This window comes from Alkalihalobacillus deserti (assembly GCF_020734105.1).
GTDB lineage: Bacteria > Bacillota > Bacilli > Bacillales > Bacillaceae_D > Halalkalibacter > Halalkalibacter deserti.
This window is the reverse complement of record NZ_JAJAFR010000006.1, coordinates 230687-346029: the sequence shown is the minus strand read 5'-3', so window position 1 is coordinate 346029 and position 115343 is coordinate 230687. Positions and strand designations below refer to the sequence as shown.

At 37.6% G+C, this 115343-nt stretch carries 108 protein-coding genes, 1 tRNA gene and 2 pseudogenes (1 of these 111 cut by a window edge); 31 read left to right on the top strand and 80 right to left on the bottom strand.

All coding sequences use genetic code 11. The annotated features are described in order from the left end of the window. Window positions 1–531: 531 nt before the first annotated feature. Together LDX58_RS14270 and LDX58_RS14265 are read right to left on the bottom strand one after the other, a co-directional pair. Window positions 532–604 (bottom strand) — tRNA-Ala (locus LDX58_RS14270). 64 nt (window positions 605–668) lie between these two features. Next, window positions 669–824 carry a hypothetical protein gene (locus tag LDX58_RS14265; RefSeq protein ID WP_227937502.1) on the bottom strand — a complete coding sequence of 52 codons (156 nt, stop codon included), beginning with the start codon at window positions 822–824 and terminating at the stop codon, window positions 669–671. Window positions 825–940: 116 nt separating this feature from the next. Here LDX58_RS14265 and LDX58_RS14260 point away from each other — a divergent pair, with 116 nt between their 5' ends. After that, entirely contained in the window at window positions 941–1948 is a 1008-nt protein-coding gene (locus LDX58_RS14260) for a potassium channel family protein (RefSeq protein ID WP_227937501.1), read from the top strand. On the opposite strand, the gene LDX58_RS14255 is transcribed toward LDX58_RS14260, so the two are convergent. From LDX58_RS14255 to LDX58_RS14245, 3 genes are all read right to left on the bottom strand, one after another. Next, entirely contained in the window at window positions 1932–2354 is a 423-nt protein-coding gene (locus LDX58_RS14255; RefSeq protein ID WP_227937500.1) for a YugN-like family protein, read from the bottom strand. The genes LDX58_RS14260 and LDX58_RS14255 overlap by 17 nt on opposite strands. 137 nt (window positions 2355–2491) lie before the next feature. Continuing rightward, a complete protein-coding gene (locus tag LDX58_RS14250; RefSeq protein WP_265416685.1) occupies window positions 2492–3841 on the bottom strand; it encodes a glucose-6-phosphate isomerase in 1350 nt (449 codons plus the stop codon). A 162-nt stretch (window positions 3842–4003) separates the two neighbouring features. Then, window positions 4004–5167, bottom strand: a complete 1164-nt coding sequence (locus tag LDX58_RS14245) for an iron-containing alcohol dehydrogenase (protein ID WP_227937499.1) — start codon at window positions 5165–5167, stop codon at window positions 4004–4006. 228 nt (window positions 5168–5395) lie between these two features. Between LDX58_RS14245 and LDX58_RS14240 the strand changes: the two genes are divergently transcribed. Then, window positions 5396–5623 (top strand): DUF378 domain-containing protein, encoded by a 228-nt coding sequence (locus tag LDX58_RS14240; protein WP_034626543.1) that lies wholly within the window; start codon window positions 5396–5398, stop codon window positions 5621–5623. A 352-nt stretch (window positions 5624–5975) separates the two neighbouring features. Here LDX58_RS14240 and yugI read toward each other — a convergent pair whose 3' ends face one another. From yugI to LDX58_RS14215, 5 genes are all read right to left on the bottom strand, one after another. Next, complete coding sequence (gene yugI / locus LDX58_RS14235; RefSeq protein ID WP_227937498.1) at window positions 5976–6407, bottom strand: S1 domain-containing post-transcriptional regulator GSP13; 432 nt, start codon at window positions 6405–6407, stop codon at window positions 5976–5978. A gap of 261 nt (window positions 6408–6668) precedes the next feature. After that, a complete protein-coding gene (locus tag LDX58_RS14230; protein WP_227937497.1) occupies window positions 6669–7808 on the bottom strand; it encodes a DEAD/DEAH box helicase in 1140 nt (379 codons plus the stop codon). Between the two features lie 21 nt (window positions 7809–7829). Beyond that, window positions 7830–8612, bottom strand: a complete 783-nt coding sequence (gene thiM, locus LDX58_RS14225) for a hydroxyethylthiazole kinase (RefSeq protein ID WP_227937539.1) — start codon at window positions 8610–8612, stop codon at window positions 7830–7832. A 419-nt stretch (window positions 8613–9031) separates the two neighbouring features. After that, complete coding sequence (locus LDX58_RS14220) at window positions 9032–10207, bottom strand: aminotransferase (protein WP_227937496.1); 1176 nt, start codon at window positions 10205–10207, stop codon at window positions 9032–9034. Next, complete coding sequence (locus LDX58_RS14215; protein WP_227937495.1) at window positions 10207–10701, bottom strand: Lrp/AsnC family transcriptional regulator; 495 nt, start codon at window positions 10699–10701, stop codon at window positions 10207–10209. Before LDX58_RS14215 ends, LDX58_RS14220 begins: the two co-directional genes overlap by 1 nt. A gap of 1059 nt (window positions 10702–11760) precedes the next feature. Here LDX58_RS14215 and LDX58_RS14210 point away from each other — a divergent pair. Next, window positions 11761–12312: a cysteine hydrolase family protein gene (locus LDX58_RS14210; RefSeq protein WP_227937494.1), complete on the top strand. Its 552-nt coding sequence runs from the start codon at window positions 11761–11763 to the stop codon at window positions 12310–12312. Between the two features lie 45 nt (window positions 12313–12357). Here LDX58_RS14210 and LDX58_RS14205 read toward each other — a convergent pair whose 3' ends face one another. Beyond that, window positions 12358–12762, bottom strand: a complete 405-nt coding sequence (locus LDX58_RS14205; protein WP_227937493.1) for a hypothetical protein — start codon at window positions 12760–12762, stop codon at window positions 12358–12360. Window positions 12763–12890: 128 nt separating this feature from the next. On the opposite strand from LDX58_RS14205, the gene LDX58_RS14200 reads away from it, so the two are divergent. Together LDX58_RS14200 and hbs are read left to right on the top strand one after the other, a co-directional pair. Then, window positions 12891–13733 carry a YihY/virulence factor BrkB family protein gene (locus LDX58_RS14200; RefSeq protein WP_227937492.1) on the top strand — a complete coding sequence of 281 codons (843 nt, stop codon included), beginning with the start codon at window positions 12891–12893 and terminating at the stop codon, window positions 13731–13733. Between the two features lie 99 nt (window positions 13734–13832). Next, the gene (hbs, locus tag LDX58_RS14195) at window positions 13833–14105 is read left to right on the top strand and encodes a non-specific DNA-binding protein Hbs (RefSeq protein ID WP_227937491.1); all 273 of its coding nucleotides are present in this window, start codon (window positions 13833–13835) and stop codon (window positions 14103–14105) included. Between the two features lie 171 nt (window positions 14106–14276). Here the strand turns inward: hbs and LDX58_RS14190 are convergent, their stop codons facing one another. After that, entirely contained in the window at window positions 14277–14714 is a 438-nt protein-coding gene (locus tag LDX58_RS14190) for an RDD family protein (RefSeq protein ID WP_227937538.1), read from the bottom strand. A gap of 159 nt (window positions 14715–14873) precedes the next feature. On the opposite strand from LDX58_RS14190, the gene LDX58_RS14185 reads away from it, so the two are divergent. Next, window positions 14874–15470: a biotin transporter BioY gene (locus LDX58_RS14185; protein ID WP_308017516.1), complete on the top strand. Its 597-nt coding sequence runs from the start codon at window positions 14874–14876 to the stop codon at window positions 15468–15470. Window positions 15471–15561: 91 nt separating this feature from the next. Here LDX58_RS14185 and LDX58_RS14180 read toward each other — a convergent pair whose 3' ends face one another. The 6 genes from LDX58_RS14180 to LDX58_RS14155 all read right to left on the bottom strand — a co-directional run bounded on the left by LDX58_RS14180 (window position 15562) and on the right by LDX58_RS14155 (window position 23070). Beyond that, complete coding sequence (locus tag LDX58_RS14180; RefSeq protein ID WP_227937490.1) at window positions 15562–16155, bottom strand: hypothetical protein; 594 nt, start codon at window positions 16153–16155, stop codon at window positions 15562–15564. A 507-nt stretch (window positions 16156–16662) separates the two neighbouring features. Beyond that, window positions 16663–17982, bottom strand: a complete 1320-nt coding sequence (locus tag LDX58_RS14175) for a Na+/H+ antiporter family protein (RefSeq protein WP_227937489.1) — start codon at window positions 17980–17982, stop codon at window positions 16663–16665. Between the two features lie 243 nt (window positions 17983–18225). Continuing rightward, window positions 18226–19305: a DctP family TRAP transporter solute-binding subunit gene (locus LDX58_RS14170; protein WP_227937488.1), complete on the bottom strand. Its 1080-nt coding sequence runs from the start codon at window positions 19303–19305 to the stop codon at window positions 18226–18228. Between the two features lie 38 nt (window positions 19306–19343). Next, a complete protein-coding gene (locus LDX58_RS14165; protein WP_227937487.1) occupies window positions 19344–20612 on the bottom strand; it encodes a TRAP transporter large permease in 1269 nt (422 codons plus the stop codon). Between the two features lie 43 nt (window positions 20613–20655). Beyond that, on the bottom strand, window positions 20656–21171 hold the full coding sequence (locus LDX58_RS14160; RefSeq protein WP_227937486.1) for a TRAP transporter small permease: 516 nt from the start codon (window positions 21169–21171) through the stop codon (window positions 20656–20658). A gap of 408 nt (window positions 21172–21579) precedes the next feature. After that, entirely contained in the window at window positions 21580–23070 is a 1491-nt protein-coding gene (locus tag LDX58_RS14155) for a leucyl aminopeptidase (RefSeq protein ID WP_227937485.1), read from the bottom strand. A 281-nt stretch (window positions 23071–23351) separates the two neighbouring features. Here LDX58_RS14155 and LDX58_RS14150 point away from each other — a divergent pair, with 281 nt between their 5' ends. Together LDX58_RS14150 and LDX58_RS14145 are read left to right on the top strand one after the other, a co-directional pair. Beyond that, window positions 23352–23828 carry a divergent PAP2 family protein gene (locus tag LDX58_RS14150; protein ID WP_227937484.1) on the top strand — a complete coding sequence of 159 codons (477 nt, stop codon included), beginning with the start codon at window positions 23352–23354 and terminating at the stop codon, window positions 23826–23828. Window positions 23829–23870: 42 nt separating this feature from the next. Further along, a complete protein-coding gene (locus tag LDX58_RS14145; protein ID WP_227937483.1) occupies window positions 23871–24689 on the top strand; it encodes a cobalamin-binding protein in 819 nt (272 codons plus the stop codon). An 82-nt stretch (window positions 24690–24771) separates the two neighbouring features. Here LDX58_RS14145 and spsC read toward each other — a convergent pair whose 3' ends face one another. The 6 genes from spsC to LDX58_RS14115 all read right to left on the bottom strand — a co-directional run bounded on the left by spsC (window position 24772) and on the right by LDX58_RS14115 (window position 29540). Further along, window positions 24772–25440 carry a stationary phase survival protein SpsC gene (gene spsC / locus LDX58_RS14140; RefSeq protein WP_227937536.1) on the bottom strand — a complete coding sequence of 223 codons (669 nt, stop codon included), beginning with the start codon at window positions 25438–25440 and terminating at the stop codon, window positions 24772–24774. A 298-nt stretch (window positions 25441–25738) separates the two neighbouring features. Next, window positions 25739–26056, bottom strand: a complete 318-nt coding sequence (locus tag LDX58_RS14135; RefSeq protein WP_227937482.1) for a YuiB family protein — start codon at window positions 26054–26056, stop codon at window positions 25739–25741. Window positions 26057–26262: 206 nt separating this feature from the next. Next, the gene (locus LDX58_RS14130) at window positions 26263–26400 is read right to left on the bottom strand and encodes a YuiA family protein (RefSeq protein ID WP_227937481.1); all 138 of its coding nucleotides are present in this window, start codon (window positions 26398–26400) and stop codon (window positions 26263–26265) included. Window positions 26401–26623: 223 nt separating this feature from the next. Continuing rightward, the gene (locus LDX58_RS14125; RefSeq protein ID WP_227937480.1) at window positions 26624–27823 is read right to left on the bottom strand and encodes an NAD(P)/FAD-dependent oxidoreductase; all 1200 of its coding nucleotides are present in this window, start codon (window positions 27821–27823) and stop codon (window positions 26624–26626) included. A 1078-nt stretch (window positions 27824–28901) separates the two neighbouring features. After that, window positions 28902–29255 (bottom strand): HesB/IscA family protein, encoded by a 354-nt coding sequence (locus tag LDX58_RS14120; RefSeq protein WP_227937479.1) that lies wholly within the window; start codon window positions 29253–29255, stop codon window positions 28902–28904. Window positions 29256–29336: 81 nt separating this feature from the next. Further along, entirely contained in the window at window positions 29337–29540 is a 204-nt protein-coding gene (locus LDX58_RS14115) for an aspartyl-phosphate phosphatase Spo0E family protein (RefSeq protein ID WP_227937478.1), read from the bottom strand. 348 nt (window positions 29541–29888) lie between these two features. Between LDX58_RS14115 and mqnE (LDX58_RS14110) the strand changes: the two genes are divergently transcribed. Continuing rightward, entirely contained in the window at window positions 29889–30983 is a 1095-nt protein-coding gene (mqnE, locus tag LDX58_RS14110) for an aminofutalosine synthase MqnE (RefSeq protein WP_227937477.1), read from the top strand. Window positions 30984–31236: 253 nt separating this feature from the next. On the opposite strand, the gene dapF is transcribed toward mqnE (LDX58_RS14110), so the two are convergent. From dapF to LDX58_RS14095, 3 genes are all read right to left on the bottom strand, one after another. Continuing rightward, window positions 31237–32094, bottom strand: a complete 858-nt coding sequence (gene dapF / locus LDX58_RS14105; RefSeq protein WP_372459190.1) for a diaminopimelate epimerase — start codon at window positions 32092–32094, stop codon at window positions 31237–31239. Then, the gene (locus LDX58_RS14100) at window positions 32091–32333 is read right to left on the bottom strand and encodes a hypothetical protein (protein WP_227937476.1); all 243 of its coding nucleotides are present in this window, start codon (window positions 32331–32333) and stop codon (window positions 32091–32093) included. The genes dapF and LDX58_RS14100 overlap by 4 nt, the downstream gene beginning before the upstream one ends. Window positions 32334–32654: 321 nt before the next feature. Next, window positions 32655–32888 (bottom strand): YuzB family protein, encoded by a 234-nt coding sequence (locus tag LDX58_RS14095; RefSeq protein ID WP_227937475.1) that lies wholly within the window; start codon window positions 32886–32888, stop codon window positions 32655–32657. A gap of 184 nt (window positions 32889–33072) precedes the next feature. On the opposite strand from LDX58_RS14095, the pseudogene LDX58_RS14090 reads away from it, so the two are divergent. Then, window positions 33073–33234, top strand: a pseudogene (locus tag LDX58_RS14090) (TetR/AcrR family transcriptional regulator); the annotation flags it as partial. Between the two features lie 411 nt (window positions 33235–33645). Next, complete coding sequence (locus LDX58_RS14085; RefSeq protein WP_227937534.1) at window positions 33646–34716, top strand: NAD(P)/FAD-dependent oxidoreductase; 1071 nt, start codon at window positions 33646–33648, stop codon at window positions 34714–34716. A 126-nt stretch (window positions 34717–34842) separates the two neighbouring features. Here the strand turns inward: LDX58_RS14085 and LDX58_RS14080 are convergent, their stop codons facing one another. Next, on the bottom strand, window positions 34843–35154 hold the full coding sequence (locus LDX58_RS14080; RefSeq protein ID WP_227937474.1) for a YuzD family protein: 312 nt from the start codon (window positions 35152–35154) through the stop codon (window positions 34843–34845). A gap of 215 nt (window positions 35155–35369) precedes the next feature. Between LDX58_RS14080 and LDX58_RS14075 the strand changes: the two genes are divergently transcribed. Then, window positions 35370–35606 (top strand): NifU family protein, encoded by a 237-nt coding sequence (locus LDX58_RS14075; RefSeq protein ID WP_227937473.1) that lies wholly within the window; start codon window positions 35370–35372, stop codon window positions 35604–35606. 57 nt (window positions 35607–35663) lie between these two features. Continuing rightward, the gene (locus LDX58_RS14070; protein ID WP_227937472.1) at window positions 35664–35831 is read left to right on the top strand and encodes a hypothetical protein; all 168 of its coding nucleotides are present in this window, start codon (window positions 35664–35666) and stop codon (window positions 35829–35831) included. Here LDX58_RS14070 and LDX58_RS14065 read toward each other — a convergent pair. From LDX58_RS14065 to yutH, 5 genes are all read right to left on the bottom strand, one after another. Next, entirely contained in the window at window positions 35822–36052 is a 231-nt protein-coding gene (locus LDX58_RS14065; RefSeq protein ID WP_227937471.1) for a transcriptional regulator SplA domain-containing protein, read from the bottom strand. The genes LDX58_RS14070 and LDX58_RS14065 overlap by 10 nt on opposite strands. Window positions 36053–36100: 48 nt before the next feature. Further along, window positions 36101–37036 (bottom strand): homoserine kinase, encoded by a 936-nt coding sequence (gene thrB / locus LDX58_RS14060; protein ID WP_227937470.1) that lies wholly within the window; start codon window positions 37034–37036, stop codon window positions 36101–36103. Next, window positions 37033–38097 carry a threonine synthase gene (gene thrC / locus LDX58_RS14055; RefSeq protein ID WP_227937469.1) on the bottom strand — a complete coding sequence of 355 codons (1065 nt, stop codon included), beginning with the start codon at window positions 38095–38097 and terminating at the stop codon, window positions 37033–37035. The genes thrB and thrC overlap by 4 nt, the downstream gene beginning before the upstream one ends. A 2-nt stretch (window positions 38098–38099) precedes the next feature. Further along, window positions 38100–39398: a homoserine dehydrogenase gene (locus LDX58_RS14050; protein WP_227937468.1), complete on the bottom strand. Its 1299-nt coding sequence runs from the start codon at window positions 39396–39398 to the stop codon at window positions 38100–38102. Window positions 39399–39688: 290 nt separating this feature from the next. Next, the gene (yutH, locus tag LDX58_RS14045; protein WP_227937467.1) at window positions 39689–40732 is read right to left on the bottom strand and encodes a spore coat putative kinase YutH; all 1044 of its coding nucleotides are present in this window, start codon (window positions 40730–40732) and stop codon (window positions 39689–39691) included. Between the two features lie 272 nt (window positions 40733–41004). Here yutH and LDX58_RS14040 point away from each other — a divergent pair, with 272 nt between their 5' ends. Then, the gene (locus LDX58_RS14040; RefSeq protein ID WP_227937466.1) at window positions 41005–41502 is read left to right on the top strand and encodes a phosphatidylglycerophosphatase A family protein; all 498 of its coding nucleotides are present in this window, start codon (window positions 41005–41007) and stop codon (window positions 41500–41502) included. A 579-nt stretch (window positions 41503–42081) separates the two neighbouring features. Next, window positions 42082–43722: a PAS domain-containing sensor histidine kinase gene (locus LDX58_RS14035; protein ID WP_227937465.1), complete on the top strand. Its 1641-nt coding sequence runs from the start codon at window positions 42082–42084 to the stop codon at window positions 43720–43722. A 291-nt stretch (window positions 43723–44013) separates the two neighbouring features. Here the strand turns inward: LDX58_RS14035 and LDX58_RS14030 are convergent, their stop codons facing one another. From LDX58_RS14030 to LDX58_RS14020, 3 genes are all read right to left on the bottom strand, one after another. Continuing rightward, entirely contained in the window at window positions 44014–44781 is a 768-nt protein-coding gene (locus LDX58_RS14030) for a TIGR01457 family HAD-type hydrolase (RefSeq protein ID WP_227937464.1), read from the bottom strand. 53 nt (window positions 44782–44834) lie between these two features. Further along, the gene (locus LDX58_RS14025; protein ID WP_227937463.1) at window positions 44835–45464 is read right to left on the bottom strand and encodes a helix-turn-helix transcriptional regulator; all 630 of its coding nucleotides are present in this window, start codon (window positions 45462–45464) and stop codon (window positions 44835–44837) included. Window positions 45465–45560: 96 nt separating this feature from the next. Further along, entirely contained in the window at window positions 45561–46010 is a 450-nt protein-coding gene (locus LDX58_RS14020) for a DUF86 domain-containing protein (protein ID WP_227937462.1), read from the bottom strand. Window positions 46011–46140: 130 nt separating this feature from the next. On the opposite strand from LDX58_RS14020, the gene LDX58_RS14015 reads away from it, so the two are divergent. Both LDX58_RS14015 and LDX58_RS14010 read left to right on the top strand, forming a co-directional pair. Continuing rightward, a complete protein-coding gene (locus tag LDX58_RS14015; RefSeq protein WP_227937461.1) occupies window positions 46141–46407 on the top strand; it encodes a DUF3055 domain-containing protein in 267 nt (88 codons plus the stop codon). A 105-nt stretch (window positions 46408–46512) separates the two neighbouring features. Next, window positions 46513–46827 (top strand): cytosolic protein, encoded by a 315-nt coding sequence (locus tag LDX58_RS14010; protein WP_227937460.1) that lies wholly within the window; start codon window positions 46513–46515, stop codon window positions 46825–46827. A 77-nt stretch (window positions 46828–46904) separates the two neighbouring features. On the opposite strand, the gene LDX58_RS14005 is transcribed toward LDX58_RS14010, so the two are convergent. Then, entirely contained in the window at window positions 46905–47204 is a 300-nt protein-coding gene (locus LDX58_RS14005) for a YutD family protein (protein ID WP_227937459.1), read from the bottom strand. Window positions 47205–47342: 138 nt separating this feature from the next. Here LDX58_RS14005 and LDX58_RS14000 point away from each other — a divergent pair, with 138 nt between their 5' ends. Further along, window positions 47343–47975 (top strand): YhcN/YlaJ family sporulation lipoprotein, encoded by a 633-nt coding sequence (locus LDX58_RS14000; protein WP_227937458.1) that lies wholly within the window; start codon window positions 47343–47345, stop codon window positions 47973–47975. A 384-nt stretch (window positions 47976–48359) separates the two neighbouring features. Here the strand turns inward: LDX58_RS14000 and lipA are convergent, their stop codons facing one another. Next, entirely contained in the window at window positions 48360–49268 is a 909-nt protein-coding gene (gene lipA / locus LDX58_RS13995; RefSeq protein ID WP_227937457.1) for a lipoyl synthase, read from the bottom strand. Between the two features lie 292 nt (window positions 49269–49560). Here lipA and LDX58_RS13990 point away from each other — a divergent pair, with 292 nt between their 5' ends. Beyond that, a complete protein-coding gene (locus tag LDX58_RS13990; protein ID WP_227937456.1) occupies window positions 49561–50574 on the top strand; it encodes a M23 family metallopeptidase in 1014 nt (337 codons plus the stop codon). A gap of 231 nt (window positions 50575–50805) precedes the next feature. After that, window positions 50806–51393: a CBO0543 family protein gene (locus LDX58_RS13985; protein ID WP_227937455.1), complete on the top strand. Its 588-nt coding sequence runs from the start codon at window positions 50806–50808 to the stop codon at window positions 51391–51393. 33 nt (window positions 51394–51426) lie between these two features. Here the strand turns inward: LDX58_RS13985 and LDX58_RS13980 are convergent, their stop codons facing one another. The 6 genes from LDX58_RS13980 to LDX58_RS13955 all read right to left on the bottom strand — a co-directional run bounded on the left by LDX58_RS13980 (window position 51427) and on the right by LDX58_RS13955 (window position 58296). Continuing rightward, complete coding sequence (locus LDX58_RS13980; RefSeq protein ID WP_227937454.1) at window positions 51427–51534, bottom strand: methionine/alanine import family NSS transporter small subunit; 108 nt, start codon at window positions 51532–51534, stop codon at window positions 51427–51429. A 2-nt stretch (window positions 51535–51536) separates the two neighbouring features. Then, window positions 51537–53072 (bottom strand): sodium-dependent transporter, encoded by a 1536-nt coding sequence (locus LDX58_RS13975; protein WP_227937453.1) that lies wholly within the window; start codon window positions 53070–53072, stop codon window positions 51537–51539. Window positions 53073–53479: 407 nt separating this feature from the next. Beyond that, window positions 53480–53590 (bottom strand): MetS family NSS transporter small subunit, encoded by a 111-nt coding sequence (locus LDX58_RS13970; protein WP_227937452.1) that lies wholly within the window; start codon window positions 53588–53590, stop codon window positions 53480–53482. Window positions 53591–53603: 13 nt separating this feature from the next. Next, window positions 53604–55115: a sodium-dependent transporter gene (locus tag LDX58_RS13965; protein ID WP_227937451.1), complete on the bottom strand. Its 1512-nt coding sequence runs from the start codon at window positions 55113–55115 to the stop codon at window positions 53604–53606. A gap of 693 nt (window positions 55116–55808) precedes the next feature. After that, window positions 55809–57224, bottom strand: coding sequence for an aspartate ammonia-lyase (aspA, locus tag LDX58_RS13960; RefSeq protein WP_227937450.1), 1416 nt, complete (start codon window positions 57222–57224; stop codon window positions 55809–55811). A gap of 67 nt (window positions 57225–57291) precedes the next feature. Continuing rightward, entirely contained in the window at window positions 57292–58296 is a 1005-nt protein-coding gene (locus LDX58_RS13955; protein WP_227937449.1) for an asparaginase, read from the bottom strand. A 183-nt stretch (window positions 58297–58479) separates the two neighbouring features. Here LDX58_RS13955 and LDX58_RS13950 point away from each other — a divergent pair, with 183 nt between their 5' ends. Beyond that, on the top strand, window positions 58480–58821 hold the full coding sequence (locus LDX58_RS13950; protein ID WP_227937448.1) for a helix-turn-helix domain-containing protein: 342 nt from the start codon (window positions 58480–58482) through the stop codon (window positions 58819–58821). A 459-nt stretch (window positions 58822–59280) separates the two neighbouring features. Here LDX58_RS13950 and LDX58_RS13945 read toward each other — a convergent pair whose 3' ends face one another. Together LDX58_RS13945 and LDX58_RS13940 are read right to left on the bottom strand one after the other, a co-directional pair. Beyond that, complete coding sequence (locus LDX58_RS13945) at window positions 59281–60213, bottom strand: response regulator (protein WP_227937447.1); 933 nt, start codon at window positions 60211–60213, stop codon at window positions 59281–59283. Beyond that, window positions 60213–61472, bottom strand: coding sequence for a sensor histidine kinase (locus LDX58_RS13940; protein WP_227937533.1), 1260 nt, complete (start codon window positions 61470–61472; stop codon window positions 60213–60215). The genes LDX58_RS13945 and LDX58_RS13940 overlap by 1 nt, the downstream gene beginning before the upstream one ends. A gap of 432 nt (window positions 61473–61904) precedes the next feature. Between LDX58_RS13940 and LDX58_RS13935 the strand changes: the two genes are divergently transcribed. From LDX58_RS13935 to LDX58_RS13920, 4 genes are all read left to right on the top strand, one after another. Beyond that, on the top strand, window positions 61905–63326 hold the full coding sequence (locus tag LDX58_RS13935) for an alanine/glycine:cation symporter family protein (protein ID WP_227937532.1): 1422 nt from the start codon (window positions 61905–61907) through the stop codon (window positions 63324–63326). 334 nt (window positions 63327–63660) lie between these two features. Continuing rightward, the gene (locus LDX58_RS13930) at window positions 63661–64629 is read left to right on the top strand and encodes a glutaminase (protein ID WP_227937446.1); all 969 of its coding nucleotides are present in this window, start codon (window positions 63661–63663) and stop codon (window positions 64627–64629) included. An 82-nt stretch (window positions 64630–64711) separates the two neighbouring features. Further along, a complete protein-coding gene (locus tag LDX58_RS13925) occupies window positions 64712–66004 on the top strand; it encodes a Glu/Leu/Phe/Val family dehydrogenase (protein WP_227937445.1) in 1293 nt (430 codons plus the stop codon). 141 nt (window positions 66005–66145) lie between these two features. After that, the gene (locus LDX58_RS13920) at window positions 66146–66400 is read left to right on the top strand and encodes a biotin/lipoyl attachment domain-containing protein (protein WP_227937444.1); all 255 of its coding nucleotides are present in this window, start codon (window positions 66146–66148) and stop codon (window positions 66398–66400) included. Window positions 66401–66465: 65 nt separating this feature from the next. Here LDX58_RS13920 and LDX58_RS13915 read toward each other — a convergent pair whose 3' ends face one another. The 7 genes from LDX58_RS13915 to LDX58_RS13885 all read right to left on the bottom strand — a co-directional run bounded on the left by LDX58_RS13915 (window position 66466) and on the right by LDX58_RS13885 (window position 73519). Next, the gene (locus LDX58_RS13915; RefSeq protein ID WP_227937443.1) at window positions 66466–67674 is read right to left on the bottom strand and encodes an FAD-dependent monooxygenase; all 1209 of its coding nucleotides are present in this window, start codon (window positions 67672–67674) and stop codon (window positions 66466–66468) included. Between the two features lie 43 nt (window positions 67675–67717). Continuing rightward, window positions 67718–68830, bottom strand: coding sequence for a cupin domain-containing protein (locus tag LDX58_RS13910; protein WP_227937442.1), 1113 nt, complete (start codon window positions 68828–68830; stop codon window positions 67718–67720). A gap of 20 nt (window positions 68831–68850) precedes the next feature. Then, window positions 68851–69342 carry a DinB family protein gene (locus tag LDX58_RS13905; protein ID WP_227937441.1) on the bottom strand — a complete coding sequence of 164 codons (492 nt, stop codon included), beginning with the start codon at window positions 69340–69342 and terminating at the stop codon, window positions 68851–68853. A gap of 5 nt (window positions 69343–69347) precedes the next feature. After that, entirely contained in the window at window positions 69348–70289 is a 942-nt protein-coding gene (locus LDX58_RS13900) for a fumarylacetoacetate hydrolase family protein (RefSeq protein ID WP_227937440.1), read from the bottom strand. Window positions 70290–70538: 249 nt separating this feature from the next. Then, entirely contained in the window at window positions 70539–71813 is a 1275-nt protein-coding gene (locus tag LDX58_RS13895; protein ID WP_227937439.1) for a TRAP transporter large permease, read from the bottom strand. Between the two features lie 187 nt (window positions 71814–72000). Beyond that, on the bottom strand, window positions 72001–72492 hold the full coding sequence (locus LDX58_RS13890; protein ID WP_227937438.1) for a TRAP transporter small permease: 492 nt from the start codon (window positions 72490–72492) through the stop codon (window positions 72001–72003). Window positions 72493–72514: 22 nt separating this feature from the next. Beyond that, complete coding sequence (locus tag LDX58_RS13885) at window positions 72515–73519, bottom strand: TRAP transporter substrate-binding protein (RefSeq protein WP_227937437.1); 1005 nt, start codon at window positions 73517–73519, stop codon at window positions 72515–72517. Window positions 73520–73749: 230 nt separating this feature from the next. Here LDX58_RS13885 and LDX58_RS13880 point away from each other — a divergent pair, with 230 nt between their 5' ends. From LDX58_RS13880 to LDX58_RS13870, 3 genes are all read left to right on the top strand, one after another. Next, window positions 73750–74439 (top strand): response regulator, encoded by a 690-nt coding sequence (locus tag LDX58_RS13880; RefSeq protein WP_227937436.1) that lies wholly within the window; start codon window positions 73750–73752, stop codon window positions 74437–74439. Continuing rightward, a complete protein-coding gene (locus tag LDX58_RS26455; RefSeq protein WP_227937435.1) occupies window positions 74436–75791 on the top strand; it encodes a sensor histidine kinase in 1356 nt (451 codons plus the stop codon). Before LDX58_RS13880 ends, LDX58_RS26455 begins: the two co-directional genes overlap by 4 nt. Before the next feature lie 126 nt (window positions 75792–75917). Then, the gene (locus LDX58_RS13870) at window positions 75918–76883 is read left to right on the top strand and encodes a Gmad2 immunoglobulin-like domain-containing protein (protein ID WP_227937434.1); all 966 of its coding nucleotides are present in this window, start codon (window positions 75918–75920) and stop codon (window positions 76881–76883) included. A gap of 653 nt (window positions 76884–77536) precedes the next feature. On the opposite strand, the gene LDX58_RS13865 is transcribed toward LDX58_RS13870, so the two are convergent. From LDX58_RS13865 to LDX58_RS13850, 4 genes are all read right to left on the bottom strand, one after another. After that, on the bottom strand, window positions 77537–79441 hold the full coding sequence (locus LDX58_RS13865; protein WP_227937433.1) for a TRAP transporter permease: 1905 nt from the start codon (window positions 79439–79441) through the stop codon (window positions 77537–77539). 174 nt (window positions 79442–79615) lie between these two features. Continuing rightward, window positions 79616–80632, bottom strand: a complete 1017-nt coding sequence (locus tag LDX58_RS13860; RefSeq protein ID WP_227937432.1) for a TAXI family TRAP transporter solute-binding subunit — start codon at window positions 80630–80632, stop codon at window positions 79616–79618. Window positions 80633–80655: 23 nt separating this feature from the next. Further along, window positions 80656–81501: an MBL fold metallo-hydrolase gene (locus LDX58_RS13855; protein WP_227937431.1), complete on the bottom strand. Its 846-nt coding sequence runs from the start codon at window positions 81499–81501 to the stop codon at window positions 80656–80658. Between the two features lie 130 nt (window positions 81502–81631). Further along, window positions 81632–82861 (bottom strand): ROK family protein, encoded by a 1230-nt coding sequence (locus LDX58_RS13850; RefSeq protein ID WP_227937430.1) that lies wholly within the window; start codon window positions 82859–82861, stop codon window positions 81632–81634. 567 nt (window positions 82862–83428) lie between these two features. On the opposite strand from LDX58_RS13850, the gene mqnE (LDX58_RS13845) reads away from it, so the two are divergent. Next, on the top strand, window positions 83429–84520 hold the full coding sequence (gene mqnE, locus LDX58_RS13845) for an aminofutalosine synthase MqnE (RefSeq protein WP_227937531.1): 1092 nt from the start codon (window positions 83429–83431) through the stop codon (window positions 84518–84520). Between the two features lie 458 nt (window positions 84521–84978). On the opposite strand, the gene LDX58_RS13840 is transcribed toward mqnE (LDX58_RS13845), so the two are convergent. From LDX58_RS13840 to LDX58_RS13805, 8 genes are all read right to left on the bottom strand, one after another. After that, window positions 84979–86700, bottom strand: coding sequence for a SulP family inorganic anion transporter (locus LDX58_RS13840; protein WP_227937429.1), 1722 nt, complete (start codon window positions 86698–86700; stop codon window positions 84979–84981). 256 nt (window positions 86701–86956) lie between these two features. Beyond that, on the bottom strand, window positions 86957–88138 hold the full coding sequence (locus tag LDX58_RS13835; protein WP_227937428.1) for an ROK family protein: 1182 nt from the start codon (window positions 88136–88138) through the stop codon (window positions 86957–86959). Between the two features lie 588 nt (window positions 88139–88726). Beyond that, window positions 88727–89152: a MarR family winged helix-turn-helix transcriptional regulator gene (locus LDX58_RS13830; protein ID WP_227937427.1), complete on the bottom strand. Its 426-nt coding sequence runs from the start codon at window positions 89150–89152 to the stop codon at window positions 88727–88729. 178 nt (window positions 89153–89330) lie between these two features. After that, window positions 89331–90533: an FAD-dependent monooxygenase gene (locus LDX58_RS13825; protein ID WP_227937426.1), complete on the bottom strand. Its 1203-nt coding sequence runs from the start codon at window positions 90531–90533 to the stop codon at window positions 89331–89333. Window positions 90534–90573: 40 nt separating this feature from the next. Beyond that, complete coding sequence (locus LDX58_RS13820; protein WP_227937425.1) at window positions 90574–91686, bottom strand: cupin domain-containing protein; 1113 nt, start codon at window positions 91684–91686, stop codon at window positions 90574–90576. A gap of 26 nt (window positions 91687–91712) precedes the next feature. Further along, the gene (locus LDX58_RS13815) at window positions 91713–92198 is read right to left on the bottom strand and encodes a DinB family protein (protein WP_227937424.1); all 486 of its coding nucleotides are present in this window, start codon (window positions 92196–92198) and stop codon (window positions 91713–91715) included. Between the two features lie 5 nt (window positions 92199–92203). Further along, window positions 92204–93145, bottom strand: coding sequence for a fumarylacetoacetate hydrolase family protein (locus LDX58_RS13810; protein WP_227937423.1), 942 nt, complete (start codon window positions 93143–93145; stop codon window positions 92204–92206). A 43-nt stretch (window positions 93146–93188) separates the two neighbouring features. Continuing rightward, window positions 93189–93440, bottom strand: coding sequence for a YciI family protein (locus LDX58_RS13805; RefSeq protein WP_227937422.1), 252 nt, complete (start codon window positions 93438–93440; stop codon window positions 93189–93191). Window positions 93441–93877: 437 nt separating this feature from the next. Between LDX58_RS13805 and LDX58_RS13800 the strand changes: the two genes are divergently transcribed. After that, entirely contained in the window at window positions 93878–94645 is a 768-nt protein-coding gene (locus LDX58_RS13800; RefSeq protein ID WP_227937421.1) for an IclR family transcriptional regulator, read from the top strand. A gap of 423 nt (window positions 94646–95068) precedes the next feature. Then, entirely contained in the window at window positions 95069–96430 is a 1362-nt protein-coding gene (locus tag LDX58_RS13795; RefSeq protein ID WP_227937420.1) for an MFS transporter, read from the top strand. Between the two features lie 123 nt (window positions 96431–96553). Here the strand turns inward: LDX58_RS13795 and LDX58_RS13790 are convergent, their stop codons facing one another. The 15 genes and pseudogenes from LDX58_RS13790 to LDX58_RS13725 form a co-directional block, all read right to left on the bottom strand. Beyond that, window positions 96554–98659 carry a (Fe-S)-binding protein gene (locus LDX58_RS13790; protein ID WP_227937419.1) on the bottom strand — a complete coding sequence of 702 codons (2106 nt, stop codon included), beginning with the start codon at window positions 98657–98659 and terminating at the stop codon, window positions 96554–96556. A 508-nt stretch (window positions 98660–99167) separates the two neighbouring features. Then, window positions 99168–100145, bottom strand: a complete 978-nt coding sequence (locus LDX58_RS13785; protein WP_227937418.1) for an electron transfer flavoprotein subunit alpha/FixB family protein — start codon at window positions 100143–100145, stop codon at window positions 99168–99170. Between the two features lie 15 nt (window positions 100146–100160). Continuing rightward, entirely contained in the window at window positions 100161–100931 is a 771-nt protein-coding gene (locus LDX58_RS13780) for an electron transfer flavoprotein subunit beta/FixA family protein (RefSeq protein WP_227937417.1), read from the bottom strand. A gap of 13 nt (window positions 100932–100944) precedes the next feature. Beyond that, window positions 100945–102084, bottom strand: a complete 1140-nt coding sequence (locus tag LDX58_RS13775) for an acyl-CoA dehydrogenase family protein (protein WP_227937416.1) — start codon at window positions 102082–102084, stop codon at window positions 100945–100947. Between the two features lie 233 nt (window positions 102085–102317). Then, window positions 102318–103742 carry a sigma-54 interaction domain-containing protein gene (locus LDX58_RS13770; protein ID WP_227937415.1) on the bottom strand — a complete coding sequence of 475 codons (1425 nt, stop codon included), beginning with the start codon at window positions 103740–103742 and terminating at the stop codon, window positions 102318–102320. A 324-nt stretch (window positions 103743–104066) separates the two neighbouring features. Then, window positions 104067–105587 (bottom strand): tripartite tricarboxylate transporter permease, encoded by a 1521-nt coding sequence (locus tag LDX58_RS13765; RefSeq protein ID WP_227937414.1) that lies wholly within the window; start codon window positions 105585–105587, stop codon window positions 104067–104069. A 14-nt stretch (window positions 105588–105601) separates the two neighbouring features. Beyond that, complete coding sequence (locus LDX58_RS13760) at window positions 105602–106102, bottom strand: tripartite tricarboxylate transporter TctB family protein (RefSeq protein WP_227937413.1); 501 nt, start codon at window positions 106100–106102, stop codon at window positions 105602–105604. A gap of 215 nt (window positions 106103–106317) precedes the next feature. Beyond that, window positions 106318–106484: pseudogene (locus tag LDX58_RS26980) on the bottom strand (formylglycine-generating enzyme family protein); the annotation flags it as partial. A 50-nt stretch (window positions 106485–106534) separates the two neighbouring features. After that, window positions 106535–108808 (bottom strand): arylsulfatase, encoded by a 2274-nt coding sequence (locus tag LDX58_RS13755; protein WP_227937412.1) that lies wholly within the window; start codon window positions 108806–108808, stop codon window positions 106535–106537. Between the two features lie 345 nt (window positions 108809–109153). Next, window positions 109154–110140: a tripartite tricarboxylate transporter substrate binding protein gene (locus tag LDX58_RS13750; RefSeq protein ID WP_227937411.1), complete on the bottom strand. Its 987-nt coding sequence runs from the start codon at window positions 110138–110140 to the stop codon at window positions 109154–109156. A gap of 759 nt (window positions 110141–110899) precedes the next feature. Beyond that, a complete protein-coding gene (locus LDX58_RS13745) occupies window positions 110900–112174 on the bottom strand; it encodes a TRAP transporter large permease (protein ID WP_227937410.1) in 1275 nt (424 codons plus the stop codon). Window positions 112175–112189: 15 nt separating this feature from the next. Further along, on the bottom strand, window positions 112190–112690 hold the full coding sequence (locus LDX58_RS13740; RefSeq protein WP_227937409.1) for a TRAP transporter small permease: 501 nt from the start codon (window positions 112688–112690) through the stop codon (window positions 112190–112192). A gap of 162 nt (window positions 112691–112852) precedes the next feature. Next, a complete protein-coding gene (locus tag LDX58_RS13735) occupies window positions 112853–113869 on the bottom strand; it encodes a TRAP transporter substrate-binding protein (RefSeq protein ID WP_227937408.1) in 1017 nt (338 codons plus the stop codon). 283 nt (window positions 113870–114152) lie between these two features. Next, window positions 114153–114557, bottom strand: coding sequence for an acyl-CoA thioesterase (locus LDX58_RS13730; RefSeq protein ID WP_227937530.1), 405 nt, complete (start codon window positions 114555–114557; stop codon window positions 114153–114155). A gap of 135 nt (window positions 114558–114692) precedes the next feature. Then, window positions 114693–115343, bottom strand: the 3' portion of a protein-coding gene (locus tag LDX58_RS13725) for an enoyl-CoA hydratase/isomerase family protein (RefSeq protein ID WP_227937529.1). 129 nt of this gene lie beyond the right edge of the window; 651 of the gene's 780 nt are visible here — the last part of the coding sequence; the start codon falls outside the window, past its right edge — the gene reads right to left on this strand; the stop codon is at window positions 114693–114695.

Below are 115343 nucleotides of genomic sequence, written 5' to 3'. Positions count from 1 at the left end.
CTATCCTCTACATAATTGTATAAAAAAGGAATTCCTTCAAATTCATAAAGCTCGTTTCTATTTTATCCATAAGCTTTTCGGTAACGGTTCGTTATAAAGGTCATCAGATATATACTGATAAATTGCTTCTAAATCATCTCTAGCAGCAGCTGTAATTTTTAATGAATAGTTATTTCCTTCCATATTTCTTATTTAATCCTTTAAACACTTCATCTGCATCTAATAAATCTTCACCATTTTCCAATTGTTTTCTGCCTTAACAAGCTTTTCATACATATCTAATTTGGCGAATTTTTTTTCATAAGCCTCCATACTCATTACGACTAAATCGCCAAACCATTTTTCGTTATATAAATCGGCTCTCCACTTTTATGACAGAGCTCGGAAATCTCAGTAGTATTCCTTAAGTCCTTCATTGGTCGAATTTCAGGCACTGAAACCAACTCCTATAATTATGTCACAAAACACAGAATTGCTATTCTGAAGGCAAAAAAAAAACGCAACCACTTATGGCTACGTTTTTTACATGAATGGAGCATAGCGGGATCGAACCGCTGACCTCTTGGCTGCCAGCCAAGCGCTCTCCCAGCTGAGCTAATGCCCCGTAAATTAATCTATATCTATTATATGTCTTTCGAGCTGTCGTGACAAGACTATTATTCATCAATTCAAAAAATCCATTCTAATAACCACCAAAACGCGCCAGCAATAACAGCTACGACGGCCGAGCTTAAAACGATCTCCAACGTAATTTTCTTTTGTTTTACTACATCAAATACAATCCATCCACAAAAAATAGCAAAGGCAAAAATAATTGTAGACATACACCATTCCCCTAAAACTTCCATTTAATCATCTACATCATATCAAAGAAACGATTGTTGGAGCAAGAATTTGGCTATACTGTTTGTATTCACTTGCACAAAATTGAGGTGTTATGATGTCTCAGTGGATACTGATACGAACGTTTTTAGCTCATATTCCACTTGTCGTTAAACTAGCTTTTGCTGTTGTTGGGTCTGGGGTTAGTGTTGGAGCACTCGTTCATATTCTTGAACCGAATAAATTCCCGACATGGTTTGATGGAATTTGGTGGGCTTTTATCACTGTATCGACCGTTGGTTACGGTGATTTTGTACCAGAGTCAACTATTACAAGAGTACTTGCCATCCTCCTTATTTTTGTTGGGGTTGGGTTTATGACTTTACTTGTGACTTCGTTCGCTGGTGCGGCTGTTCAGATAAATCAATCTACAAAAGAAGGCGGGATTTCTTTCGTGGGAGAAGGTCATGTTATTATCATTGGTTGGAATGAGCGAAGTCGTCATACGATTACAACGATCCAAAGCGAAAACCCTCATCTTAAAATTGTTTTAATTGATGATACATTAGCTGAACTTCCTAATGATTATAGGAAAATCCATTTTGTGAAGGGAAACAGTAGTGAAGATGCCGTCTTAAAGCAAGCAAATATTGGTCTCGCTTCAGTCGTTCTGATTACAGCTAATAATCAGGCAAACGAATTTTCTGCAGATGCTCGCTCGGTCCTAACCACTCTTGCGATAAAAGGACAAAATCCTTCAGTCTATACGATTGTTGAACTGTTGACAAGAAATCAAGTTGAAAACGCTAAACGAGCAGGAGCTGACACATGTATTATTTCTACCTTGCTAACTGGAGATCTTTTGACTTCTACCCTCCTTCATCCTAAAACAAGTGGAGTTATCAGAGAATTGTTTGAATTTGAGAGGATGAGCTTAATTTCCATCAAACCTTTAGACTCTTCTTTGCTAGGAGAATCATTCGTTCATGTTTGGCCCAACGCTTACAAAAATGGTGATTTGCCTTTAGGTATAAAAAGGGGCGAGCAAATTTTCATTCATCCACCCGCTTCCCTTAAACTAGAAGTTGATGATCAATTAATTGTCATTGTTAGTCAAGCAAAGTAAGCTCAAGTTCTTGGATCAGGCTTTGCGCTGTTGGCATGTATTTAGGGTCAATTTCACCGTCTTTGTCAACAGGTTCTTGGAACTGATTAAATGAGCTATTTAAATTCATCCCCACTAGTCCGTTAAAAACATCAGGATTACCATCTAATCCCTCTTGATATTTATGATTAATAATAAAAGGAGTGCCAATTTGAACGGTAACTCCTCTTTGGTCTAGCTCCCCATCCACTGCTCGGAAAGGAAGACGTAGGAATGTATATCCGTTTTCCTCATCAATTTTATAATCAAAGCAACCATGATCGTACTCCCAGCCTCCCCCGATCGAATATCCAAGAGGCTTAAGTTTATCTTCTAATTCCTTTAATTTAAATGGTTTACCTTCAACTGCTGATTGAAGAATAATCATCGCCCTCATCCTTTCACTGTCTTCTCATCATTATTGCTACTAGTTTGTCTCCCTTGTATTTTTTTATGTATAGGTAAAGGCTTTGTATATCAAAGAAAAAAGACTGTTGAAAACTTTTTCAACAGTCTTTAACGTGATTATTTTAAGCGAGCTTCTAACTCTGCTTTTTCTTTTTCAAAACCTGGCTTACCAAGTAGAGCGAACATATTCTTTTTATATGCTTCTACTCCTTCTTGGTCAAATGGATTGACGCCAAGTAGGTATCCGCTAATCCCAACGGCTTTTTCAAAGAAGTAGACTAAATAACCAAAATAATATTCATTTATTTCAGGTACATTCACAATTAAGTTTGGTACGCCACCATCGGTATGAGCAAGCATCGTTCCTTGGAATGCTTTCTTGTTAACGAAATCCATTGTTTCACCCGCAAGGTAGTTCAGACCATCCAAGTCACTTGCTGCTTCTTCAATCGTTACGTGTTCACGGACCTTTTCTACATGGATAATCGTCTCCAGTAAATTACGACGACCATCTTGTACGTATTGTCCCATTGAGTGAAGATCTGTTGAGAAATCAACAGATGCCGGGAAAATCCCCTTGCCATCTTTTCCTTCACTTTCGCCAAATAATTGTTTCCACCACTCAGATACGAAATGAAGCGATGGTTCGTAATTCACCATTAGCTCAATTGTTTTGCCTTTATTGTAAAGGGCATTACGAACAACAGCATATTGGTAAGATTCGTTCTCTGCAAGATTAGGATTAGCAAAATCTTCACTAGCTGCTTCTGCCCCTTTCATCATTTCTTCAATATCAAGACCACTCACGGCAATTGGCAGTAGACCAACCGCTGTTAAAACTGAGAACCGTCCACCCACATCATCTGGAACTACAAAGGTCTCGTACCCTTCTTCCGTTGCTAATGTTTTCAACGCTCCTTTTGCGCGATCCGTTGTTGCGTAGATACGTTTTCTTGCTTCTTCTTGTCCGTATTTTTTCTCTAAATAATCACGGAAAACACGGAATGCAATCGCTGGTTCTGTTGTCGTTCCTGATTTAGAAATCACATTAACAGACACATCTTTTCCCTCGATTAAACTTAATAGATCTTTTAAATAAGTTGAGCTAATGTTTTGACCTACAAAGAACACTTGAGGCGTTTTACGTGCCTCTTTAGAAAGATTATTGTAAAACGTGTGATTTAAGGCTTCAATGGCTGCACGCGCCCCTAAGTAAGATCCTCCAATCCCGATGACGAGCAACACATCTGAATCACTTTGAATTTTTTTAGCCGCCGCTTGAATTCTTGCAAATTCTTCGCGGTCATAGTTTTTCGGAAGATCGATCCACCCTAAGAAATCGCTTCCTGCCCCGGTTCCATTATGTAATGCTTCATGTGCAGCAGTAACTGCTCCTTGCATATAATCTATTTCATGTTGATTGAAAAATGTTAAGGCTTTTGTGTAGTCAAAGCGAATTTTTTCCATGATTTCATCCTCCATACTAAATTATGATTTTTCTTCTTCACTTTATCGAATGAAAGAGAAAGAATCAAGCTTGCATCTAATTTATAAGTGAAGTTTAGTGGTGTACCCCTTCACATTTTAAAAACATAATGAATAACCAACTGTTTGGTCCTCTCTCCAACTTTAAAGAGCAGCAGTTAATATTTCTATTACATCTTCTTTCGATAACGCTTTAAAGTTGCCAAACTCACCTCGATTAGAAGCAAGTCCAGCCATTCGTTTCAATTGGCTGCTATCAATATCATAATCAGCTAAACGATTAGGTGCACCAAGTGAAGTCCAAAATGCAGAAAGCTTTTTAATTCCTTCACGAGCAACCTCTTCCTCTGATTTACCAAAAGGATCTATTCCAAGAACTCTTGTTGCTAGTTGCATATGACGGCTCATGCGCTCATGTATAGTATGACGAAGCCAGTGAGGGAATAAAATAGCTAACCCACCTGCATGGGGAATGTCGTACAAAGCTGAAACCGCATGTTCAATATTGTGCGTAGCCCAATCACCGCGTAAGCCCATTTGTGTGATACCGTTTAGTGCCATCGTTCCACAGTAAAGAATCGTCTCCCGTAGCTCTTCATTTTCTAAGTCTTCAAGCAGCTTCGGAGCCGTTTCGATAACCGTTAGTAAGATTGATTCCATTATACGATCTTGCAACGGTGTATGATCAGCTTTATGGAAGTAAGCTTCAATGACGTGACTCATCATATCGACCATGCCATATACTGTTTGATCTTTTGGAACGGATAGCGTATTTTTCGGATCAAGAATCGAGAATTTAGGGAAAGCCAATGGATGGCTCCATCCTAACTTTTCATTCATTTCCCAATTAGTGATGACAGAGCCAGAATTCATTTCAGAACCGGTTGCTGCTAACGTTAAAATCGTTCCCAACGGAAGAGCTTCAGTGGGTTCAACTTTTTTCGTAATAACATCCCAAATATCCCCATCATATTTTGCTCCGATGACAATCGCTTTTGAAGCATCAATTACACTTCCTCCCCCAACAGCTAAAACAAGATCTATATTATGTTGATGACAAAGGGCAATTCCTTTATGTACAGTTGTTAAACGTGGATTCGGTTCGACTCCAGATAGTTCTGTCACGTTAACACTGGCCTTAGATAATTGATTTACAACGAAATCATATAGGCCATTTTTCTTAATACTACCACCACCATAAACAAGAAGGACGTTGCTGCCGTAATTTCTTACCTCATTTACAAGTGCCTCATTTTGTCCTTTACCAAAGACTAATTTAGTTGGATTTTGAAAAGCAAATGGTTCCATCGCAATTCCTCCTTATTTCTTCCTCTTTATTATTACCATTCCACCTGCAATTGTAAACGATTTCCACTTGAGTCTTATGTATACTTTAAACATTTAAACCCATGATAAAGAGTGAGACGCAACAAAAAAAGTTGTGTATTGACAGAAGCACGAATTTCTTAAGAGGGTTTTTCGTGAAATGTCTCTGTCATTTTTAAAATGACTAAACCTAAACTGGAGGTGAATAATGTGAGCGGTATTCAACGTACAGCATTAGTTCTAGCGATTATTGGTGCAATTAACTGGGGACTTATCGGCTTCTTCCGTTTTGACCTTGTTGCAGCCATTTTCGGTGGTCAAGCAGCAGCTTTCTCACGTGTTATCTATGCCCTAGTTGGTTTAGCAGGTCTATATTGTATTTCCATCCTATTTAAGCCCGATGAAGAGCTTGAACGTGTTCCTGAAACACAACGTTAACATGATGGCTGATGGTCTAACTCCAGAGTGAGTTAGACCATCCTTTCGTTTCTAGCTGACCTTAATACCTGTAATAAAAGGGAATGTGGTCTGCGATCGGCTTCTTTAACACCTCATGACCTCTAAGAGAAACCCGGTCTTTATTCAGTTTCTTTACAGTATCTCAAGGCTTTTTATTGCTAATGGCCATGCTACTCTCACAAATATGGTGTAATGAACTTTATTCCACATAAACGAAGCTACTTACAATTCTAGGCTTTGGCTTTCAACCTTCATTGGAACCTCTGTATTCACTTGAATTCCCAACTTATTTTTCGACAAAAAGAGCACCCAGTTACGGGTGCTTTTTTCATTACTTCTTAGCGCGTTTGTTTAGGTCTGCTTGGATTTCGTTAGATTGCTTTAACCATTCTTTAAGCTTATCCTCTAACGTGTTGAATCCTTGTTGTTGTTGTTGCTTTTGTGGTTGTGGCTTACGTCCGCCACCACCGCCGCCGCCAACAGGACGTGGCTTGCTAGCCGGACGTGCTGGGCGCTCCGGAGCTTCTTGTGTTGCACGGATAGAAAGTGAGATTTTACCTGACTCCTCTTCTACATTCATAATTTTCACTTTCACTTCGTCTCCAACTTTAAGAACATCATTGATATCCTTAACGAACCCGTGTGCTACTTCTGAAATATGAACTAATCCTTGTTTTTTTTCGTCAAGTGCTACAAATGCACCAAAAGGCTTGATACCAGTAACTTTTCCTTCTACGATACTGCCTACTTCATAATTTGACATATACATACATCTCCTAAATAATTTTTAACCTTTTAATTTTACCACATTTATTTGATTTACGCAAAAGGGTCTATCACCTTTCTTGTATTTATACCTCAATTCCTGCATTATAAAACCAATAAAATCTAAACTCATAAATTAAATGAGCATTCAATTTCTCTTTGATATGACTTGAAACTAGGCTAGTATCAATTAAGAAAGCGCGCTTTAAGTCTTAAAAAAACCGCTAAGAATCAGTTGAGATCCTAGCGGCTTTTAACATTATTTACTATTTAACTTTCCACGAGCTAAAAACCGTTCTTCTAACTCAATTTTCAGATCTCTACGGTATTTATCAAGCTTGTATTCACTATTTCGATCAATAAGGGTAATGACTGAACCACTTTTGCCCATTCTTCCTGTGCGACCAGCTCGATGTAAATAGCTATCTGGACTGGCTGGTGGGTCTAATTGGATAATATGTGTCACATCATCTACATCAAGACCACGTGCCGCCACATCAGTTGCAACCAGAACGTGGGTCTCACCTTTATGAAACGATTTTAATGCATGTTCACGCTCATGCTTTGATTGTTCAGATGATAATGCTAATGTTTTAATCCCTTTATAAGAAAATTTTTCTGCTGTTTCACTGACTTTGTCTAACTGGTTAACAAAGACGATTCCTTTTTCAATGTTTTCAGCGTGGATTAAGCGCCTTGCCACATCGATTTTGTCTCTTTCATCAACCCGAATATAAAGATGGTCGACTTTTTCAGTGTTCACTAAGCCACCCTTAGCTTCTAGTTCAACGACAAATGGAGCTGCATCCGCCACCTTTTTAGCAAAATCCTTTGGAATGGTAGCAGATACAAATAAAAATTGAGTATCACGGCCTGCGCGTTTGGCAATTTGCATCGTTGCTTCCCAAGAAGAATGCTCAGCCATCATACGATCAGCTTCATCGACTGTTACAATTTTGACTTCGTGAAGTTTAAGTTTTTTCAACTCAATCAATTCCAGGAGTCTTCCAGGTGTTCCAATCGCAAGCTGTGGCTTTTGCTTTTTTAATTTTTCAAGTTGACGTTTAATATTGGCGCCACCAATATAAGAGCCAATTTCAACGGGATCATGTTTCGTTAAGCTTTTTGCCACTTCTACGACTTGCATTGCCAGTTCTTGAGTTGGAGCCAAAACAACGACTTGTAGCCCTTTTTTATCTTTTTCGATTTTAGCTAAAGCTGGTAATAAGAAAGCAAGGGTTTTTCCTGTTCCTGTTTGTGATCTCGCAATTAAACTTTGACCTTCTAAAGCCTCTGGAATCATTTTTGCTTGGATATCCGTTGGTTCACTAATTCCTTGCTCTGTTAATGCTTCTTTTAAAAAATTAGGTAAAACGTCAAACGAAAATGTCTCGCTCATGATATTCCCTCTTTCTGTTCCTTACGCCTGAGTCTGGCGTAGCTGTTCAACTTGTTGATCAGTTAATGTGTATAGTTGATTTAAAAATGCTTGCTGGAAGGATCCGATTCCTTCCTCATTTGTTTGTTGAAACGCCTGCTCACCTGCAATCCCAAAGTAAGCGACGGCCTCTGCTGAAGCTCCGATAATATCATGGCGGTCAATAGCCACAAAAGCACCAATCACAGCTCCCAATAAGCAACCAGTACCGACCACTTTCGTTAACCATGGATGACCGTTATGAAGGCTGTGTACCACGGTCCCATCCGTGATAATGTCTACCTCACCTGTTACTACACATACGCATTTAAACTGTCTCGCTGCCTGTTTAGCAACATCCGTATTATCGCCTTCTATTGATCCGTCAACGCCTTTGACAGAAGCCTGAACACCGATTAATGAAGCAATCTCACCTGCATTGCCTCGCAGCACACTAATCTCTACTTGTTCCAATAACCGCTTACTCATATCCGTTCGAAACTGAGTGGCGCCAGCGCCAACAGGATCTAATACAACAGGAACACCAGCTTTATTAGCAGCTAGTCCAGCTATAATCATATTGTCTATTTGTTCTGAAGAAAGCGTTCCGATATTAAGAAGCAGTGCACCGGCTATACTTGCTAAATCTGCTACTTCCTCTTTTGCATAAGCCATGACAGGAGAAGCCCCTAAGGCAAGCAAGCCATTTGCAGTAAAATTGGTGACAACGACATTGGTCATGCAATGAACCAACGGATTTTCTTGACGAATTCGATCTAAACTGATTGCGCTCACACCTTTCAACATATAAAATAATCTGTGAAAATCTTACCTTTTTTCTCTTTTAAAAACAAATTTAGCTATTTTCTGATGATTATGTATATATATTAAATTTTTGACCATAATGGTTATTACAATCGTATTCCCCCTACGAATAAAGGCAAGAGCAAAAGCTCTTGCCAATTTTTTTTGAAAGCTAGGCCTTCACCGGAGCCTCAGTTAGGCTTAAGAGAATTCAAGAACCAGCTAACCCCAATCAGCAAGGTTTTGAATTCCGGCGGAGGCTTACGTCTTTTCAAGCTTAACTTCCCGAACACTTACCATAAAAAGCCATTAAACGATAAAATTCGTTTTTCGCTGAGAGAGTACGAATCTTGCAAATATAATGAAAAATGGCGCAACAGGGATAAATACCGATATTTCATTTATCTTATCTTCTTTAAAAATCGTCCAATTCGCTCGACCGATTGTTCTAAATTTTCCATTGAAGTCGCGTAAGAACAGCGTATATGTCCTTCTCCACCTTCTCCAAACACATGACCGGGAACAACGGCTACCCGCTCTTCGAGTAAAAGTTTTTCGGCAAACTCCTCTGATGAAAGTCCTGTTTCTTCGATCGATGGAAACGCATAAAACGCTCCACCAGGTGTATGACATGGTAACCCAATTTCTCCAAATGATTTAACCATATAGTTTCTTCGTTGTTTATAGGATTGCTTCATACGTTCAATGTCGTCCATTCCACTCCTTAAAGCTTCAAGCGCTCCGTATTGGGCCATTGAAGGTGCACACATTAAACTATATTGATGAAGTTTTAACATGGCAGCTAGTAAGTCTGGTGAAGCTAAAACAAAGCCTAAACGCCAGCCCGTCATCGCAAATGATTTTGAGAATCCAGAGATTAAAATCGTTCTTTCTTTCATATTAGGAAGCGAAGCAAAACTGACATGGTCCTCATCATAGCTTAGTTCCGCATAAATCTCATCAGAGAAAACGAGCAAATCATAGCGTTCAGCCAAATCAGCAATTTGTTGCATTTCTTCTCCAGTCATCGTTGCTCCGGTTGGATTGTTGGGAAAGCAAAGCATGATGGCTTTTGTTCTCGAAGTAATAGCGGCTTCGATTTGTTTCGCTGATACTTTAAATTGATCTTCCTTATTCGTCCCAATCGAAACAGCAACACCACCCGCCATTTGAACAAGTGGGACATACGATACAAAGCTCGGTTCCACAATAATGACTTCATCGCCTTCATTTAGAATAGCTCTCATACCAATATCGATCGCTTCACTTGCCCCAACTGTAACAAGCACTTCTGTTTCCGGATCATAGTGAACTGAAAATCTTTTGCTCATATAACTTGTAATTTCTTTCCTTAACTCTAATAAACCTGCGTTTGCCGTATAAGCGGTAAATCCTCTCTCTAACGAGGATATACTTGCTTCTCTAACATTCCAAGGTGTGACAAAATCAGGTTCTCCCACACCTAAAGAGATGATATTTTCCATTTTAGATGCCAAATCAAAGAACCGTCTGATGCCAGATGGTTTGATGGTTTGTACACGCTTAGATAGACGTGGATTCAATTTCACTTCAGCCATTATGGAGTCACCACAATTCGATGATCTTCTTCTCCTTGATCAAACACGACACCATCATGCTTATATTTTTTTAATTGAAAGTGTGTGGTCGTTGAAATGACCGTATCGATGGTTGAGAGCTTTTCAGAAACAAAACGCGCAATTTCCGACATTGTCTTTCCTTCAATAACAACTTGCAGGTCATAAGCTCCAGACATTAAGTAAAGAGCTTTCACTTCAGGAAAGCGGTGAATGCGCTCAGCTACCTCGTCAAACCCTACTCCTCTTTGCGGAGTGACTTTCACGTCGATCATCGCTGTCACGCCTTCTTGTTCATTCATCTTACTCCAGTCAATAACAGCCGAATAACTTAGAATAACTTTATTGTCCTCAAGCTGCTTTACTATCTGTTTGACCTCTTCCTCCGTTGCATCAACCATTTTAGCGAGTGTCGGTACGGTTACTCGGCCGTTACTCTCAATAATTTGCAACACTTCAATTGCTATTTGTTTCATCACTAATCTCCTTCCACCTAAAAAAGCGTATGTTATCTAATCTTTTTGTCTATCATAACATACCGAACAAATGATACGAATCTCCTTTCTTCTTATTATTCCAACATTTTTTTGATTCATGTCATTAAGGAATAGTCAAATCGTTCATTCGTTTAAGTATTTTTTAAAATAACCGTGTACCTAGCCATTAACACGAGCTTTTCTCAAGACCACTCTGCTTAACTTATAATGCTAACCGGGTTAACTGAAGGCTATTAAAACCACATTTATTAGTTATTCTACTTTCGCACATAGAAAAACTCAATGAATCTATAACAAGGTAGAGTCTTTCTTCGATGAGCTAATTAACGTAAAATCAACGGGTACAAGGAATATCCATCCGACCAATAAGGGTTAAAAGCGAAAACCCTTTTACAAATTTATGAGTTACATGATCATGAACACGCGAAAAAAGCTCTACACCACATTTACTCCGATTACGTAAATAAACAGAGTCATCAATAAAAAAATAAAGATACCCTTTTGGTTGTAGTTAAAGGTTTATAACGCTGGATTACCTCAAAAGAAAGGGATGATAAGAACTTACGCCAATTAATGTTGGTACTTAAAAAGCGTTAAATCGCATCTTTACCCGGAAGATCGGCTGCCTGTTTACTTAAGCCAGCTTGATATCAATGGGGTGTTCAAATACAAGAAACAGGAGTTAAAAAACAGAAAAGCTAGAAAACCGAAGTTTCTTGGTAACACCAGCATTGCGTCAGTGATTTCCAATTTTCAAGTCAGAAAAACGTCTCTTCATATGCTTTAGATAGATGGACAAAAGAATCATTTTTAGATAACATAATGGGTGACACCTTTCTCTCGTGTAATTGGTTTCGTCGCCATTATTATACCAAAGAGAGGTGTCTTTTTTTATACAAAACACGAGACTAACAGAAAAGCAAACTCATATTAAATTTGCTTTAAACAAAGCCATCACAAGTATAGAGGCCTAAATTTAACTGCGAAAGTTGAGTTAGTTATTCTAAGCTCTCGTTTTATGAAAGGCAGTTGAAAACCATGACTACGACACCACGTTATGCTTTACTTATTATTGATATGATTAATGATTTAGAATTTTCAAACGGAATTGATTTATTGCCCCATGCTCTTGAAGCGGCCACTCATATTGCTCATTTAAAACTATATGTAAAAAAACATGGATTCCCCGTTATTTATGTAAATGATAACTATGGCAGGTGGCAGTCTGATTTCAGACACCTCGTATCTCATTGTTTACAAGAAGATGTGAAAGGAAAACCACTTGCTCAAATGATGAAACCAGATGAAGATGATTACTTTATTTTAAAGCCCAAATACTCGGGTTTTTTTGCAACACCACTCGATCTTCTATTAGCTCATTTACAAGTAGATACCCTGATTCTTGCAGGAGTAACAGGAGATATGTGTGTGCAATTTACCGCTAATGATGCGTACATGAGAGGTTATAAGCTAATTATCCCTTCCGATTGTGTAGCCTCTCACACAAATGAAATCAATCAAAGAGCTCTTCATTGCATGAAAGACGTTGTAAAAGCAGATATATCTCCATCTTCTGTTATGATGGAATAAAAAAAGTCCAACCATTAAAAGAGGTTAGACTTCATTTTTATTATCCTAACTATTGCCTTTTTCAATGATGGTAATGTTGTTTTCCTTTGAGAAAGTAGATAGTTCTTCTGGTAAGCCTTCAGGTGAAAAACGATGTAGTTTTATTCTCATTTTCTTTTTTAAGAAAAGAAGCACAATTTTTCGTACTCCTACTTCAATGATCTCCAACTTTGCAATCTCATCTGCTCGGATGATTTGTTTTTTTAAGACAAAGCCAAACACTCTAACGGTACGAATTAATTCACGATCTCTTACTTCTAATTGATAGCTAAGGGTCACTGCAGAAAAAAAGAGAAAAGAAAGCCCATAAGCTGTATAAGTTAATAAAGGATCTTCAAAAGCATAAGCATATGTAATCGTTAGAATAAATAAAAGAATCCACAGAAATTTTGGTTCATTAGCGCGGTACATCACTGACATCTCCTTATGTTTTCTTTTCATGATAAAAGGTTATAAATAAAGACACCCTTGCATTTTATTATACACGAGTTTCATTAAGTAAAAAATGAAGGTGATTTAAACAGAAAGGAGAGTAGACCATGCAAAAAACATCATTTTTTAAAATATTTATGACAAAGTTAAAAACAGACCCCATTCCAGATTGGTCTGCTACACTCGCTTATTATTTCATGCTTTCCATTTTCCCGTTATTAATTTTTATCTTAGCGCTAATTCCATACTTCCAATTTGATCTTGATACGGTTTACTCCTTTATTAACGACTATATCCCTGAAGGGCTTGCGGATACTTTATCAACAACCATTCTTCAAGTGATTTCTGAACCTCAAGGTGGCTTAGTTTCATTTGGTGTTCTTGCTACAATTTGGTCTGCTTCAAATGGGGTAAATGCTTTGATTAGAGCCGTAAATCGGTCTTACAACACAGAGGAGACGCGTAATTTTATAAAATTAAGATTGCTTTCCATCTTATTGACAATCGCCATGATTATTGTCATTGTTGTTACCTTACTGTTACCTGTTTTTGGTCATGTCATTATCGAAACACTAGAAACCTATTTTTCCCTTCCACACGAAACCGCAAATGTGTTAAATAGGTTGCGCTGGATCATTGGAATTGGTCTTATGACTTTCGTTTTAATGATCCTTTATCGGGTTGCTCCTAATATCCCTTTAACATTTAAACAAGTCATTGTGGGTGCCGTAACAGCCACTGTTGGCTGGCAAATTATATCCCTTTTATTCTCTAGCTACGTAAGCAATTTCGGGAATTATACGGCTACATACGGCAGTCTCGGTGGGGTTATAATTTTGATGTTGTGGTTTTTCCTAACTGGATTAATCCTTGTGATAGGCGGGGAAATCAATGCAACTTTATTCCAACAAAAACATCAATCGACGAACAATCAGATGAAGCCAAAATAATTTCGTAGAATACACGTATATAAAAGTATATTTTGGAGATGATGGTAGCAGAAAGCATGGTTAACTTGGTTAGCTAATATAAATGAGGAGATGACAGGGATGAACAAAACGGAACTTATACAAGCAGTAGCTGAAAGTACGCAACTAACGAAAAAAGATGCCGGGAACGCTGTCAATGCAGTATTTGAATTAATCGCAGAATCATTGTCCAAAGGGGAAACTGTTCAATTAATAGGATTTGGTAATTTTGAAGTCCGTGAACGTGCCGCTAGAAAAGGACGTAATCCACAAACTGGTGCAGAGATTGATATAGCAGCAACTAAAACTCCTGCCTTCAAAGCAGGTAAACAACTAAAAGAATCTGTAAAATAATGAAAGTAAAGCTGGAGACCAATCGAAGTCTTACGATTATTCACTTCACCCAGCCAAGCTATTCCTCCTTTGATAGTTTGTTTTCGTTGTCAAAGGTGAAGTACCCATTAAAAACGACTGATCCCTACTGCCTTAACTTTTTCAAGTTCGGCAAGGGGATCAGTCGTTTTTTTAAGCTTCTTGGTAAGGATTATTAGCTTCCGGTTTCTCATACGTTACATACGTTTTAGCAAGTAAGTCGTGAATACTGCGCTTATCTTTTCTAAAAACGATCATGAAAGCACTGACAATCACGCCAATTCCTAACGTTATTACATAAACAAATCCCGCTATAACAACACGTAATAACATCGTGCCAATTCCTACATTTGTTCCATCCAGCTTGATAATTCTTATTCCACATAACCTCTTTCCAACCGTATAGCCATACCAAAATACAGGTAGTAACAAGCCATAAAGTAAATTTAAAATGGCGTCCCATCCATCTCTTGCCATTTCATCAAATCCTAAGAGTGCAGCTAAAATATAAAGAGTTCCAGTTATAAGTAAACCATCAAGGATATTTGCTGCAAGTCGTATCCAAAATCCCGCAGGACGTTCAACCATGATTATTCCTCCTTTTTACTACGCCTTACAAGTATATTTCATTATAGACCCGATATGAAACGAATGTACACTGTCGGACCTCGTTGTAAACTCAATTTTAAAAAAATGTTGACATTAAATTGTATTCTGATTACTCTATTGTTAACTACAAAATTGATAGGGGTGAACAATTTGAAATCAAAATTACGAACAGTCGACCTTGTACTCGTTGCCATGTTTGCGGCTTTAATGGCTATCGGTGCCAACCTTACATCTTTTCTCGTAATCGGATCCGTCCCTGTTACGATGCAAACGCTATTTTCTATTCTTGCTGGTGCATTATTAGGACGTCGCTTTGGCTCTTTAGCGATGATAGTCTATTTATTAGTTGGACTCGTTGGTTTCCCTGTTTTTGCACAGTTTTCAGGTGGTCTTAGAACGTTAGTCAGTCCCACCTTTGGCTTTCTTCTTTCCTTTATCATAGTTGCCTTTGTAACTGGACTTATCATTGAAAAAAGAAAAGAAAAGAACTTAGTTACCTTTTTACTGGCTTGTTTTGCTGGTCTTATTATTAATTATGTTGTTGGTACTCATTATATGTATTTCGCTTTCCAATTACTCGCTAATCTTGAAGCTGTTAGCTATCAAATGGTTTGGTCATGGATGGCAGCACCAGCCGTTAAAGACATCATCTTAACTATTTTTGCTGCCATTCTTTCAACGAGAATTTATGGTACGGTTAACAGAGGTCGAAGTCGCCAACCAGAAAAAGTAGCCTAACGAGTAAGAACCGCTTAAAATAAATTTAAGCGGTTCTCACATTTATCTCTCGGTTTAAACTTGCCTAAGGTTAGATTAAACAAACATTTGATTAAGATTGCACTTCCACATGCTGAATGCGATATTCATCATTATCTTTTACCATTGTTATCTTTAAACTAAGACGATCCACTGCTGGATATCCAAGCTGCCCAAATTGACTAATCCCATAATTACTTTCTTCTGAATAGAATTGAACAGGGACCTCAACCGCTGTAAGTTCAATCTCCCCCTTTACTTCTTCTATGTTTAACTCATCCCTTACCATCCGTAATCCTGGATTAAAAACTGTTTGGCGTGTGATGTCATAATAAGATGATTCTCTTGTATGACTATCCCCTAAGTATATTTGAAAATCATCCCGATAAACTAAACGCTCATTCTCTTTCATATATAGATCGTCAACAATTTGATCTATCCCTTCATCTGTCATAAATCGATTAAGTAACGTATGAATTGATTCTATTGTATGATATTTTTCGTTATAAAAAACTTCATCTTCAAACGTATGGTAAGCGAATAACTCCGTCACATGATAAAAAAAATTATCGTAAACAGATAAAACTTCCGCTTCATTCACTCCATTATCATTGCAACAAATAAGTACAAGTAAGATAAATCCAAAACCTATTATCCATTTTTTCATTTGAAACTTCACCTCATTTTATCTCTAGCTATTAGACGAGTTATCAACTTAAGAAGTTTCAATTTTCCAATAAAATAAAAAACAGAAAGACAGAGGCCGCTGAAAAAGGTACGGTTTTCGGTTTTCACCTTTTTTCAGTGGTCTTTAAGCAATGAGCGGAACCGTTGCTTTGTCTTAAGCCAGCTATGAGTGGGCTTCTCATAGCTGGCGCGCAACGTGTGGAGCCATTGCTGCTTCCTCGAATCTGCTAAAAGGGACTTTTTCAGTGGCCTCGAAAGACATCCTCTTTTTTATTTTATTACTACCCTGATGATTAAAAATGAAACACAAAGGTAAGTACTTAAAAGATTCGCTTGAGAGAACAATCGGTTAACATTGTTCTTTAGAAGAAGAATCGTTTTATTTTAACAGCAAAAAGCGCATTGGAACCAATGCGCTTCTAATTTAATTATTAGCGTTATACACAATACTCGACCACATTTGCATGAATCTTAAATTTTCTGCTGATTATAAAAACAAAGCAGCTAAGTAACCAAAAATAAACAGAGGAATATTGAAATGCACGAACGTCGGTACACATGTATCCCAAATGTGATTATGCTGACCATCTGCATTCAAACCAGCCGTTGGACCTAGTGTACTATCTGATGCAGGAGCGCCTGCATCTCCCAAAGCTCCCGCTGTACCAATTAAGGCAATAATCGCCACTGGTGAAAATCCAGCCGCCATTCCAAGCGGAACAAACAACGTTGCAATAATCGGGATTGTTGCAAACGAAGAACCAATACCCATTGTGATAAACAAACCAATTACCAACATTAATAAAGCAGCGGCTGCTTGGCTTTCTCCAACAATATTTGAAGTTTGTGTTACAAGTAAGTCGACATGACCTGTCTCACGAATAACGGCTGCAAATCCCGATGCCGCTAACATCACAAAAGAAATAAAGGCCATCATCTTCATTCCTTCTGTCACGACATCATCCGCATCTTTCCATTTCAATGACCCACTTATAAGAAGAACAACAAGACCAGCCAAAGCCGCAATGATCATAGAATCTGAACTCATCTGAACAACGAGTGTCACAAGAATGGAAAGGAAAGCTGAAATAATCGACCATTTCGTATACAATTGCTTTTTCTCAGGAGCACCGACTATGTTCCGATCGTCATAATAACGAGTTTTCCGGAACGTGACAAGCACGGCAATCAATAAGCCAACTACAAGTCCTATCGTTGGTAATGCCATTGCCCGTGGAATCATAGAAAGTTCCACTACAAGGCCATTTTGCTGCATATTGTCAGCAATAATCCCGTGGAATATCGCTCCAAAACCAAAAGGTAAGAAAATATATGGTGCAGTTAAACCGAATGTTAAAATCGTTGCAATTGCCCGGCGATCAACCCCCAACTCGTTTAATATTTTAAGAATGGGTGGGATTAATATTGGGATAAAAGCGATATGAATCGGAACTACATTTTGCGAGAAGCATGAAACGATTGCTAGTAAGAAGAAAATAAGTGCTTTTGATAAAGCTTTTTTCCTTGAATCCTCGTTCCGACCGACTAGTTTAACAACCCAGTTAACCATAACCTCTGGTAATCCTGTACGAGCAATGGCAACAGCAAATGCTCCAAGAAGAGCGTAACTGAGCGCAACAGTCGCACTTCCCCCTAATCCATCACTAAATACAGCAATCGTTTGCTCGAATCCTAAACCTCCAAAAAGGCCTCCAACTAGGGCACCGATTGCTAATGCTAACACAACATGAACTCGAACTAAACTGAGAACCAACATAACAACAACAGCAACTAATACTGCATTCATCTAAATCATCTCCAAATCCTTTAACCTAGTAAATCACTAATATGATAAAGTACTCAACTAAACTATCATTATATTAGGATAGTTGTCAATGGGAATCATTATTCTAGTCAAAAGAATAAGCAGAGATTATGCATAACCTAACTACACTTAAGGTCTATTAGGTTTTCATACTTGAACTTGCTAGTTACTAATAAAAAAAGCGCTAGAACTTTTTCAGCTCTAACGCTCGTAACACTTTACCCTTTATTCATGTGCTGCAATTTCTTCCTCTAATAATTCTAGCATTTCGCGACCTTCGTCACCGACTACTTCGTCACGGAAGTAATCACGAACTGGTATAGCTAGAGCACGGAATTCTTCACGCTCAGCTTCTGTTAATTCAATAACCTCTGTTGGGTTTTCGGTGTCATTAATAATTTCATTAAGTAGAGACTCGTTCATTTTTGCTTGCATATCAAACACAACAGGTCGCATTTCCTCAATCGTTTCGTCAATCATTGCACGAATGTCCTCTGGTAACTCATTGTAAAATGTTGGGTTTACTGTTGCCATCGCAACATAGTTATTATGATTAGAGATCGTCATATGATCTTGAACTTCGTGGAAAGAAGCATCTTGAATGAAGAAAATTGGATTTTCTTGTCCATCTACTACTCCACGATCAAGAGAAGTATATAATTCAGACCAGCTTAACGGAGACGGATCTGCACCATATGCCTTATAAGATTCCATAATTAAAGGCGACTCTTGCGTACGCATTTTGAAGCCTTCAAAATCTGCAGGTGTTCTGAGCTCCCTGCTTCCTGTCCACTGCATGGCACCTTCAGTAAAGAATGCTAATGGCTTAATGTTATGCGCTTCATACATACCAGCAAGCTGTGTATTAATAGCTTCACTTGTATTTAAAATATCTTGAGTCTTTTCTTGATCATCTGGGAAAAGGAATTGAAGGGCAAATACTTGACCTTCTTTTACCATCCCTCCAGTAAATCCAGGAGAAATAATCGCAAATTGCACGATTCCATTTTGAAGTTGTTCCACTTGGTCTACTTCACTACCTAGTTGACCAAATTCAAATACATCAATATTGATTTGACCATCTGATTTTTCATTTAATCTTGCAGCAAATTCCTCTGCATATTCATATTGAACCTGACCGTCTACTTCTTCCGTAACAAATTGCCAGTTGTAAGTTTCTTCTGTCCCTTCTCCACCTGCAGCACCTTCGTCAGTTCCACCTTTTTCACCGCCACAAGCAGTTAGCGCCATCGTTAATGCTCCAGCTAAAGCAAAAGTTTTAAAATTTCTTTTTTTAAAAAACATCAAATACCCCCTGTATTTTTTTCTATTTTCAACGAAATCTACAATAAAAAGAGAGAGATTTCCTCAAATAGTATAATAAGCACCGATGCGAATAGTAACATCACAATATACGGTGGTGTTCCCCTGATAACATCCAAATAGGATTTGTTAAAAACAGCACTGGCGGTAAATATATCAACCCCAAATGGTGGAGTTGCTGAACCTAAAGCCGCTTGGAACACAATCACAATCCCTAAATGAATCGGATCGACACCCGCTTGCATCGCAGCAGGATAGAAGATCGGCGTTAAAATCAAAATAACAACAATTGGATCAACAAACATGCAGCCGATGAAGAAGAAAATCGATACAATAATTAATACTTGTAGGGCAGTTGGATCAGAACCTAGTACAGTTGATGTTAACATTTGTGGAACTCTTGCATAGGAAATCAACCACGAAAACGCTTGACCAGCTGCCACAAGCACAAATACCGCTGATGTCACTAGACCCGTAGAAAGAGCGATCTTTGGTACATCGGGTAGTTTAATCGTTCGAAAGATAAGTAATTCAAGGATTAACGCATAAAGCACTGAAATCCCTGCCGCTTCAGTTGGACTAAAAATTCCAAAGTATATACCACCGACAATAATGGCCGGAAAGCCGAGTGGAAAAAGGGCTCTTATCGTTGTCTGATAACGCTCTTTCCAACTGTGTTTTTTAGCCAATGGAATCTTATATATTTTTGCATGTACATAACTATAGATTGCAAACATGGTAAAAATCAGTATTCCAGGACCAATACCAGCAATAAATAAATCGCCTACCGACACTCTTGGTGCCGCAAGTGCGTAAATAATCATTCCAATACTAGGAGGAATTAATAAGGCAATATCACTTGCATTTATAATAAGAGCAATGGCGCTTGAATCTTTATACCCTACGGATAGAAGTTTTTGCCGCATAGGCTTTCCGATTGCCACAACCGTTGCTTGTGTCGATCCGGAAATGGAACCAAATAATGTACAAGCAGCTGCAGTTGTAATCGCATAACCTCCGCGAACATGACCAATGAACGATCCAACAAAATCTAATAGCCGTTGCGATGTTTTTCCTGTAGACATAATGTCTGCTGCAAAGATAAACAGCGGAACCGCTAGTAGAACATAGGATGATATTCCTTCCATCATCTGCTGAACTAGAAACATAGGATCAACGTTTGGCATAAAGAAGATCACGACAACCATTGAGGCCCCTATCATGGGAATCATCATTGGGAAGCCCATTATAAGCAACACAATCATAATCGTTAACATAGTTGCTACCATTCTTTGTTCCTCGCAGTCTATTTTAGTTTCTTAGATCTATTAACTAAGAATAATCTTTTTTATCCTGAGCCAAATAAACTTCCTTCTCTCTAATATTCACCCACATATTACGCAGAAATTGAATACCACCGAGAACAAAACCTATCGGGACAAACATCGCAAATAAGTAAACAGGTACTTGCATCGCAGTTGTTACTCGTCCTGAGTCGACAAGTGACATAAAGTAATCATATGCAAATACTGACATTACAAAGAGGACAAAAGCTGTGATCGCCGGAATGATGATGGCAAGTGCTTTTCGAACGGGAAATGGAGCTAAGTCATAAAAAGCGGACATGCTAATATGCCTTCCCTTTCTAGCCGCGTAGCTAATTCCCATAAAGGTTGCTACCGTCACAGAAAATCTACTGACTTCTTGCGAAAATGCCCAACTTGAACCAGTTATAGCTCGACTTAATACATTCCCTACAACCATTATTGCTATTAAAATGATCGAATAACTTAGAATTTGCTCTTCTATCTTCACAAGCCAACGGTCGATTGCTCGCAATACATTCAATGAACGCTCTCCCCCTCCCTAAGTTTTTAGTAATCTTTTACAAAACTACATACTCTCTATCATACTGGAAGAACTTTCCCACCTCAAATGTGATATACGAGCTTAATATAGTCAGAAAACTTATAATCTTGACTGAGGTCAACTAACATTTCAAATTTAGCTTTATCCTGCTTACAACGCTCAGATAATCACAAATGCTCTTTTCGCCGACAAAAATAGACTTAATCCGCAGTAGATCAAGTCTATGAGCTTATTTAAAGGAGAAGATCACCCTCTTGGTAATTTTTTATAATATCGGTGGGCAATGGCTTCTCTCACTTCGCGCCTAACAGAGAAAACCACTCGAATAGGCTTAAAATCTTTGAAGCGGCTCCGCTCATTGCTTCGAGCTTGTACCAAAAGGGAAGATCACTCTTTTGGTACAAGCTCTTTATTAATCGCCAATTGTGCTAATGTTCTCGCCATCACTCCGGTTCCGCCAAGTGGGCCTAAGTTAGATGCTTTGGATTGCCATGCTGTCCCGGCGATATCTAAATGTACCCACGGAGTTTTTTCTGCAAATTCACCGATAAAAAGTCCTGCGGTTATACTTCCAGCTAATCGACCAGGAGCATTGTTTAAATCAGCCACATCACTCGTACGAAGCATTTGCTTATATGGGGCGAAGTTTGGTAAAGACCAGATCCATTCGCCTGTCTCAACAGATGCTTCTAGTATATCTCCCAATAAATCTTCATTATTCGTAACGGCTCCGGTTGTGCAGTTTCCAAGAGCGATTAGAACAGCTCCTGTTAATGTAGCGACATCGACTAACGAAGTGGATCCTAACTGTTTGGCATACGTCACTCCATCCGCTAAGATCAACCGTCCTTCTGCATCTGTATTACGAACTTCAATTGTTTTCCCACTTAGAGAGCGAATCACGTCACCTGGCTTAAGTGCAGAACCGTTCAACAAATTTTCTGAGGAAGGAATGACTGCTAACACATTCACCTTAGGCTTCAGTTGCCCAATAATGTCCATTGCTCCTAAAACTGCTGCAGCCCCTCCCATATCCATCTTCATCTCATGCATATTTTCCCTTGGCTTAATTGAAATGCCTCCTGAATCAAAGGTAAGTCCTTTTCCGACAAAACCAATGAGCTCGTCCGCTTGTTTGTTACCGCTGTATTTTAAAACAATCATTTTTGGTGGCTGGTCGCTTCCCGCCGCAACGGCTAGCAATGCTCCCATTCCGAGCTTTTCCATTTCTTCTTTTTCAAGAATCTCATATTCGAAGCCATGCTCTTTCGCTAATTCTACCGCTTCTTCAGCTAAATCAGCAGGTGTTAGTAAATTACCTGGCGTGTTTACAAGCTTTCTAGCCCGGTTCGTTCCCATCCCATATGTATAGCCAACGTTAACCGCTTCTTCAAACGTTTCATTGTTTTCTCCGTATAATGTCACATTCTCAACACTAACATCAACTTCATTCGTTTTCTCTTTATAATCCTCGACCTCATACATACCTAGCGCAAGACCTTCACCGATTAAGACAGCTACATCTGATGCTTCTATACTTTCCCTTACGACAAAGCTTTCTACTAGAACACCAAGATTTATCACTTTATCTATTCTTGCTTGTTTAGCAACAAGTGCCATTTTTTCACGCAATGTCTCGGTCGAGAATTCAGTTTTCTCTCCAAGCCCAACAACAAACACCATTTCTGAATTAAGTTGACCAATGGTATAAACCTTTTCCACATCTTTTAGTTTTGTTTTTTTAAGCTTCGTTAACTGTCCTTTTAGTAAATCGTTAATCTTATCAACCTCTGGATGGAAAGTTCCATTGCTAAAAACTCCGACAACAACAGCATCATGTTTGTTGTTGGAATCAAATGTTGAGGAAATTGTAAACATTTCATTCACTCCTTTTAAATATACTTCTATCTTTTATTATAGCCTCATATGTATTTCAACGATCGAAATTATTTTTACAATCCATAAAATGCAATTGCTTAACGAACACTAAAAATATCCTTCCTTTTTATGTTATAATGAATCACAATCTTATGGGTCATTTATGATAAAAAAGGTTGTTCAAAAAGGTTGCTTTAAACCTGTTTTGAATACTTCCTTAAAAGGTATAAAGGTCTAAAAAGGAGTTATCTTACTTGTTAGAAAGGACGTTATAACCAACAATGGAATTATTTGAAAATTTCCCTTTATGGGCAGCGCTATTTGCGATTGGTTTTGCTCAATTTGTCAAAGTTCCACTCGCCTTTATTGCAACAAGAAAAGTAGAATGGGCTTTACTTACAAGTACAGGAGGTATGCCAAGTTCACACTCAGCTGCTGTTACTGCTTTATCTACAGCCATTGCACTTGAATTTGGACTTGATTCTTCATTTTTTGCTATCTCTGCAGTCTTCGGAATCATTGTCATGTTTGACGCAACCGGGGTCAGACGCCATGCCGGTTATCATGCAACTGTTATAAACCAACTTGTAGGTGATTTTAATAAGCTAGTCGACGAAGTAAAGTCTTGGCCTAAAAAAGAAGGCGTGGAAAAACGAAAAGAGTTGAAAGAGCTATTAGGTCACCAACCTATTGAAGTCTTTTTTGGTGCTGTGCTCGGTATCTTCTTAACATTAATTCTTCACGCTGTTATTCATTAACATTTATAAAAAAATATAATCTCCAAGAGAGGAGAATCGGCTATGAGGATCATTTCCATTTGTCCAAGTAACACAGAACTTATTGCTTATTTAGGGTTAACATCTCATTTAATTGGGGTTGATGATTTTTCTGATTGGCCCAAATCGATTGCAGGCTTACCACGACTTGGTCCAGACCTATCTATTCGAATGGATGAATTAGAATCATTAAACCCAGATCTTGTCCTTGCCTCTCTTAGTGTTCCTGGGATGGAACGGAATGTAGGCGAACTAAAAAGAAGAGGGATTCCTCATGTCGTGTATAACCCTAACTCCTTAAAAGAGATTAAGGAAAATCTTATTGACCTTGGCGAGCGTACAAACAAAGTAACAGAAGCAAACATCATCATAGAGAAATACGACAACTTCCTACAGCTGTATCAAGAAAAATCGCGCCATATAAAACCTGTTAACCTCTACTGGGAATGGTGGCCCAAACCCGTTTTTACACCTGGTAAGAAAAATTGGTTAACGGAAATTAGCCAATTAGCAGGTGGCCGGAATGTTTATGATCATGTAGATCTTGCAAGTGTTCAAACCAATTGGGAAGATGTTTATCAGCAAAAACCAGATCACATATGCCTTGCTTGGGTTGGCATTCGCACCGAAAAAATCAAACCAGAATTACTTTGGAAACGTCCAAATTGGTCTGACTTACAGGCACTCCAAGACAATCATGTACACACTTTAGAGGAAGATTTATATTGCCGCCCCTCACCGCGATTACTACTGGGTTTAAAAAAACTAGCAGCACTCCTACATCCCGGTGTCATGCCTGATAACGACGGACTTGATCCACTCTTACCAAATCGTTTATCTTAAATACAGAAAATGAAAGATTAACTTAAAGTGACGTGCAATCTGTAATAACCTTTTTTACAGATTGCACGTCACTTCCTTCTATCTATTGATTGTTTATTTGATTTCTAAACACTTGAACCGCATCGTCTTCATTTAAATTCTTTAATACTTCCTCAGTCAAAGTTCCGTCTCCTTTTTTTACGAGATAAACCTCCACTTCTTGTTTACCCCATTCATTATAGACTTCGCTGATCGTATCATAATATAAATCAATTCTATGTCCTTTTATAGCAGAACCGGTATCCGCCACAACCCCATAACCATAACCAGGAATAAACAACACAGTGCCAATTGGATAGACACTAGGATCCGCTGCAATGGTGGAGTATAAATCACGTTTAACTTTAACACCAGAGAAGGTTATCCCATAACCGGGGTGATTTGGATTTTTCCCCGTTGATTCATATCCTGCTGTATAACCAGTAGCAACTACAGTTTGCGAAGGGTACTGAGACCAATCAATGGCTTCCTCTAAAGCAACTGGTTCTGATTCAACAATATCTTGAGACATCGACTGTTCTTCTGTCCTTACCATAGGTAGGGATCTAAATCGTAAAGATGTTCCCTTATACGCACTATCACGAGCCGTATTGAACAGCTCTTCTGATCTGGTTTCAATACTTTCAATCATCCATTTTTGAAGTTCAGCAGCACTTACTCCTGAGAAAGTATGGAACGTTGTCAACAACGCAATCATAAATAAGCCGCTCATAAAAACTCTACGACTAAATTTTTTCAAGATTACCAAAAAATTTCACTCCTCTCATGAAAACAGCATTTCCAGTGAGATGTGAAAATATACTAACAAATTGGTGGAAAATTTAAACAATGAGAAAATAATAAGAAAAAAGCTCGCGACAAAGAGAACTTTCTTATTTCTATAATTCCATTCCAAATCTTTCCATGCATTTCATCACATTAATTTCTTAACACTTTCAAAACATCTCTAGCACAAATTTTTTCGATTGTGCCCAATATATAAAAAAAGCCTTCCTACTGGAAGACCTTTCTTAAAACATTTGATACCCTCTGACACGTAACATCTTTATGACAACCCCTGCGATAATAGCTCCAACAAATCCACACGTTAAAACTAAAATATCTACTACTTGAAGCGCCATTAGTTCAGCCCCAAGTAAAGAAAACGTTGTAGCTGGTGCAGTGAAATAATCAAAAAATCCAACGTTATCAACGATTAATATAACAATAATCGGATAGGCAATGGCCATTATCCAAGTTGAACGCAGTACCATATTCAATAAAAAACCAATACCAAAAAATAAAATTAAGAATAGAACCATCGAAATAACTAATTGTGGTAAATTCACGTCTTGCACCCCCGTATTCCATTATAAGTTTACTTAACACGGGACTTTTAAGTCAACTGTATATCATGAATTCTTTGTGGCAATTTCCCTTTTGAAGAGGCAAACCTTTTTTCTTTAGATAAATCCTCCCTATTTTTGCCAGTAAAGTTGCTTATTCACCATATATAAAGCTAGATCATATCGATCTAGCTTAACTTTTCATTCTCTTACTTCGATTGAGGTTCTTGACCATTCCCTTTACATTGACCGCATGTTTCACTTCCTCCAAGTAAAAGTTGGAAGTAGCCTGTACCTTTACAATATGGACAATGTTCCGATGGGTTATGTGTATATAAATGACTCATTTATAACACTCCTTGTTCTAATTTAAAGTGATAAAGAAATATTATCAGAAATATTAAAAAAATAAAAGTTCGTCAAATTATCTCACTAATCCATGTAAGCGATAACAAGTAATGTTCTCTTTACATTTTATCTATCTTCTCACTTCTTTATGTATACTAAAAAAGCGAATGCATACATGCAATCGCTTTTTTGATAAGGAGAGTAATTCACTCTGCTTTCCTATTACATTGGATTTTTCCCTCTTTTTAGAACGAGTCCTGGTCCACCTAATAAGAACAGGTAACGGTTATCAATCATTTTCTTCATAAAGTTAGCAGATGAACCGAATACCTTCCTTGTTCCTACTACACCGATAGCCTCTTTCCCACCAAGTGAAGCAACTGTTCCTTTAATGTCAGGCTTAAACGTCTTTAACGAGTCACCTTTCATTAGGGCTTTAATGTTGTTTGCACAAACTTCAGCCATTTGCATTGCAATTTGTGCAGTTGGAGGATATGGACGATTGATTTCTTCATTAATAAGAAGAGCACAGTCACCAATAATGAAAATATCTTCGTGTCCAGGAGCACGTAAGTCTGGATCCACTTTAATACGTCCACGCATTGCGTCAAAACCAGATTTTTCAATGATCGCACTACCACGAACACCAGTAGCCCATACAATTGTTTCGGCTTTAATTTCGTCACCACTTGCAAGAGTAACGCCTGTTTCTGTTACTTCTTTAATTGGGCAGTTAATTTTAAATTCAACTCCACGGCTTTCTAAAAGATTCATGGCATATTCAACTAACTCTGGATCAAACCCAGGTAAAGCTGTTGGAGCTGCCTCAATTACGTACATTTTTACTTTTTCACGCGGTACATCATAGTGTGCACATAATTCAGGCAATCGCTCAGAAAACTCACCAATAAACTCAATACCTGTAAAACCAGCACCCGCAACGATAAATGTTAATAGCTCATCCTGCGGTTCAGGTGTATTATTGTATTTTGCAAACATATATTCAATATGTTCTTTAACTTCACGTGCTCCGTTTACTGTCCACTTACTAAAAGCATGTTCGTGAACACCAGGTACGCCAAATGTTTCAGCTTCAGAACCTAGTCCAACTACAAGGTAATCAAACTCAAGTTCTCCATTTTCAAGAACAACTTTCTTTTCTTCACGTTTGATTTCAACAACATTGTCTTTGATAAACTTAATTTTATTCAGATCCAAAACGCTATTGATCGGCATACGAGTACGATCTGGAGATAGAGTTCCAGCTGCTGGTTCGTGTAACCAAGTTGTTTGATAGTGGTACTCATGCTTATTGACTAACGTAATGTTTGCTTCATTGTGTCCAAGTTGTTTAGCTAAGCGTGACGCTGTGATCATTCCTGCATAACCCGCACCAAGAATAACGATATTCGGTTTCTTCAATCCAATCACTTCCATATTCTTTTTATTTTTATTTTTTTTTTAACTCTCCCGAAAACATTGTGATTAATTTCACGAACTTAGTTATAATAAAAGATAAGTAAGAATGATAATTTCGTTAACTATTCACAAATACAAATTTAATAATATGGCTTTTTGACTTTTTTTTCAACATCTTTTCTTATTTAATTCAGCTTTTTTAAAAAAAATTCTACATTTACTTACTCTTAATGTAAACGAAAACATTAAAATTATGCGCAACAACTGTATTCCTTTCTTTTTTAGTGGTTGTTGACACAGTCATCGTGAACTTTTGATTTGTCTCCTCGTTGGGCCTTATATATATGGGGTTTGACAAGTAAGCGCAATTCGAAATATCGCCAACATAAAAGTGGGAAAACAAACCTAAAAAGGTATTTACACAAAGGAGATAATGTCCGAACGTCTCCTAGAAAATTGTAACTAAAAATCGCAACAGGCATCGACGAAGCACCCACTTCCGTTAACAATGCAAAATTCTTATAGTATAACAAAATATTATTAATATTAGAATTTATCACAATTAGAACAGGTGAATTTTGTCCAATATGTAGTTTGAAGCTCTCTACACACAATACAATAGGGGAGTTTGGGCTTAATTCTTTGCTTTAACTCCCATAATCTTAAAATAAGACAAGTTTGGGCTTTAATTGCTATTCTCACCTTATTTTGATCTTACAAGTTCAGAGGTCGACGGTCATTAGTTAAAGCGGCTAACATAAGAAGGGTAAATTAGTTTATATGTCCATATAAAGTTCTCTTACTTCTTAAACCACATACGTTTACAAATACATATTCTTCACGCCACTAACAGTAATAAAGTACCGTGACCGATAGGCATTCTGTGTAAGAACGTTAAATCTTTTAACAGTGTTTATTAAAAAATTACTATCAAGAAGATCTACAGTTAAAACAGGAACTAACCAGAAAAATCTCCTGATCATTCTAATTCAAATAAAAGCACGTCTAGTAGCGATTTAAGTACACAAAAAAAGACCTTTCTAACGATCAAACTCGTAAAAAAGGCCTTAATATATTCAAATTAGCACTCTTCTGGCGTTCCTGCATTCGTGGCTGTTTTAAACGATGTACCACATCCACACGACGCAATAGCATTTGGATTATCGATTGTAAATCCACCGCCCATCATGTTTTGCTTGTAATCTACAACAAGCCCTTTAATGATTGGTTCACTTTCTTTATCAACTAATACAGAAAGACCATTTATATCTAAAAGTGTATCTTCATCATGTTTTTCTGAATCAAAACCCATTCCATATGAAAGTCCACTACAGCCGCCACCCTTAACACCAATACGAAGCATTAAGTTCGTTTCACCTTCAGCTTCCATCATATCTTTAATTTGGCTTACCGCTGCATCTGATAATGTAATCATGAGATCCCTCCTAATCGCTATTACAATTAGTATACCCTTTCAGGTCTTGAACCTCAAGCGATCTACTCACGGAATTTCATCTCAGTAAGAAAACGAACGTTGCCAATTAGTTTTGGTCTTTTTTACTTCTAATAAAATCATTTTATTATGTGCATCATCTAATTCTTGACTATAACGAAGTACGATAGGATGACTCATTCCGTATTGTTCTGCGGCACTAGTCATTTTATTACGTAATTCTTCTATTTTTTCCATACACGCTTTTTGTTTCAATACTTTATTCATCTCCATCACCCTCTCCAAAGAAAGATTTTCTCTTTCTACAGCTTCATTATAGTATTAAAGTAATAGTACCAAACAAAAGTAAATAAATACAATATGATAACTACTAAATAAAAGGATTTTTTTTATTGAAAATTACGATTTAATGAAATTTTTAATTACCTTTGTTTTCCCATTAAAATGCTATTTCTTTCTTTAATCTTATTCTGATAGTATAATAATAGGCAAACACAAAAGAATATAAACCTTTTTTATTAAGTTCTATAAAAAGAAGCAAAATCCTTCTTACTTATAGTCAAACTTCCAATAGAATACGATACGGTTTATTATATCGAAATGGAGGACAAGTGGATGGGAATTATATTAACTGATACAAAACTGCAAGACATTGCAGAAAAAGTAAACCACGGCGAACGTCTTACAATAGAGGATGGATTATATTTGTTCGATAGTCCAGATTTACTTGGGATTGCGCAGTTAGCGAACCAAGTCAATTATAAAAAAAACAAAGATCATGTTTATTTTATCGAAAATCTATACATCAATCCAACAAACGTCTGTGAAGCCAATTGTGGCTTTTGTGGTTTTAAACGTAAGCCTGGTGAAGAAGGCGCCTATACAATGGATAGTGACGCATTGCTTGAGTATGTGGAGAAAAGATGGAATGACAACATCCGTGAATTCCATATCGTAGGCGGACATAACAACGAGATTCCTTTTGACTACTACTTAGATACAATTCGCACATTAAAAAAACATTACCCTCAAGTAACAGTAAAAGCATATACAGGGGCTGAAATTGAATTCTTTTCTCGTATTTCAAGTTTATCTATGAAAGAAGTGCTCGAAGAATTAATTAAAGCTGGTTTGGATACTCTTCCTGGTGGAGGAGCTGAAATCTTAACCGAGCGTTATCGTTTAAAAATGAGCCCTGATAAAGCTTCAACCGATCAATGGTTAGAAGCTCATGAGATTGCACACAACCTAGGTTTAAAAACACATGCAACGATGCTTTACGGTTCAATTGAGACAAAAGAAGAGCGCCTTATTCATATGGATCGCCTTCGCCAACTTCAAGATCACACGAATGGTTTCATGGTATTTATCCCACTTGCAATGCAACCAAAAAGTATCAACGCTGGTATTAAGCGCCGTACAACGGCTTATGACGATATGCGCACATTAGCGATTAGTCGTTTAATGCTAGATAACTTTGATCACATCAAAGCATACTGGATTAACATTGGCGTTCAACTAACACAAATGGCGTTAACATTTGGTTCAAGTGATATTCACGGTACACTGATCGAAGAGCGCATTTCACATGCGGTTGGGGCTTTAACATCTTCAGGGATTACCCGCGACGAGCTTGTTTACCTGATTAAGAGTGCAGGAAAAACTCCAGTTGAACGGGATACGTTTTATAATGTGATTAAGACCTATTAACAAAAAACGCTAAGGAACACACCAACTACGTGCCCCTTAGCTTTTTTTGTTTAATTAAACATTTAATTAATTTTTCTTTGTGTTAGAAATGGACTATTCATGCACGAAACAACACGCTAGTAAGTTTGTTTGATTAGCTATAACTGATTATAAGAGAACTTTTTTTCTTAAGTGAGTTCAGTCAGGGATAAACACCTAGTAAGAAGGCAAAAAAAACAGTTTGACATAAAATTGTCTTCCTGGTTTAAGATTCTTATTTCCTTTCAAAAACACCTTCACATATTACCTCGGCAGCACCCTTCATGAGTACATTCCCGTCTTCTTGCCAAGTGATTGCTAAATCTCCTCCGAGAAGATGAACAATGATTTCCTCTCCTTTTTGGCAGTAACCATTAAGAACTGCTGCAACGACCGCAGCACAAGCGCCTGTCCCACAAGCTTGCGTGATGCCAGATCCTCTTTCCCATACTCGAAAGTGGAGCTCAGTCCCTGAAACCACTTCTACAAATTCAACATTAACCCACTCAGGGAAACGACCATCTTTTTCCATTTTAGGTCCGATTGTTTCAACTGCGGCTCGATCAATATCTTTCACAAACATTACAGCATGCGGATTTCCCATTGAGACGGCTGTGATTTCTAACATTTGACCGTCCAATTCAAAGGGTTCTCCAATTACTTGTTCTTGCTCCTCGCCTAACATCGGTATAGAATGTCTCAAAAGGATCGGATTTCCCATATCAACACTCACGGTCTGAACTCTTCCTTCTTCTACATGAACGGTAGCCTCAACTAAGCCACCCAACGTCTCTATTTTAAATGTTTTACTTTTGACATACCCATTTTCATAAGAAAATTTAGCGACGCAACGTAGTCCATTGCCACAATTTCTCGCTTCAGAGCCGTCATTATTAAAGACTCGCATCTTTACTGAAGCGACATCCGATGGACAGATAAGGATCATTCCATCTGAGCCAATTCCTTTATTTTTATCAGCGACTTCAATCGCCAATGGTGCAAGTTTTTCTTGATCAAGCGTTTGTTTAAACAAATCGACGTAAATATAGCTATTTCCTAATCCATGCATTTTTGTGAATTGCAATTGATTCAATCCTTTCTTAACTTCTTATCTGTCCAAAAATAATCTTCATCTGCTTCAAGAATGGTAAGTCTCCCATTACAGCATGGTAAAATTAAATTCGTTTTAATATTTTCTCGTGCCCTATTAAAGTCTGATTTTTTCATATTGGTTAACACATTCTCTTCACCACATAAAGGACATGTTTGTAAATATATATCATTAAACAGGCGCTCATATGGCCAGGTATTTACAAATGGGATTACATCCACCTGTTTACACTTCCTTCCCCGTTTATCTCTATTAGTTTGAGTTTTTTCAAAGAGGTGAAATGGGTACCTTTTTGAGCTCTTAAAAAGCATGTTAACTATAATCTAAGCAGTGGTTCCGCTCATTGCTTAGATTGAAGAGAAAAAGGTAAAATTCGACCTTTTTCCCTTCTTATAGACGCGTTTATCTTATAATTGCAATGGCTCCACTCACTGCGCGCCTGTCCGAGAAAATCGCTCGAACAGGCTTAAAACCCTGCAGTGGTTCCGTTCATTGCTTAGATTGAAGGGAAAAAGGTGAAGTTCGACCTTTTCCCCTTCCATCTACATCGGGTTTTCTTCTAGGAAGGTATATATATTTTCAACGAGTTCCTCGTTTGTTTCACCGGATACATATTCTCCATTTACAAGAGCAAACGGTTCAACTGCGCAGTTTCCGCAATTACTTAGACATCCGTACTCGATAATATCTAGATTAGGATCTTTCTCTAATTCTTCCATTGCTTTTTGTGTTCCACTAGCTAAGTTACTTAAGCAAAATTCAATAATTGGACGCATATTCTCACCTCTTTAATCTACTTCTTAATGCTACTCTCGTGTGGGAAAGAAGTCAATTCTGGTATTTCTTTTATTCCTCTTTAATAAAGTTTTTTAAAACAATTCACAAATTTGTTGTTTTTTTAGGATTTCCTCGATATAATCAGAACTGACCGGGGTCACTTTTCATTGAGGAGATAACGTTATGAATGAACGAGCAAAAAAAGTAAAGACAAAAGAACGGATCGAACAAGCAGCATTAGCTCTTTTTCGAGAGAAAGGCTATTCACGAACAACCGTTCAAGAAATTACAAAAGCTGCTAAAGTTGCTAAAGGCACATTCTTTAATTATTTTCCTACTAAAGATTCAATCATGCAATCGCTTGCCAAAGAACGTCTTCAAGCGGTTATGCCATACGTTCAACAATCACGCTTTATAAATAGACCTTTATCGATTCGATTACGGACTTATTTACAATTTATTTTAAATGATTATGACATTTACCCATCTCTAACCATTGAAATATGGAATCATGTACTCAAAGAGCAAACAATACTCTTTGCTCATTGGCATGAACTTTTACAAGATGCTCAAACTAAAGGGGAAGTGAACCCGGCAGCCTCGGTCTTCACATGGACTCATATTATTCATAGTTTGATCTCGCACGGCATTCAAACCTTTGCAACTGAACCGACAAAAGTACGTTTGCTCGAAAGCGTTATGACTTTGGTCGATACCAGTCTTGAAGCACTTATCGAAAAAAGGGGATATCCACTTATGAAAAAACTAGTTATTTTAGGCGGCGGTTATGGCGGTATGCGTGTTCTTCAACGATTTTTACCTGAAGGCTTACCTGAAAATGTTGAAATTACACTAATTGACAGACTACCCTATCACTGTTTGAAAACAGAATATTATGCTTTGGCAGCAGGAACAGTAGCAGATCATCATCTACGGGTTAGCTTTCCTGAAGATGCAAGACTAGCGATCAAATACGGGACGATCACAAATATCGACTTACAAGATAAGACCGTTGAGCTAGCTGGTGATGAATTTGTACCGTATGATAAATTAATTATCGGTCTCGGCTGTGAGGACAAATATCATAATGTGCCCGGTGCATCTGAATTTACACATAGTATCCAAACGATGGATAAAACAAGAAAAACATACGAAACACTTAATAATATTCGGCCTAATGGTATTGTTTCAATTGTCGGAGCTGGATTAAGCGGAGTCGAACTTGCAAGTGAACTTAGAGAAAGTCGTCCGGATATATCAATTAAGCTTTTTGATCGTGGCGAAATTATCTTGTCTATGTTCCCACGCAAACTCAGCACTTATGTACAAAATTGGTTTATTGATCACGGTGTTGATGTTTATAACAAATCAAACATTACAAAAGTCGAAGATGGCATTCTTTATAATCACGATGAAGCTATTGAATGCGATGCGATTATTTGGACAGCTGGTGTACAGCCTGTTGAAGTCGTTCGTAATCTTCAAGCAGAAAAAGATTCCCAAGGCAGAGTCGTATTAACACCTCAGCACTTCCTTCCAAATAACGAAGATGTTTTTATTGTTGGTGACTGTGCAAGTCTACCACATGCTCCGAGCGCGCAATTAGCTGAGGGGCAAGCTGAACAAATTGTAATGATCTTGAAAAAACAGTGGGCTGGTGAAGCATTGCCGGAAGAACTACCACGTATCAAGTTAAAAGGTGTACTTGGTTCCCTAGGGAAAAAACACGGGTTTGGCTTAATGGGTGACCGTACTTTGCTCGGTCGTGTCCCACGTGTTTTAAAAAGTGGAGTGCTCTGGATGTATAAGTATCATTCCGGCTCGTAAATAATGAAAGACCAAATCAGCTTAGTGATTTGGTCTTTTTTGCTATCTAACAGTATTAGGAAGTTCGGATCAGAAACCAACTTCCCCCAATTATAAACGAACAATTACGCCATCGATTACACTGAATCAGCTAAGTTGTTCAATTTTCTCGAAAATACTTTTTAAATTTGGATTTCCTTCTGCAACAACCTCGTCTTCTAACACAACTAGTGGATAAAAGTACTCATCATCTTTGATAGCATCGGAAAACTTAATATGTGTTTCATCAATACCTGGATGCTCAATATCGATGTATGTAAACTCAAACGAAGTCTCGGGAAATTTGCGAGTAATCGCTGCCTCTAACCATTCCATCGTTTCCTTTGCACTTGGTAAATGAATGCAACTAGCACATTTTACTTCTGCCCCATATACCGTCACTTTTATTGTTTCCGCCAACTCTTCACACCCTTTTTATTGCCTTATTTATGCACCATTATAATATACATGAGCAATATTGGATAGCAAACGACTATTGCTGCTTTCAATTGCTATCAGGAGTGTCACGCACGTCTTTCCAAATTTTCACTTAATAATGAGCGGAAAATCAAGCAGAAACATGGATTTTTTTTTGAAACACCATTATAATAGGTAGTAGAAAGGAGTTGTTTGAAATGGCAACAGCTGAAATGGTTGATCAAGTTAGTGAAGTATTAGATAAGCTTCGTCCTTTCTTGCTACGTGATGGCGGGGATGTTGAACTCGTTGATGTAGAAGATGGAGTTGTAAAAGTACGTCTTCTAGGCGCTTGCGGATCATGCCCAAGTTCTACGATTACGTTAAAAGCAGGTATTGAACGCGCGCTTCTTGAAGAAGTTCCAGGCGTAAAGGAAATTGAGCAAGTCTTTTAATAGGAAAACGCCCGACATTAGTCGGGCGTTTCTTTTTTTGAATAAGAAAGTATTAAAGTGACGACAGGATGGGATGACAACTACTCGAAAGAAGAGCAATCGATCCAAACGCTTTTTAGTCGAACGCAAGAAAAAACCAATAGTCGTTCAACTAAAAAGAAGGCAACGGTTCCTCTCATTGTAGCTAAGAAAAAACCGCTCTGGTTCATTCTTTTTCACATATAAAATTGCTCAAACATTGACTCTGCTTCTTCATATGAATTAAAGAGAGCATCATCTTCTTCAATCGAATGGTAAAAGTCAAATAACAGCAAAGACAATTGTCCAGGATTCATGGGATCTCGCGCGATCGTTGCTTCTTGTATAGTTGAAACGGTTTGGGTATGTGGGTTTCGATAAATGATATACACTTGTTGTCCTTCTTCTAATTGCTGAATATCAATCATGACGGACCTCCCTTTTTTAGTGGTTTGCCCGCCATGATTAGAAACTATTCAATTTATTTGAGCAGACGTTTCTTTATGTGAAACACCTTTTTTTACTTGAATGCCTTCTTTTGCTGGTCGTAATACAGCCACTTCAAACGCAGGGAAATGACGTTGAAGTTTTTCTTGTATTTCTTCCCCACGCTTAGCGGGAGCTAAACATAACATCGTTGGTCCAGCTCCGCTTAAAGCAGCCCCATAAGCCGATGTTTCTTCTTGTACGACACGAATGACTTCTTCAAGATGAGGAACGAGTTCACGGCGATACGGATGATGAAATAAATCCTCATTCATCATTTTCCCCGCAGCTTTCCAATCTCCCTGAAGCAAAGCAGCCACTAAAACATTTGCGACACTACTTGCTCTTACCGCTTGACGATAGTCAAGCTCTGATGGCAAAACCCCACGTGCCTTCTTTGTTTTTAATTCTTCAGAAGGAACGAGTAAAACAAGATCGACTTCGGGTATTCCACCGTATAATACATTTGTAGAAGTTTCCGTATGCGTCCCAATAACAAGGCCTCCGTAGATAGAAGCTGCTACATTATCTGGATGACCCTCCCATAAACTTGCAAAGCGAACTTTCTCCTCAACAGAAAGTGGTTCTCCAACTAATTGATTAGCGAGTTCTATCCCTGCAACTATCGCGGCAGCACTACTACCGAGACCACGTGCGAGCGGGATATCACTAATCATCTCCACATGACACGGTGGAAGATCTTGACCAAGTTCTTTCGCGACATGCGCCGCTACTTGATAAATTAAGTTATCTTCTCCTGTTTCAATCCCTTGTAAATCAACTGAGGAAGATGCAAACAGCCATTGATCAGACTGTTGCACTTCAAGAGTTAAAAAGCGATTAACCGCAAGACCAACTGAATCAAAGCCAGGCCCTAGGTTGGCAGAGCTGCCAGGAACCGTAATGGAGAATGGTTCTAGGCTCATGAAGTGACACCGCCTTTAAGATGAGCAAGAAATGCTTCTTTATCGTTTGGTAAAACAGTCGGTTTCACTAATACTGTATCGATGGCTGTGTTCGGGTCCTTTAAGCCATTTCCTGTTAATACACAAACGACTGTAGATCCTTTTTTGATCTCACCAGATGCAATTTGTTTTTTCAGTCCCGCAAGAGAAGCACATGATGCCGGTTCAGCAAAAACGCCCTCACGACTTGCGAGCAATTGATACGCTTCTAGAATTTCTTCATCTGTTACGAAGTCAATCGAACCATTGGATTCTTCCTTCGCTACAACGGCTTTATCCCAACTAGCTGGGTTTCCAATACGGATCGCTGTTGCAATCGTTTCTGGCTCTTCAATCACTTCACCACGAACGATCGCAGCTGCGCCTTCCGCTTCGAATCCGCGCATTTCTGGAAGACCTGTACCTTTTTTCTCATGGTACTCTTTGAAACCTTTCCAGTAAGCTGTAATATTCCCGGCGTTCCCCACTGGAATTGCTAAAACATCAGGTGCTTTACCTAAAGCATCGACAACTTCAAAAGCTGCTGTTTTTTGACCTTCAATCCGGTATGGATTCACTGAATTCACAAGGGTAATCGGTTCTGTTTGACTGATTTCACGAACGATATCAAGCGCGTTATCGAAGTTCCCTTTGATTTCTAGAACTTCAGCACCGTACATAACCGCCTGTGCAAGCTTTCCTAGCGCAATCTTACCTTCAGGGATAACAACGACACATCTTAGTCCAGCACGCGCTCCATAAGCTGCAGCGGCCGCAGAGGTGTTTCCTGTCGAGGCACAGATAATCGCTTTGCTTCCTTCTTCTTTTGCCTTGGCAACAGCCATAACCATTCCACGATCTTTGAACGATCCAGTTGGATTTAAGCCTTCGTACTTAACAAAGATGTTAACGCCCCACTCTTTTGAGATATGCTCTAGCTCAATAAGTGGTGTATTACCTTCATGTAATGTAAGCAAAGGTGTTTCCTCTGTTACTGGTAAAAATTCTTTATATTCTTGGATTAACCCTTTCCAACGACTCATTTCTAGCGTCCCCCTTCGACACGATAACAGCTTTCGATCGATTCAATGACCTCAAGCTCCGATAATTTTTTATATAGATTTTGATAGTTTTCTTTGTTTGTGTGATGAGTAATCACAATAACTTCAGCTACTTCATTCCCTTCAATTGGCAACTGCAGCAACTTTTCAAAGCTCACTTCATACTCTGCAAATAAACTTGTAACAGCTTGGAATGTACCTGCCTTATCAACGACTCGCAAACGCAAGAAATACTTTGAGTCAATTTCATTTGGTTGTTTCAGCACTTTTTCATTAAGTGGTTCTTGTACCGATCTACCACAAACCCCTAAACGCATATTCTTCATCACTGTTACTAAATCAGATACAACAGCAGTAGCCGTTGGCAATGAACCCGCACCTGGACCATAGAACATTGTTTCCCCAACTGCTTCTCCGTAAACATAAACAGCATTATACTCGTTATGCACAGACGATAATGGGTGTGCCTTTGGCAGTAATGTTGGCTCAACGCTGATTTCAACACGTCCTTCATCTCGTTTGGCAAGACCAATTAATTTCATTGTATACCCTAATTGATCACAATAATCCAAATCTGCTTTTGTCACTGAAGAAATTCCTTTTACTGTCACATCATCTAAGCTAACATTCATCGAAAACCCAAGTGTCGATAAGATCGCCATTTTACGAGCTGCATCTAAACCTTCTACGTCCGCTGTTGGGTCACTTTCGGCAAAACCTAACTCTTGTGCTTGCTTTAATACATCTTCGTAAGAGCTACCGTTTTGCGTCATTTTTGTTAATATATAATTCGTTGTTCCATTTACAATTCCCATCATTTTTGTAATACGGTCTGCTGATAAACCATCACTTAAACTTCTTAAGATTGGAATGCCTCCAGCAACACTTGCTTCATAATACAGATCACAACCGTGTTCTGAAGCTACTTGTTGAAGCTCAGCACCATATAAAGCCATTAAATCTTTATTGGCTGTTACGACATGCTTGCCGTTACGTAGAGCCGTTAGGAGGTGCTCTTTCGTTGACTCTACTCCACCCATTACTTCAATTATAACATCTATATTTTGGTCAAACAGAATTTCTTCTATTTGGTCCGTCACAACGGAATCGTCAAGCTCTACCGCTCTCTTTTTTTCTATATCACGCACAAGTACTTTCTTAACAGTTACAGGACAGCCAACCTGATGACGTAATTCCTTTTGATGCCGGCTAATAATGGAAATGACACCCGTTCCTACTGTACCTAGGCCAAGTAATCCGATCCGAACTTCCGCTGCTGACATGCTCTCCACTCCTTCTCTATCTTCTTTCATGTATGTCTAAAAAACACAACTGTTTATCTATAAAGGACATTATAGACCTCTTTCTCTTGAAGTACAATAGACAATTCATAAAAATTCAGAAAAAATAAACAGAGAGTGAACTGGCAAACGTTTTTGTGTTTTAAAACATGGGATTGAAACAAAAATAGACCTGGATCCATTCCCGTTAGGACTAGAATAGATCCAGGTTTTGTGTGAACTTTGTTGTTAAAACTTTTACGTTTAGCTTAGCATTAGCCAACAGCTAAAAATTATAACCAATCAATCGGAGGTACTTGATTCGTACCAATTCCTCTCGACATAAGTACATGTTCAACAAATTCTTTTAGAAACCGTTCATTTTTATGTTCATTTTCTAGTATTTGAAAAAACTGTTGACCACGCTCGATTTTCTCATCTGTTATTTGACTCAGGTAATAGTCTTCAACCGCTTCAAAATAATGAAGAGGAAAGAGCAGTCTGGCATAAAGTAACTTCCATGAATAGCTGGTTAATGTTTTATACTGCTCATAGCCACGAATAAATGAATCAATTTTTCTCCATGAGAAATTGGTTTCCGTCCAATGTTGATCGCGAATCCATTCAGCCAAGTCACGACATGGATGGTCATATACAAATTCAGTAGGTCTTTTTATAATATCACCCTCCTCTGTTAAAACAATCCATGTGCGGTCAGTGAAGCGATGGTGGCAAATAGTGGGCTTTTCCTGTTCCATGCTTCGATCATCAATCGTTGCATCAACCACATATTGTATCGCGTTTTCAGTTAATCCCATAAAGTAAGGGTAAGAGAATAAAAAGGCTTCGTCCACATAGGAATGTGGTCCTTCATATAAAATTTGTTGGTACCATCCTTCTAATTGTTCAAGCCGAGTCTCCCATAAGTTCGGCCATTGCCCAAAAAAATCATATCCTTTCTTATGATAAGATAACTGCTTTCCATAATAATGAACCGTTGCTAGATGAGCGCCTTTTTCGTCCTCGCTCTGAAAGCGAAATACCGCTTTCCTATCCGTCTGCTCCTGACTTGGCAACTGACAAACGTACACTTCCTGACCATCAATTAATCCCGACTTTCTTTTATGAAGGGTCGTAACCGGTTCTAGAATTGATGTATCCCCTATTTGCCTCATGTAATTTGAATAGGCTAGCATCTCTTCTTCCTGTAGCAAACATTCTTCCTTCGGCAATAAAATATACGAGTTCCCTCCAGCTTCGAATCCTTCATACTCACCGATCGAAAAGCGTGATTCACAGTATATTCCATAGATGTCGTAGAGATTACGTTCAAACATCAACTTCCCTCCTCAAACTTACACTCCTTTTCCTAGTCTATGACCCAAATGAATAAAATGTGTTTACGCATAGTAGACTAGTAGTAGCAATTAATAAGATTTCAAATAAAAAAAGGGTCTTTTCCTTGAATTTACAGTTGTTCTTCTTTAATTATGTTAAATTTAAAAAGAAGAAAAAATCTGTTCCATTCAATCAGGAGTCTTTACTATTTGAACATCTTAGCTTTTCTGTCTTATAGTAGATATAGAACTAGTCGTCGGAGGTGCTACGTATGACAAAAAGAAATATGGATGAAGTTGAAACGAAAGCAAGAGAATGGCTAGTCGAACGTGGAGTGACATTAGATGATATTGCTGAGCTTGTTTATTTTTTGCAAGTGAAATATCACCCAGACCTTCAACTAGAAGTGTGCAAAGAAAATGTAGATAAAGTTCTTCGCAAAAGAGAAGTTCAAAACGCAGTTATAACAGGCATTCAATTAGATGTCCTGGCGGAGAAGAAACTTCTTGATGAACCATTACAGAATATTATTGATCGCGACGAAAGTTTATATGGAGTCGATGAGATCATCGCCTTATCCATTGTAAACGTATACGGCTCGATTGGCTTTACGAATTACGGGTATATCGATAAGCAAAAACCCGGAATTCTAGAAAGGCTTAACGACAAATCCACTGGTGAATGCCATACATTCCTTGATGATATTGTTGGTGCTATTGCAGCAGCTGCTTCAAGTCGATTGGCACATAGCGCTGCGAATACTGAATAAAAAACGAGATTCACCCAAAAAAATGAAGAGGCTACTGAAAAAGATGGGTTTTTATCTTTTTCAGTAGCCTCTAAGCAATGAGCGTAGCCGTTGCATTATTTTGCAAGCCTGCTATGAGTGGGGTTCTCATAGCAGGCGCGCAACGTGCGGAGCCATTGCTACTTAATAGACTGAAAAAGATGGGTTTTTATCTTTTTCAGCAGCCTCTAACTATGGTCTTTTTTACTTTGTGCTCTCTTTAACATTTCCAGTATCCTTTTTTATTTTTTTATAAAGTATCTAACTACACCTGCTTTTCAATAGTTTTTTGATTATCTATGCTATTTCCTTTTAAAAATACTCCTATCCTTGCTCTCACTTAAGCGTTTTTAAAGTCTAAGAACCTTCTTTACATGACATGTTATTCCATTGATCTTCTTTCCCTCCTTTTACAAGTCATCCCACTGAGCAATCCCTTTTATTTACATCTATGTTTTTTAATTTACAGATCCCCTTAAAAACAGGGGTAAATTTTTCTAACACCATAACGCTCTTTTTGATGATATGATAAAATGTAAGATTGTATACTGGGGGAATAGCATGAATAAAAAAGTTAAAATACTTATCTATATTCTTCTGGCCGCGATATGGATTATCGGAACAGATTTTATAATTGCTCAGTTAAATTTAGACCTGCAAGTCTATACAACCATTCAAAATATAAAGGCGTTGTTCTTTATTCTATTGACAAGCTTTTTTATATACTACTCCTTCATTAAACAAGAAGAAAGTAAGGCCGTGACAGCTGAAAAGGAAAAATTAGAAGCATTAATCAACTCTATGGTTGATTTCGTTAATTTTAAAGATGGTGAAGGAAGATGGACACAAGCAAATGATTTCGCTTTGAAATTATTTCAAATTGACCATGTAGATTATAAAGGAAAAAAAGATTCTGAACTTGGTGCATACAGTACTTTTTACAAAGAGGCACTTGAGTATTGTGAAGTCTCGGATGAAGAAGCATGGAAAATCGGTAAGATATCTAGATGGACTGAAAAAATTCCGATACCAGATGGAAGCACAAAAACCTTTGATACGTTAAAAATTCCGCATTTTTATGAAGATGGAACTCGAAAAGAACTAGTCGTTGTCGGTCGTGACATTACAGAACAAGTAATAGCTGAGGAACAGTTGGAACAAAAAAAACAAAAGTATAAATCCTTAATTCAATACAACCCTGAACTCGTTTATATATTAAACGCTAAAGGGGAAGTCCTTGAATTAAATCCTAAATTTGAAGTATTGACTGGGTACGACCCAAACGACTTCATAGGTAAATCCATTGTTTCGATCATCTCCGAAAAAGATAAAAAGGAAGTAAAGAACGCTTACCTTGAAATTCTTCATAAAAGACGATCGATTAAAAATAAAGAAATTGAGATCATTCGAAAAGATGGAGATAAACGGATTTTAAGATGTACAGCTGTCCCAACTGTAATCGAAAATAAAGTAGTAGGTGCCATCGGCTACGCTCATGATATTACCAAAGAAACAGAAACAGAAGAACGTTTACGTAAAACAGAAAAACTCTCTGTAGTTGGAGAACTCGCTGCAAGTGTAGCTCACGAGATTCGTAATCCACTCACATCTATTAAAGGGTTTATTCAATTTATGCAGTCAAACGACGATAAAAATGGTTCCTATTATAAAATTATGCTTGATGAGTTAGAACGCATTAATCAAATTTCAAGTGAATTATTAGCTTTAGGTAAACCGAGAGAGATTCAGTTTGAGAGTTGTGATATTAATGAAATTTTCACTAGCGTCATGTGGTTACTCGAGTCACAAGCTAACTTGTATAGCGTTGAAATTGACTACATCAGCGACAAGAACTTGCCTTTGATTGATTGTGAGCCTAATCAATTAAAACAACTGTTTATAAATATCATTAAGAATTCAATCGAGGCTAATTCGAAGAAAATAACAGTTCAAATTGGAACAAATGAGGCGAATCAATTGCAAATCACAATTCAAGATGATGGAACTGGGATCGATAATGAAAGAATTGAACGGTTAGGTGAGCCTTTCTATTCATCTAAAGAAAAAGGAACAGGATTGGGCCTTACGGTCAGCTATAAAATTATTCAATCACACCGCGGACACATCCAATTTAACAGTGATTTGAACAATGGAACGAGGGTAACCATTCTTCTTCCAATTAAAAGTGCTAGGATTGATTAATTATCATCCTAGCACTTTTTTTCATTGAACCTAAAGTTCTCACTACAGCAAACAAGTTTTTAGCTAATCTTGTACCTCTGTTTCATCAAGAAAAACAGCGGAGCCGCAGTCAGGACTTTAAGACTTTAATGCTTTTATCTAAAGGCGAAATGCGTGGAGACATTACCCTTCCCTTAGTAATCCATCAAAAGATTCCTCTTCGAACAATCTTTCATACTGTTTGAATTTCACTTCATTTATCTTTTAAAAAAACGTCAGGATTATTTAAGACCCTAACGTTCGCTTACCTTTTTATTCAAATGTCCACTCTGCTAATGAATCAATCGCATGAGTCGGCTTTTGCTCATATGACATTATATGCTCTTTGGTCGACACTCCTGTGTATACCATCAACGTATCCATCCCCGCACGGATGCCGGCAAGAATATCTGTGTGATAGTTATCACCAATCATAATCGTCTCTTCTTTTGTGAGTCCAATTACTTCCAATGCTTGTTCAACTATAATCGATTCAGGCTTTCCAATGAACTTTGGCGTGACACCAGTTGAAACGGATATTACGGAAACAAGCGATCCTGCACCAGGTAATAGACCGCGCTCTGTTGGCAACGCTACATCTCCATTTGTCGCAATAAAAGTCGCACCTGCTCTCACATTTAAAGCGGCTTTTGCAAGCTTCTCATAAGTGATCCCTCGATCTAAACCAATGACAACAAAATCGGCTTCTTCATCGACAATCTCATGTCCTTCTTCTTCCAAGGCAAATTTCAATCCTGCTTCCCCGATCATACAAACACGAGCATTTTTCTTTAATTCTGAAAGATAAGTAGCTGTAGCCATACTTGTCGTAAATACATGCTCAGTGGTAGCTGGAACGTCCATCTCTCTTAAGTGCCTCGCAACATCCTCTGGTCTCTTTGTCGAATTGTTTGTGACAAAAAGATAAGGTAACTGCCTTCTTTCGAGTTCCTTAACAAACGTTACTGCCTCATCAATTTTTTCACTGCCACGGTAGACCGTTCCATCTAAATCAATTAAAAAACCTTTGTACGCTTTCATGCTTTCCCTCTTCCTCATAAAATTCATGTACGTGCACACTGATTTGTGTACCTTTAACGTTCTTTTACTTTATAAACACAACAAGATGTATTTTCTTTTGCAATACATGATTTCCGTTCGACATGGTCGGTATTTAGCAACCTTTTAAACAATTGCTGTTCACATGAACAGGCAATCGGATACTCCCTAGCTACTTGGGCAATAGGACAATTATATTCAATAAACTCAAAAGAGCCGTCATCTACTTGCTTATATTCAACCATATAGCCACCTTCACCTTGAATGCGAGCTAATGCTTCAATTCGTTCTTGGAACGATCCTGTTACCTCTGCTTGGTATTTTTGAAAAAGACGTTCTTTTCGTTGCTCAAACAATTGATCGACGATTTCAGTGCCACTTAGGTTCACTAGATCTTTAAGTATTCCTAATGATAGGTCATTATAATTACGAGGAAACGATTCACTCCCTTTTTCAGTTAAATAAAACCTGTGAATCGGTCTCCCCATAGCTTGTCGTTCAAGCCTCGACGTTATCAATTCGTCTTTTTCCAATTCCCGTAAGTGTCTTCGAATTGCCATTTCTGTTACATCAAGTTCCGTTGCTAAAGCCGAAACGGTGAGCTCTTTATTACGTTTTAACAGTGTTAGAATAACTTGACGTGTAGAGGTCGTCTCTTTTTTCACAACGATCACCATCCTTACCTTTATTGTATGCGATGATCGTTAAATTGCAAAATAATCTAACTTATAAGGATGTTAGCATATTTTTCCAAACTAAAATTATTTGGTTTCTTCCGGTAAAAAAGCACTTACTGGTCCTAGTTCTTCCACTAAATATCGTCTGACTTCCAAAGGAAACTTTATTAATGCCTGATTATGTTCAAAGAAAAGATCAAGCAGCTGTTGGTGATTGACTTCAGCATAATTTTGTACCAATTGCTTTCTTAATCCAATTAAAGCCTTTAATGCTAGTGCATCTTCTTTGATTACCACTTTTTCGTCCTCTAAAATATCAATAATGTCTTCATATCCACCTGGATCGCGCATAATAAATCCATCTATCATGCTGTTTCCAACATCAATAATCGACTCAATAAGTACATAAGCTATTCGCTCAAGCGCAAGCTTTTGAGTTAGATCACGCATGTCCTTTAACCTGCTAATATGTCCCTCTAAATTCTCCATATAAACAAGCGTTTGTTCAATTTTTTCTCGGTCTACAAAATACATGAATAACTCCTCCACTTAATTCATCTGGTTTATAATAGTATACATCATTCACCGTCTCTAAGTCGTACGTTTCTTCACAGCTCTGCACATGGTATGATAACGATATATATAAAAGAAAGGAGTCCATAACATGTCCGAACGTTTTTACTTATATGATGAAATAGAAGAAACAAGAACACGCTTTGTCAGTTTCATGGGAGAGCACCAACGCTTTGACCTAGCGGTGGTTACGTCGTCGAGATACTACGGAAAACAACTAGTTCTTGACATACAATCAAGCCGTTTTGCCATTGTAGGACCAGATGATTTAGAAGAACCTGGTTACCTAGAACACGCGTACAACCTAACAGTTGAAGAAGCAGAAGAACTACGCTCATTCTTGCATGAAATTATTTAAATACTCACTTAATTGCAATTGATTGAAAAGAATTAAAGGAAGGACTTTCTCAATAGTAAATTACACCTCTCACGGACATAATATTTCGTAAGGAGGTGTTTTTTTATGGCAAGGCATTCTGGTTCACCTGATAAGGAAGGTCAAGTATACACCGATTTTTCCAATGTAGAAACTCAGCGAAATTTTCTCGTTGCCGAAGACTTACCTGATGGCCCTTATGGCTCACCATTCAATAAAGATAAGCCCGTTGAAAATAAGAGCACTCCTTGGTTAGAAGGCCAACGTTACTATAGTAATTTCAACTATGAGTTTAAATCCTTGCACCAAAATTTACCCAGACAATTCCCAGGTGCTCATCCCACTCATGATGATCCCAACAAGAATGAAGAGCCCCCATATACGACAAACGATTTAACGTAAAAGAGGAGACGGAAAAGGTTACTTTTTACCTTTTTCCGTCTCCCCGAAGCAAGACAGTCAAAGAAAACAGCCTAAGTTTATGAACTTGGCTGTTTTTCTTTTTCCTCTTTCATGCGCTTAATAACAAAATAGGCACACCCAAAATTACAAAATTCATATAAGTAATCGGGCAATGTACTTATTTTTGTATCATGAGTTGACTTTTTATGACGGTCATCAAAGAAGCCTCTCAGCCTAAGTTGATTATAGCCCCAATCCCCGACAATATAATCGTATTTATTTAAAACATCAGAGTACCGGGCTTTAAAAGCCTCTTCATCCCAACCATCTTTTACATCTTCTACCACTTCATAGTGCATCCCTTGAATGCGAACCATCTGGCTCACCTCTCCATTTTAGCTTACCTTATTATACCACATCTCACTTTAGACAACAGCTTTTCCTCTTAAGACACCATCATTTACTAGCATTAAAACAACGTCATTATGGTCATTCTTAAGAAGAGGAGGTTTGATATGTTAAAAAAATCATTACTTATCAGTGGTCTTGCCAGCATGATGCTTGTTACAGGCTGTCAAATGCCGGAGCAAGGACAGTCACTGCAACGAACATCCAATTACGATAGTCATCAACCCAACGGTGGACATTACCCGATTAACCAAGTAAACCAAACTCAAAGTTACACACACTACGGATATCAAAGATACGACAGAGATCACGTTAATAACAATGGTCATCAAGATGTTATTCCTGCTGTCGACCGCAGTTTATTAGCTGATTCTGTCACACGTTTAGTATTAACCAACGATGTAGTCAATGAAGCGGGTACTCTTGTGACTGATAAATACGTTCTTGTTACGTATGATACACAAGCCGATAATCGCGAATACGTCGCAGATCAAGTAAAACGAAGTGCTTTATCGATCGTTCCTCGTTACTATGAAGTTTATATATCAGATGAACCAAATCACTTTGATGAGATTGAACGTTTCCAACACATGACTTCAGGTGCAACTGGTATGGAAGGAACACTTGATCAAACGATCAAGGAGATGACACAATCATCTCCCCAAGGGCAATATAACGAAGAAACAGACGACAATTTAAAAATTATGCAACAAAAACAAAGACGACTAATCGATAAGTAACCAAGTTTCTTTAACAGGATTAGTTTAAGACCAAATCGCAGAATGATTTGGTCTCTTTTATGGGATTGGACTCTCGTTTCGTTATTTTGACTAAAGGTCATTTAGACATCTAACAGACACAGGTTCAGCAATTGAGTAAAAAGGTTCTTTCTAGACTTCACGCATTATAAGTTCCGTTATTCTCTTAACTACCAGGCAATTGCCCATAATCCAGAAGCAAGGAAAAACACTCGGATCTACTATGATTCGAGTGTTTTAATCTGCTTTTGAACGTTTCCTTCTCACCACTCGTTATAACAACCAATAACGAAAAGACCACTCGTTATAACAACCAATAACGAAAAGACCACTCGTTATAACAACCAATAACGAGAAGACCACTCGTTATTGGTTTGTTACTTTCTTTGCTTCGGCGCGTACTTGGGCTTCGTTTACTTGCTCGTCCGCGTGGTAAGAAGAGCGCACGAGTGGACCTGCTTCACAGTGGTTAAAGCCTTTGCTTAATGCGATCTCTTTTAATTCGGCAAATTCATCAGGGTGATAATATCTTTGTACTTTTAGGTGCTTTTTCGTTGGTTGTAAGTATTGACCAATCGTCATAATATCTACATTTGCTGCTCGTAGATCATCCATTGTTTCAATAATTTCTTCTTTCGTTTCACCAAGACCAATCATCAAGCTTGACTTCGTCGGGATGTCTGGGTGCAATTCTTTCGCACGACTTAAAAACTCAAGCGTACGCTCATAGGTAGCACGCGCACGAACCTTTGGCGATAAACGACGAACCGTTTCAATGTTGTGATTCATTATGTTTGGCCGAGCGTCCATTAGTGTTTTTAAATTATCCAAGCTACCAAGCATATCAGAAGGCAAAACTTCAATTGTACAGAATGGATTACGACGTCTGACAGCACGAACCGTTTCTGCATAAACAGCTGATCCACCATCTTTAAGATCATCTCTTGCCACAGCTGTAATAACGACATGCTTGAGCCCCATCATTTCAACAGATTCTGCTACACGCTCTGGTTCTTGCAAATCCAGTTCATTAGGTAACCCAGTTTTCACTGCACAAAAACGACAGGCACGCGTACAAATGTCTCCAAGAATCATAAAGGTTGCCGTTTTACGAACAGCCCAACATTCATGAATATTTGGACAACGAGCTTCTTCACATACAGTGTGAAGATTCTTCTCTCTCATCATCTTTTTTAACCCAGTGTAAGACTCATTCGTGTTTAATTTTATCTTAAGCCACTCGGGCTTACGTAAATGTTCTGCTTTCTTTGACATTCAGTTACACCATCCAATCTTCAATTTGTCAAATCAATCGTTCTGTCTCTCACAACGGCTCTTAGAAAATTGCTCAGAGCATGCGTAAATTATGTAGAGACTTCCCACAATCTCTTGAACAAATTTTCTTTATACTACTTTATCATGATTTCCGATAAATAACCAAGTGAGCGCTCAAAATTTCCAATGATTCACACCAATTTTTTCAGCCTTTTAACCCATACTATATAAAGAGAAAAAGCACGGATTCAAAATCAGTTGTTCAATTTAAAAGGAAGAAAGGAGCCTAACCATGCGATTTAAAAAAACCATCGTATTAGCACTTATAGTCGTGTTTGTTTCTCTTCCCTTCGTAACTTATGCGGCCGATCAGAAGGCAGATCTTACTTCTGAACAAATATACGAGAAACGAATGGATTTATATAAAAAAGTGGAAACTCTTACTGGTGTGACCTGGGAATACTTGGCAGCTGTTGATACGTATGAACGTGGTCTTAGACGAGCCTTAAATAATCGACCAAAAGAAGAAGGGTTCATTTCAATTTATTTTAATGAGGATGAATGGGCTGGTGAATTTAACCCTGACAAAGCAGATACGAATCCTCTATCTATCCAGATGTTTGGAGGAGTCGGGCTTGATGGGGATGGGGATGGAGTAGCTGATCGATTCAATGATGAAGATGTTCTATATACCCTTGCTCACCAAATTGAACAGTATGGTTTGAACGAAGAAGATTTTAGAATCGCTTTATGGGAAAAATATAAACGTGATCAATCGGTTCGAATTATACATGGGCACGCTCTTGTTTACGAAAAGTTTGGCCAATTGAACTTAAATGACCACGCATTCCCTATGCCACTAAATTATAATTATAGCTATAACAATACATGGGGTGACCGTCGCGGATGGGGAGGTCGACGCATTCACGAAGGCACTGATATTTTTGCAGGCTATAACGTCCCCATTCGAGCGACAGCGTATGGTCGTGTAGAAATTAAAGGTTGGAATAAATACGGTGGTTGGCGAATTGGTATACGTGATTTAGATAATATCTATCACTATTACGCACACCTAAGCGGCTTTGAAAAAGGAATTGAAGAAGGGAGCATTGTCGCTCCAGGTGATGTAATCGGCTATTGTGGAAGTTCTGGATACGGAAAGCCAGGAACTCAAGGGAAATTTCCACCGCATCTCCACTACGGAATGTACCGAGATAATGGTCGGATAGAATGGTCATTTGATCCTTATCCATCGCTAAAACAATGGGAACGTAAAGCATATCAGGATAGAAAGAAGAAAAAATAAGAAAGGAGCGGAATCACTGCATTCTTTTAAGCCAAACGACAAATGGGTTCTTGTATGCACAGCAAGCCTCTTGAGCCATTACTACCTTCGAGTTGACTTACATGCTTCTTGAAACCCATCCTGTATTACAAGAAACGCTGGGATAATCTTATTCTAGCGTTTCTTATTCCTTGAATATGTTCATCACTTAGAAGGATACTAAGAAAAATAAATATGTTTGGGGGAATATAAGTGGGTGAAGAACAGTTAAAAGTATTTAGTAAATTAAATAAATTGCAAGAAGGATTATTTAAAGAATTTATTGATTATTGGGTTCAATACTCTTCTCCAGCAACTTGGCAATTTTGGTTCAACTTTTTCATGCTAGTGATCCCACTCATTGTTCTTTTCTTTAAAATCGACAGAAGAAAAGCTCTACTTTTAGGTTTTTACGGATTCAATATCCACGTCTGGTTCACCTATCTGGATAGCCTCTTTGTGAGAATTGGTTTTATAAGTTACCCTTATCATACGATCCCTATACTTACAGCTAACATAGGTTTAGATGCTTCACTTATACCTGTTCTTTTTATCTTTCTTTATCAGTGGGTACTTAATAAAAAGAAAAACTACTATCTATATGCAATCGGACTAAGTGTGTTACTTGCATTTGTTTTCAAGCCCTATTTAGTTGTTTTTAACTTATTTCAATTGCATAAAGGCACAAATTATTTCCATTTATTTTTGGTTTATGTCGTCGTGCTAGTAATATCCAAGTTAATCACCAATTTATTTGTGTATCTTGAAAAGAACGGAAAGAAAAAAAGGCGCGGTATGTGATTGATTACCAGGCCTTCTTCGCTTTAGTTTATATTACTTTTTTGCTTTTGATACTTTCACAGCATTGGCAATACTAAGTCCCATACCGCCCCAAATAACGATCATTCCGATTATCATCATGACAACTGCACTCGTACTCATTATTACTCAACTCCTGTTTGATTATCTTTTGTAGAAGGCTCTTCAAAACCATTCTTTTGCCACTTTAAAGCTGCAAAAATGAATCCAACGATGATCGCCAAAACGGCTACAGCCCATCCAGAGTAAATAAGAAAAGAAGTTGGATAACCTTCATAGTTCTTTGTTACGTTTTCAATTGTATTTTGAATAAACATATAGCCAAGAACTAGTGGAGTGATAATTCTTAAGCATACCTTCCACCAAGTACCTGTGCGGAAATCTGAAACTCCATTTGCATGGTCTTGTAATTCAGGTAATTTTTTAACGAACCATGAAACAGCAATAACAGAAACAAGACCAGCAAGAGCAACACCGAATTGATTAATAAAGTAATCAGCTGCGTCTAAGAAGAATAATCCACCTTGTGTAGCAAATAGGATCGAAATTAAAGCAGAAAGCCCACCACCGATCGCGACTGCTTTAAAACGAGACACTCTAAACTTATCTTGTAAACCAGAAACAAAAGTTTCTACAATGGATATTAAAGATGAAAGTCCTGCGAGTACTAATGAGCCGAAGAATAAGACCCCAAATAACCCATTCATCCCAGGGAACGTGTTAATAATCTCAGGGAATACGACAAAAGCTAAACCGATCCCTGCACTAGCTACCTCACTAACTTCAACCCCAGATGCATTGGCCATAAATCCAATCGCTGCAAACACACCAATACCAGCTAACAACTCAAAACTTGAATTACTAAACCCAGTAATAAACGCATTGTTGTTAATGTCTGATTTTTTCGGCAAATAGCTAGAGTACGTAATCATGATAGCAAACGCAATGGACAAACTAAAAAAGATCTGACCATATGCAGCTACCCAAACACCCGGTGTCATGATTTCGGACCAATTAGGTTTAAAGAAAGCATCTAAACCAATCATCGCTCCTTCAAGTGTCACTGCTCGTACAACAATGATTAAAAACATGACAACTAACAAAGGAATAAAAATGCGATTTGCAACTTCAATTCCACGCTTTACTCCTTTAAATAATACGCCAAGAGTCACAATCCATACTAAAATAAGTGGAATAAAGACTCCGGGTACAAGCGACCCGATATCTCCAGGAGCTCCTCCAGACACAATGTCAACACGCTTTAAATAATCACCCATTAAAAAGCCGCCCGTGTCCTCTCCCCAACGTTGATTGACCGCAAAATACGTATAGGCCATTGCCCAAGCGATAATAACTGCATAATAAGAGGAAATAACAAATGATATCGCCACTTGCCACCAGCCAATCCACTCCGTTTTCTTGTTTAAGCGTGCATACGATAATGGAGCAGAGCCACGATACTTATGACCAAGCGTAAATTCCATGATCAAAAGTGGGATACCAGCTGTTAAAAGGGCAAATAAATACGGTAAGAAAAAAGCACCTCCTCCATTTTCATACGCTACATACGGAAAACGCCAGATATTTCCTAGTCCAACTGCAGAACCAATCGCAGCTAAAATAAATCCTGCGCGCGTTCCCCACTGTTCTCTTTCTTTCATTGTTTATGTCCCCTCTCCTATTTAGTAATTTAAACAATGTCTGAATTATTAAAAAATAATAACCGAAATGATTGCATAACATTTTCTTTATAGGAAAAATTTTTGCGTAAAATAGTAGTTAATCATTTTAAAATGTTCTGACTATTAATTATTGTATTATAGTGAATTTAGTCGAATATTGTCAACTGATAAATTTGATTTCAAGTTAAAGAATGATAGTAGCTGTTATTTACGAGCAAAGTTATTTATTTGACTAAAACCTTATTTGATCGTGTTTAAACTTCTTTATTATAAAGTTAGTATAGCCACTTTTACTATATTTTACTATTAATTTCAAATACCCTCTTTCTGAAAAAATAAACAAGAAAAATGCTCGGATTAACATCCGAGCATTTCTAATATATTAATTATCCCTTTTTGACTTTCGTTGCCTTAACAGCATTCGCTATACTCAGTCCCATCCCTCCCCATATAACAAGCATCCCGATAAGCATCATTGTTACCGCTCCACCACTCATAAGATCACTCCTTTTATTTTCTCGATATATCTAAATCTCCCTTTTTCCATTTAAACTTGGCAAAAATAAATCCAACAATTATTGCGCCTATTGCCACTAGCCAACCTGATCCAAACAAGAATGCATTGGAATACCCTTCGTAATTATTCGTTAGATTTTCAATCGTATTTTGGACAAACATAAAACCAAGAACAACAGGTGTCACAATGCTTAGGCAAATTCTCCACCAAGGTCCTAAGCGGAAATCAGATACACCGTCTGCATGTGTTTGTAACACAGGTAATTTTTTTGTAAACCATGATACTGTGATAACAGATACAAGTCCAGCAAGAGCAACACCGAACGTATTAATAAAGTAATCAGCCGCATCTAAGAAGAACAACCCACCTTGCGTAGCAAACAGGATAGAGATGAGAGCAGACAGGCCTCCTCCAATCGTAACAGCCTTTCTACGTGAGAATCTAAATTTATCTTGGACACCTGAAACAAACGTTTCAACAATGGAGATAAGAGATGACAAACCTGCAAGCACGAGAGATCCAAAGAACAGCACCCCGAACAATCCATTCATTCCTGGAAACGTATTAATGATTTCCGGGAAGACGACAAAGGCAAGACCGATTCCAGCACTGGCTACTTCCTCTACCGCTACTCCTGATGCATTAGCCATAAAGCCTAAAGCAGCAAAGACCCCAATACCTGCTAATAACTCAAAACTAGAATTACTAAAACCAGTTATAAACGCATTATTTGTTATATCAGATTTTTTCGATAGATAGCTCGAATAGGTAATCATAATCGCAAAGGCAATCGATAAACTAAAGAAGATTTGTCCATATGCGGCCACCCATACTCCCGGTGTCATGATTTCACTCCAATTCGGCTTAAAGAAAGCATCTAAACCAATCATCGCTCCCTCAAGTGTAATGGCACGGATCACAATTAATAAAAACATCGCCACTAGGAGCGGAATGAAAATGCGATTTGCCACCTCAATTCCTCTTTTAATCCCTTTAAATAACACACCAAGAGTAATGATCCAAACTAAGACCAAAGGAATAAATACGCCTGGTACAAGCGCTCCAATATCACCAGGTGCTCCTCCCGAAACGATATCCACTCGCTTAAGGTAATCACCCATGAGGAAACCACCTGTGTCCTCCCCCCATCTTTGATTAACCGCAAAATACGTATACGACATCGCCCAAGCGATAATGACCGCATAATAGGTCGCAATGACAAATGAAATCGCTACTTGCCACCAACCGATCCATTCTGTCTTTTTACTCATTCTTGCATAGGCTAATGGCGCCGACCCACGATATTTGTGCCCAATCGTAAACTCCATAATAAGAAGAGGGATACCAGCTGTAATAAGAGCAAATAAGTACGGTAAAAAGAAAGCACCCCCTCCGTTTTCATACGCAACATACGGAAATCGCCAAATGTTACCCAGACCTACAGCAGATCCTACTGCCGCCAAAATAAAGCCAGCACGAGTTCCCCATTGTTCTCTTCCGTTCATGTTAGTCACCTCACTGTTAGCTTATTTTTAAACCCTTACATTATTTATCTATTCTGAAAATTCAATGTTTAGTCTACCTATTTTATTTTTTTATCATTATTTTTATTTTCCTTTCATACAGTTATCCTTTGGTGTAGCAAAGTGCCTCTTACGCTTAAAGCTATACTCGTATATAAAAATGTTCATTCCAGTCTTTCGGTTTATAAAATTCTATATTTAACATTCAATTCAAATTCAACCAAAAAGACTGTCCCAAAAGGTTTTTAATGAAAACCTTTTGGGACAGCCTATTACAAGTAAATTCTGGTTTATTTGGAGATTGGACCCTTAAAAAGTCTAATAAAGGACATATTTCCAAATCATTACCACCTAAAAGCAAAACATTCTTTATTCAACAAGAAAATGACGTATGCCAATTCATACGTCATTAAAGTCAAACGGAATCCTTTATTGTTAAATCCAGGCATCTTTTGTTGCTAATATAGGTATTATTTTCACTCTAAAATGACGGTCAAATGGTCTGTTAAATAAATTCAATTTTTCTCCCTCTCAACCGAACGCTTACTTTTAAACAATCTTTTTAATTTTGATTAGTTACTTTTTTTAGATCCTTGACCGTATTTCACTAAAAAGAAATTCACCTTAAACGATACATCATTAGAACCCATGTAAAGTTGAGTCATTTTGTTTATGTTACCCCTGTATAAACCTTGTACCTGCTATTCCAGGTTTCGTCATTTCTTTTGGATCAAGAATTTCGTTAAGTTCTTCTTCAGATAAAATTCCACGTTCAAGGCAGATTTCTCTTACCGGACGGTCTGATTGAATGGCTTCTTTTGCAATCATTGATGCTACCTCATACCCAACATGAGGATTGATAGCAGTAACAATTCCAACACTTTTTTCAACTAATTCACGACAACGGTCAATATTAGCAGTTACCCCAACAACAGCGTAATCTCTAAAGACACGCATTCCATTTTGTAAAATCGAGAATGATTGCAATAAATTAAAAACTAAAACAGGTTCCATCACATTTAATTCAAGTTGCCCTGCTTCAGACGCTAAACTTATCGTATGATCATTACCGATCACCTGAAATGAAATTTGATTCATAACTTCACACATGACCGGATTCACTTTTCCTGGCATGATTGATGATCCTGGTTGGCGAGAAGGCAGATTGATTTCATTCATTCCTGTCCGCGGTCCCGAACTCATCAACCTTAAATCGTTTGCAATTTTTGAGAGGTTTATCGCTGTTATTTTTAAAGCGCTTGATACCTCTGTATACGCATCTGTATTCTGAGTTGCATCGACCAAATCTTCAGCGGTTTTTAATGGATAACCCGTAATATCAGCCAAATAACTAGCAACCTTATCAATATATTCAGGCTTTGCATTTAATCCTGTTCCTATAGCTGTTGCTCCCATGTTTATATCATACAAATGATCTACTGAGCGTTTTATCCTACCAAGATCACGTTTCAGAACACGATGATAAGATCCGAACTCTTGCCCAAGACGAATAGGTACTGCATCCTGAAGATGAGTTCTCCCCATCTTTAACACGTCATCAAACTCTTGTTCTTTTTCCTTCATTACATCGACAAGTTGTTCTAATTCTTTTGTTAAACCATCTGCTAATCGAAGTGCAGAAATATGAATAGCTGTAGGAAAGGCATCATTTGTCGATTGGGCCATGTTAACATGAGTATTAGGACTCACTCGCATATACTCGCCCTTTTTGCCACCAAGCAACTCGATCGCACGGTTTGCAATGACTTCATTTGCATTCATATTAAAGGAGGTCCCTGCTCCCCCCTGAATCGCATCAACAATAAAGTGCTGGTTTAATTTTCCGGAAATGACTTCTTCGGCCGCTTCAATAATAGCATCAGCAATATTAACTTGAAGAACACCAACATCCCTATTTGCCATTGCCGTAGCTTTTTTTACATAACCAAATGCCCGAATTAGTTCGGGATGAGGAGGGTATCCAGTAATGGGGAAGTTCTCCCTTGCACGCATCGTTTGAATCCCGTAGTAGGCTTCCTCTGGGACTTGCTTTTCTCCAATTAAATCTCGTTCTGTCCTATATTCTAACACCCTCACAACTCCCATATTGAAATCTATTAAATCTATTCCCTTTTTCCCCATATGTCATTTCCTTCTTTCAATCTTCAGTTTCCCAAGTTGTCGATAGATCCCAAGCTAGTGATGTTTCTATTATTTGTTTTACTTCTTTTACATTTGTCGTTTTGCCAAGTGCCCACATAAGCTTTGCCACAATTGCTTCTGTGTTCATATCTCCTGATAAAATCACATCATATTGTGCAACTTTTCTGCCTACCTCGTAAAGATATAAATCCCCTCCTTCTTCTAAACATTGAGTAGATATTAGGACTACTACTCCTTCATCTATTAACTCTTTTATTTTAGGTAATAGGTTCCTTTCTTCAAATGGAACCCCACCATTGCCATAACTTTCGATAATAACCCCTTTGTACAATTTCTTTAAAAAGTCAAAAATTTCTGGTTTTGTCCCTGGGTGCAGCTTCACTACAAATACGTCAGAACATAGACTTGTGTCTAAAATGAGATCCTGTTCTATAGTCTCCGGCTTCCAGTAGTAGTTGACGTTATTTTCTTTAATAGTGGCGATATATGGTAAATTAATACTTTCAAAAGCATCATAACTTTTCGTCCTCATTTTAACTGCTCTTGTTCCCATAATTACGCGCCCATCAAATACGACAAAGACCCCACCTATGTCTTCACACGCAAAAAGGAGTGAATCCGAGAGGTTCTTTACTGCATCTGTTTTTTTGAAGCTGATCGGTACTTGAGAGCCTGTAACTACGACCGGCTTTTGCAAACCTTGTAGCATATAGGACAATGCTGCAGATGTAAAACCTAATGTATCTGTTCCGTGAGTGATCACAAACCCATCATACTGTTCATAATTTCGAGCAATAGCTTTTGCAATTTGAGCCCAATGTTCTGGCTGCATATTTGTACTATCTCTGTTCATTAATATTTGATATGTTACATCAACAGATAAAGATGTGTCTTGAAAATAGTGTAGTAGTTCCTTAGCTGATAAACCGGGAACAAGTCCCTCGTCCCCCTCAATCGAGGCAATCGTTCCACCTGTTGCAAGTAACAATAGTTTCTTCATGGCTGTCTCCTTTAAATTTCCAGTATAAGTATTTAGTTCGCGGAACGCGAACATTAAGCTTATTATAATCTTAAAAAATAAAAATAATCAATATTTTGTTTTCGTTTCGCGAACACTTTTCTTGAAATGCTTTTTTCTCATGCTATAATCTATAAATAAGAAAATACGGGAGTAGGGGTACAATTGCTGAAACGATTATCAGATCTTAGAAAAAACAGAAATTGGTCTATGCAGGAAACTGCTGACCGCCTCAAAATTGCGAAAAGTACCTATGCTGGTTACGAATCTGGGTACAGAATGCCCTCTATACAAGCGTTAGTGGAAATCGCTGATTTGTATGAAACAACGGTAGATTATATTTTGAATCGAGAAGAAGAAAAGATTCCGAAGCTTGAACTTACTGAACTATTAGTATTAGAAGAAAGAGTACTCTTACTTGATCATTCACCATTATGCGTTGAAGAGTTAATTGATTTTATCGCCTTTACTAGGATAAAGAGAGATCTAAAAAAATCCCTTGATTAAGCAATTCGTCTTTGTTAAAAATTCTCGTTATATCTTCCAAATTAAAGGGCTCGATTCTTACAATCGGGTTCTTTTATCTTCAACTATTAACGATTTACCCTTTTACCTTTTTTAGCAATTCGTATAAGATAATAGAGTATTATCCAAGGTAAAATAAATTGGGTACCCATTGAATATTTAAATCGTTTCGAAAATTCCACTAAACCTCATGAGATGAATGTTTATATAACTCTAATCCAAGTAAAATTAATAAACCTAAAGTCAAAGACAGAGTAAATATGATAAAGTACTTCATTGTTCTCCCCAAGTTAGCGACACTAACATCTAAATACATAAATTTGGTAATAAATTGGTAATTAAACTTTTATGCTAGTTTACTTCAACAAAGAAAGCCATACCTCCTTCTTGAAGTATGGCACTCGTTCGTTTTGTATAACAGATAGCTGTTTTTATCTGATTTTATCCGTCTAACATCATTCGTTTTGCTTCAAAATATAAAGCCTGAATAAACTTTTTCATATTAATTCGTGTTGAAGTGAATGATGGTTTTGATTCGTTCTTTAACTCGGTCATCTTTTTGCGAACGATAGTAAAATCAAAAAAATAGGGAGCATACTTTTCAAATTTCGCATTTGAAAAGTCCGTAAGTCCCAAAGAGGCTAAGTGTTTTAATGACTGATAAATCGTTCTACGAACACGTTGTTTAGATGCTTTTTCCTCCCTTCTTAAGTCCGCTTCGTCTGCTGAAGCTCCAAGCTTTTTATTTGCCAAATACTCATAAATGTCATTCAGAGAAGGGAATCCGTGATCAAACGTATACTTCTTCTCATAATTAAGCAAAAAAACCAATATCTCTATTAAATCTTTGCTCCCGTTTTCACCCGAAATGCCTAATTCTGACAAAAGGAACTCCCCATAGTTTTTGATATTATATTCCTTAAAAGATGACTTCTTTTGACTCAATCCAGTATCCATTTGAAGTACAGTGTTTAATGACTTTTGAATGTCGTTTATCGACTTTTCTAAGCGTGTATGTTCCATCACTTTTCGAATAACAGCTAATACTTCGATTTTATTAATTGGCTTTATAATATAGTGCTCTATTCCAAGTAAATACGCTTCACTAATGAGCTCTTTTGATTCTATTTGAGAAATCATAATGACTTTGCCCTTAAAAGTGGGTTTGATCGATCGAATCGTTTCAAGACCATCACGATTAGGCATTAATAAATCTATCAATAAAATATCGACCTTTTTCAAATTTAATGTTTCTCCCTCTACTAATGCTCCATCATCGGATTCACCAACAACTTCCCCTAGATCTTCATCCTCGATAAATTGAGCCAGCATGGAACGAATCGTTTCATCATCATCTGTTATATAAAAATTCATTATGACTCCTCCTTTTCAATTAAATTCTCAACTGGTAAGCAAATTGTAAATACTGTCCCTTTTTCTCTTGTGTCACTTTGGAAGGAGGCGTTTCCATCAAGCTTTGTGACCATGTCTTCTACAAAGGTTAACCCAATACCTGTAGAGGGATTACCCATACCGTCATATTTAGAAGTGAAGCCAGGTTTGAATATTAATTCCCTATACTTTTCTGAGATACCAGGTCCGTCATCTTCAACCCGAAATTCAACTGAATTCGGCTGGAAACTAACCTCTATTTTGATCGTACCCTTTTCTTGAATGGCTTCTACAGCGTTTGCGACTAAATTATTGACAATCGATAGAATGGTATATATATGGTAATGGAGATGAGCCCCTTTAATGATATAGCTAAAGTGAATATCTTTTTCTAATAAACTAGCATATTTTTCATTGGCTCGAACAATTATTTTAATTAATTCGGTAATATTGACGTAATCTGTAAAGCTTTCATTTGAAATAAGTTTTGATAATCCGGCAAAAATTCTTTGACTATCTTTTTTAATGTCATGTACTTCACCAGCGATTTCAAGTAATTGTTGACGGGTTTTTTTTATGAGTCTGTCGTCTATAGGATGATGTTGATTTAATCCTCTATATAGTTCGTAAGCTTTTCTAGTAATCGTTTCTGAATTTTGAAGTGTTTTTTTCAAATGAATCGTTTCCTCATATAAATTAGAAACGTGTAATAACATATGTTCATTTCTCTTTCGAACTTCTATTTCTCGGGATTGTGCTTCATATAGTTTCATCATACTAAAAACACCTAATACCATAAAACTATGAAAAAGAGCAATAAGAACTATGTCGGACAATAAGCCTGAAGGAATCGGAACTCCAAATACAATATATTGCATGAATAACTCTGCAAAGTCGGATAATATTTCAATGATTATACCAAATAAACCAATGATCCAAGGTCGATGATGAAAACGATTAACTTTTGCCAAATAAAAAAGGCACGTATAAGTGAAGTAAAAGAAAAAAGTCGGATAATGAGTTTCAAACGAAATTAACCAGTTAAAGTTTTCTTGCACCATGAAATCTAGTAGCATACGAAAAAACACGACAAGTACAGCTGTTAAAAAACCTGGGACAATGGTAGACTTTCTCAAAAATAGAAGGAATAAGAAAAGAATTGGTGGCCCTAAGCTAATTCGAAACGTTTCATTAACCGGATAAAAGTTAATTTCGCCTGCTAATGGAACAAAAAATACCATGAATAGAATAATAGTCCGCTCTTTCCTTAGTAAAGGATTCAGATTCAAAATGTGTCACTTCCCATGTGAAAATTCCAACTAATTAAAGTTAGTTTATATAAAAGGTTCATTTTTATTCAATTACTATAGCACATCTACAAATATTGAATAAAATTCTCGGAATTCTTTTGATTTATTTGTAGTATTCTGTTCCTTTTTGTAGCCTAGGTTCTAAACTAAAGTATATTTGTTAGGTCCTCTTATGGGAACGCTTACACAAAGGATATCTTCAATTTAAAAAGGAAGGGATTGAGCAATTGATTAAAGGGAAATATCTGAATTCGTACAGCACTAAATAGGAGATAACCGACAATAAATCTGTTTTTGAGAAGTTCAATAACGGTATAAACGATAGAAAGATGCTGCTTTGGCTTATAAAAAAACAAAGAGGTGATCCTTGTGGTAGAAAGTTTGATTAATTGGGGTAATACGATTCTGTGGTCCTATGTTTTAATTGCTTTACTCGTTGGTTTAGGTATTTATTTTACTTTTCGAACAAAATTTGTTCAGGTTACAAATCTAAGAGAAATGTTTCGTTTGATGAAGGATAGTCCTACTACTAGTAATGGAAAGAATCAAGTTTCATCATTTGGAGCCTTCTGTATTAGTGCAGCTTCAAGAATTGGTACAGGTAATCTAGCTGGGGTAGCCATTGCTATTACATTAGGTGGCCCAGGTGCTGTATTCTGGATGTGGATTGTCGCAATCTTCGGTGCAGCATTAAGCTTTATTGAAAGTACTTTAGCTCAAGTCTATAAAGTAAAAGATTCAAGTGGATTCAAAGGTGGTCCAGCCTACTATATGGAAAAAGCAATGGGTGCAAGGTGGATGGGCGTTTTATTTGCCCTTTTAATCACCTTCTGTTTTGGACTAGCGTTCAATTCCGTTCAAGCAAATACCATTACAATTGCATTTGAGGAAGCATTTGGTACGAATCGCCTTATAATCGGTATAGGTTTAACAGTACTTACCGGATTTGTTATCTTCGGAGGTGTTAAACGTATTGTTAAAGTGTCTCAGGTGATCGTACCTGTCATGGCTATATGTTATTTAATATTGGTTGCATATATAGTGATTTTAAACATTGGTGAAATTCCAAGAGTCATGGGTCTTATCATATCGAGCGCATTTGGCTTAAACGAAGCGGTTGCTGGTGGAATTGGCGCAGCAATAATGAATGGTGTAAAACGCGGATTATTCTCTAACGAAGCTGGTATGGGTAGTGCACCTGTTGCAGCAGCAACAGCGGATGTAAGTCACCCAGCTAAACAGGGGTTTGTTCAAACGCTAGGTGTTTTTGTTGATACCTTATTAATTTGTAGTGCAACAGCGTTTATTATTTTATTATCTGGAATTCCTGGAGAAGGAATGGGTGGCATTCAGCTTACTCAGAGTGCATTAGCCAGCCATGTCGGACCGTGGGCAAGTATTTTCGTCGCTATTGCGATCCTATTATTTTGCTTTAGTTCAATTATTGGAAATTATTACTATGGCGAATCTAACATTGGATATATTAAGGAAAATAAAGCAGCCATTTTTGTTTTCCGTCTAGCTGTGTTAGGGATGATTCTTTTGGGTTCAGTTTCAAGTTTAAGCATGGTTTGGAATTTAGCCGACCTATTTATGGCACTTATGGCAATCACGAACTTAATCGCCCTGGCTATAATTGGAAAAGTTGCAATAGTCGTATTAAAAGATTACTTAAAACAGAAAAAAGAGGGAAAAGAGCCTGTATTTTATGCTAGTAATATTAAAGGACTTGAAAATGTAGAGTACTGGAAAGAGGAAGATGTCGAGAAACGGAAAGAAGCATAAAAGACAAGAAAGCTCTTTATCTACAGGAAACGAATTTTATAAATGTTCATTTTGGAATAATCCAGTCTTACTTTTGATTAAGACTGGATTATTTTATTTATCATTAATCCAATTATAATAAGACACTTTTTTAGCTTAGTTAAAAGCAGTTAATATCTATCGATGTATTCCCCTATCTATTCAGCCTAATGTTAGCACAAAACAGGAGTAAATAATAATTCAGAAAATAATTTTTTGATTAATTTGTAGTGTTTTGATTCTTTTCGTAGCTTAAATTCTATACTGAATTATATCTATTAAACAAAATAACGAAAACGCTTACAAGGAGGGAAATATGAATCTAAAAATGAATTGTAAGGAGGAAACATACCTTGACGAATGGGTCATGAACTATCGTTCGTTAGGCATTAATGGCCAATGTGCTGACTATATTCCTGCTTTAATGGAGTCAAATCTATCGGATTTAGGAGTTTACATGATTAATCCAGATGGAGTGGAAATCAAGTCCGGAGATTGGGAGACCCCTTTTACTCTGCAAAGCATCTCAAAAGTCATTAGTTTTATTGCTGCATGTTTAGACCGTGGAATTTCTTATGTATTAGAACGTGTTGATGTAGAACCTACAGGGGATGCATTTAACTCTATCGTTCGATTAGAAATGCATAAACCAGGTAAACCGTTTAATCCAATGATTAACGCGGGAGCGATTACAGTAGCGTCTCTTCTTTATGGGGAATCACCAGAGCAAAAGTTAGAATCCATATATGCTTTAATAGAAAAAATGGTTGGGAAACGACCAATCATGAATGATAAAGTATTTCAGTCTGAGTGGAAAACAGCAAATCGAAATAGAGCTTTAGCTTATTATTTGAAAGAAAGTGGATTTTTAGAATCAGAAGTAGATGTGGCGTTAGAAGTTTACTTAAAACAATGTTCAATTGAAGTAAATACTAAGGATATTGCGCTAATTGGTTTAATTCTATCCCAAAATGGATACGACCCCATTCATAAGAGACAAGTCTTTCCGAAACAAATAGCCAAACTGATCAAAGGTTTAATGCTAACTTGCGGGATGTATAATGCTTCAGGGAAATTTGCAGCATTTGTTGGAATACCAGCAAAAAGTGGAGTGTCGGGTGGAATTATGGCGTCAGTTCCATCTAGAAATCGTCAAGAATTACCTTTTCAACTAGGCTGTGGGATTGGTATTTATGGACCTGCTATAGATGATTATGGTAATAGCCTTGCAGGTGTTGACCTTTTAAAACATCTTGCTGAGGTGTGGGACCTTAGTATTTTTTAATGAATACTATCGCATTCATTCATTTATAATCATTAAACATTTATGTACGTATTAATAAAATTAAATAAGGGTGGAATAACCTATGAGTACAACAAAGGAATTAAATCGTCTTCAATCCCAAAGTAATGAAGATGGAAAAGCGTTAAGTCTGTTTAAATCTACACAAAGTGTGGTTCGTGAAGCTTTAATTAAATTAGGCTATTCAGATGATATGTTTGAGCTTCTTAAAGAACCATTAAGAATGCTTACGGTACGTATACCAGTTCGTATGGATAATGGGAATGTGAAAATATTTACGGGTTATCGTGCACAACACAATGATGCAATAGGTCCAACAAAAGGCGGAGTACGGTTCCACCCAGATGTAAACGAGGAAGAAGTGAAAGCGTTATCGATTTGGATGAGTTTAAAGTGTGGTATTGCCGATCTCCCATATGGAGGTGGAAAAGGCGGTATTATTTGTGAACCTCAAAACATGTCTTTTCGTGAACTAGAGAGGTTAAGTCGAGGTTATGTTCGTGCGATCAGTCAAGTTGTTGGTCCAACAAAAGATATTCCAGCACCAGATGTATTTACAAATTCACAAATCATGGCTTGGATGATGGACGAATATAGCCGTATTCGAGAATTTGATTCGCCAGGTTTTATTACTGGAAAACCACTTGCCCTTGGTGGTTCACAAGGGAGAGAAAGTGCTACAGCAAGAGGGGTAACCATTTGTATTGAAGAAGCCGCAAAGAAAAAAGGCCTCAAATTAAAAGGGGCACGAGTGATTATACAAGGCTTTGGGAACGCTGGAAGCTTCCTAGCTAAATTCATGAATGATGCCGGAGCAAAGATTGTTGGAATATCCGATGCATATGGTGCTCTATATGATAAAGAAGGACTTGATATCAATCACTTGTTAAGTAAGCGTGATAGTTATGGAACTGTGACCAAGCTTTATAAAAATACAATAACCAATAAAGCACTTCTCAAATCTGATTGTGATATCCTTGTACCTGCTGCTATCTCAAACCAAATCACATTGGAAAATGCTCATGAAATTAAAGCAAAGATTGTCGTTGAGGCTGCCAATGGACCGACAACATTAGACGCAACGAAAATTTTAACCGAACGTGAAGTATTTTTAGTACCAGATGTTTTAGCCAGTTCTGGCGGAGTCACTGTTTCCTATTTTGAATGGGTACAAAACAATCAAGGGTATTATTGGACGGAAGAAGATATCGATCAAAAATTACGCACAATCATGGTAAATTCATTTGAAAATATATGTAGTGTGTCACAACTCTATCAAGTTGACATGCGTCTAGCAGCTTATATGGTCGGTGTACGGAGAATGGCAGAAGCCTCTCGCTTTAGAGGGTGGATTTAATAACATAGAACGAACTGTTTTTCATTTATAAAAAATCGTGTTAAGTGACATACATGATGACTATAAAATGATAACGTCAACGAATGCACTTCATTTTTCAGGTGTGAAAGGTAAGTTAATGAAATAAGGCAGGTATAAAAAATGACTCATATAAATCATATAATAGTAAGTCCCTATACGGGAACCATTGAAAAAATTTTCATAAAAAAAGATTCATATCTCTATGAGTGGGAAACATTATTTTTAATAGAAACTTTGGAAGGTAGTTTAAAAGAAATATCTATTGGTGCTAGTGGCACTATTACGTCTCTTAATGTAAATGAAAAGGATAAAGTTACTATAAATAAAGAATTAGCTTGTTTAGAAGATGATTTATTAATAACAGGCAGTGATTAATAGTTTGAGACAAAAAAACTGTCACCAAAGGTCCATTTTGGAATCTTTAACGACAGCTTAGTAATTCACTTAGTTATTTTTTTAGATCCTTGACCGTATTTCTGTCCGTAGATCCAGTCCACCTGACTAAAGTCTTTTGCATCACGTTGTTTAAAAATCGTGTCACGCAACAGGATAGAAGTTGGGTCTTCTGCATGGATAATTTCTCCCCAAACACGAGCATTTCTTTGTACTCTTGCCGTACGTGGAATACGTTCTTCTTGGAACGCTTTGAATGCCGCTTCATAGTTTTTACCATGTTTCTTAAGCACGTCCGCTAAATAAGAAGCATCTTCCAATGCCTGACCGCCACCTTGTGCCAAGTATTGAAGCATAGGGTGAGCGGCATCACCGAGAAGGCAAATATTTCCCTTTGTCCAGTTGTCGATTGGCTCTCTATCATACATCGGCCAGCGTATTTGTCGTTCAATAAAAGATAGAGCCTTCTCAACAAGAGGGTGAGCTCCTTCAAACACTTGATCCATTTCTTCTGGAGTTCCCCAGTCATCAGAATCTTCTTTATAATTTAAGCTCTTAAAAACAACAACTTGGTTGTAAAGCTCACCACGACGGACAGGATATTGGACAACATGATGATTTGGGCCAATCCACATAATCACGTCATCCATATCCATATTGGCATCATCACTAATTTCAGAGATTGGAATCGTACCGCGATAAGCGACATATTCCGCACAAATTGCCTTATCATCGGAGAAATAAGCGCGCGTCTTCGACCAAAGTCCATCTGCTCCAATTAGCGCTTTGCCAACCACTTTTTCTCCGCTAGCCTTTATCGCAACAACACCGTCAGTCGTTTCTTCTATTTTTTCAATATGTTGGTCAGTAATTAGATTAACTAAAGGACTTTTTTCACATGCATCTAAAAGCGCAAAGTGTAAATCTGAACGGTGTAAAACGATGTATGGGAAACCATATTTTTCTTTAAACTCTTCCCCTAAATCGAGGGCAGATAACTCTTCACCTGTAAACGTATCCTTTAGAACAAGTCGTTTTGGAAAAACAGCAATTTTTTCGATTTCCTTACCTACTCCAAAACGGTCTAAAACGGCCATCGCATTTGGCCCCATTTGAATACCCGCACCAATTTCCCCGAATTCAGGCGCTTGTTCAAGTACGGTAGTTTTTTGGCCAGCTTCAGCAGCTGCTAGAGCAGCAGCCAAACCGCCAATGCCGCCACCGACAATGATCATTTTATCCTCTGTTTTTGTCATTTTAAGTACCTCCACATTTAGAAATATTAGATCTCCATTTCATTTACCCAAGCACAGGTTTAAATTCGCTCGTTACTTCTTGATAGCCATTTCCTTGCTCATATGCTTCTTCTCTCTCGACATCAAAGTGTTCCATAATTGGTAAGTCACTGACAGAAAAGAAGAACGTATCTTCATTAGCCACATGCTCATGCCACGCCCAGTTTGGAACAACAAAGTAATCACCTTGAGACCAATCAAAACGCTGACCATTAATCACACTGTAACCAGACCCTTTATACACTTGGTAAATAGTCGAATGTGTATGACGATGTGCTTTAGAATGGTATCCTTTTGGAAGCTTCTGCATCCAAGCCGCAATCGTCGGGTTTGCGGTTTTACCAGTTGAAGGATTGATAAACTCAACCGCGTATCCATCATAGGCATCTGGTTCAAAACGACTTAACCCATCTATCGCCGCTAACGTTTGATTCCATTTATAGGAACCAAGCGGTGCTTTTTTCGGATGACGGTCAGAAATCGGACGCATCATCCCGCCCATATAACGCTGCGCTGAATAATTATCTGGTACACTCGGCTGTTCAATTTTTTCTGGATAAGATTCAAAGAAGGTTGCCCCCAACATGTAGACCGTTGGAATATCCAAAACATCCATCCAAATCATTGGCTCTTTCCCTACGTGACCGTGACCATGCCAAAGATCTTTTGGTGTAATCAGGAAATCTCCTTCTTCCATAAAGAGGCGTTCACCTTGAACAATTGAATAGGCACCCTCGCCATGGGTGACAAACCGAAGCGCATTCTGAGTATGACGATGAGATGGAGCCTCTTCACCTGGTTGTAGCAACTGAACAGCAGCATAGAGCGTTTGACTTGTTGAAGCCCATCCCCATGGTTGACGATAGTCCAGTCCTGGATTTTGAAGATAAATCGCTCTTCTTTCGCCACCACGTTCTGGAGTGAAAATTTGTGCTGCTTCACCTAGCTTCTTTTTAAGAAGATCCCATTTCCAAAGATAGGCCTCTGCATGCGGTTCTGGCTGCTTATGCATCAGTGCTGGAATCGCTTCCCAGAGTGGTCCAAGATTATACTGCCTAATATCTTGCGTAAAATCTTGAACCATTTTACTTTTGAAAAAGTCATTTTTCTCTGCCATGCTCTCCTCCACCCTTCGTTTTATTGTTCGTTGTTTAATTTCGATAGGTTGCGCTCGATTTGACCTTCATGCTTGTTAACATGTTGATCGATTAAATGATCAATAATAAAAGAAAGTGGTTTCGTTCCAAAGTTAGGATTAACACTTGTTGCTTCTGTCGCAAGTTGTTCAGGCGTCAAGTTTTCAATTCCGGCTTGGACCGTTTGTTCCACTTCTTCAAGTTTTTGTATCATTTCATCTACACTAATCGCGTTTACTGTTTCAGGTTTAACGGCTTCTAGACGTGGCTCGTGTAAATGATTTCTTCCCCACTCTTTCCCAGGAGTCTCAACAAGCTGTTCAATTTCACCTACCCAATATGGCAATGCTTCGACAATATGTGCCATAATTTGCATGATCGACCATTCATCTTCTGTTGGATTCCAGCGAATCGTTTCTTCTGGCAACCCTTTCACTGTTTCAATAATGCGATCAATCGATTCATTAACGGAAGTAATATTGCTTTGTGTCATGCTTTTTACTCTCCTTTTACCGTACGTACTGTGTTTTCTAACACGCCTACTTGATCGATTTCCACGCGTACTACGTCTCCATCTTTCAACCAAACTTGAGGTTCCATTGCTTGAATGACGCCACCTGGAGTTCCAGTAATCACGATATCACCAGGCTCTAATGTGGCAAGATTCGATAAGAAGGAGACTAAGTGTTTGACTGAGAATACTTGGTTCGCTGTATTTGTACGTTGACGTTCATCTCCGTTGACGGTTAACACCATTTCCAACGTTTGTGGATCTTTTATTTCATCTGCAGTAACCATCCATGGCCCCATTGGTAAACTGCCATCTACTGTTTTACCTTGTAACCATTGAAGCGTACGTCGTTGAATGTCGCGATACGTAACGTCATTCGCTACTGCATAACCTGCAACATAATCTAGTGCCTCTTCTTCTGACACGTTTTTCGCGCGTTTGCCGATGACAAAGGCGAATTCAGCTTCATAATCTAGTTGTTCTGAAACAGGGTGGAATGGAATATCATCTTGTGGCCCAATGACGGTGTTGCCAAATTTTGCAAACAGAACTGGATTCGTAGGAAGTTCACGCCCCATCTCTAAAATATGTTCACGATAGTTATGTCCTACTGCAAAGATCTTTCCTGGTTTTGGAACAGGCGCTTCTACTTTTACTTCATTGTACGGATAAACCAGTTTATAGCCGTTATCGTCTTGATTCGTTAGCGCATAATCAACTGCTTTCTTAGCTAGTTCCATGCTTTCTTTTCCACCTTGAAGGAATCCTGTCATATCAGCAGGAACAAACGCTTCAGCAATTTGACTAGCGCGTAGTTTTCCTTCCGATTTTAGTAACGCCTTATAAGATGCATGTAAATCGATTACCTCTTCATTGACAATTGCTCCAACACGGGAGATTCCTGTGTGCTTAAATGTAATTAGTTTCATTAGTTAGCTTAGCTCCTTTTATTCCTCTTTATTTATTATAAAGTGTAGATTCGGATTCAATTTATATCTTTTGTCAGATTTAAACGTTTTACTCGCGCTTTATTTAACACGACAGCTACTACCTTTTTAGCTTCTAAAATTATTCATCACTTATGACAAATGAGTATCAAATACTTCAATCTACTATCTTAAATAGACCGTTTGGGTTTAAGAAATACCTTTATCCATCCACTCTTAATAATTCAATGATTACCTTGCCATATTCGGAATCCATAATACGATACCTGGCCAAACCGTAACGATAAGTAACACAACAATTGAAACGATCAAAAAAGGAAAAATTGATTTTGTTAACTCTTCTATTTTTACTTGTCCGATCGAAGAGGCTATAAATAGACCCGCTCCAACCGGTGGAGTTAACAGTCCGAGCGTTAAATTGATACATATAATAATCCCAAAGTGAACCGGATCAATGTCATATGTAGCGATCATAGGCAGATAGATCGGAACTAAAATAATTAAAGCTGCAATTCCATCGATCACCATTCCTACTAAAAGGAGTAAAAGATTAGTTAGCAAAAGGAATAATAAAGGACTTTCTGTTAACCCTAACATTCCTTTTGCTATCATTTGCGGGATGCCTTCAAACGTCAATACCCACCCAAATATATTCGCCATCGCTATAAGCAACGTAACAGTAGCTGTTGTCATAGCTGTATTTACTAATATATCAGGGATGTCTTTGATTTTAAGATCCCTATATAAGAAAAATCCGATAATTATCGCGATCAAACAAGCGATAGCTGCTGATTCAGTCGGAGTAAACACCCCACTTATAATCCCTACGATAATGATTCCAGGAACTAGTAATGCTGGGATAATTTTAAGACTAGCCTCTAGTACAATTTTCAATGGCTCTTTCTCTGAACGGGGTAATTGATAACGATACCCTAAATACATAATAAGAAAGATAAAGGAGAGACCTAATAAAATACCAGGCATAATTCCAGCTAAAAACATCGTACCTATCGACGTTCCGGATTGAACACCATAAATAATAAATAACATACTTGGAGGAATAATCGGACCGAGTAATGCAGCTGCGGCTGTAGTTGCTGCACCAAAAGATCTCTTATATCCTTCCTCTTCCATGGCAGGAACCATGACTTTGCTCATCATCGCAATTTGGGCTGTTGCTGAACCGATGATAGACGCTAAAAACATATTGGCGACAACATTTACGTAAGCTAAACCTGCTCTATAATGTCCAAATACCACTTTAGCAAAACGAACAAGGCGTTTTGTAATCCCTCCTGCATTCATTAATTCTCCAGCGAGCATGAATAACGGAATGGCTAACAACCCATAACTTGCTAAGCCGGAATATAATCGTTGTGGAACCGTATTTAAAAGTCCTAAACTACCACTAATGAGGATATAGGAAACACTCGTTATTCCTAAAACAATCGCTATTGGTATTCGTATTAATAGTAGAACGATAAACACAAGTAATACTAGTAACATAATATCCTCTCCCTTTTTAGAGGTCATTGAAAAAGGTATTATTTTCACCTTTTTCAGTGGCCTTTAAGCAATGAGCGGAACCGTTGCTTTGTCTTAAGCCTGCAATTAGTGGGGTTCTCAATCCGCAGGCGCGCAACGTGTCGAGCCATTGCTGCTTCCTTGAATCTGCTAAAAGGTCTTTTTTTAGTTATGAAGTCTCCTTTAAGCTTAATAAAAATAAATGAATTGAATGTATACTCATAAAGAAAAAGCCTAAAGGAACGCTTAAATAAGGGTAAATCATTGGAATTTGCATAGAAGTCGATATCTGTAACAAGATATTTGGTGAACTAAGCCATATACCCGAATAATAAACGATAAATAAACCAAAAAGGAACACAATGACAAAGCCAATACTAGCGACTATTTTTCTAAGCTTGTCATTTAATTTATCTACTAAAATCGTAACGGCAGCTGTTTGCTGCCGTTTCACACTCATACTTCCTCCTAAAAAGGTCAACCAAACTAAAGTAAAAATTGCAAACTCGTCACTCCAAAATAAGGGGCTATTCAAGTAATAACGGAAAAATACACCAGCTGTAAGTGCTACAAACATAGCAATAATTAAGATCATGACTATCGCTTTTTCTAATTTGAAAACGTAATCACTTATTTTCCCGAATATATTTGCTAAAGTCACTTCTTTGCCCCCTCTATACGTTTTATTGATTGTTTTCAATAAATGATTGAATTAGCTCATTCTTGCTGTACTTTGAATAAATTTGGTCTTGAATTGGTTTGAAAGATGCCGTATCAAAGTCTTCAACGATATTTAACCCTTCCTGTTTCACAAACTCTAGATTACCTTTTTCTCGTTGAATCGCATCTTCAACTCCCCATTCTACCGCAGCCTCCATCGCTTCTTTCACAATTTCTTGGTCCTCGGGAGACAGTGATTCAAATACTTTTTGGCTCATGACAGCAACTGCAGGGAATTGCATATGTTTCGTTAATGTTAAATCGTTGGCAATTTCTTGTAAGTTAAGGGACACAAGAGCATCTAAATCAATATCAATCCCATCAATAACCCCTGTTTGTAAGGACGAATACACTTCCCCGAGTGGCATTGGAGTAGGACTCACTCCTAAATCTGTCCAAAACTCTTGCATAACTGGATTTCCAATAATACGTAGCTTCTGACCCGTCAAATCTTCTCGAGATTTTATCGCCTTGTCTTTCATTAATACATGTCTTTCTCCAGCAAAACTAAAATCTAATCCGACTAGTCCTTGTGCTTCAAGTTCATTTAACATTTCTTTTGCTTCTTCAGATCGTCTAGCTTGACTTGCTTCTTCTAAATCTTCAAAGAGAAACGGCATAAACCACGCATTTAAGGATTCAGACCTTGTACTCAAATACGCATTTGTGATAAAGCCAAAGTCTAACGTACCTGTTTCCATTTGTTGAACCATATCTGCCTCAGATCCAAGCTGTTCACTTGGAAAAACTTGCACACTCATCCGCCCATTTGAGCGAGATTGAAGCTCTTCATTAAACTTCTCGGCCGTTACTGTCCAACCATGCGAAGGTGGTGTTACCATCGATACTTTAAAAGAGTAAGTTTGTTCTCCATCTGCTTCATTTACGTTTTCATTGCCTCCACACGCAGTAAGCATTATTATCAAAAGTAAAGATAACACACTTAGTTTAACGCTGTATTTTTTCAATATAATCCCCCATTTGTTTAGTTTAATTTTAGACTTCCTCATAGTTGCTTAAATATGCAAGTAACAGATAAACTTTTACTAAGTACTATTCCACTTTACCGGTAATCGTTTTTACCAATATCTTTTAGTTTCTTCTATTGGTTAGACAAATAGTAAGAGCTTGATATATACATCTTCAAAATGTAACATACTTCCCATGACAACAGGCTTGCTAAACAAGGAGGAATAGAATGAAGTATTTTTTACTCGTTGAGGACGAACAAATTTTAGCTAAAAATATTGCTTTTTTTCTAGAACGAGAAGGCTATCAAGTAGATATAGAATATGACGGAGAAGCGGGATGGGCGTCATACAAATCTAAAGCATATGATCTTGTTTTATTAGATTGGACTTTACCAAAAAAAGATGGTTTAGAACTTTGTAAACAAATCCGAAAAGAATCAAATGTTCCTATCATGATGATTACTGCCAAAGGTGAAATTTTAGATAAAATAATCGGCTTAGAGCTGGGCGCAGACGATTATCTTGTTAAACCCTTTGATCAACGAGAATTATTGGCTAGAATTCATGCTTTATTAAGAAGAAATGAAAAAGCAAGTAGTGAACAACGTGTGGAGCAGTTGCTTCAATATGAGGAACTCAAATTGGACCGTGAAAAGCTACTTATTTTATTCAGAGACCAAAGCATTGCTCTTACAGCCAATGAGTATAAATTGATTGAAATTTTAATGAAGAAGCCGAATAACGTCTATTCACGGGAATTTTTATATGAACAGATTTGGGGCGGTTTACTAGAGTATAGTGAACGAACCGTCGATGTCACTATCAGTCGATTACGAAAAAAATTAATGGAGCTTTCAGGGAAGAAATATTTTCATGCCATAAGAGGCATGGGTTACCGTTTTGGAGGAAAGTCGTGAAGATTCAATATCAATTGTGGTTGATTTTTTCTTGTCTATTTATTGTTGTCTGCCTTGCCGTATACATCGTTGTATCAACTACGTATGAACAACGGTTACAACTGGGGTATGAACAAGTATCGATCACTCAAGGCTCTACCATTCTTGACCAATTCAAAGATACTTATCCCTATTCACCCAACCGTAGCATAGGTTACCTTCAAACGTACAGCAAACAATTAAACAGCAGATTGATTATGTTGGATCACGATAAAAAAGTTTATGCAGATAGTTTTCAGCAACTCAAACCAAACACAACCTTAAATCTGACTATATTAGCTCAAGACACGGTTCCGGTTTCTCTCTTTTCCGAAACAGACCCTTTTGGCTATCTTCAATATACTTTACTCCCTTTTCAGACAGTAGAAAGTGAAGGTTATTTATTAATGATTCAAGAAGTTGATCAACTGTACGCTGAATTAAAATCCTTTCAAAAATGGATCGTCCAAACGCTACTTATCGCTGTTTTTGTTTTCTTTTTCATTTCATATTTTATCTCAACCTGGTTTTCAAAACCAATCCGTCAAATTATCTTTCACTTAAAAGAAGTAACGCCGCAAAAGCGCTTTTTTTCCTTGAAACATCCACGACGTGATGAGATTACAGACTTAATTAATGCGATTCAAAATATGGTGGGAGAATTAAACCTATATGATGAAAGGCAACGACGGTTTTTGAGTACGTCCTCACATGAATTAAAAACTCCTTTGGCAACCATGCAGCTTATCCTTGAGAATCTGCCATATGTGCGTGAGAATGAAGCAACATATCAAGAATTTGTACAAGACCTATCGTTCCAAGTTCAAAAAATGAAACAAATGGTTGACCAATTATTACAAATTAATCGTATATCGGATAAATATCTCGAAAAAGAAACACTGATTGCCGGGGACTTACAGCATCATCTGCTACAGTCCTTTCAACATCTTGCCCAAGACAGACAAATAACCTTAGAATTTGAATTTGATCCAGTCCAATTATATGTCAATCGAGCAATGTTTCTACGTGGACTTGATAACCTGGTTTCGAATGCTATTCGCTATTCTCCCCAAGATGCATCCGTAAAAATTATTATCAAAAGTGAGGAAGAGCAATATAAGATCAGTGTATGTGACCAAGGAATGGGCATTTCTCCAGAAGATCTTCCTCATATTTTTGAACCTTTTTACCGTTCGAATGATGCAACGGCATGGAATCAAGAAGGCAGCGGTTTAGGCTTAACCATTGTCAAACAAATGGTTGAAATGCATAACGGGAGGATTGAGATTGATACAGAACAAAACCAAGGAACATGCATACACTTGTTGTTCTAAAAAAACGTAAGTAACAAAAATGTTACATTTCTTAAATTTTCATGATACAAAAGGTGGCTATATTATAAGTAAGCCAAATCAATCAAGTAATTCTTACAACTTAAAACTTACAAGGAGGTTATCGTGATGAAAAAAATGTTGACTGTTATGGTGATGCTTATGTTGGGAAGCCTCGTAATCTTAACCGCTTGCGGTAATGATATGACTGATCCTGATGCAACCAATCAACCAGGTGAAAAGGACATAAATACCCCTTCAAAAGATCCGATCGAAAAGGAAGAACAAGATGAACAATCTGTTGATGAAACAAATTTATCTCCAACACCTGATGAAAAGCAGGAAACACATCAAGTCGTACTTTACTTCTCTGATAATGATTTAATCGATACTTATCGGATTGAAAAAGAGATTGATGTCAGAAAAGGAGAGAATGTCGCAAAAGCTGCATTAGAAGCTTGGGTCAACGGACCTGAACACGACGAATTAACAGGGTTAATCAATTCAGAAGTGATTATCGAATATGTTGAAGAAGTTGACGGAATCGCACATGTCAGTTTTTCAAAAGAGATCAAGGAAAGTAACCTGGGTTCAAGTGGTGAATTAATGTTTGCTGAACAAATTGCCATGATTATGCAGCAATTCGGATTTGAACAGACTCAAATCTTAGTAGAAGGTAGAGTTGGCGAAACATTGCTTGGCCATCTTTATACCGGGGATCCCATCGTAGCAAATGATCCTGAAAGCTACCTTTGGGTTGATGAAAAGGATTCACGTAAGATCGTATTGCAAAACGCAGCTTTCCGAATTTACGAACCAGCCCCAGATGCTAAAGTGAAAGACCAGATCGTTGTAAGCGGATTAGCTCGGGTTTATGAAGGGACTGTATTATATGAATTTGAAGATGGACACTTTATTCTAGATGAAGGGTTCACAACAGCTACAAATGGTGCTCCTGGATGGGGAGAATTTGAGATTGTCATTGAACTTGATGACGCAGTTAATTATTCAGGTAGAGTGATCCTCTTCGAAGAAAGTGCCAAAGATGGATCTAGAATGAATGAACTGATAATTCCTGTCAATGTTACGAAATAAACTTATAGAGCTTGTTCAAAAAGGGCGGTCTTCCCTTTTTGAACAAGCTCTAAGCAATGAGCGAAGCCACTGCAATGTTTTAAGTCGATCCGAGTGGTTTTCTCGGATCGACGCGCAGTGAGTGAAGCCATTGCAACTCCGCATTAGGAAAGAAGATATTAAAGGTTCAAAAAGGGAGTTTTCTCCCTTTTTGAACAGACTAAGAAGCAATAAGCGTAGTTGCTACATCTTTAAAAGTGTTACTATGAGTAGGTTTCTCATAATAACACGAGTAGCGAACGGAGCCATTGCAAATCTTAGAGTACCTTTTTGAACACGCTCTTATAGGAAACGGTCTCCTCGAGGCAAAGTCGATGAACGCCCCGATGATTCAGTAATCCAGGCAATGAAGATGAACGAAAAAGGCGATGTGATGAAGAATTGCACGCATAGAACAAGGATGAAACGATATTATAGCAGCTGCTCTATTTAATTAGAGCATTTGTTTTTTGATAGATTTAGAGAGAGCCCCTCAAGAATTACATGATAAATACAACACCTGAGCAATAAAAAAAAGCTCACACATCTCCTAAAAGATGCACAAGCCTAATCATTTCAACCAATAATATAGTACTTTTACTGCACTTCCCTTTAACACACGGCCACCCGGCCCCTCAGGCGCCAAGATCAGCTCCATCAGATATTGCTTTCTGACGGGTATTTGGTAATTTACTATTTCTTTGATCAATCAATAGTGTAACAACCGCAATAACTAAGCCCACGATATCGATCCACATCCCCGTTTGAACTAACATAATGGAAGATATAAAAAGTAGTATTCTCGAAGCAACAGCAAGCTTTGAGAATAAAAACCCTTCAATCGCTATCGAAAGCCCAATCACACCAACGATCGCCGTTATTGTTGCATAGACAATCATTCCCGGAGAACCTTGTAAAATGAGTTCCGGTCCAAAAATGAACATAAACGGAATAATAAAGGCCACTAGCCCCAGACTACATGACTGCAAGGAAACTTTTAAAGGATTTGCCTTCGCTATACCAGCTGCTGCATATGACGCAATGGCTACAGGTGGTGTAATAGCTGACAATGTTCCGTAATAGAAAATGAACAAATGAGCAGCAATCGGAGACACACCTAATGCCGTCATAGCAGGTGCCGCTAAAATTGCTAAGATTAAGTAACAGGCAACCGGTGGAAGACCCATTCCTAAAACAATCGAAGCGAACATCGTTAAAATACATAATAATAGCAAATTGCCACCAGATAGTTCGAGAAGCAATCCTGAAAAACGTAATCCTATACCTGTCATATCAATTACACCAATAACAATTCCTGCACAGGCACAGGCCGCGATAACAACTAGCGCCATTTTGACTCCATCCTGCAATGCTCCAGAAATTTGCTTGATACTCATGCGCGTTTCTTTTCGGATAAGGCAAACAATAGGAACAGAAAGGATCGACCAAAATACAGCTTTCACTGTCGTTAATTGCGCAATCATTAATAAATACACTAGAAGTACAAGAGGGATTGCTAAATGACCTTTTGTTAACAAAAGCTGTTTTACATTGATTGTTTTCACTTCTTCGACTGCGGAAAGGCCTACTTTCGCCGCACGCAAGTCGACCATCGTAAACACGGCAATGTAATACAAAATAGCAGGAATCAATGCTGCGAAAGCTACTTCAGCAAATGAAATTTGGAGAAAGTCTGCCATTAAAAACGCTACCGCACCCATTACTGGCGGTAAAAGCATGCCGCCTGTTGATGCAACAGATTCTACAGCTGCTGCATATTGTGGTTTATAGCCACCTTTTTTCATTAAAGGAATCGTTAGTACACCTGTGCTAACCACATTCGCGACCTGACTACCACTAATGGAGCCAAACAGCGAGCTAGCCACAACGGATACTTTTGCAGCACCGCCACGAAATCTCCCTACAAGCGCCATAGCTAGATCGATAAACAAACCACCTGCTCCAGAGCGCTCTAAAAAAGCACCAAATATGACGAATAACACGACATAACTTGCGGATACCCCAAGTGGAGTACCAAATATTCCATTCGTACTTAAACCAACTTGGGTAATGATACGCTCAATTGACACACCGGAATGAGCTAGCATTAATGGTAGTCGATCTCCCCATAATGCATATGCTAAGAAAATACTAGCAATAATAGGCAGTGCCAATCCTAGCATTCTCCGTGAAGCTTCAAGAGTTAACAAGATAACCAGTGCACCAACAATTAACGTCCAAGTTGTCGGCGCGATTAGAGATGTTGTAAGCTGGACGTATTGAACCGTAATATACGCACATGTGACAAGGGCAACCGCCGCTAAAGCTAAGTTAATCGTTTTTTCAGCAACATGTTCGGAAGCGCTTCCTTTTTTCTCTTTAATAAAAGGATAAAGAAGAAAAACAAGCGCCAATCCTACTCCAAGATGTATAGCACGCTGTTGCGTAGCCGGAAACAGCTGTATGCCGCCAGCGTATAAGTGAAACAGAGCTAAAGCTAGTGCGAGTACACCAACAATTAAATGAATCCATCGCTTCATGAAAATCACTCCTCGTTTATTCGAGTCTACTGAAAAAGGGGGTTTTTTTGAGGTCAAAGAAAAAGATACGGTTTTTACCTTTTTTCAGTAGACTCTAACCAATAAGCGGAGCCCTTACCGCTTCCTCGAATCTCTTTCAAAAGTCGTTTTTTCCCTTTGTCAGTGCCCTCCGTTTTATTCGATTAGCCCTTTTTCTCTGTAATACTTCTCCGCCCCAGCATGCAGCGGGATTTGCAAACCATTCATAATCGTTTCTTCACTGATATCTTTGGCAACCGGATGAACTCCTTGTAGTTCTGCTTGATTGCTTAAAATCGTGTCGATAAAGTGATAAACCAATTCTTCATCAGTCGTTTCATGAGTAAAAACAATGACATCCAATGAAGGGATTGTTATCTCATTGTCCTGACCTGGATAAGTCTCTGCTTCCACTTTCTTCACACTGTAATACGTGTTTTCTTCAAGAAACTTTTTCTCTTCAGCTTCTTCTATAGTTAAAAATCGAATATCATGAAGCTGACTCAGTTCATTTACTAGTGGAGCTGGAATTGCGCCTAGTAAAGGACCAGCATCTATACTTCCATTTTGAATACCTTCTTGAATTTCTTTATAGCCAAGTGGAATAACTTTATAATCACTCTCTTCAAGGCCATATCCATCTTTTAAAAGCGTTTTCATAATTGCTTCTGTAGCAGAACCTGGTGGAAGACCAATTTTCTTCCCCTTTAAATCTGCATATGATTGAATATCAGAATTCGCTGAAACGACCATATGGGCAGCTGCATAAGTCAAATAGCTCACCGCACGCAAGTTTTCATGCTTTCCGGGAATGTTCTCGTATTCGCCATGATAAGTCGTTACTACTTCCATAGCTGAGTTAATCCCAAATGCTGCTTTATCTTGGTTTGCTCGATTCATCACCATTTGCATAATTTCCGCTCCACCGTTCGTTGCTTCTGTAACGAGTTGAACGTTAGGCATCGTTTCATTACTGTTAAATATCTTACCAATACCTGCACTTAAAATGTAGGCGATCCCACCTGCTCCTGGTGTATAAACGGGAATAATTCCGGAAGCATTCGTTCCTGTCCCTTCACTTTCATTTCCATCTGCCGAACTACCACAAGCTGAAAGTATTCCTATTAAAAGTACCGTGATCATAGCTAATGAATAAACCTTATTTTTCTTCATGTTAATGCCCCCTTTGATTGGTATTAAGATTTCGTTAACGTTTTGGATGAAAGTTTAATGACATCTAAATCATTCGGGATTATGATTTCACCATTGAATACTCCAGCCGCTTCATCTAACACATTTTTAGGATTCATTTTTGGCAAAAAGTGTGTTAAAACTAGTTGCTTTACGTTTGCTTTTTTCGCTGTTTCTGCTGCTTGCGCCGGTGTACAATGTTCTTTCTGAAGATTTTCCCATATTTTTGAAGAATTAGGTGTTTGATCATCTTCTATAAGTGTTAGACACGCATCATGAATTAACATCCCTGCTCCTTCAGCGAGCTTCGCAAGCGGATCTGTCGGCGGGGCAGTATCGCCTCCGAAAACGACTGAATCACTTTCTTTGTCAAAGCGGTATGCGAATGTAGGGACATTATGAACCATCTCCGCACAATGTACATCGATAGGCAATTCCACATTAACGCGACCCTCTTTTTCAATTTCAATGACTTTCACATCACGTATACCTGTATCTGGTCTTCCCAACGACATACGGTAGTTGATATCATTTTCTAGCATTTCCACTAGTAAATCATGCATTTTTTTCGTTCCAACCGGTCCTACAACCGTTAGTTCGCGTCGACCTTCTACCCAACTGCTTATTAAAAAGTTAGCATACCCTAACATATGATCGGCGTGAAGATGTGTAAAGAACACATACTTGATATCTTGCGGGGGAATATCCGCTTTTACTAACTGCATCGTTGTCCCCTCTGCACAATCTACTAAGATCGACTCTCCGCCCATTGATAATAGATGCGCTGTAGCCATTCTCTCTTTATTTAAACGCGGGCTTCCTGTTCCAAGCATAATTACTGATGTACTCATCATTCCATCTCCCTTTCTCTTTTGACCATAATGGATAAAATCGACTAAAAAAGAGCGCTTACAATAATATTAATTTCTATTAAATCCATTTTGGGTTTAATTTCTTCTTAGTTGTATAGTAACTAATTAGTTAGAAAATTGCAACGCTTTTTTCACTTGAAAAATTTAGGTCTTTAAAATACGATTCAAATAGCAATATAGCTGCACCAATGGCGGCTGCATTTTCTTGAAGCCATCCCTGTGAAAAGATTACCTCTTTCTCTTCGTGAATATTTTCTGCTATATTATCAACAACTTGTTCATAATAACCATCAAACTCATATAGAAAAGGACCATTCAAAATGATTATTTCCGACCGAAAAAGATTAAGTAAATTAGAAAGACCTATCCCTAAATACCGTGCACTCTCTAAGATAATTCTTTCTGTTTTTTTGTCGCCTTGCTTAAAATATTCCATCATCTCAGTAAGCGATGCTTTTTGAAAAAGTTCTTTACTCATATTTCCTAATAACGCATTTTCACTTTCTAATTGACGGACTATGCTTTGAAATGATGTGTAAGAAACGATACATCCTCTTTTTCCGCAAGAACAAATATTCCCGTTTAAATCTACAATCATATGACCGTACCCGCTTTGGTCGGCATACTGATCTGGTAAAATCATTCCGTTAACGACAACGCCGCAATCGATTCCCCAACCACCACTTACACAGTAGAGGATATTTTCATAAAGGTAATTATTTGCGTGGTATTCTGCGACGGCTGCTGCATTAGCACCTTTTTCAAGCACCACTTTTACCGGAAATGCTTGTTGAATCAGCTTCACAATCGGAACGTGATTCCAGTTGGCAGCTAGAAAGGATTCCGGTTTTAAAATCATCCCTTCTGCCCGATTTAATGGACCAATTACTGCAAGACCAATCCCCATCAGTTTTTCCTGATCAAAATGATGCTTTTCCATAAAATTTTCTATAATATTTTTAATTTTCAACATAACAAATTCCGGAGTATGCATCGTTGTCATGATGAACGATTCCTGATCAATCTGGTCATATCGCAAATTCAACAAGACAATATTGGTTTTCATTCGGGAAATATGAATACCAATCAGATAATTTCCATTCCTTACTACATCATAAAGAATCGGCCGGCGCCCAACGAAGGACTCTCCAAGTCCACATTCTTCAATAAATTTGCATTTTAATAATTCATCAATCATGCGAACAAGAGTGGTTTTCTTTATTTCTGTTTTCTCAATTAAATCCGCTTTTGTTATTGGCCCATATTTATGGATTAATAAATATAATTTTTTCAAATCTTGATTCTTGGGTGTTGTATTTTGAAGAAATTGTTTAAACATACGATCACCAATCCCTAAAATAAAATCTATTAAAAAGTGAATTGTTTATATCTTACCACATTTTAATCCATAATGGATTAAATGATAGCAAGTGATTTGCTTAGCTCCTTGAACAAATCTCACAAGTGTAATGAACCGATGAGTGATCATCCCCCTCAACACGTTGGATACCAATTTAAGATTCAAGTGAATGTTCGTTATTTTACCCTTACATTAACCCGCGAAAAATTCTTCCTTTTTAGAGCGTGTTCAAAAAGGTACTCTATAAGACTTGCAATGGCTCCGACTCCGTTCAAAAAGGGAAAATCCTCCCTTTTTGAACAGACTCTTTTATTAAAAAATCAAGTAGCTCAAGACTAATATAAATAAACCATTGCCGTAACTAAAAATATTCGTTATTATTACCTTAGACTTTTATCGTTTTCGGAAAAAAGCATGGGCTCTTTTCTTAGCTACATAGATAAGTTCGCATGAGATGTCAATAAGGTTTGGGTTCCATTGTTGGTAGTTAACAATCGAAACTATGATTTTATTTTTGTATTAAATAGGGAGGGATTTTGATTGAATATGATAACGAATATAGAACCAAGGCTTCAGGAAATTAGCCATAAAGTTGAGAATGGCGAAAGGCTTACAAAAGAGGATGGCCTATATTTATACAATTCAAATGATTTATTAACAATTGGTCAATTAGCAGACAAAGTTAACGTCAGGAAAAATAATAATCACGTATATTTCATTCAAAATATGACTCTTTATTTTACAAATGTATGTGAAGCCGAGTGTGCTTTTTGTAACTTCAAGAAAAAAGAAGGTGATGATGGAGCTTATACGGTAAGTGCTACAGAAATGATTGAGTATATCGAAAAAAATTATAATCCTAACGTGCGGGAGTTCCATATTACTGGTGGTCACAATCCTAACGTACCTTTTGATTATTATGTTGACTGTATAAAACAATTGAAAAAACATTATCCAAATGTATCTATTAAAGCACATACCGCAGCTGAGATTGAATTTTTCTCAAGATTAAGTGGTTTAAGTTATAAAGATGTTTTAAAAACATTAATGGATGCTGGTCTAGACACATTAACTGGTGGCGGTGCAGAAATTTTATCAGAACGTTACCGTAAAAAAATGGGCGTCGGAAAAGCTACTACTCAACAATGGCTTGAAATTCAAGAGGTGGCGCACGGATTGGGCCTACGAACACACGCTACAATGCTTTACGGTTCGATAGAGACAATTGAAGAGAGAATTGACCATATGCTTCAATTAAGAGAAATTCAAGATAAAACAAATGGTTTTTATGTGTTTATTCCGCTAGCTGTCCAACCTAAAAGTGTTCAATCTGGGATCAAACGTAGAACTTCGGCATATGAGGATTTAAAAACATTAGCGATTAGCCGCTTAATGCTAGATAATTTTCAACATATTAAAGCCTATTTTATTAATATTGGCACTCAATTAACACAATTAGCGTTAACATTTGGCGCTTCAGATGTTCATGGTACACTTCTTGAAGAAAGAATTAGTCATGCTGCTGGTGCATTGTCTCCCGCAGGATTAACTCGTGACGAATTGGTTCATTTAGTAAAGGGAGCTAACCGAATACCCATAGAGCGTGACACATTCTACAATGAGATAAATCGGTGGTAATCAATCAACTTAAGATCAAAAATCAAGACCTCTGTGTAAAGAGAACGACTACTTCTTTACACGGAGGTCTTATGTTTTTTTCCTTGATTTGTTTGTTGCTTTTTAAAAGAGCTTGTTCAAAAAGGGAAGACCACCTTTTTTGAACCTTTAGTATCCTCTCTCCTAATGCGGAGTTGCAATGGCTTCACTCACTGCGCGTCTATCCGAGAAAACCACTCGGATCGACTTAAAACATTGCAGTGGCTTCGCTCATTGCTTCGAGCTTGTTCAAAAAGGGAAGACCACCTTTTTTGAACCTTTAGTATCCTCTCTCCTAATGCGGAGTTGCAATGGCTTCACTCACTGCGCGTCTATCCGAGAAAACCACTCGGATCGACTTAAAACATGGCAGTGGCTTCGCTCATTGCTTCGAGCTTGTTCAAAAAGGGAAGACCACCCTTTTTGAACAAGCTCTAAAACTATATTTGAAAATCCAATATACCTTCTATAAATCTTTTAGATGGATCAAAATATTGAGTAAGCCCTTTTTCTTTTAACAATTGATCTACCGTTAAGTGATTCATTTGTTCTTGGTATTTATGATCCCAGCCTACTTTTTTAACGAGATCTCTAACAGACCCCTTCATATTAGCAAACAAAAATGTAACGCCTTTTTCTTTTTGATAATAATCGATCATCTCTTCTAACATATCGAGAGAGGCAGAATCTATATCATTTACACCCGACATATCGATAATTAACCATTTTGTATTCATTCTCTCTTTAAAAAGACTCTTTATTTTTTCATCCAAATAAGCAATATTCGCAAAATGTAAGCTCGAATCGATTCTAATGATCAACACTTCTTCTGCAGTGTTTGCCTCAGGAAATCTAGTAATATCACGAAAGACATTCTTTTTGTTCAAGTATCCAACCTCGACAATATTTGGCTGAGTGCTTTTCTTGATTATAAGAAGTAAAGTGAAGATAGCACCAATGATAATCCCCCATTGTATCCCTACAAATAAAGTAACAAAAAAAGTAGTGACCCACACCCAACCTTCAAATGGTTTCACTTTAAAAAGATGCTTCAACTCTTTAATATCTATTAATTTATAAACGGCAATGATAATAATAGCTGCTAAAACCGCATTAGGTAAATAATAAAAAAATGATGTGAAAAATAGTAACGTAATCATAACGCAAATGCCTGTAATAATTGAGGTGATCTGAGTGACGCCACCTGCTTGATAATTTACTGCCGTCCTAGAAAAACTCCCGTTTATCGGAAATGAATTGAAACAGGCCCCAACGATATTCGCTAATCCTAGTGCCTTTAATTCTTTATTTGGTTCTATTTTATATTTTTCTTTACGTGCAATCGCTTTTCCGATAGCAAGAGATTCCATAAAGGCTATAAGAGAAATCGTTAGTGCCATTGGAAATAACATTTGTATCTTTTCAAACGTTATCGCAGGAAATGAAAATGTAGGCATTCCCTTCGGCACATCCCCCACTATTTGTAAGCCGTATTGGTCTAATCGAAATAAAAAAACAGTTGCAATCGATAAAATGACAAGCAATAAAGCTGAAGGAAAACGTGAATTTATTTTCCGTAAAACTAAAAGACCCATAATGCTGCTAAGTGCGATTATGACGGTTATAAAATGTAGTTCTGTTATTTTATTGATTACGTCTAAAAATATTAGATGTACTTGCAAATAACTACCTATATTTATTCCTAAAATATGTTTGAGTTGGCTTAGGCCAATCACAATTGCTGCAGCTGATGTATAACCATTCAACACGGAATGAGGAATAAATTTCACTATAAAACCAGCTTTCATTATACCGAGCACCAGTTGGATTGCTCCAACCAAAACCGCTAATACGATAGCCATCGAAATAAAATCTGTAGAGCCAACTTCAGCATAAAACGACACACCAGAAAAAACCAATAAGGATGTAATTGCTACTGGGCCTACTGATAGATGCCTCGATGAACCAAAAAAAGCATAAATAATCAACGGGATTGTTGAAGCATACAACCCCATAACAGGTGGGAGTCCTGCAAGCATAGCATATGCCATGCCTTGAGGAATAAGCATAACGAAAAGGGTTACTCCAGCAACAAAATCATTTTTAAATAATTGTCTATTGTAGTTAGGGATTATAATAGGTTTCCTTTTTAAGAGTGACATTGATTTTATTCCCCCTCGAACTTCTTTCGGTTTCGGATAAAAGTGTCAATTGCTAGTTTCCTTATATTCTAAATAGTAACACACTTTTAGACATTGCGATGAAAGTTACTATGGTTAATCAATATTATACCTCGATTTAATCATAGGTTACTTTCTTACTTTATAGAACCTTAGATCAAAAGAACAAATTGATCAGGTCATTTACGCAATTTATTCTTGCAGATAAACCATAACAACTTGTTCTATCTTAAAAGCCTTAATAATAAGAAGCATAAACTAATGCACCTAATCCAATATCAAGTGTTTCTTCCTCATAATCACCTTGACTTAAAGCGATATTTGGTTTTCCATACACACGTTGTGAAATAGATTTTATTACCGTTTCATAATAATTCGGATAGTGGTAAATTAAAGGTCCACTTATATAGACTGCTTCTGACCCTATAATATTTACCAAATTTGAAATTCCAACTCCAAGATAAGTAGCTGATCTTAATACGATTTCATTAGTCAGCTCATATTCATCTTTTAACCGTTCAATAATTTCTAGAGTAGAGAGTTCACTCCAGTTTATTGATTTAAAATAAGGGTTGCTATTATTTAATGATTCTAAAATAGAATTTAAAGACGTATAAGTATTTAAGCAGCCCCTACTACCACAAAAACAAATAGGGCCATTTACATCCATACTCATATGTGCAAATCCATCAGTACGACCTATTCTAGAATTTATGATTTCACCATTTGTCATTATTCCACAGCCAGTTCCCCAACTATTAAAAATGTATAACATATTTTCATGTGGTAATGAAGAAGAAACATATTCCCCCATTAATCCTGCATTTGAAGAATGCTCCAATATAACCTTCACTGGAAAAATTTCCTTTATTATTTTTACAATAGGTACATTAATCCATCCTTTAGAAAGGAATAATTGCGGTTTTATTATAATTCCATCTTTTTTATTTAACGGTCCTACTGAACTTATTCCTATACCAAGTAACTGATCTAACTCTATTTTATATTCATTTAAAAACTTGTTTGTAATTTCAATTACTTTTGCTATGACAATTTCTGGTGTATGTTTTGTTGTCATTACAAAGGTTTCGTTTTTGACTGTGTGCAGACATGAATCTAATAGTACTACTTTTGTATGTGCTCGTATTATATGAACAGCAATAATAAACCCTGCAGTTGGTACGATGCTATAAAGAACTGGAGGTCTTCCTCCTTCTGATTCTTCATGACCACCTTCTTTTATTAAGTTATTCGTTTTTAATTCACTAATTATCCGGGCTAAGGCAGTTTGTTTAATTTTTATTTCCAACTTATTTGATAACTTTGACCTAGTAATTGGACCATACCTACTTATTACTCTAAAAACCTCTTTTATAGGTTGTTTTTTTATAGAGCTATCTAGTAACAGACTTTTTAACATTTAGAATCACCTGACAGGTTTTTAATTTTTAAATTATAGCTATTCTAAACTCCCATTATTCATTTACTTTGGCAAAGTAAAAAAACCATTACTGAACCTTCGCACCTAGAAAAATGTAAGCAGTTTAGGATAACAGGAATGCTAGCAACCGTTGAAGCATAATCATTGAGAAGAAATATAGGCATATAAACACTTCAGCGTTTGGTATAATGAATTTGAATAAAGAGAAACGATCAACAGAAGAGGTGTCTCCTTTATGATAGCGAATATTGATCAAAATAAGCAACTACCAATTGAACTAACATCCACATTTTAAAAATTAAAAGTTCTATCATAGCAGATTTCGTTTGTTCTCCGAATTACACAGGCCCTTCGATTATTTACGTTGGAAGAATATGAGCCAACTCAACCCATCAGTTATAACTAGAAGTGGTCAAGCAACCATTAAACTCCATATAACACTTGTTCTACAACGAACGATCGCAATTCCCATGAATCAAGCTTTTAAGCAGAAACATCATACACACTCCCCCTGTTTAATCTCAACACTTATTCGTATTAAAAATGAAACCTACTCATTGTTTTTCGTCATCGTAATGTTGTTAACCATTCTGATATAAGTTGTTCTAATTGTTCTTCAGAACGATTTGGAAAGTTTTCAAGTAGCGTTTGATTCGTTTGTAATACTGCTTGTTCCCAAGATGGATATTCCTGATGTGCTTTTTCTGTCAGCTCAATCAATTTGCTTCTGTTGTCCTTGCCGCGTACTTGTTTGACATAATCTTGTTTAACGAGTCTTTGAATGTTTCTTGTTAATGGTGGTGCTTCGACAGACAAATACTCACACAACTCTGTTTGTGTTAATGTCCCTTTTGTTTTTAATACATAGATGACAGACCATTGTGCGCTATATAACCCGAATGGTTGTAGTGCTTTATTCATATTCTTTGTTAAAAGACGGGAGAGCTGGTGAATAGAATGGAACAATTTATGATTGGCAACTATATCGATCACTCCTAATTCTAAACTTCATTACCTGGATTATTATAGCAGTGTATTGGACTACACTCAAAAAATTCATTCAAGTCTTTTGCTTTACCTGCTTCAAATTTACACCCCCATTTTCAATTCAACTAAAAAGACTGTCACCATAGGTTTTAGATAAAAACCTTTGATGACAGTCTATTACAATTTAATTAGTTACTTTTTTTTTTGATTCTTGACCGTACTTCTGTCCGTACAACCAGTCTGTGTAACTAAAATCTTTGGCATCACGTTGTTTAAAGATCGTATCACGCAACAGGATAGAAGTTGGGTCTTCTGCATGGATAATTTCTCCCCAAACACGAGCTGTTTTTTGAACTTTTGCGGTACGTGGAAGACGCTCTTCTTGGAATGCTTTGAATGCATTTTCATAGTTTTCACCATGTTCATTGAGCATGTCAGCTAAATAGGAAGCATCTTCTAATGCTTGAACTCCACCTTGTGCCAAGTATTGAAGCATTGGGTGAGCAGCATCACCAAGCAGTGTAATATTCCCTTTTGTCCAGTTATCAATTGGTAATCTATCATACATTGGCCAACGAATTTGACGCTGGATGAATGAAAGAGCTTTCTCAACTTTTGGGTGTGCATTTTCGAATACTTTATCCATTTCCTCTGGAGTACCCCAGTCATCTGAATCTTCCTTGTAATTTAAGCTCTTGAATACAACAACTTGGTTGTATAGTTCGCCGCGACGAACTGGGTATTGCACAACATGAAGGTTTGGACCAATCCACATGATTACATCATCCATATTAGCATCATCACTAATTTCATTGATTGGAATCGTTCCACGGTAAGCAACATATTCCGAACAAATCGGCTCATCATCAACAAAAAGGGCGCGTGTTTTAGATTTAAGTCCATCTGCTCCGATTAACGCTTTACCAACCATTTTTTCTCCTCGAGCATTTGTAACAACTACACCTTCTGCCGTTTCTTCTACCGTTTCAATGTGTTGGTCAGTAACAAGCTCCACTAAAGGATTCTTTTCACATGCTTCTAAAAGAACACGGTGTAAGTCAGTACGATGTAAAACGATATACGGGAAACCATATCTTTCTTTAAATTCGTCTCCTAAGTCTAAAGTTGTTAATTCTTCCGCTGTATACACGTCTTTTAACACTAATCTTTTTGGAAAAACGGCAATTTTTGCGATTTCTTCTCCTACACCTAAACGATCTAAAACAGCCATTGCATTTGGTGCCATTTGAATCCCTGCACCGACTTCTCCAAACTCAGGTGCTTGCTCAAGTACCGTTGTTTTTTGGCCAGCTTCTGCAGCTGCTAGAGCTGCTGCCAAGCCTCCAATTCCCCCACCAACAATAATCATTGAATCTGTCTTTTTCATGTTAAATCCCCCTCTTTTAATTTGTTTATCTCTCGCTCATTTAAACTAGAATAGGTTTAAATTCGCTTGTTACTTCTTGATAACCATTCCCTTGCTCATACGCTTCTTCTCTCTCAACATCAAAGTGTTCCATAATTGGTAAGTCACTGACAGAAAAGAAGAACGTGTCTTCATTAGCCACATGCTCATGCCATGCCCAGTTTGGAACAATAAAGTAATCACCTTTAGACCAATCAAAACGTTGACCATTAATCACACTATAACCAGAACCTTTATATACTTGGTAAATCGTTGAATGTGTATGGCGATGTGCTTTAGAATGGTATCCTTTTGGAAGCTTCTGCATCCAAGCCGCAATCGTCGGGTTCGCGGTTTGACCAGTTGACGGATTGATAAACTCAACCGCGTATCCATCATAGGCATCTGGCTCAAAACGACTTAACCCATCAATCGCCGCTAATGTTTGATTCCATTTATATGAACCAAGCGGTGCTTTTTGCGGATGACGATCAGAAATAGGACGCATCATTCCACCCATATAGCGTTGTGAACCATAGTTGTCTGGAAGACTCGGCTGTTCAATCTTTTCTGGATAATTCTCAAAAAAGGTTGCACCTAGCATGTATTTCGTTGGAATATCTAGAACATCCATCCAGATCATTGGCTCTGTACCTAAATGACCATGACCATGCCAAAGATCCTTCGGCGTAATAAGAAAGTCTCCTTCTTCCATAAAGAGGCGTTCACCTTGAACAATTGAATAGGCACCCTCGCCATGAGTGACAAAACGAAGAGCATTTTGCGTATGACGGTGAGAAGGAGCCTCTTCACCCGGTTGTAGCAACTGAACAGCAGCATAGAGCGTTTGACTTGTTGAAGCCCATCCCCATGGTTGACGATAGTCCAGTCCTGGATTCTGAAGATAAATCGCTCTTCTTTCTCCACCACGTTCTGGAGTGAAAATTTGCGACGCTTCACCTAGCTTCTTTTCAAGAAGGTCCCACTTCCAAAGATACGCTTGCGCGTGTGGCTCAGGTGTTTTGTGCATCAATTCTGGAATCGCTTCCCAAAGTGGACCAAGATTATACTGTCTAATATCTTTCGTGAAATCTTGAACCAATTTACTTTTGAAAAAGTCATTTTTCTCTGCCATGCTCTATTCCACCTTTCGTTTTATCATTAATTGTTTAATTTCGATAAATTGCGTTGAATTTGACCCTCATGTTTGTTGACATGTTGATCGATTAAATGATCAATAATAAACGATAGCGGTTTCGTTCCAAAGTTAGGGTTAACACTCGTTGCTTCTGCCGCAAGTTGTTCAGGCGTCAAGTTTTCAATTCCGGATTGAACCGTTTGTTTTACTTGTTCCAGTTGTTTAATCATTTCATCTACGCTAATCGCGTCGACCGTTTCAGGTTTAACGGCTTCTAGACGTGGCTCGTGTAAATGATTTCTGCCCCACTCATTCCCAGGAGTCTCAACAAGCTGTTCAATTTCATCTACCCAATATGGCAATGCTTCGACGATATGTGCCATAATTTGCATGATTGACCATTCATCTTCTGTTGGTTTCCAACGAATGGTTTCTTCTGATAACCCTTTAACGGTTTCAATAATGCGATCAATCGATTCATTTACTGAAGTAATATTGCTTTGTGTCATACTTTTTACTCTCCTTTTACCGTACGTACTGTGTTTTCTAACACGCCTACTTGATCAATTTCCACACGTACTACGTCTCCATCTTTCAACCAAACTTGAGGTTCCATTGCTTGAATGACGCCACCAGGAGTTCCAGTAATCACGATATCACCAGGCTCTAATGTGGCAAGATTCGATAAGAATGAGACTAAGTGTTTGACTGAGAATACTTGGTTCGCTGTATTTGTACGTTGACGTTCTTCTCCGTTGACGGTTAACACCATTTCCAACGTTTGTGGATCCTTTATTTCATCTGCAGTAACCATCCATGGCCCCATTGGTAAACTGCCATCTACTGTTTTACCTTGTAACCATTGAAGGGTGCGTCGTTGAATGTCGCGATACGTAACATCATTTGCTACTGCATAACCTGCAACATAATCTAGTGCCTCTTCTTCTGACACGTTTTTCGCGCGTTTACCGATGACAAAGGCGAATTCAGCTTCATAATCTAGTTGTTCTGAAACAGGGTGGAATGGAATATCATCTTGTGGCCCAATGACTGTGTTGCCAAACTTTGCAAACAGAACTGGATTCGTAGGAAGTTCACGGCCCATCTCTAAAATATGTTCACGATAGTTATGGCCTACTGCAAAGATTTTTCCTGGTTTTGGAACAGGCGCTTCTACTTTTACTTCATTATATGGATAAACCAGTTTATAACCGTTATCGTCTTGATTCGTTAGCGCATAATCAACTGCTTTCTTAGCTAGTTCCATGCTTTCTTTTCCGCCTTGCAATAAACCAGTCATATCAGCAGGTACAAATGCTTCAGCAATTTCCTCAGCACGAATTTTCCCTTCCGACTTTAGTAACGCCTTATAAGATGCATGTAAATCGATTACCTCTTCATTGACAATTGCTCCAACACGGGAGATTCCTGCTTGCTTAAATGTAATTAACTTCATTATTCATACTCCTTTTTCACTTCATATTTTTATTCAAGCTAAGTTAGCTGATATTCCATTCTTTCACATTGTAAACGGCTTCATTTTCATGATTCATAGGATCACTATCGACAATTATTCTTGCTTCTTCTAATGAACCTACTTGCAAAATGTAAGCTCCGCCACTTTGATCAGCAAATCCTCCGGCGATAACTAACGTTTCTTCTTTAAGATCTTGTAAAAATTGACGATGACCTTGCAGCATGTTTCCCGTAAAGGTAGGTTTTCTTTCAATCATTACAAGAAACTTTTTCATATTGTGACCTCACTTTCAATTAATTTAAATTATAATTTTAGATAACCATGTTCTCTATTTATATAATATATCGTTCTGTTCTTAATTGTCAATATATTTACGCATTTTGTTTTCAATAAATTTAACCACTAGTTATCAGTCTTTTACTTAACCCATCTTTTGAAAGAAACATCTCTTAATAATGAAACTAACCGCTTCATAGTCTTTCTGGACACGTTAAGCCATGTATATGTATAAAGTGATCGAACCATCTTATGACTTGTCATAGTGAAAAAATGTATTAGCGATTAGATCAATTCTAATGTTATACTTTTTATTGTTCTTATTAAGGAAACGATGTTTTTTATAAAGTTCTTTATGTCGACGTACTTCTTTATCTATTAACGGGTACCAACGATGTAAAGTATTTTATTACGATTTTATAAAGGAGGACCATCATGGAAACACCTAAAAAGGGAACGACAATTCAATCATTGCAAATTGGCATTGGTATTATAGATATAATAGCTAAAGAAGGACGGCCCCTTAAATTTTCTGATATTTGTGAGTTAACGAAAATCACAAAAAGCAATCTTTATAAATATTTAAATACGTTAACTCAATCAGGAATTCTTTACCGTGATAAAGAATCAAGCACATATATACTTGGGAGTAAATTGATTGAGTACGGGATGGCAGCTACTGCTGAAGAAAATGTTATTGATCGAATTACACCTTTTATGCAAGAGATGAATGCAGAAAGCCTAAGTACCGTTCTTTATTCGATCTGGACAACCAATGGACCGATGATCGTTAAAGAGGTTAATACCAAACAAGGATATAATATCGGAGCTCAAGTCGGGACATTTCTCCCAGTCCTTTCTGCAAATGGAAAGGTGTTTGCGACATTTTTAGAGGACCAAGTCATTGAAGAGTGGATTCAGAAAGAACTATCCGATCTTTCTGAAGAGAAAATGCTTCGCTTTAAAGAAGAATGTGAAATCATTAAAGAAAGAGAAATTTCCTTTGCACGAGAGCCACTAGTGTCAAACGTTTCCTCCGTTGCATTTCCTGTATTTAATTATAAAAAGAAACTCCTCGGCGCAATAACGGTTGTTGGATTTTCAGAGTTAATTCCTACTCATGAAGAAGAGGAGCTTAGCAAATATTTAATACGTAAAAGCATAGAAATTTCTGGTACTTTTGGATATAAACGAGAACAGTAAATTTTCCCATACCTGCAACGAAAGAGCACATCTCTACGTCAAATAGAGATGTGCTTTTTCGTTATATACCTAAATTCTAGGATAAAAAAGAATAACGCTCCCTGCCAAAACCTTATTCTGCCATTGATTACGAAAAGACTTAGCGTACTACTTAAGGGCATTGAAAAAGGTGAAAATTGTACCTTTTTCAGTGCCCTCGTAATATACTCTCCTTTTTTGAACCCTCGATCTTACAAAAGAATTAGAATAAGTTAAATTTTATAACACTTCAGCTTGCAAAAAAGTAAATTATTCGTATATAATCACTATTATGAAATAAGTTCACTATTTTTATAAAAATAAGATGAGTGTTGATTTGAACAACCTGTTTTTGATGAGGTTTGTCATGTACTTGTTTTGATTTTTATATAGGAGGTATGCAATTTGGCAAATATTAACACTACAGAGATTATTAGCAACAGTAAATTTAACCGCTTCCATTTTATGTTGTTGTTTTGGTGTACTTTTATCATTGCATTTGATGGGTATGACCTAGTTCTATACGGTTCTGTCGTTCCTTATCTTATTGAGGAATGGTCGCTGACGACTGTCGAGGCAGGAGCAATTGGCAGCTATGGCTATATTGGAGTTATGGTAGGGGCGATTACTTTTGGTATCTTAGCAGATAGAATAGGAAGAAAAAACGTTATCTTGCTTTGTATTATGATGTTTAGCTTTTTTACGGCATTATGTGGGTTTGCCTCTTCTGCAGAATCCTTTTCAATTTATCGCTTCATTGCAGGGTTAGGACTTGGTGGCATTATGCCTAATATTATTGCTTTGATGACAGATTATTCACCAAAGACGAGCCGAAGTATGTTAGTTTCCATTGTATTGTGCGGGTATTCAGTCGGCGGCATGTTGGCCCCGACATTAAGTATTTTCTTAATCCCTCAGTTTGGATGGGAAGTTATTTTTTGGATTGCCGGAATACCGCTTCTATTTCTACCTTTAATGTACAAACAAATGCCAGAAACACCTAACTTCCTTATAGCCAAAGGACGAAACATGGAACTGAGCAACGTTCTTACCAAAGTTAGTCCTACTTTTACATTCACCAAAAAGGATCAGTTTGAAATACGCACTCTTAATGAAAGCGGTTCCCCAATTGGGAAATTATTTCAAAATAAACGTGGATTAAGTACGAGCATGATCTGGATTGGGTATTTCATGAGTTTGTTAATGGTTTACGGCTTGAATACTTGGCTTCCTAAGTTAATGTTTGATGCCGGATATGCTCTTAATTCGAGTTTAACTTTCTTAATCGTTCTTAATTTCGGTGCGATCGTTGGTACACTTATTATCGCAAGGTTATCAGATAAGTGGGGGCCAAAAAGAATGCTTGTCCCGATGTATATAATAGGCGCAATTGGTTTATTCTTCCTCGGTTTTAAAAGCCATATCTTTGTGCTTTATGTGCTCGTTGCCATTGCAGGGGCATGTACAATTGGAGCTCAAAATATCGCCAATGCTTACGTATCACAGTACTATCCACCTTCGATTCGTTCAACCGGTCTTGGAGTTGCTTCTGGAGTAGGAAGAATCGGTGCGATTGTCGCTCCAACCCTTGGTGGTGTCTTACTTGCAGCTAGCTTGCCTATTCAAATGAATTTCCTTGCGTTTGCCATCCCTGGAATCATTGCTGCAATCGCGTTCTGGGTTGTCTCAGATAAATATTCCTACTATAAACAAGAAGAAAACAATGAGAATCAGGATGTTTTATTAGATAAAGCCTCAGGGAATTAATAGTATTATGTACCTGAAAGGTTTATCACAATGAATTATGAAGGACTCAGCAAAAAATTGCTGAGTCCTTCATGTCTTACGAGGGCTTTAAGATTATTTAGCGACCAGCTTACAAAACCTCATTTATGTTTCACTTAAGATCTCACTTCTTTCATTACTAATAGACCTTTCTAAAATTTCAACAATGTCTAATGTTTCAACTGATTCTTCAACTTCTTTCGCCTTTGTTCCATCAGTTAGCATTGTTAGGCAGTACGGACAGCCGCTACCGATCACAGATGGCTTGACAGTCAGAGCTTGCTCGGTTCGTGCGACGTTTACACGCTGGCCTGTATCTTCTTCCATCCACATCATTCCTCCACCAGCACCACAGCACATCCCGTTTTCACGGTTACGCTCCATTTCTACTAGTTGCACACCTGGAATCGACTTTAAGATTTCACGTGGCGCGTCATATACACCATTATAGCGGCCAAGATAACAAGAATCATGAAATACAATGGTCTCATTCACTTCATTAACCGGTTTGATTTTACCTTGTTGAAGAAGTTCAAAAAGCAATTCTGTATGATGATACACCTCTACGTCTTTCAACCCGAAATCGGGGTATTCATTTTTAAAAGTGTTATAGGCATGTGGATCAATCGTCACGATTTTCTTGACGTTATATTTTTGGAACATCTCAATATTTGAAGTCGCTAATTCTTGATATAGAAATTCATTTCCAATTCGGCGTGGTGTATCACCTGAATTTTTTTCCTTGCTTCCAATAATCGCAAAAGTAACACCTGCTTGATTCAGCACTTTGGCAAAAGACTGAGCGATTTTCTGACTACGTTTATCATACGACCCCATCGAACCTACGAAAAATAAATAGTCAAATTCTTCACCCGCTTTTTCTACTTCTTTCACTGTTGGAACGTAAATATCTTCGCGTCCTTCTCTCCACTTCTCTCGCTCTTTTCTGTTAATTCCCCATGGATTGCCTTGACGCTCGATGTTCGTAATCGCGCGTTGTGCATCTGGATCCATTTTTCCTTCTGTTAGTACAAGATAACGACGCAAATCGATGATTTTGTCGACGTGCTCGTTCATAACAGGACATTGGTCTTCACAGTTCCGACAAGTCGTACATGCCCAAATTTCTTCTTCCGTGATTACATCATCTATTAACTCAACATCATAACCGGCAGCTACTTCTTGATTAGCAGCAGACTGCATCGCTAATTGGTTTCCTTTTGTATGGTTAAAAGCGAATGTCGGAAGCCATGGTGATTTAGAGGTTACAGCCGCTCCTTTTTCCGTTAAATGATCACGCATTTTAACAATTAAGTCCATCGGTGAGAGCATTTTTCCTGTGCCTGAAGCAGGACACATATTTGTACAACGACCACATTCTACACAAGAATATAAATCTAATAATTGCTTTTGATTAAAATCTTCAATTCGATTTACACCAAAGGATTCTTGGAATTCATCTTCAAAGTCAATTTTCGAAAGTTGTCCTACTTTATGGGTACGCCCGAGGAAAACATTTGCAGGTCCAGCGATTAGATGAGCATGCTTGGACTGTGGAATATACACTAAAAACGTCAGTAAAAATAAAAGATGTGCCCACCAAAACAAAAAGAATAAGGGTGCGGCAACAGTTGGCCCTATTCCGTCAAACACCCTTGCAATCGATGAAGCAATCGGTTCAAATCCTGTGAGAGGTTTATCAAGCCAAATTTTCTCCATCCCTTTTGCCAAAAGCTTTGAAACCATTAAACCACCGATAAAAATCAGAACAAGTCCTGACTTCCAGCCTCGTTTTAAACGTACGAGCTTTTCAATATAACGGCGGTGAAAAGCCCAAACAACCGCCACAATAATCATCAGAACAACGATTTCTTGGAAAAATGTAAAAAACGGATAAACCGGACCTAATGGCAGGTGTGAACCAACGGCAATCCCTTTCCAAATGACATCAATGGCACTAAACTGAACGAGAAGGAATCCATAAAAAAACATCACATGGATTAGACCACTCTTTTTATCTTTCATTAATTTCTTCTGCCCGAACACGTTAACAAACACCGCATCGATTCGTTCTTTCATTGTATGGTCAAATTCCGCTTTTTTCCCTAGTTTAATATATTCGTAGCGAGTTTTTACAAGAGTAGCAAATAAGAAAAGAGCATATGCAACTACTACGAGAAATAAAATGAGGTTTAAATACTGGAAGCCCATCGTCTCATCTCCTTTTTCAGTTAAACAAACGTTTATTTAACATATTTTTTTAAAATTCTTTTATAGAGCTTGTTCAAAAAGGGTGTTCTTCCCTTTTTGAACAAGCTCGAAGCAATGAGCGAAGCCACTGCCATGTTTTAAGTCGATCCGAGTGGTTTTCTCGGATAGACGCGCAGTGAGTGAAGCCATTGCAACGCCGCATAGGAGAGAGGATATCAATGGTTCAAAAAGGTACTCTATAAGACTTGCAATGGCTCCGTTCGCTACTCGTCTTACTATGAGAAACCCATTCATAGTAAGACTTTTAAAGATGTAGCGACTACGCTTATTGCTTCGAGTCTGTTCAAAAACGGAAAAAACCTCCCTTTTTGAACAGACTCTATTAAAAAGGCTCATACTCAATAATAAGTGTATGAGCCTAATAAGTGTTAGTGTGGTTTGTAATCAATCCGCTCGACTAGCATGCCTGCCGCAACGGCTTCGAGTTCATCTTAAAAAAGATCCTTTTTTAAACGAGTTCTACAACATTTTTTAACTCCTCTGTTAGGATTGGAACGACTTCGAATAAATCTCCAACAATTCCATAATCAGCTACTTCAAAAATAGCGGCTTCTGGATCTTTGTTAATGGCTACGATCACTTTTGAGTTGGACATCCCTGCTAAATGCTGGATCGCGCCTGAAAGTCCAATGGCAAAATAAAGGTCTGGTGTTACCACTTTCCCAGTTTGACCAATTTGCAATGAGTAATCACAATAATCGGCATCACAAGCACCACGGGAAGCACCAACTGCACCTCCTAATAGGCCAGCCAATTCTTCTAACAGCTTAAATCCTTCGGCGCTTTTCATCCCACGTCCACCAGAAACAACAATTTTTGCTTCTGACAGATCGACACCGCTCGTAGTTTTGCGAACAATGTCTTTAATTTGTGTACGTAAATCTTTGATTTCTACTGTTATATTGCCTACATCGCCAGTACGAGAGGTATCTTTTGCTAGTGGTGTAATATTATTTGGACGAATGGTCGCAAAAATGCTGCCTTGTTCAAACGTTTTCTTCTCAAATGCTTTTCCAGAATAGATTGGACGAGTAAACTCGACTTGGCTTCCATTTAACTCTACAGCCGTTGCGTCTGAAATGAGTCCTGCGTTTAGTTTCATTGCAACACGTGGTGTTACATCCTTTCCAATCGATGTATGACCCATGATCATTCCCTCAGGTTTTTCGAGATCAAACACTTGTAGCAATGCTTGTTTGTAGCTATCGGTTGTGAACACATTTAAATTAGGATGTTCTACAAGTACAACTCGATCTGCCCCGAAATAAATCAACTCTTCTGCAAAGTCGCTAATATCTTCCCCTAAAATCGTTGCGACTACTTCCCCACCATCTGCAACAACTTTTGCTGAGGCGATCGCCTCAAATGTGACGTTTCGCAATTCACCATCACGAACTTCTCCAACAACTAATACTTTTTTTGACATCTTAAAATCCCCCTTTTATAAAACTTTTTCTTCTGATTTTAATAAAGATACAAGTTCTTTTACTTGATCAGCTATGTCACCTGTTAACTTTTTCCCAGCTTGTTTTTGTGGGGGGAGAAAAATTCCCATCGTTTTGGTCTTCGCTTCCAATTCATCTTCAACGATATCTAAATCATCGATATCTATCTTCTCTAAAGGCTTTTTCTTCGCCTTCATAATACCTGGTAAAGAAGGATAACGTGGTTCATTTAGCCCTTGTTGAGCTGTTACAAGAACTGGTAGTGTCACTTCTACCGTTTCTTCGTCTCCTTCCACATCGCGAACAATCGTCGCTTGATTCCCTTCGACCTCAATTTTTGTAATCGTTGTCACTTGTGGGATATCTAAAATTTCTGCCACACGTGGCCCGACTTGACCCGAACCTCCATCTACAGCAACATTTCCTCCTAATATAATGTCAAACTGCTGATCTTTTAAATAAGCTGCAAGTAATGTTGCTGTTGTATATTGATCCATTTCTTCTAATTCCTCGCTATCGATCAGAACTGCCTTATCTACGCCCATCGCAAGTGCGGTACGCAACTCTTTTTCAGTCTCTTCTTCTCCTACAGTCACGACTGTTACTTCACCACCATGCTCGTCTCGTAAAACAATCGCTTCTTCAATCGCATACTCATCGTAAGGATTGATGATGAATTCTGCTCCACTTTCGTCAATTTGACCGCTATTAATTGAAATTTTTTCCTCTGTATCAAACGTTCGTTTCATAATTACACAAATATTCATATTCGTTCCTCCCTTAATCGTTTAGAATTTCTTTAGCAATGACTACTCTTTGTATTTGATTGGTGCCTTCATAGATCTGCATAATTTTTGCATCTCGAAAATATTTTTCAACGGCATATTCCCTTATATATCCGTATCCACCGAAGATTTGTACAGCATCTGTCGCTACTTTCATTGCTGTATCAGCAGCGAAGCACTTTCCAAATGAAGCACTTTTTGTAGATGGGGTTCCTTTTTGTAGCAAATACACTGATTTGTGAACGAGTAATCTAGCAGCTTCAATATTCATAGCCATATCAGCTAACATAAATTGGATCGATTGAAAGGTTGATATCGGCTTACCAAACTGCTTACGTTCCTTTGAATAAGCAAGCGCCTCTTCATAAGCTCCTTGGGCGATACCGAGAGATAGAGCACCAACCATTGGGCGAGCATATGAGAGAGCTTTCATAAAAATTTTAAAGCCTTCTCCTTCTTCACCGATACGGTTGGAGATTGGAACTCGTACATCATTAAAGATCACAGAAGCGGTATCTGATGCACGGAGCCCCATTTTCTTTTCTTTTGCTCCTACTGACACACCATCTACATTTCGATCAACGACCAAAGCAATAAATTGGTTGGAGTTCTCATCACTTTTTAACTTAGCTAATGTAACGAAAAAATGGGCATGGCTTGCATTCGTAATAAAACATTTTTCTCCATTTATGACATACTCATCGCCAACTTGCTCAACCGTAGTAGACATTCCCATGACGTCACTTCCCGCTTGTGGCTCAGTTAAGGCAAACGAAGCATACTGTCCCTCATTGGTTAAGCGTGTAAGGTATTTCTTTTTTAATTCCTCACTCCCACCAACAAGTATTGGGTAAGAAGATAGTGAATTTGCTTCCATGGAAGTGACGATGCCAGCACAACCTCTAGCAATCTCTTCCACGATTAAGGCGTGAGAGATTTTATCAATTCCTGGACCGCCATACTCTTCTGGAATAGATAAGTTAAATAGCCCGAACTCCCGCAGCTTCTCCATTATTTCGATAGGAAATGTTTCTTCTTCATCATATTTCCTTGCTACCGGCAATATCTCATTGTTTACAAAGTCCCTTGCCATCGTTTTTATTGCTACTTGCTCTTCTGTTAGGTTAAAATCCACAATTATGACCTCCCATATTATCATTTAAATTTTTATTTTTTTCTTAAGTTCTCTTAAGAAAGAAGAAAACATCAACTTATTTGTTCTATCACTTATTTACATTGCAAGAAGTATGCCAAAAATTCAGAAGCTGCTGTGGTAGGCTTTTGCCATTTCAAACAAGTCAACCGGTGTACTTTCGCACCGTTTGGTGGTGCAAAAATAAAGCTAGGTGCATTTATGCACCTAGCTTCTTATGTTACATTCATATCGATTCGATACTTTTTAATTTTTCGAATAACTGTTGAGTGATCAACTTGTAAATGCTTTGCTGCTTGTCGAATGCTCCCATACGTTTTAAGGGCCCTTTCAATCATTTCTTTTTCCGTCATTTCACGAAGTTCGGCTAACGGAATAATAGTATCAAACGGCAACTGGCTATTTGTTTGCCATTCTTTCCTGCCTTGTGGTAATAATTCTTCAGGAAAAACAGAAGGTGTGATTATGTCTTCCTCTGACATGATCACCATTCTTTCAATAACATTTTGAAGTTGTCGTACATTACCAGGCCATGAATATTGTTCTAGAAGTAAGCTCGTCTCTTTATCTAGTCTTTTAGAAAGATGATTTTTTTTGTTGTATTTATTTAGAAAATGAAAAGCAAGTGGTAAAATATCCTCTTTACGCTCTCTTAAAGGCGGAACGTCAATCGGGATCACATTCAAGCGATAATATAAATCTTCTCGAAACAATCCTTCTTGTACCATTTTCTTTAAATCACGATGAGTGGCAGCAATATAACGAACATTTAATTTCCGCGAGGTCGTCGAACCGACCCGGTAAAACTCGCCCGTTTGGATAACACGTAACAATTTAACTTGAACATTTAATGGAAGATCGCCAATTTCATCGAGGAGTACCGTTCCTGCTTGAGCTACTTCTAAGAGGCCTGCTTTTGGTCGATCCGCTCCCGTAAAGGCACTCTTTTCATAACCAAATAATTCAGCCTCAATTAACGTTTCCGGTATCGCTCCACAGTTAATTTGAATATACGGATTTTCTGCGCGAATACTCGTATTATGAATCGTTTTTGCGACTAACTCTTTACCGACACCTGACTCTCCATTGATCAATACTGTTGCATCTGATTTAGCTACTTTCACAGCTTTCTCTAACACTTTTTTGATTTTTAAACTATTTGTAACGATTTCTTCTGTCGAGAGAAAAAGAGAACGTAATTCTTGCAATTCTTGATAATCCATTTCGCGTTGAATCTGATGTTCTTGATGCAATTCATTTAACTCTACTAAATCACGAAAAGTAGCAATATAGCAGATGACGTTTTCTTTTTGATCGACCACAGGACGACTTGTCGTAAAGATCTCCTTGCCATTCCTTAATTTCTGTACGATTGTAAGAGGATTTTTTTTCAATATCTTTTTCGATTGACTTAAAATATAACCTTGCTTTTGCATTTCCTCTGGCGTTAATCCTAGCATTTCTTCATTTTTCAACCCAGAGATTCGCTCGACTGCATCATTCATATAAAAGATCCGTCCGTCCACGTCACTTAGAAGCAAACCATCATAGGAATCATTTAGAATTGCAATTAATCTCTCAAAAGATAAATCGTTTTTCTCCGGGTCAAAAAATACATCATGCAGTTTCTCTTTGTTCATAAAGTTTTTACTCAAATATTTCATAAAGACATCGCCTTTTTGGTTTTTTAGTAGAAAATTAACTAATTTTAGTTTTATATAAATCCTTTATTATTGTAAACCCATGTATTGAGCCATGAAATAAATATGTACCTCTATGTAATGAAGACTACTTTACTGATTAGGATATTATAATGAAAAGTTAGGTGAAAATTTACACCTTACTTACAACTATACTTTAAAAAAGTATAGTTGTGAAATTAAGGAATTAATACTCATACTTATTAGTATACCAAAACTCCATTAGCCTTGGTTTTATCGTCTACTATTGATTTTATTTTCCCCTTACATTGTAGAGGTTTTATCTCCATCCTTCTTCCAATCTGTAAATACATCTTTATTTTTCCTATTTCTCTGATAGATTGCCATAAACGCTGAAAGGAACGCTAATAGAAGGAATATTGCGGAAATTGGTCTTTCCACAAAAATGATAAAGTTATCTCCAGACATAGAGAGTGATTGACGAAGTGAAGATTCAGCCATCGGCCCAAGGATAATCGCAATTAGCATTGGAATAACAGGATAGCCGAATTTGGGCAGGATATAACCAATTACACCAAATATAATGGCAATCCAGACTGATGAGATCGAATTATTATATGCAAAAGCACCAAATAAACACAATATAAGAATAATTGGATACAATATAGACGAAGGAATTAGGGTAATATTTTCAAACCAACGTATGCTTGGTTTAACGACTACAAACAATAAGATATTTACTAAAATAAAACCAAGCAAGATCGTGTAAACGAGTACCCCATGTGTTTCAAAAAGTTGAGGACCTGGCTGGATTCCCTGAATTAGAAGGGAACTGAGCAATACAGCCGTCACAACGTCACCTGGTACACCAAGTGTGAGCAACGGAATAAGTGTTGCACCCGTTGTCCCGTTATTACCCGCTTCTGAGGCAGCAACACCCTCCATGCTTCCTTTTCCAAATTTATCTTTCTCTTTAGAAGAACGGCGTGCTTCATTGTAGCTTATGAAGGATGCAATCGCGCCACCAGTACCAGGAATAGCTCCAATAATCGTTCCAATAATACTAGATTTCAATATGGTTTTTCGGTAAGGTAGAACATTCTTCCAACCAAATCTCTCTCTTTCAACTTCTGCGGTGGAGGAAATTTTTTTGACTCCTTTTTCAATCTGATTAAACATTTCTGATATTGCAAAAAGACCGATCATCGCCGGTATAAGATTAATCCCAGATAAAAGTGTTGGAATATTAAACGTGAGCCTTGTGTTGGCAGTAATGGGATCCAATCCAACTGTTCCAATAAGCATTCCAAGAGAAGCCATTACAACTGCTTTACTCAAAGATAGACCGCTAACACTAGCAATAATCGTTAATCCAAATACAGCAAGTGCAAAATACTCAGGTGGTCCAAAATTCAAAGCTACCTTAGCAACTTGGGGGGCTGCAAACAAGAGGACAAGACCACTAAAAAGTCCTGCTGCTACAGAAGCATAAAGGGACATGTTTAAGGCTTTTCCTGCCTTCCCCTGTCGTGCTAAAGCAAAACCATCTTCTGCTGTCGCCGCAGATGCAGCCGTTCCAGGAGTTTTCAAGAGAACAGCTCCGACAGATCCAGCATAAGTTCCAGCACAGTATACACCTATTAGCATTAAGATGGCCGTATCGGGAGGTAAGCTAAATGTAAATGGGATCATTAAGGCTACTGCAAGCGTGACACTAATACCTGGCAGAGAGCCAGCAACAAGTCCAACACCTATACCAACTAACATAAATATAAGGTTTTGCCAGGCAAATATTTGTGAAAAACTAGCCATTACTTCATTCATTATACTTACCTCCTTTAAAATATAATTCCTGACTGAATTGCTAAGTGAAATAAATAGTTGGCAACAGCATATAAGAGTATCGTAAACAAACTAGAAATAACAAGCATTTTCATAAGATTGCTGGTCCCGATTAGAAACATCAATGAAATCATTAATAAAAACGTTGTAACAACAAAACCTATATACGGCATCAAAATAGTCCAAGCTATAAGTGCTAATAAAGTGATGGCTACCTGTTTATAGCCTTTGCTTTTTGCAAATGCCCTCTCCAGCTGCTGTTCCTCATCCAACTTATCTTCTTTCGAACGAATAACCTTCCTACTCCTTATGAAAGATAATAGAAGTGAAATAACACTCATTACAATGATCAAATAAACTAGAGCAGTCGGGAAAAATCTCGGACCGATAGCCACCTCGGAAACGTCATTTATTTGCATTGGAATAATATAAAGCAGTAACACCCCAAAGCCAATCATTATTATTTGCGGTAAGAAGCTAGATAACCGTCCAACCAAGTTAATTCCCTCATTTCTTAATAAATATAATTTACTTCTAAGGAAAAAAATTTCTCTTTATGAGCATGTTCATAAATGTAATCTAGAAGACTTGCAATGGCTCCGTTCGCTACTCGTCTTACTATGAGAAACCCACTCATAGTAAGATTTTTAAAGATGTAGCGACTACGCTTATTGCTTCGAGTCTGTTCAAAAAGGAAAAAAACCTCCCTTTTAATGGATGAATCATCCCCTTCTGGACGGTTCCACGAGCACCATCCACAACAAACCACCACGGAGTTTCCTGCACAAACTTATCGACTTTCTTTTTCGTTTGTTCAGATACAAGCAGATGAAATACAAATGACCAACCATATCGTTCAGCATCTTTTACGTAACCAGTATTATCTGCTTTTTTATAAAGTGAGCGGATGTAAGTTTGTTAGCTTTTATTTATTCCGTCATTAATTCTTCCTTTACAATCGCCTCTAGGTCTTCTTGGTAACCACCTAGTACGTATTTTACTTTTTGTAATTGTCCTTTAAATGTAAATGGTGCATCGTAGTCTGGGCTAACACTGTTCCCTCCATCTTTTCCTATGAAAAGTAATCCCTTTGAAAAACCGAGCGATGATAAGCGATACACTGATCCTTGACCCATTAATTGTTCATTTACAAACATTCTCCCTATACCTTCGTCTTCTCCCGTTTTAGTCAACAAAAACGTAATAGTAACCATTCCAATCGGTAATTCTCTAGTGGATTTAATAACAAATTGTTGTACATTTGAAAAATTGTAATGGAAGACTAAACGATTGTTTTGGATATATAAAGTGTATCCGCCTGAATTGTCACCATGCGCTAAAATAACACCGTCATCTTCTTTAGAAGAGCGCGCTATTTCCATCCGAATTTGAAATGATTTATTTCTTAAATCAGGTGCAAGTAGACCATTGAATACCGCCGAAGCTGTATAAAAAGTTCGGTGAACTGGCCCGTTCTGTTCTACTTGCTTATTCTTATTTGGTAATAGTTTTTCACTTAGCGTACGTCCATCTAGAGGAAAAACATCAAATTTTTCTGCTTCTAACCACCACTGTTCAATGAGTTCTTTTAATTTATCTGGATATTTAGCAGAAAGATTGTAGGATTCAGAAAAATCATTTTCTGCATCATACAGTTCCCATTCGTCATCTTCAAAAGAGATACCTTTCTTATGATGGGTAACTGCCTTCCAACCATCTTTCCAGATACCACGGTTTCCATCAATTTCAAAATGTTGTACTTGTTTTCGAGTTGGGTGTTCTGCATTGTCAAATGTATAAAGTAAGCTTGTTCCGTGAATTGGTTTTTGCCTGACTCCTTTATATATTTCCGGAGCTTCAGATCCAATTAATTCAAGAATCGTCGGTACAATATCAGTAACATGATGATATTGTGTGCGAATAGCACCTTCGTCTTGTACCCTTTCTGGATAATGAATAATAAGAGGACATCTAATGCCACCCGCGTGGGTAAATGTCTTATATAATTTCAATGGAGTATTCCCAGCCTGCGCCCAACCAGTCGGATAATGGCTATTCGCTTTCGGACCTCCAAGTTCATCTATTCGTGCCATTTTACTCTGAAATGTTTCGGGAACAGCATTGGATGTAGGGATCCAAGAATTTACCATCCCCTCATCACCACCCAAACCACACGCACCATTATCAGACAAGAAAACAATAACGGTGTTGTCCAGTTGTTCTATATCCTTTAAACATTGAATAAATCGTCCAATATGGAAATCCGTATGCTCTAGAAAACCAGCAAACACTTCTTGCATACGTGTAAACAACTGTTTTTCATCTTCCTTCAGTTCATTCCATTGTTTGACACCTGGGTTTCTAGATGGCAATTGAGCATTTTCAGGAATAATCCCTAGTTCTTTTTGTCTCGCAAACCAATCTTCTCGTACCTCATCCCAACCTTTATCATATTTACCTTTATACTTATCGATAAATTCCAATGGTGCCTGGTGGGGTGCATGTGGTGCAGCATACGATAGATAACAAAAAAATGGTTTCTCAGCAGCTTCTGATTTTTGTGCACGAATATATTCAATTGCTTTATCTGTTAAATCTTCTGTTAAGTGATATCCTTCCTCAGCACTCTTCGGCTGTGAAACCCTCTGGTTCCCTTCCACTAATTCAGGGTGGAACTGACTTGTTGCTCCCCTTAAAAATCCGTAATATTGTTCAAACCCTCGCCCAAGTGGCCAGCCATCAAAAGGACCAGTGTGTTTTTGTTCTTTCCCAGGAGTAAGATGCCATTTTCCTACCGCAAATGTATTGTATCCTTCTTCTAAAAGCATCTCACTAAGCATGGCTGTATCTTTTCTTACTTTCCCTCGGCAGTTTGGAAAGCCACTGTCATATTCCGATACGAATGACATACCAGTTGAATGCGGATTACGCCCAGTCAATAATGAAGCCCTCGTTGGAGAACACATTGCCGTAGTGTGAAAATTATTATATCGAAGTCCATTTTCCGCTAACTTATCAATATTTGGAGTTGAAATATCAGACCCGTAACAGCCTAATTGAGCAAACCCTAGATCATCCAGCATTATGACGACAATATTCGGCGCATCTTTTTTATAATTTTCTGGGTTGGGCCACCAAGGGATAGAGTCATCAACCGTTCTTCCAATTACACCTTGAAAATTCCCTTCATTTGTTTGATTCATATTAATCAACCCCTTCTGCTTATAAACAATTTTATCGACTCTCTACCATTCACTATTTTTTATTACCATAAAACTCCTGATAGTTGATTATAGAGGTTATTCAAAACGGTAATCTTTTTCGAGGCCGCTTGAAAAAGGTACGGTTTTCACCTTTTTTCAGTGGTCTTTAAGCAATGAGCGGAACCGTTGCTTTGTCTTAAGCCTGCTATGAGTGGGTTTCTCGTAGCTGGCGCGCAACGTGTGGAGCCATTGCTACTTCCTCGAATCTGCTAAAAGGGACTTTTTCAGCAGCCTCATCTTTTTCACCTTTTTTGAATAACCTCGTATAAATAAATTCATTAACAATTATTCTTTGTTATTCTCTATAACTTCCTTATTAGAAAGGTATTCTTCTTCTATTATTCGCTTCGTTTTCTCTGCATTTTGGTAAATAGGTGGCAACCCAATCTTTTCAAATTCTTCTTGTATACTTTTGTCTTCCATGATGTTTCTAACTGCTTCATCAATTGTGTCACGAATCTCATTCGGAAGTTCTTTTGGCCCAAATAAAGTAAAACCAATTTGCAGATTGATATCGTATCCTTTTTCGTTTGCAGTTGGAATATCAGGTAGACTGTCAAACTTTTTTTGTCCAAAGTTCATTAAAATTTTTAATTCTCCACTTTCAGCAAAGGGAATAAGACTATCTTCATTAATCGCAACGGCCTCAACATCCTTTGCTAATAAAGCTGTCCGGGTCGGAGTTCCACCCTGGAAAGGAACTTTTTTCATATCAATCCCTGTTTCTTCGGCTAGACTTTTCATAGCAATTTCTCCAATTGATCCAGCACCAGGCATGCCATAACTAAATTTACCAGGGTTATTTTGTACGTCTTTTATAAATGATTCAATATTATCCCAAGGAGCATCTTTATGAACAGCAAGAAAGAAATCAACTGAACCAACTTGGCTAATTGGTACAGCCGCATTATAATCATAAGTTGTTTGACCATAATTGGGTTGCAACGTCAATGGACCGTTAGGACTGAATCCGATTGTATATCCGTTGGCATTGGCATTAATTAACTCTGTCATAGCAACAACACCTGAGCCACCTGGCTTATTTTCAACAACAACATCCACATCAAAATATTCACTTAATTCTCTTGCGAGGATCCGTGCTCCTGTATCTGTACCACCCCCAGGTTCATAACCAACAAGAATTTTTATCGTTTCATCCGGGAATTTCTCTCCACTATCTCCTGAACTTGAAACCTCACTATTTCCACATGCTGTTAAAATAAGGCTATAGACAACTACAAAAGCAAGAATTAACAGTTTCTTTCTAGTCATTTTAATCACTCATCCTTTGAAAGTTTTTTACTTACTTTACTTCTAGTTTATTATTCTCGTATTTCATAACATAAGCTTCTAGATCGAAATTAAAATAAGTTTACAATCGTATCCCTTTCTTTTGTTAACGCTTTCAAAATTAGCAATCTATTAAAAGAACTGTCTTTGCCGATCTTACTAATTTTATCTGTCATCTCACCTCCTCCCCAATTTATTTACTTTTACTCGTTTCGGATAAAAGTGAATACATTTTCACCAACAAACTAGCTTGTAAAAGTCAGAGGATTTTATTGATTTCAAATATAACACTTTTATTCTGATAATTTAGAAACTAAAAAGGAATACTTAAATTTCTCAGATTAACGTATTCCTTTTTAGGCAAAAGATTCAATGATCATAAATGTATTTAAGGTTTTGGTATGAATGTATTTCTATTTATGAATATTGCCTATCAACAGAGCCATTTGTGCCATATTTCAGAGCCACTAATAAGACCGAATCAATGCCAATAAGGAGTATTTACTATATAATAATGATTTGCTTTTAGCCAAGGGGTCTTGACACGGAGTCTCTGTGGTCATGGTTCTTGGCAACTAAGGGCAGCTAAGAGCTTGCCTGGCAAAAAAGCCTGACATAACCACTTCTCCGTGTAAAGACCGTTCACTATTTTGTTAAGAGGATCAAAAGTCCTGGCTCTATCAATGTCATAGGTGGCTCAATTCAATGGCTATACTCAATTTATCGAAATAAGGGAAAAAGTCATCCCATTAGATGTGGCAACCATAACGTAATAACAGGTACATAGGCTATGATTAGTAAGATAATGATTGCGACAGTTAGAAAAGGTAGTGTAGATCTTGCTAGTACTTCGAGCTTAACCTTTGTGATGGATGAGGCTATAAATAAAGCTGTTCCAACAGGTGGTGTAATTAACCCTATCGTTAAGTTAATCGCAATAATAATACCGAACTGGATTGGATCAATTCCATATGTTATTGCAACAGGCAGTAACACCGGCACCAATATAATAATAGCTGCGATACCTTCTAGTACCATTCCAATTAAGAGAAAAAGAATGATACAAATTAACAAAAATACGTAACGATTATCTGTAAATGAGATCATAGATTGTGCAATAGTTTGAGGAATCCGCTCAATAGATAGCACCCATCCAAAAATGGTAGCCATAGCAATAATAAATGTGACTATGGATGTATTAATTGCTGTATTTATAAAAATTTGCGGTAGGTCTTTTACTTTCAATTCACGGTAAATAAACGCTCCACTAATAAAAGCAAGAAAACAAGCTACAGCTGCTGACTCAGTCGCTGTAAACATCCCAGTGAGGATCCCAAAGACAATAATGACAGGAATCAATAGAGCTGGAAACACTTTCAAAAATGAATTCCAGATTTCTTTAATTGGGGCTCTCTGATGGATAGGAAACTTTTCCTTAGTTGAGATAACAGAGATTAAGATAAGAAAAGCTACCCCTAATAAAATTCCCGGAAAAACTCCACCAAGAAACATCTTCCCAATTGAAACTTCAGCTGTCACCGCATAAATAATAAATATAATACTAGGTGGGATGATCGGTCCAATTAAAGCTGATGAGACCGTTAATGCCGTGCTAAATTCCTTTTTGTATCCTTCCTTTTCCATTTCCGGAACCATGACCTTACTCATCATTGCTGTTTGCGCATTAGTAGAGCCCATAATTGAGGCTAAAAACATATTGGCTATGACATTTACATAGGCCAAGCCGCCTCTTAAATGACCAAAGAGAACTCTTGCAAATTGAATTAATCTTGTTGTAATCCCCCCGGAATTCATTAATTCCCCTACTAGTACAAACAAAGGAATCGCTAATAACCCATAATTTTGTATTCCATTTATCATTCTATGTGGTACAGAATTTAGTAAATTGATATTATCAAATGCGAAAATATAAACAGTTGTTGTTAGACCAATGACATAAGCAATCGGGATTCCAAATATAATGAAAAATATAAAAGCTGCGACAACGATGAACATATTCGAACTCCCTTCTTACCTCTTTTTCAACAAAAATCTTATGTTGTCTAAGGTGAAAACAGTAATCATAAACATCGAAAGAGGAAAAACAGAATAAGGAATCCATAAAGGGATCTTCAATGCTGATGATTTAGAATTGATGACATTTGATGATGTCAACCATTCATACCCAAAATATAAAAGTAAAAGAGAAAACAAGAGAATACTCACTTGAATGAAGATTTGTGTCACCTTGTAAAAAAAAGGTGGGAACTTATCTATAAGGAAAGTTACTGCCACCATCTCTCTTTTACGTACTCCTAAACTTGCTCCTAAGAATGTAACCCATACTAAAAGGATAAGGGCTAGTTCCTCTGTACCAACAATTGGCATTTGAAGAACGTAGCGAAAGAAAACATTAATAATCACGATGATGCTCATCAACCCAACGCTAAGCATCACAAGGTATTCAACCATTTTAACAAGAGTATTTAAAATTCGTTCTATTATATTTTTTTCTATTAAAGTACTCTTCATATTAAAATCCTCTCTTTTGAAATGAAAAAATTTGAAAAGTTGTTCAAAAACGTCACCACTCTCCGTTTTGAACAACTTCAAGTCAATAAGCAGTTTCTCCACCTTTTTTCAAGACGAACAGAAGCGAAATGAACAGTGGTACGTTTATACTTTACTCAATCATTATTTAGTGGCTTCTAAAGCTGCTTCTAGAAAGACTCTAATTTTGTCACTTTGACTAATATATTTCTCCTGGAATTCAGAACCCTTTTCAAAAATAAGGTCTTCTTCAGTAAACTCATGAAGCTCTCCACCTAATTCGATAAGTTTCTCACGGTTGTTTTCTTCTCTTTCAAGATTGATTGCTAGATTGTGTTCAATCGCTACTTCTAAAGCTTCTTTAAAAGCTTGCTGATCAGCTTCTGACATACTAGCCCAAGATTCTTCATTCACCATGATACCTACAGGAATTGCTTGTGGAATAGGAGTATAGTATTTCCCAATTTCATTAAGCGATTGAGCCAATGTAATTTCTAAATCATTCACGTAAGAATCGACTACCCCCGTTTGAAATGCCGTATACAATTCTGGCATTGGAATCGGGGTTGGACTAGCCCCTAAATAATTCCACCAGTCAATAATGACCGGGCTGGGTAATACTCGTACCGTAATTCCTTTTAAATCACTTAGTTGCGTAAATGGTTTATCCTTTGTTACTACATAATTCATTCCACCAAACCAGTAACCTAACCCATGAACATTATCTAAAGTCTCATAAAGTCCGAGTGCTTCATCAGTTGCAGCTACTGCAAAAGCATCATGATGATCATAGATCATATTAGGTAAATACCATGCAGAAAAATCATCTGAATGATTGGTTAATTCACCAACCGTTAACATCCCTATATCGATAGTCCCTGTTTGTAACTGTTGGAACATATCAGATTCATTCCCTAATACTGCCTGTGAGTAAATATCAAGTTCAACTCGACCATCTGTTCTTTCTGCTAATTCCTTTTGTAATACGAGCGCACTTTGATGAATGACATTAGAATCAGGTAACATATGTCCTACTTTTAAGACGAGCTTATCGTTCTCTGCTGTTTCATTATCAGCACTAGAGTTACTTGTGTTAGAACACCCTACCAGTAAAAGCATCAAAAGCAGTAATATAAAAATTAATAATTTCTTTTTAAACATCACTTACACCCCGTATAATAGTTTTAAAAAAAGTTTTGTATGATATCTAACTTTCAAAAGTTAGTTTTGCTCTCAACTTCGCAATTAACCCATTATTTTCCTCTCAATAATTGGAAGCGATTACATTTTTTTCGAAGTATGCTATAACATGAAAGTAGATTCGACATCTCTTACTAAAAGAATCCCCTCCTTTAGTAAACAGCGCTTTCGAATCATGTCAACTTCAGAGGGGATGACAGCTTTACTAATGGTTCTAGCTATACATAGATTATTCGGCTAATTCCTATATACCGACCATTACTGCTTGACTTACCTCATTTGGTATCGATTCCGCTTTTGGAATGTCTCTACTGAAATTCGTCCAAGCCCGTAATTCATAACCTTCTGCAACCTTTTTCCCTTTTCTTAAAAATTCATGTTCAATTGTAAAGACTTTATCTTTGAGTTCACTAATCTTGGAACAAATCGTGATATCATCATCAAAAAATAAGGGGATGTTAAAGTTACATTTTGCTTCTAGGATAGGAAAACCAATCTTATCTTCTACAAACAATTTTGCTGTGGAGAACCCTATCTGAGTAAAAAAATGATGAGTAGCTTGATCCATCCATTTATAGAAATTCGGATAAAAAACGATACCAGCTACATCAGTATCTCCCCAAGTTACTTTATACGTGTATTCAACCATCCTCATTATTGGCTTCACCCTAACTATTTCAATATTTATTAAAACTGTTTTAAGCTATAGCCAGATACTGGATGCTCTTTAATGACGAGAACTTTTCCAGCATTTTAGCTTTTCGGTAAAGTAAGTTCACCAGCGTTATTTCCCTACATAAACAGGTTTTCTCTTTTCAAGAAAAGCTTGCATTCCCTCTATCCGATCCTCTGTCGCAAATGTATTACTGTAGCAAGCACTTTCAAGTGTAAGTCCCATGCCTAAATCACTATTTGCCCCTGCTGTAACAGCTGTTTTTAACATTCGCATAGCAACAGTCGGTTTATTAGCTAGCTTCTCTGCCCATTCTTTAGCAGTTGCTACTAAAGCTTCCTCTGGTACAACCTTGTTAACGAGCTGAAATTCCAATGCTTTACTTGCGTCAAACATTTCACCGAAATAGAGGATTTCTTTTGCCTTTCCTTGCCCGACAATCTTCTGTAATCGTTGGGTTCCACCGCCACCTGGGATAATAGCTAAATTAATTTCAGGCATTGCAAACTTTACCTGCTCAGAACAAATTCGTAGGTCACACGCTAGTGCTAGTTCCAAACCACCTCCAAGCGCTATTCCATTAATCGCGGCAATTACTGGTTTTGATAAGTTCTCAATTTTTGAAAAGGCCGCACCTGATAATTTACTTAATTGCATCATTTCAACGATATCGAGATCAACCACTTGTTGGAGGTCAAGGCCTGCTACAAACGCTTTTTTCCCTCCACCCGTGATAATAACAGCTTTTACACTTTGACAATC

What these genes read in the sequence shown, in the direction of transcription:
- LDX58_RS14265 (WP_227937502.1), bottom strand. Translation starts at nt 824, where the DNA reads ATGTCTACAATTATTTTTGCCTTTGCTATTTTTTGTGGATGGATTGTA.
- LDX58_RS14260 (WP_227937501.1), top strand. Translation starts at nt 941, where the DNA reads ATGTCTCAGTGGATACTGATACGAACGTTTTTAGCTCATATTCCACTT.
- LDX58_RS14255 (WP_227937500.1), bottom strand. Translation starts at nt 2,354, where the DNA reads ATGATTATTCTTCAATCAGCAGTTGAAGGTAAACCATTTAAATTAAAG.
- LDX58_RS14250 (WP_265416685.1), bottom strand. Translation starts at nt 3,841, where the DNA reads ATGGAAAAAATTCGCTTTGACTACACAAAAGCCTTAACATTTTTCAAT.
- LDX58_RS14245 (WP_227937499.1), bottom strand. Translation starts at nt 5,167, where the DNA reads ATGGAACCATTTGCTTTTCAAAATCCAACTAAATTAGTCTTTGGTAAA.
- yugI (WP_227937498.1), bottom strand. Translation starts at nt 6,407, where the DNA reads ATGTCAAATTATGAAGTAGGCAGTATCGTAGAAGGAAAAGTTACTGGT.
- LDX58_RS14230 (WP_227937497.1), bottom strand. Translation starts at nt 7,808, where the DNA reads ATGAGCGAGACATTTTCGTTTGACGTTTTACCTAATTTTTTAAAAGAA.
- LDX58_RS14220 (WP_227937496.1), bottom strand. Translation starts at nt 10,207, where the DNA reads ATGGCTGAAGTGAAATTGAATCCACGTCTATCTAAGCGTGTACAAACC.
- LDX58_RS14215 (WP_227937495.1), bottom strand. Translation starts at nt 10,701, where the DNA reads ATGAAACAAATAGCAATTGAAGTGTTGCAAATTATTGAGAGTAACGGC.
- LDX58_RS14210 (WP_227937494.1), top strand. Translation starts at nt 11,761, where the DNA reads ATGACTACGACACCACGTTATGCTTTACTTATTATTGATATGATTAAT.
- LDX58_RS14205 (WP_227937493.1), bottom strand. Translation starts at nt 12,762, where the DNA reads ATGTACCGCGCTAATGAACCAAAATTTCTGTGGATTCTTTTATTTATT.
- LDX58_RS14200 (WP_227937492.1), top strand. Translation starts at nt 12,891, where the DNA reads ATGCAAAAAACATCATTTTTTAAAATATTTATGACAAAGTTAAAAACA.
- hbs (WP_227937491.1), top strand. Translation starts at nt 13,833, where the DNA reads ATGAACAAAACGGAACTTATACAAGCAGTAGCTGAAAGTACGCAACTA.
- LDX58_RS14180 (WP_227937490.1), bottom strand. Translation starts at nt 16,155, where the DNA reads ATGAAAAAATGGATAATAGGTTTTGGATTTATCTTACTTGTACTTATT.
- LDX58_RS14175 (WP_227937489.1), bottom strand. Translation starts at nt 17,982, where the DNA reads ATGAATGCAGTATTAGTTGCTGTTGTTGTTATGTTGGTTCTCAGTTTA.
- LDX58_RS14170 (WP_227937488.1), bottom strand. Translation starts at nt 19,305, where the DNA reads ATGTTTTTTAAAAAAAGAAATTTTAAAACTTTTGCTTTAGCTGGAGCA.
- LDX58_RS14165 (WP_227937487.1), bottom strand. Translation starts at nt 20,612, where the DNA reads ATGGTAGCAACTATGTTAACGATTATGATTGTGTTGCTTATAATGGGC.
- LDX58_RS14155 (WP_227937485.1), bottom strand. Translation starts at nt 23,070, where the DNA reads ATGTTTACAATTTCCTCAACATTTGATTCCAACAACAAACATGATGCT.
- LDX58_RS14150 (WP_227937484.1), top strand. Translation starts at nt 23,352, where the DNA reads ATGGAATTATTTGAAAATTTCCCTTTATGGGCAGCGCTATTTGCGATT.
- LDX58_RS14145 (WP_227937483.1), top strand. Translation starts at nt 23,871, where the DNA reads ATGAGGATCATTTCCATTTGTCCAAGTAACACAGAACTTATTGCTTAT.
- spsC (WP_227937536.1), bottom strand. Translation starts at nt 25,440, where the DNA reads ATGAGCGGCTTATTTATGATTGCGTTGTTGACAACGTTCCATACTTTC.
- LDX58_RS14130 (WP_227937481.1), bottom strand. Translation starts at nt 26,400, where the DNA reads ATGAGTCATTTATATACACATAACCCATCGGAACATTGTCCATATTGT.
- LDX58_RS14120 (WP_227937479.1), bottom strand. Translation starts at nt 29,255, where the DNA reads ATGATTACATTATCAGATGCAGCGGTAAGCCAAATTAAAGATATGATG.
- LDX58_RS14115 (WP_227937478.1), bottom strand. Translation starts at nt 29,540, where the DNA reads ATGAATAAAGTATTGAAACAAAAAGCGTGTATGGAAAAAATAGAAGAA.
- mqnE (WP_227937477.1), top strand. Translation starts at nt 29,889, where the DNA reads ATGGGAATTATATTAACTGATACAAAACTGCAAGACATTGCAGAAAAA.
- LDX58_RS14095 (WP_227937475.1), bottom strand. Translation starts at nt 32,888, where the DNA reads ATGCGTCCAATTATTGAATTTTGCTTAAGTAACTTAGCTAGTGGAACA.
- LDX58_RS14085 (WP_227937534.1), top strand. Translation starts at nt 33,646, where the DNA reads ATGAAAAAACTAGTTATTTTAGGCGGCGGTTATGGCGGTATGCGTGTT.
- LDX58_RS14075 (WP_227937473.1), top strand. Translation starts at nt 35,370, where the DNA reads ATGGCAACAGCTGAAATGGTTGATCAAGTTAGTGAAGTATTAGATAAG.
- LDX58_RS14065 (WP_227937471.1), bottom strand. Translation starts at nt 36,052, where the DNA reads ATGATTGATATTCAGCAATTAGAAGAAGGACAACAAGTGTATATCATT.
- thrB (WP_227937470.1), bottom strand. Translation starts at nt 37,036, where the DNA reads ATGAGCCTAGAACCATTCTCCATTACGGTTCCTGGCAGCTCTGCCAAC.
- thrC (WP_227937469.1), bottom strand. Translation starts at nt 38,097, where the DNA reads ATGAGTCGTTGGAAAGGGTTAATCCAAGAATATAAAGAATTTTTACCA.
- LDX58_RS14050 (WP_227937468.1), bottom strand. Translation starts at nt 39,398, where the DNA reads ATGTCAGCAGCGGAAGTTCGGATCGGATTACTTGGCCTAGGTACAGTA.
- yutH (WP_227937467.1), bottom strand. Translation starts at nt 40,732, where the DNA reads ATGTTTGAACGTAATCTCTACGACATCTATGGAATATACTGTGAATCA.
- LDX58_RS14040 (WP_227937466.1), top strand. Translation starts at nt 41,005, where the DNA reads ATGACAAAAAGAAATATGGATGAAGTTGAAACGAAAGCAAGAGAATGG.
- LDX58_RS14035 (WP_227937465.1), top strand. Translation starts at nt 42,082, where the DNA reads ATGAATAAAAAAGTTAAAATACTTATCTATATTCTTCTGGCCGCGATA.
- LDX58_RS14030 (WP_227937464.1), bottom strand. Translation starts at nt 44,781, where the DNA reads ATGAAAGCGTACAAAGGTTTTTTAATTGATTTAGATGGAACGGTCTAC.
- LDX58_RS14020 (WP_227937462.1), bottom strand. Translation starts at nt 46,010, where the DNA reads ATGTATTTTGTAGACCGAGAAAAAATTGAACAAACGCTTGTTTATATG.
- LDX58_RS14015 (WP_227937461.1), top strand. Translation starts at nt 46,141, where the DNA reads ATGTCCGAACGTTTTTACTTATATGATGAAATAGAAGAAACAAGAACA.
- LDX58_RS14010 (WP_227937460.1), top strand. Translation starts at nt 46,513, where the DNA reads ATGGCAAGGCATTCTGGTTCACCTGATAAGGAAGGTCAAGTATACACC.
- LDX58_RS14005 (WP_227937459.1), bottom strand. Translation starts at nt 47,204, where the DNA reads ATGGTTCGCATTCAAGGGATGCACTATGAAGTGGTAGAAGATGTAAAA.
- LDX58_RS14000 (WP_227937458.1), top strand. Translation starts at nt 47,343, where the DNA reads ATGTTAAAAAAATCATTACTTATCAGTGGTCTTGCCAGCATGATGCTT.
- lipA (WP_227937457.1), bottom strand. Translation starts at nt 49,268, where the DNA reads ATGTCAAAGAAAGCAGAACATTTACGTAAGCCCGAGTGGCTTAAGATA.
- LDX58_RS13990 (WP_227937456.1), top strand. Translation starts at nt 49,561, where the DNA reads ATGCGATTTAAAAAAACCATCGTATTAGCACTTATAGTCGTGTTTGTT.
- LDX58_RS13980 (WP_227937454.1), bottom strand. Translation starts at nt 51,534, where the DNA reads ATGAGTACGAGTGCAGTTGTCATGATGATAATCGGAATGATCGTTATT.
- LDX58_RS13975 (WP_227937453.1), bottom strand. Translation starts at nt 53,072, where the DNA reads ATGAAAGAAAGAGAACAGTGGGGAACGCGCGCAGGATTTATTTTAGCT.
- LDX58_RS13970 (WP_227937452.1), bottom strand. Translation starts at nt 53,590, where the DNA reads ATGAGTGGTGGAGCGGTAACAATGATGCTTATCGGGATGCTTGTTATA.
- LDX58_RS13965 (WP_227937451.1), bottom strand. Translation starts at nt 55,115, where the DNA reads ATGAACGGAAGAGAACAATGGGGAACTCGTGCTGGCTTTATTTTGGCG.
- LDX58_RS13955 (WP_227937449.1), bottom strand. Translation starts at nt 58,296, where the DNA reads ATGAAGAAACTATTGTTACTTGCAACAGGTGGAACGATTGCCTCGATT.
- LDX58_RS13945 (WP_227937447.1), bottom strand. Translation starts at nt 60,213, where the DNA reads ATGAATTTTTATATAACAGATGATGATGAAACGATTCGTTCCATGCTG.
- LDX58_RS13940 (WP_227937533.1), bottom strand. Translation starts at nt 61,472, where the DNA reads ATGGTATTTTTTGTTCCATTAGCAGGCGAAATTAACTTTTATCCGGTT.
- LDX58_RS13930 (WP_227937446.1), top strand. Translation starts at nt 63,661, where the DNA reads ATGAATCTAAAAATGAATTGTAAGGAGGAAACATACCTTGACGAATGG.
- LDX58_RS13925 (WP_227937445.1), top strand. Translation starts at nt 64,712, where the DNA reads ATGAGTACAACAAAGGAATTAAATCGTCTTCAATCCCAAAGTAATGAA.
- LDX58_RS13920 (WP_227937444.1), top strand. Translation starts at nt 66,146, where the DNA reads ATGACTCATATAAATCATATAATAGTAAGTCCCTATACGGGAACCATT.
- LDX58_RS13915 (WP_227937443.1), bottom strand. Translation starts at nt 67,674, where the DNA reads ATGACAAAAACAGAGGATAAAATGATCATTGTCGGTGGCGGCATTGGC.
- LDX58_RS13910 (WP_227937442.1), bottom strand. Translation starts at nt 68,830, where the DNA reads ATGGCAGAGAAAAATGACTTTTTCAAAAGTAAAATGGTTCAAGATTTT.
- LDX58_RS13905 (WP_227937441.1), bottom strand. Translation starts at nt 69,342, where the DNA reads ATGACACAAAGCAATATTACTTCCGTTAATGAATCGATTGATCGCATT.
- LDX58_RS13900 (WP_227937440.1), bottom strand. Translation starts at nt 70,289, where the DNA reads ATGAAACTAATTACATTTAAGCACACAGGAATCTCCCGTGTTGGAGCA.
- LDX58_RS13895 (WP_227937439.1), bottom strand. Translation starts at nt 71,813, where the DNA reads ATGTTACTAGTATTACTTGTGTTTATCGTTCTACTATTAATACGAATA.
- LDX58_RS13880 (WP_227937436.1), top strand. Translation starts at nt 73,750, where the DNA reads ATGAAGTATTTTTTACTCGTTGAGGACGAACAAATTTTAGCTAAAAAT.
- LDX58_RS13870 (WP_227937434.1), top strand. Translation starts at nt 75,918, where the DNA reads ATGAAAAAAATGTTGACTGTTATGGTGATGCTTATGTTGGGAAGCCTC.
- LDX58_RS13865 (WP_227937433.1), bottom strand. Translation starts at nt 79,441, where the DNA reads ATGAAGCGATGGATTCATTTAATTGTTGGTGTACTCGCACTAGCTTTA.
- LDX58_RS13860 (WP_227937432.1), bottom strand. Translation starts at nt 80,632, where the DNA reads ATGAAGAAAAATAAGGTTTATTCATTAGCTATGATCACGGTACTTTTA.
- LDX58_RS13855 (WP_227937431.1), bottom strand. Translation starts at nt 81,501, where the DNA reads ATGAGTACATCAGTAATTATGCTTGGAACAGGAAGCCCGCGTTTAAAT.
- LDX58_RS13850 (WP_227937430.1), bottom strand. Translation starts at nt 82,861, where the DNA reads ATGTTTAAACAATTTCTTCAAAATACAACACCCAAGAATCAAGATTTG.
- mqnE (WP_227937531.1), top strand. Translation starts at nt 83,429, where the DNA reads ATGATAACGAATATAGAACCAAGGCTTCAGGAAATTAGCCATAAAGTT.
- LDX58_RS13840 (WP_227937429.1), bottom strand. Translation starts at nt 86,700, where the DNA reads ATGTCACTCTTAAAAAGGAAACCTATTATAATCCCTAACTACAATAGA.
- LDX58_RS13835 (WP_227937428.1), bottom strand. Translation starts at nt 88,138, where the DNA reads ATGTTAAAAAGTCTGTTACTAGATAGCTCTATAAAAAAACAACCTATA.
- LDX58_RS13825 (WP_227937426.1), bottom strand. Translation starts at nt 90,533, where the DNA reads ATGAAAAAGACAGATTCAATGATTATTGTTGGTGGGGGAATTGGAGGC.
- LDX58_RS13820 (WP_227937425.1), bottom strand. Translation starts at nt 91,686, where the DNA reads ATGGCAGAGAAAAATGACTTTTTCAAAAGTAAATTGGTTCAAGATTTC.
- LDX58_RS13815 (WP_227937424.1), bottom strand. Translation starts at nt 92,198, where the DNA reads ATGACACAAAGCAATATTACTTCAGTAAATGAATCGATTGATCGCATT.
- LDX58_RS13810 (WP_227937423.1), bottom strand. Translation starts at nt 93,145, where the DNA reads ATGAAGTTAATTACATTTAAGCAAGCAGGAATCTCCCGTGTTGGAGCA.
- LDX58_RS13805 (WP_227937422.1), bottom strand. Translation starts at nt 93,440, where the DNA reads ATGAAAAAGTTTCTTGTAATGATTGAAAGAAAACCTACCTTTACGGGA.
- LDX58_RS13800 (WP_227937421.1), top strand. Translation starts at nt 93,878, where the DNA reads ATGGAAACACCTAAAAAGGGAACGACAATTCAATCATTGCAAATTGGC.
- LDX58_RS13790 (WP_227937419.1), bottom strand. Translation starts at nt 98,659, where the DNA reads ATGGGCTTCCAGTATTTAAACCTCATTTTATTTCTCGTAGTAGTTGCA.
- LDX58_RS13785 (WP_227937418.1), bottom strand. Translation starts at nt 100,145, where the DNA reads ATGTCAAAAAAAGTATTAGTTGTTGGAGAAGTTCGTGATGGTGAATTG.
- LDX58_RS13780 (WP_227937417.1), bottom strand. Translation starts at nt 100,931, where the DNA reads ATGAATATTTGTGTAATTATGAAACGAACGTTTGATACAGAGGAAAAA.
- LDX58_RS13770 (WP_227937415.1), bottom strand. Translation starts at nt 103,742, where the DNA reads ATGAACAAAGAGAAACTGCATGATGTATTTTTTGACCCGGAGAAAAAC.
- LDX58_RS13765 (WP_227937414.1), bottom strand. Translation starts at nt 105,587, where the DNA reads ATGAATGAAGTAATGGCTAGTTTTTCACAAATATTTGCCTGGCAAAAC.
- LDX58_RS13755 (WP_227937412.1), bottom strand. Translation starts at nt 108,808, where the DNA reads ATGAATCAAACAAATGAAGGGAATTTTCAAGGTGTAATTGGAAGAACG.
- LDX58_RS13750 (WP_227937411.1), bottom strand. Translation starts at nt 110,140, where the DNA reads ATGACTAGAAAGAAACTGTTAATTCTTGCTTTTGTAGTTGTCTATAGC.
- LDX58_RS13745 (WP_227937410.1), bottom strand. Translation starts at nt 112,174, where the DNA reads ATGTTCATCGTTGTCGCAGCTTTTATATTTTTCATTATATTTGGAATC.
- LDX58_RS13740 (WP_227937409.1), bottom strand. Translation starts at nt 112,690, where the DNA reads ATGAAGAGTACTTTAATAGAAAAAAATATAATAGAACGAATTTTAAAT.
- LDX58_RS13735 (WP_227937408.1), bottom strand. Translation starts at nt 113,869, where the DNA reads ATGTTTAAAAAGAAATTATTAATTTTTATATTACTGCTTTTGATGCTT.
- LDX58_RS13730 (WP_227937530.1), bottom strand. Translation starts at nt 114,557, where the DNA reads ATGGTTGAATACACGTATAAAGTAACTTGGGGAGATACTGATGTAGCT.